Below are 115,343 nucleotides of genomic sequence, written 5' to 3'. Positions count from 1 at the left end.
CAATTGCGAGCCCTTCCGGTTTTCGGCGGACCCCGCCAACGCCGCTACTCCCGCGAGTGGCTCGGCGCGATCGAACGCGCCCGCGCACTCCCGGAGAGTGAACTGCCACCGCTGACTCAGCCTTTCGACGGGCCGCCGCCGGTGAACCGGTGGGAACGCCGCGATCCGTCAGCAGCCGCTCGGTTGCAGCGCGCCCGCTCGGCCATGAGCGACCTCTCGACCGAGGTCTCCGTGCCGATCGAAAACCTGCTGACCCCCGACCTGCTGCGGCGCATGTGCTGGGACGGACTGCCCCGCACCGCCACCAACGGCGACGCGCCCGCCCTGATCGACGACTTCCTCGCCGCAGGCGGGGCACGCGATTGGCAGCGCGAACTCGCGGTACCCCGCCTGGTCGAGGCGCTCTACCCGGCGGACGACAAAGACGCGTAAGTAGTCAGCCCCACCACGGATAACCGCGACCACCCCGCTGGTCCGCGACCGCCCCGTCATCCCGGCGCGTTTTCGGCCGGGATCCACACCCTCCAGTCGGCAGCCGATAACCGTGGACCCCGGCCGAAAGCATGCCGGAATGACGGGTGGGGGCGGAGGACGGCGGGGTGAGCCATCCGAGGATGTGCGACGGTCAGTCTTCGAAAAGTGGAGGGCGGCGGTCGCGGCGGGCCCTGATGGCCTCGTCGAAGTTTTCGGTGGTGAGGCGGACGTAGAGCTGAGCCGTGCCCTCGTGTTGCATATGGGATTCGAAGCTGCCCGCTTCCAGGCCGCTCCACAGCATGCGCTTGGTGAGTTCGGTGCCGACTCGACTCCAGCGGATGATCTGGTCGGCCGTGTCGTAGGCGGCTTCCAGGAGTTTGTCGGTGGGGACTACGCGCGAGACTATGCCGATGCGTTCGGCTTCGGCGGCGTCCACGTCACGACCCGTGAGCATGATTTCGAAGGCGCGGGTGGTGCCTACCACGCGGGGCAGCAGATAGCTGATGCCGAGTTCGGCCGAGGTGAGGCCGTTGTTGATGCCGGCGGCCCGGAAGTAGGCGTCCTCGGAGGCGATCCGAATATCCGTGCCTACCGCCAGGCAGAAGCCGCCGCCGATGGCCGCGCCGTTGATCGCGCTGATCACCGGCTGATGCATGCGGCGGATGGTCAGCATGACATTGTTCAGCAGCTCCATCGACCGGCGGGCGACCGTGGTCTTGGTCAGGCCCTCGACACCGGGCACGCGGCCCGCGTGCTGGAGATCCGCGCCGGAGCAGAAGCCGTGTCCCGCGCCGGTGAGCACGACCACGCGGACCTCATTGTCGGCGGCTACCGCCTCGAGGGTTTCGCGCAGCGGGATCATGACGTCGAAGGCCATGGCGTTCATCCGCTCGGGGCGGTTGAGGGTGACCAGGGCGATTCCCGGACGCGGTTTCTCGACGAGAACGAATGCGGGATCCTCTGCGGGCATGCACAACTCCTGACCGGAAAACTGTAACCGGTTCTAGAATCTACGCGAGAAGTGCTGCCGCGTACACGGAGTCGCGAACAAGAAAGGCGGGCGGCACCCCTCGGATGCCACCCGCCCGGTCTCGGAACCGATTACTCCGCGAGCGCCCTCGCGGTGGAGACGGACTTATCGCCCTCGGCCTCGGACATCGCCGCATCCGCCTCGGCACTGTTACCCAGCCAGCCGTGCACCCGCTGCGCGATATCGCCGGGGGTCAGACCCAGATCGTGATGGATCTGCGCCCGCGCGGCATGGTCCAGGAACTGCTGCGGCACACCGAGATCGCGGGTGGCCACATCGACTCCGGCGGCCCGCAGGCGCGCGGAGACCGTACTGCCGATACCACCGTGCAGACCACTGTCCTCCAGTGTCACCACCAGGCGGTAGTTCTCGGCCAGCTTCACCACACTGTCCGAGACCGGCAGCACCCAGCGGGGATCGATGACCGATACCGAAACGCCCTCGGCCGCCAGCAGATCCGCGACCTTCAGAGCCAGATCGGCGAAGGCGCCGACCGCTACCAGCAGCACATCGCCACGCGCCGAGCGCGCACCGGAATCCTCACCCTCGGGCAGGCGCAGCACGTCCACACCGTCGAAGCGCTCGACCGCGGAGATATCCTCCGAGACAGTGCCTTTCGGGAAGCGGATGGCGGTGGGGCCGTCACCGATGTGCAGCGCCTCCGCCAACTCCTCGCGCAGGGTGGCGGCATCGCGCGGGGCTGCCACGCGAATACCGGGGACGATGCCCAGCACCGAGAAATCCCACATGCCATTGTGCGAAGCGCCGTCGTCACCGGTGATTCCGGCGCGATCCAGTACCAGCGTCACCGGGAGTTTGAGCAGCGCCACATCCATGAGCAGCTGATCGAAGGCCCGGTTCAGGAAGGTGGAGTAGATGGCCACCACCGGATGCAGACCGCCAAGGGCCATACCGGCCGCGGAGGTCATGGCGTGCTGTTCGGCGATGCCGACATCGAACATGCGCTCCGGGAAGCGTTTTCCGAACGGCGACAGACCGGTCGGACCGGGCATGGCAGCGGTGATGGCGACGATATCGTCGCGCTGCTCGGCCTGCTCGATCAGCTCAGTGGAGAAGACCGAGGTCCAGGTGGTGCCGGACGAACCACCCACCGGCTCACCCGTCTCCGGGTCGATGCGGTTGATGGCGTGCATCTGATCGGCCACATGGTCCTCGGCGGGCTTGTAGCCGCGACCCTTCTGCGTGACCACGTGCACCACGACCGGACCACCGAAATCCTTGGCGCGCCGCAGCGCGGCCTCCAGAGCCACGGTGTCGTGACCGTCGACCGGGCCCACGTACTTCAGGCCCAGATCGCCGAAGAGCTCCTGCGGAGCCACCGCGTCCTTGATACCGGTCTTGAGCGCGTGCAGCATCGAATAGGCCGAATCACCCACGCGCGGAATGGACTGCACGATGCGCTTGGTGGCGTCCAGGGCCTGCTCGTACGCGGGCTCCATGCGCAGCCCGGCCAACCGCTCGGCGAGACCGCCGATGGTCGGCGCGTAGGAACGGCCATTGTCATTGACCACCACGACCAGCGAACGGTCCTGCCCGGCGGCGATATTGTTCAACGCCTCCCAGCACATACCGCCGGTCAGCGCGCCGTCGCCGACGACCGCGACCACGTGGCGTTTCTGGCGGGTCAGCGCGAACGCCTTGGCCAATCCGTCCGCATAGGACAGCGAGGCCGACGCATGCGAGGACTCGACCCAGTCGTGCGCGCTCTCCGCCCGGCACGGATAGCCGGAGAGGCCACCGACCTTGCGGAGCGTGTCGAAACCGTCCTTACGGCCGGTGAGGATCTTGTGCACATAGGCCTGATGGCCGGTGTCGAAGATGATCGGATCGGCTGGCGAATCGAAGATCCGGTGCAGCGCGATGGTCAGCTCCACGACACCGAGGTTCGGTCCGAGGTGCCCGCCGGTGACGGCGACCTTCCGCACCAGGAACTCGCGAATCTCCTCGGCCAACTCGCGCAGCTCCGGTACCGACAGCCGACGCAGGTCCTCGGGCATGTCGACCCGGGAAAGCACTCCCACGGCTATTGCTCCCTCCGGATGTCTCCTGTGATTGCCACAGTCTACGGAGACCCCACCGGCCCCCGACGCCAGGAACTGAACGCCACCTGCGACATCCGCAATGAATGTGAGGCTCCACACACATTACCCGGATACAGTGGCCGCGTGGTCCCCCCAATTCCGGCCACCAACGGCCCAGCTCGCGTGTCGCACGGCGTGGTGGCGAACATCATCCACGAAGTGTACGAATTGTGCCGTTCGGATACCTCCGGTGAGCTTGCCGACTACATACCGGAACTCGCGGCGGTACAACCGGATTCATTCGGCATCTGCCTGGCTACGGCCGACGGCCGGATATACGGCAGCGGAGATCTGGACACCTGCTTCACAATTCAGTCGATCTCCAAACCCTTCACCTACGCACTGGCATTGGCCGATCGCGGGCCCGCCGCGGTCGCGGAGCGCATCGACGTGGAGCCCACCGGGGAACCGTTCAACGAAATCAGTCTGGACCCCAAGACACAGCGGCCGCGCAATCCGATGATCAATGCCGGAGCCATCGCCGCCGCCGCACTCGTGGAGGGTCGTGACGCGGGCGACCGGTTCGCTCGGATACAACGCAGCTACAGCCGATTCGCCGGGCGTGAGCTTCGACTCAATGAGGCCGTATACGCCTCCGAAGCGCGCACCGGATTCCGAAATCGGGCCATCGGATATCTACTGCGCGGCGCCGGAATCATCGACGGTGATCCCGATGAAGCGGTCGACCGGTACTTTCGGCAATGCTCGGTCGATGTGACCTGCCGTGATCTGGCGGTGATGGCGGCGACCCTCGCCAATAACGGCGTCAACCCTTTGACGCGCGAACGGGCATTGTCTCGGCCACTGGTCGAACAGGTACTCAGCGTCATGACCACCTGCGGTATGTACGACGCGGCCGGAGATTGGGTGACCACGGTCGGACTGCCCGCCAAAAGCGGTGTGGGCGGCGGAATTCTGGCCGTACTACCGGGGCAGATCGGAATCGCCGTCTACTCACCGCGATTGGACGCGCACGGCAGCAGTGTGCGCGGGGTCAAGGCGTGCCGGGAGCTGTCACATCGCCTCGGGCTGCACTTCCTGCATGTGACACGGGCCGCGCACACCGCTATTCGCACCGCCTACACCGTCGCCGAGGCGCCCTCGCGGCTGCGGCGCGATGCCGATGAACTGGCGGTGCTGCGCGAATGGGGTGAGCGCGCACAGATATTCGAGCTGCACGGCGATCTGCTGTTCGCGGGCGCGGAATCCACCGTGCGGGCGGTGGAGGCGGCCTCGGCCGCCGGTGAACTCGAGGCGCTCGTACTGGATCTGCGCGAAATCGCCGATGTGAGTGAGATCGCGGTCCGCATGCTCGACGATCTGCAGGGCGAACTCGCCGCCGCCGGATGCCGTGTGGCACTGGTCGATCCGGAGGCCAAACTCGGGCATATGGAGTCCAGCCTGGATCCGGCCGACCCGCGCGGACGAGTATTCGCCGACCGCGACAGCGCCACCGAATGGTGCGAACAACTCATCATCGACAAGTATCGACCGGAGGACTGCACCCCCTCGGCGGCATTGCGCATCGAACAGCATCCGGCGCTGGCGGATCTGCCCGATGCGGAAAGACAGCGCCTGGCCAAGGAATTCGAGATCCGGACCGTCGCACGCGGGGAGCGCATCGTGGCCCGCGACAGCCCGCGCGCCGGACTGTTCCTGATTCTCGACGGGCGCGTGCGCGTCAGCTTCGAGGATCGCGACGGGCGGCGGCATCGGCTCATCTCGCTCTCCCCCGGCATGTCCTTCGGTGAAATCTCGCTGCTCACCGGAGTGCTGTTCAGCAATGACATCTACGCCGAGAACACCGTCCGCTTGGCCGTGCTGCCGCCCGACAAATTCGATGAGCTCACCCGCCAGGCCCCCGAGGTGAAACTCGCACTCCTGGAACGCCTCGCCACCGCCGCCTACGCTCAGGCCGATGCGGCCGTGCGGGCACTGGCCGCACACGGCGGGGTATGACCAGCGCGCCGCGACCAGGGCAAACGCGGCCGTGGGTAGCATCGGGATCGTCTTGCCAGCCAACCAGGAGGACGCCGTGACCAGCACCGGAATCGACACCGGCAGCATTACGATCTACGGCTCCGGAAGTGCCACCGGCACACCGGATCTCATGCGGGTGACGATGTCGATCGAGACCAGGGCCGATACCGTCGCGCTCGCGTACGCGGCCGCCGGGGAGCGCACCACCGCGCTCGCCGAGTCACTGCGCGGCGATAGCGTGCCGGGCCGGGACATCTCGACCAGCGGACTGTCGGTGCGCACGGACACCGTGTGGACCGAGGCCAATCGGGAGCAGGTCATCGGATATGTGGCGAGCACCTCGCTGACGGTGACCCTGCGCGATATCGCCGCACCCGAGAAGAGCGACGCCAACAGCGGTCCCGCCGCGATCATCGCGCATGCGGTCGACGCGGGCGGTGACGATGTGCGCCTGGGCGGATTGACCCTCACCGTCAGCGATCCCGAGTCCATGCTCACCCGGGCCCGCGATGCCGCCTGGGATCACGCCCTAGACAAAGCCGAACAGTACGCGCGCCGCGCGGGCCGCAGGCTGGGCCCGGTGCTGGAGATCACCGAAGACACCTCCGGCCCGTCAATCCCTATGCCCCGCATAGCCTTCGCCGCCGCCAAGAGCGATATGGGCGGTGCCCCACCGATTCCCGTCGAACTCGGCGAAAGCGAACTCAACGCCACGATCAAGGTCACCTGGCAATTGGGCTGAGGCCCTCCGGGCTGCGTGAACGGCCGGGGTCGCACCGACCGGATTTACAGCGGCCGTGCTGGCGGAAAATGCTGTGGCCGATGCAGATTCGGTGCGGAGCAGTACTCTGGCGAGGTGAGCGCGAGGCAACGGGAGACGCGGGAATTCATCCGGAATATCGGCGCTCTCCTGATCGGGAGTCTTGCCGCGTTCGTGGCGTATCAGGCGTGGCAGGTGCATGCGTGGCCACTGGTCGTGCTGCTCGGCTGCGTGGTCACGGCCTGTGTCGCGGTGCTGATGCCGGCGGTGCTGCAGGATCTGCTGGCCCCGTTCGTGCTGGTGTGGGTGGTGGTGTCGGTGCCGATCCGGCTCTTCCCGGCCGGGCGGCGGTGGCTCTCAGAACTCGATCTGCGAAAGCAGGGTCGCCGCGCGGGTCGCGGTGAGCTGGACGCGGAAGCGGGTGGCGTCGGCCCGGGTGCGGTGGGGGTGCGGGTTCGGGGAGGTGAGGAGGCGGAGGTCGCGGAGTAGGCGGGTGCCTTCGCGGACCGAGAGGCGACCCGTATCGATCAGGTGGCGGACGTTCTTGGCGCTGTCCAGGTCCTGGGTGCCCGCGGCATAGGCGGTGAGGTGGTCCAGGGCGGCGCTGAGATGTTCTTCGCAGGTGGCGTAATCGCGGCGGGCATAGGCGCGGGTGGCCTGCTGTAGGTGATCCAAAGGGGTTTGCTGGCTGCGTAATTCGAGTTCGGTCTCGATCAGGGCCAGCTGTTCCGCCAGGGCGACCGGGAGCCGGTGCGTAGGTCTCAGACGGCAGCGTGGGGCGGACCCCGCCGCTGTGCCGCTTACCTTTTCGAGGCGTAGCTGATAGCCGTCGACCAGCAGCGACGCGCGCAGGGGGGCCAGCCACGGCGGAAGTTGTTCGCGCTCGGTGGATTCCCCGCGCAGGAACTTCCGAGTGGTGACCTCGACCAGATTCAGCAGCGCCTGATCGGCGTCGGCATTACCGGCCAGCGCCGCCATCCGGGCGCCGTAGACGGGGGTGACCAGACGCCCCCAGTAGCTGTCGCTGTTGACCCACATCTCGACCGTGTACTCGGGGTGTTTGAGGTCGACGCTCAGGAGCAGCCCCTCGAGGGAGTAGAACTTGGCTTGATCGCCGTAGATCAGTTCCACCACCGCCGCGAGGGTCGGATCGGACAGCGTAGTCATGACGGCTATCTTGGCGGACGCCCCGCGCGCCGTGCAGCACGGCCCGCTTCCCACGGGCAGACGGAGAGAGGTTCCGCCGCAATACGATCCGGCTCAGCGCTCCAGCAGCGCGACGCATTCCACATGGTGCGTACCGGGGAAGGCATCGAATACCCGCAGGGCAGACGGGTGGTAACCGGCGGTGCGGTACAGGCCCAGATCGCGGGCGAAAGCCGCTGGATCACAACCGATATGGACGATGCGGCGGGGGCCGCGCGCACCCAGGGCGGCGATCACCTCTTTACCGGCACCCGCGCGCGGCGGATCCAGGACCACCACATCCGGTGCGGTATCGGGCTGTTCGACAATCCAGCGTTCGACCCGCTCGGCCCTCAGCTCCACCCACGGCAGATCCCGCAGCGCCGCTTTACCTTCGGTGACGGCGGAGCGCGCGAACTCGACGCCGTGCACCGCGCCGGTCTGGCCGACCCGCTCGCCCAGTCCGGCGGCGAAGACACCGACACCGCTGTAGAGATCCCAGGCCAGCGCGCCGGTGGCGGCGTCGGCCCACTCCCGCACCACATCCGAATAGCATTGCGCGGCACCGTAATGCGGCTGCCAGAAACCGGTGGCCGAGAGTTCGAAGCGACGACCCGAGACGTACTGCACGGCCCGGCCGCTGCCGTCGATCAGTCGCTCGGCGCGCGGACCCGCCGCGGCGGCACGACGAGCGGCGGCGCTGCTGCGATCGCCGCCTCGGCCGCCACCCTGGCGGCCAGCACGATTCCGTTCACCTCTGCCGTTCGCACCGCGCGCGGTGCGATCTCCGCGCTCGGACTCGACCGGAGCCAACTCGATCAGGTGGCGCATACCGTCACCATCCACGGCCACGACGAGATCCGCGCCGGGAGTCCACTTGCGATCGGCGATGCCCTCCATGGCCCCGGCCATCGGCTGCGGACAGCGCAGATCCGCGATCACATCGGTGCTGCGGTAACGGTGCACCCCGGCTCGGCCGTCCGCATCAACGACCAGGCGCACCCGAGATCGCCAGCCCGCCGTATAAGACTGCGGCACAACCTCTTTCACAACACCGCCGGTGAACTCGCGAACCCGGCCGGCCGCGATGCCGCGCACACCGCCGAGCGCGGCGGGCCTGCCCCCGGTCCGCGCGAGCTCGCCCTCCGCTGCGGCGCCGTACCCGGGGTCGGCTGCGCCGCGTACCGGGGCGGCCGCGCCGTACGTCGGAGCCGCGATGACCTCGACCTCGAAGTCGGTCTCCCAGTCGGCGAGTCGGCGCAGCTGTTCGGCGACGACAGCCGCCTTCAGCGCGCGCTGACCCTCGGGGCTGGCATGGGAGAAGTCGCAGCAGCCCGCGCCGCCGGGTCCGGAGACCGGGCAGGTCGGGTCGACGCGGTCGTCCGACGCCTCCAGAATCTCGATGGCGTCCGCGCGGCAGAATGATCCGCCGCGATCCTCGGTCACCCGGGCGCGCACCAGCTCACCGGGCAGACCGTGCCGCACGAACAGCACGCGCCCCTCATGCCGGGCCACACAGAATCCGCCGTGTCCGGGCGGGCCGAGGCGAACCTCGAAAACCGCACCGCGCCAATCCTCGCCGCTGCTCACAGGTCGTCTCCGTATCCGCGCCGCACCGAACCGGGGGCACTGACCTCACGTCCGGCGCGCGCCTTGGCCGAGGAGGTGAGCTGCCACGGCACCGAGGTCACCATGACGCCGGGCTCGAACAGCAACCGGCCCTTGAGACGCAACGCACTCTGGTTGTGCAGCAACTGTTCCCACCAGTGGCCCACCACGTATTCGGGGATGAATACGGTCACCACATCGCGCGGGGAATCCTTGCGCACCCGCTTCACGTAATCCATCACCGGCTTGGTGATCTCACGGTACGGCGATTCGATCACCTTGAGCGGCACCGAGATATCGCTGCGCTCCCACTCCCGTACCAGCGCGCGGGTATCGGGTTCATCGACATTGACGGTGATCGCCTCGATTGTGTCGGGCCTGGTGGCCCGCGCGTACGCGATGGCCCGTTTGGTGGGCAGATGAAGTTTGGAGACCAGCACGATGGAGTGGGTCCGGCTCGGCAGCACACCGTCCCATTCGGTCTCGTCGAGTTCACGCGACACCGTGTCGTAGTGCCGCCGAATGAGTTTCATCAAGCCGAAAATCGCAGCCATGGTGACGATCGCGATCCACGCGCCCGCCAGGAATTTGGTGATCAGCACGATCACCAACACGGTGGCGGTCATGGTGAGACCGATGGCGTTGATGACCCGCGAGCGTTTCATCCGCGCCCGCTGCGCCGGATCGGTCTCACTGCGCAACAACCGGGTCCAGTGCCGCAGCATGCCGGTCTGACTGAGCACGAAGGAGACGAACACACCCACGATGTACAGCTGGATCAGGTGGGTCACCTCGGCCCCGAAGAGCACCACGAAGGCGACCGCCCCGCCGGCCAGGAAGATGATGCCGTTGCTGAACGCCAGCCGGTCACCACGAGTGTGCAACTGTCGCGGCAGGAAGCGGTCCTGCGCCAAGATCGAGCCGAGCACCGGGAATCCGTTGAAGGCGGTATTGGCCGCCAGCACCAGGATCAGCGCGGTGACGATGGTGATGAAGTAGAACCCCGGCGGGAACCCGTGGAACACCGCGTTCGCCAGCTGCGCGATCAAGGTCTTCTGCTCATACCCGGATGGCGCGCCCACGAGGTCGGCGCTGTTCTGCGCGTAGACCACACCCACCTGCTGAGTGAGCACGATCATGCCCATGAACAGTGTCACCGCGATACCGCCGAGCAACAGCAGGGTGGTCGCGGCATTGCGGGACTTGGGCTTCCGGAAGGCGGGCACACCATTGCTGATGGCCTCCACACCGGTCAGCGCCGCACAGCCGGAGGAGAAGGCACGCGCGATGAGGAAGACGAAAGCCAATCCGAACAGATGCTCGTCCTCGGCCTTCAACCCGAACCCGTAGGACTCGGCGTGCACCTGCTGGCCCAGAATCCCGATTCGAGTGAATCCCCAGATGAGCATGATGAACATGCCGATCATGAAGGCGTACGTCGGAATCGCGAATGCCGTCCCCGACTCGCGCACACCGCGCAGATTGACAGCAGTCAAAATCACAATCGCGGCGACCGCGAACAGCACCTTGTGCGTCGAGACGAACGGCACCGCCGACCCGATATTCGACGCTGCCGAGGAGATCGACACCGCGACGGTCAGTACGTAGTCCACCAGCAGCGCGCTACCGACGGTCAGACCGGCATTTGGCCCGATGTTCGTCGTCGCGACCTCGTAATCACCGCCACCGGACGGATAGGCGTGCACATTCTGCCGGTAGCTGGCGACCACGACAGCCATTACCAGCGCGACCGCCAAACCCACCCACGGCGCATAGGTGTAGGCCGACAGCCCGGCCACGGACAGCACCAGGAAGATCTCCTCCGGCGCGTATGCCACCGATGACAAAGCATCGGAGGCGAAGACCGGGAGCGCGATTCGTTTGGGCAGCAGGGTATGCCCCAGGGAATCGCTACGGAATGGGCGGCCAACCAGCATGCGTTTGGCGGCCGTCGTCAACTTCGACACTTTGGTGAGCATAAGGGAGTGCGGGGCCGGTCGCGTCCACGGCGCGGCGGAGCGCGGTCGCGGACCGTACTGTTGCGCGTGAACACTGCGACCCTCGTCCACTTCGCAGTGTGAGCTTTTTCCGGTTCCGGTTTGAATACCGACCCGAGGGGGAAAGTGCCTCGGGAAAAACTCGAGCGGTACGGTTGCCCTCCACTGTGGTTCTTGACAAGAGGGAACCAGACCGCACACCACGGTTTTCGGGAATGGGGTTCGCACGGTGTACGTAGTGATCATGGGGTGTGGGCGAGTGGGATCCTCACTCGCACGCGCCCTGGTCCGCATCGGCCACGAGGTCGCGGTGATCGACCAGAATTCGAGCGCCTTCCTGCGCCTCGGCCGCGATTTCCCCGGATTGTGCATTACCGGAGTCGGATTCGACCGGGATGTACTGACCCGCGCGGGCATCGAACGGGCGGGCGCCTTCGCGGCCGTCTCCTCCGGCGACAACTCCAACATCATCTCCGCGCGCGTGGCCCGCGAAACCTTCGGGATCGAGCGCGTGGTCGCCCGCATCTACGATGCCAAACGCGCCGCCGTCTACGAGCGCCTCGGCATTCCGACCATCGCCACCGTGCCCTGGACCACCGACCGGTTCCTGCGCACCCTGGTCGCCGATCAATCCACCACCACCTGGCGAGATCCCACCGGCACCGTCGCGGTGACCGAGATCCCGCTGCACGAGGAGTGGTACGGCCGCACCGTGCAATCCCTGGAGAGCGCCACCGGCGCGCGCGTGGCCTTCCTCATCCGCTTCGGACAGGGCATGCTGCCCAACGCCAAGACGATGCTGCAGGCCGACGACATGGTATACATCGCCGCCACCTCGGGCAGTGTCGGTGAGGCCGTCGCCCTGGCCGGTAACCCACCCGCGAGCGAGGATTAGTCATGAAGGTAGCCATTGCGGGCGCGGGGGCCGTCGGCCGATCCATCGCCCAGGAGCTATTGCGCGGCGGACATCAGGTCATGCTGCTGGAGCGCCGCCTCGATCACATCGATCCGACCGCCGCGCCCACCGCGGTCTGGACCCACGCCGATGCCTGCGAGCTGGAGACGCTCGAAGAGGCCGGGCTGGAATCCTATGACGTGGTCATCGCCGCCACCGGCGACGACAAGGTGAATCTGGTGTTCGCACTGCTCGCCAAGACCGAGTTCGGGGTGGGGCGAGTGGTCGCGCGGGTGAACGATCCGCGCAATGAATGGCTCTTCGATTCGTCGTGGGGTGTGGACGTGGCCGTCTCGACACCGCGACTGCTGGCCTCACTGGTCGAGGAGGCCGTCTCGGTGGGTGATCTGGTGCGGCTCATGACGCTGCGTCAGGGCCAGGCCAATCTGGTGGAGATCACCCTGCCCACCGATACGCCGTTGGCGGGCAAGGCCGTTCGCACGCTGAAGCTGCCGCGCGATGCCGCGCTGGTCACCATTCTGCGCGGCGGCCGGGTCATCGTGCCGCAGGGCGACGACCCGCTCGAAGGCGAGGACGAACTGCTGTTCGTCACCTCCGTGGAGGCCGAGGACGATCTTCGGAAAGCCCTCGGCGTCAACGGTTTCGGCACCCCGGTCGGCGCAACCGCCTGATATCGCTCTCCGGGTGCCGTCACGGTCTACGACGCCGCCCGGAGTTCGGCGCGCAGCTTGTTCAGCGCGCGATGCTGCATAACCCGCACCACGCCCGGACTGGTGCCGATGGCCTCCGCGGTCTGCGCCGCGGTCCAGCCCAGCACGATGCGCATGACCAGCACCTCGCGATGGGTCGGGGCCAGCACCTTCATGAGTTCCCGTGTGGCGGCCCGGGTTTCGGACTGCATCGCCCGCTCCTCCGGACCGGCCTCGTTCATCGGCTCATCCGGGAACTCCGCCACCGGATACGCCGGATGCAGCTGCGCCCGCCGGAACGCGTCGGCGACCTTGTTGGCCGAGATGCCGTACACGAACGCCAGGAACGACTTGCCCTGATCGCGGTAGCGCGGAATGGCCTGCACGGTGGCCATGCAGATCTCCTGTGCCACATCATCGGCCGTCACATGTAGATGACCCGCGCCGCCCATTCGCGCCGCGCAGTAGCGCCGCACCAGCGGGTACACGATCTTGAGGATCTCGGTGACCGCCGCCCGGTCGCCCGCGGCGGCCGGTCCGATCAACTTCTCCAGTTCCGCTGCGGCACGCCGGGATTCCGATGTGGCCGCGCTGTTGGTCTTGGTTCCCCGCCCCGCCGAATGCCTGCGCGCGGCGGCCGTCGTCCGCACTACGGTCCCGAGCCCCTCGCCACGGTCCTGCGGTGCCACTGCCTTGCCGTCGGTGTTCAACTCCGTCGATCCTTTCGCCGTATCGTTCATAACGATCCTGCGATGATCGGAGCCGTCGAAATAGGCACCCCAGGGGTGGGGTGGCCACCCCCTTTACGTGCCAGATCCGCCCGAAGGTGTTGCGCTACGGGCGGTCAGCGCGATAAGGCGCTGGTAGAGCTCAATTACGCGCGGAGTCCGCGGATTCGGCCGGTGCGGCGGTCTTCGCGGTCTTCGCAGTGGAGACCGGCAGATGCCCGGCCTTGCGAACAGCCCACACGGTGACCACCAGCGCCACTGCCGTCAACGGCCAGCCCATGGCCAGGCGCGCGACGGCCAGCAGACCGGTGCTGTTGGAGTCGTAGAGATGGTTCTGCACCAGATAGCGGGCGCCGAACACCACCGCCCACACCACGGTCGCCAGATCGTAGAGGCGCATGGCCCGGCGATCCGAACGCCATTCCGTGCCATGGCCGTTCAACACACCCCAGATGACACCCGCCAGGGGCCAGCGCACCACCAGCGACACCAGGAACGCGCCCGAGTACACCAGGCTGGCGTAGATGCCGAACAGGAAGAAGCCCTTGGCCTCACCCATGCGATAGGCGATGAACGCGCAGACACCCACACCCAGGAAGCCGGAGATGGCCGGCTGGATGGGACCGCGCCGCACCAATCGCCAGATCAGAATCGCGGTGGCCACACCCAGGGCCGCCCAGATGGCGGTGGTGAGCCCGCGCAGCGAATTCACCGGTACGAACACCAGCACCGGCAGCGAGGAGTAGATCAGGCCGCTGAAGCCGCCGAGCTGTTCCAGGAGGGTCTGCTCGACCTCTTCCTCGTGCAGCTCCTCCAACTCCTCGCGCAGGCCGTGCGGATGCTGGACCACGTACTGCTCGGTCACGGCCCCGGCGAGTTCGGCCTCACGCGCGGTGAGCTCGTCCGTGAAGACGTCCTCCAGCTCGCGAGGGTCACCGGCGGGCGCGCGGCCCTCGTCATTGCTGCTGGCAGGTATCGGCATAGGTGTCAGGAGTTCCCGCGAAGTTCGTAGTAGGGGTTGAAAATGACCTTGCCGCCGTCACGCTCGCCGACCCGGCCGCGGACCAGGATACGACGCCCCGGCTCGATACCCGGGATGCGCCGCCGGCCGATGAACACCAGGTTCACACTGTCGGTGCCGTCGAAGAACTCGGCCTCGACCTCGGCGCCGCCCGACTTCGGACACGCCTCGACACTGCGCAGCCGACCCAGCATGGTGACCTCTTCGCCACGGCGACACTCCGATGCGTGACACGCACCCGACGCTTCGGAGGTCTCTGCGAGTTCCTCGGCATCCAAACGATCCAGATCCTCCGTCAGGCGCCGGCTGAGTCGCCGGAAATAGCCTGAAGGGAAGTCCTTTCCACCCGAGGATGGCATCTCGCACGCTCTCCTGTAGAGCCAACACGACGTGGGTCGCACGCCGTTCGTTCGTTTCACTTACCCGGGGGTTACCCCTTGGCAGCGGATGTACACCGCCACTGTAGAGGGGACGGCCCGCACCCGCCACGCGCGCCCGTCGCAGTACGCTTCGCCGGTGCCCGATCTACCACATCCGGCGGTCGCCGTCGCCCTGCCCGGAACCGGTTCCGATGCCCATTTCGCCCGCCGGGCCTTCGGATCCGCCTGTGCCGCACTGGATATCCCATTTCATCCGGTCGATCCGGACCCGCGCCGAGTGATCGACAGCTACCACGCCGCACTCGACGCCGCGGCACGCTCGGGACCGGTGCTCATCGCGGGCGTCTCGCTCGGTGCGGCGGTCGCCGTGGAATGGGCGGCCCGGCACCCGGATTCGGTCTACGGCGTGGTCGCGGCGCTGCCCGCCTGGACCGGCGCGGACACCACCGGCTGCCCGGCGGCCCTGAGCGCGGCGGCCACCGCCTCGGCCCTGCGCGCGGACGGCATCGACGCCGTCATCGAAGGTATGCGAGCCTCCAGCCCGGCGTGGCTGGCCGAAGCGCTCACCCGCTCGTGGCGCTCGCAGTGGCCGGACCTGCCCTCGGCGCTCGACGAGGCCGCCGCCTACCGCTGGCCCGAAGCCGAATTGTTGAGCAGCATCACAGTGCCGGTATCCCTCGTCGGCGCGATCGACGATCCGGTGCACCCCTTCGGGGTCGCCGAGCGCTGGGCCGACCTCATCCCCGACAGCGAGCTACACCACCTCACCCTCGACGAACTCGGCTCGGACCCAGCCATTCTCGGCCAGCGCGGCTTCAGGACTCTGGTCCCTCGCCGCATTGCGACCCCCTGAGAGCTTCCCTTCGTCATCACAGTCATCCCGGCATGCTTTTGGCCGGGATCCAACCCCTTCCAGCACTCCTACGAGTCCCCGTGGATCCCGGCCAAAAACGCGCCGGGATGACGGAGTGAGCACAGCAAACGGCCTCCGCTCCTCGTTCTTCCGAGGTGTGCGGAGGCCGTTGTGGGTTCCGGCTATTGGAGGCCCAGCTGCTGCATGGCCGAACCTTCCGCGCCGCGGCGCGGTTCGGTGTCCTGCTGCGGGACTCCGGGCTGGGGGCCGCCCTGGAGGGCGGCGAGCTGTGCGGCCACGGCCTGCTGCTGCGCGGCCAGCTGCTGCTGGTGCGCGGCGGCGAGCTGATCCGCCAGCTCCTGGGGTAGGACCACCGGCAGCGGCTCACGCACCGGCAGCGGCTCGTCACCACGGCGCACGATGGTCTCGCTCATGATGGCGCGGGCCGCGGCCACCAGCGGCGTGCTCTCGGCGGCGGAGCCGGAGGGACCGGCCGCGACCAGGCGAACCATCCAGCGGTGTCCGTCCACGCCGATGAAGCGCAGATCCGCGCCATCGGTGACCGCGTGCAGTTCACGACCCCAGGGGCCGTTCTGCACCGACACCTGCGCGCCGTCCTTGCGCAGCGTCTCGGCGAGATCGGCTGCGACCGAACGCCATTGACCCGACGACTTGGGCGCGGCGTACGCGGCCACGGTGATGCGGCCGTGCTCGGTGGCCAGGTGCACCGCCTGCGGGGTGCCGTCCGGGGTCATCTCGACCTGAAGCTGTCCGCCCGGCGGGACCGGCACGATGACCGATCCCAGATCCAGGCGCTGTTCGACGACGTTCTCTAGCTGGTCGACGACATCCTCGTAGTTGTACGGGCCGACCTTGGAGCCACGCTCGGGCACCCGGAACGAATCGGTGTCGAACTCCGGATCCGTCGCCGCGGTGTACGCGGGTTCGTCGTACCCCTCGGCTTCGTATTCGACGTCGTCGTCACCGTATTCGTCGTACTCGGTGTACTCGTCGTCGTACCGGGCGTCGTCCGCGTCACCCTTGTTCTTCTTGCGTCCGAACATCGTCAGGCCTCCTTACCGGCTGCTCTATCCACCCCGCCGGACTGTGCGACCAGGCTGGCGTGCCCACCGCTCGATCCGTATCCTCCTGCGCCCCGCTCGGTTTCGTCGAGCGTGCGCACCTCGGCGAAGTCGACCAACTCGACCCGCTGCACCAGCAGCTGGGCGATACGGTCACCGCGCCGGAGCTCGATGGGAGTACGCAGATCATGATTGATCAGGCACACCTTGATCTCACCGCGGTACCCGGCATCGACCGTGCCGGGGGTGTTGACGACCGAGAGGCCGTGCTTGGCGGCGAGTCCCGATCTCGGATGGATCAGACCGACCGTCCCGATCGGGAGCGCGATAGCGATGCCGGTACCGACCAGCACCCGCTCCCCCGGTTCGATGATGACGTCCTCGGTGGTGCACAGGTCCACCCCGGCATCGCCCTCATGAGCGCGCGTGGGTACGGGCATGCCGGCATCGAGCCGCAGCAGGGGAATAGGAGGAATTCCGGTCACGTGCGCCGAGCCTACGCGTTCACCCCCGCGACCATTGACCTAGTCTGATGTCGTGTCCGACCAGCCCCCTCAGGTGACCATGGAACCTCAGCAGCAGACCACGCCCCTCTACTCCGAGCGCCTCTGGGTGCCGCTGTGGTGGTGGCCCGTCGGCCTGGCCGTCACCGGCCTGCTGGCAGCCGAAATCCACATGGGCGCACCGGGTATCCGGGCGTGGCTGCCGTACGTGCTGCTGTTCCCCATCCCCGTCTGGGTACTGCTCTGGATGTCGCGCCATCGCGTCGAAGTGGCGCGTGACGCGGACGGAACCCCCGAATTGCGAATCGACACCGCCCATCTCCCGGCCACCTTCGTGGCGCGCGCGGCGGGGGTGCCGACCAGTGCGAAGAGCGCGGCCCTGGGTCGACAGCTCGATCCGGCCGCTTATGTACAGCACCGCGCCTGGATCGGCCCGATGCTCCTACTCGTGCTCGACGACCCGGACGACCCGACACCGTACTGGTTGGTCAGTACGCGCCGGCCCGAACGAATCATGGAAGCACTCGGCCTTTAACGAGCCTGGTTGGCCAGGCTGCGCCTGTGGGCCCGAACGAATCATGGAAGCACTCGGCCTTTAACGAGCCTGGTTGGCCAGGCTGCGCCTGTGGGCCCGAACGAATCCTCGAGGCATTGGGTGTGCAAAGCGCCGCTTAACGGTGCCGTGAAAACCCGAGAACGTCCTTGCCGCGCTCGGCGAACCGAGCGCGGACAGACGGATATTTCCTGCTCAGGGCTGTGTGACCAGGATCAGGCCGCGCAGTCCATGCAAATCAGCTGCCCGCCGGCCTCATTGGCCAGCCGGCTGCGGTGGTGCACCAGGAAGCAGCTGGAACAGGTGAACTCATCGGCCTGCTTCGGGATGACCCGAACCGAGAGCACCTCCTCCGAAAGATCCGCGCCGGGAAGCTCGAACGACTCCGCGGTATCGGATTCGTCGATATCCACGACGGCGGACGCGGCCTCGTTGCGACGAGCCTTCAGCTCCTCGAGCGAGTCCTCCGACACTTCGTCGGTTTCGCTACGCCTCGGTGCGTCATAGTCGGTTGCCATGTCGTCTTCCCCTCGTCCTTACTCCGTATATCCCGGACCGGCTCGTTCCGGAACGGATTCCCGCAGGAATCCGGCCGGGGTTCACCGCCCCGCCCGTGGTGTACGCCACACGTACACCGGTCACCGACCTGGCCGGATACTCCTGGTCCGTACCTGATCGCGCTCGGTCAACGCAGGACATGCCCTTGTTGTTCCCGAAATCGAACCCCCGATTCAACCCGGGCGATACGATCTGGGCCGCCAGACAATAGCGGACCCCGGCACAAAAGTCGCAATCAAAACACGCGCGACTCGAAACTGAGGATCAATCGTCACCGACCAGGGAACGGACCGAGACCTCGAGGCGGGTTCCCGCGACCTGCCGGAGACATACCGGGGACATCGGACGCGACGCGCATCAGGGACCTTGCACGCGACGCGCGTCAGCTTTTCGTAGAGTGTGCCTGTGGTTTCACTGATCACCCAAGGCAATTCGACCGACCCCGAGGGGCGGCCCTTCATTCGGCGACGCTGGGAGCCGTGGGCAGCCATGGTGGGCGTCATCGCCGTGATCTGCGTCGGTGTGTGGTTCAAGGCACTGACGACGACCGAGGCCGATCCCGGCGCGATGGCGTGCAATTCGCCCAGTCCAGCCTCCAGTACCGCCGCGCCCGCGGCCGCCCCGTTGGGGCAGCGGGTGGGGCAATCGCGGCTACGTGATGTGGAACCGGTGGCGCTCGCACAGTCCAAGGTGCGCGTGTTCAACGCCAACGGCCAGCGCGGACAGGCCGCGCATGTGGCCTCCGAACTGGGCGATCTCGGTTTCGCCAGCGCACCGGACGTGCAGGTCGGCAATGATCCGGTCTACGTGAACGGTGATCTGGAGTGCACCGGGCAGATTCGGTTCGGTGTGAACGGGCGGCCCGCCGCGGCGGCCGTGCAGTTGGTCGCGCCGTGCGCGGAGCTCATCGAGGATCAGCGCACGGATGACACCGTCGATTTCGTGCTCGGCTCGCTGTTCCGGGATATCCGGCCCAGCACCGATGCCGAGGAGGTGTTGCGCTCGCTGAAGAATCCGGCGCCGGGAACGACACCGGCCATCGATCCCAAGCTGCTCGACGCGGCCCGACACTCCAAGTGTTGAGACCGGTGCCCGGGCGTTGACGCCCGGGCACGGACCTCATTGCTCCGGAATTTTCCACGCGGTCCGAAAACCCTTCCGGCCGTGACCGATACGAGAATCGCCGCATCCGGACGGGTGCGGCGATTCTCCTTTTCGGTACACGGGCGTGTCTAGCGGGCTGGAGTTAAACCGGGATAGGGGTGGTGACGCCGATCCGGTCCAACAGCACCGATAATTCGGCCGCGATACCGGGGGCGGCGGCGACCACCAACTCCCCCGCGGCACCCGTCGAGGTCGGCGCGGGCAGGGTCAGCACGGCACCCGCCTCGGCGGCGATGAGCGCGCCCGCGGCCCAATCCCACAGGTTCAGGCCGTGCTCGTAGTGCGCGTCCACGCGACCCTCGGCGACCATGCACAAATCCAGTGCGGCCGAACCGAGTCGGCGGATATCGCGAATCTCCGGCAACAACTCCGCGATGAGTTCGCCCTGCCGGGCACGGCGCTTGGGGGCGTAGGCGAAGCCGGTGGCGACCAGCGCCATGGCGACCGAGTCGACGGCGTTGCAACGCAAGGGAATCGGCTTCTCGATCGAATCGTCCCGCGCGCCCCAGCCGCCGAAGACGCTGCGGTGTGCGCCCTGACCCAGCCCGGCGCTGTAGGTGACCTCGTGCACCACATCGGCGACGGCTCCGGCGACGGATTTGCCGTCGCGCACCGCCGCCACCGAGACCGAGTACGCCGGAATCCCGTAGACGAAGTTCACGGTTCCGTCGATGGGATCCACGACCCACTGCACGGCCTCCGGATCGTCCGTCAGCGTCCCGCCGTCCTCTTCCCCGACTACAGAGTCCCCCGGGCGCAATTGGGCGGCCAGGCGGCGGACAAGGGCCTCGGTTTCGGTATCGACGATGGTGACCGGATCGGTGGGTGTGCTCTTGGACTGCACGGCCTCGTCCTCGACCGTGCCCGGTCCGAAAACCTGGGGGCGTCGGGTGCGCACATGCGCGGCGGCGGTTTCGGCCAGATGGACCGCTATGCGGCGAAGTTCGGCGATGTCGGTCCCGTCGGTGGTCGCGGTGGTGTTCGATGCGGTGGAGGTGAAATCGGATTCCGGCACGATCCCCATCGCAGCACAGATCCGGCACACCTCGCATTAGGCTTGTCGCGCACGACACAGCTCATCGGCCGCTCCAGGCCGTGAGGCGGGCGTGCGGATTCATTCGCCGGAGCCGGTATCGTGCCGCGCGCCGGGATTCACCGGCAGCACTGGGAGAACGAGGAGTCGTCATGTCCGCTCGGGGGCACGCGTTCGGGATCGACATCGGCGGTAGCGGCGTCAAGGGCGCCGCGGTCGATCTGGCCACCGGCGAGCTGGTCCAGGAACGCATCAAGGTGCCGACACCGCACCCGTCCACGCCGAACGCGGTGGCCGAGGCGGTGGCGAAGGTGGTGGCGCAGTCCGGCTGGGACGGTCCGGTCGGCATCACCATGCCGAGCGTGATCATCGGCGGGGTGGTGCGCACGGCCGCCAATATCGACAAGTCGTGGATCGGCACCGATGCGCGCGCACTGTTCTCGGTGGCGCTGGGTGGGCGGGAGGTGACGGTGCTCAATGACGCCGACGCCGCCGGACTCGCCGAGGACCGCTACGGCGCGGCGAAGGATCTGAGCGGTTCGGTAATGCTGCTCACCTTCGGCACGGGCATCGGATCGGCCGTGATGTACAACGGTGTGCTGGTCCCGAACACCGAACTCGGGCATATCGAGGTCGACGGGAAGGAGGCCGAGCATCGGGCCGCCGCGTCCATCAAGGATCGCGATGGACTCACCTACCCCGAATGGGCCGCCGAGGTGAGTAAGGTGCTGGTCACGCTGGAAAATCTGTTCTGGCCGAATGTGTTCGTGGCGGGTGGCGGCATCAGCCGTGACTACGCCGAATGGATTCCCCTGCTGACCAACAGAACACCCGTTGTGGCAGCCGATTTGAAGAACACCGCGGGCATTGTCGGAGCGGCAATGGCCGTGTCTGCCGGTATCGCGCCGTAAGCAGGCTGGTTCGATCGTTACAATGGAACAACATCCGGCGGTGCGCCGGTGAAACCAACCCGGCATGCGCGCCGGTTATCCCCCGACAGACCGCTCCGCCGGATCACCACTCTGGCGTGACGCCGCACGAGACCGTCACGAAAGGGCGTACGTGGTAGCCACGAATACCCGAGAGACCGCCGAATCGGCCGACGAAGCCGACTCCGCAGACACCACCGCAGCACGGCCGGTCAAGAAGGCTGCCGCCAAGAAAGCACCGGCCAAGAAGGTCGCTGCCAAGAAGGCTCCCGCCAAGAAGGTCGCTGCCAAGAAGGCTCCCGCCAAAAAGGCAGCTGCCAAAAAGGCCGGGAGCAAGGCCGAGGGCGCCGAGGGCGAAGCCGATGTGGTCGGCGACGACGACGTCGAGCTCGACGATCTCGGTGATCTCGAGGTCGATGAGACCGATCTGGTCGAAGTAGACCTCGCCGAGGACGACGCCGATGAGGAGACCGAGGCCGCTCCGGCGGGCGAGGAAGCCGAAGAGGCCGAGGAGCCCACCGAGAAGGACAAGGCTTCGGGCGATTTCGTCTGGGACGAGGAGGAATCCGAGGCCCTGCGCCAGGCCCGCAAAGACGCCGAGCTCACCGCTTCGGCCGACTCGGTCCGCGCCTACCTCAAGCAGATCGGCAAGGTCGCGCTGCTCAACGCGGAGGAGGAGGTCGAGCTCGCCAAGCGAATCGAGGCCGGTCTCTACGCCACCGAGCGTCTGCGCGAACTGGCCGAGAAGGGCGAGAAGCTCCCCGTTCAGCTGCGCCGCGACCTGCAGTGGATCATGCGCGATGGCAATCGCGCCAAGAACCATCTGCTGGAAGCCAACCTGCGACTGGTGGTTTCGCTCGCCAAGCGCTACACCGGCCGCGGTATGGCGTTCCTGGATCTGATCCAGGAAGGCAATCTGGGTCTGATCCGCGCGGTCGAGAAGTTCGACTACACCAAGGGCTACAAGTTCTCCACGTATGCCACGTGGTGGATTCGTCAGGCCATCACCCGCGCCATGGCCGATCAGGCTCGCACCATCCGTATTCCGGTGCACATGGTCGAGGTCATCAACAAGCTGGGCCGTATCCAGCGTGAACTCCTGCAGGATCTGGGCCGTGAGCCCACTCCGGAGGAGCTCGCCAAGGAAATGGACATCACGCCCGAGAAGGTGCTGGAGATCCAGCAGTACGCGCGTGAGCCCATCTCCCTCGATCAGACCATCGGTGACGAGGGCGATTCCCAGCTCGGCGATTTCATCGAGGACTCCGAAGCCGTTGTCGCCGTGGACGCGGTGAGCTTCACCCTCCTCCAGGACCAACTCCAGTCGGTCCTCGAGACACTGTCCGAGCGCGAAGCCGGCGTAGTCCGCCTCCGCTTCGGCCTCACCGACGGCCAGCCCCGCACCCTCGACGAGATCGGCCAGGTTTACGGGGTCACCCGCGAACGCATCCGCCAGATCGAGTCCAAGACCATGAGCAAGCTCCGCCACCCGAGCCGCTCCCAGGTCCTGCGCGACTACCTGGACTAGGTTTCGAATCGAATTGGGCCGCTGAGCTTTCGCTCAGCGGCCCGATGTCGTATCCGGATCCGGGACCGCGCTGTCGGCCAGGAGCGATGGCACTGGAATTCAGCGGTCCGTACACGGTTGGAGTTGTTCCGGGGTCAGGATTCGAGGGTAGGTTCCCGCGAATCCCTGTCGGCGAGAATGACGAAGCGCAGGTACCAGAACAGCATCAGTGCCGAACTGATCGTATGGAACAGGTGTAGTGCCCAGATCGGCCCCGGCGGCAGGTCCAGTACGTACACCATGTAGACCAGATTGCCTATGTTGGCCAGAGCGATATTGCTCGGGCTGTAGGAGCGCACATCCTTGGTCCGCCGGGCTTTCGCCAGCATCGGAAGCGTGCTGGAGGCGAAAACCGCACTCGCGATCGCACCCGCGACCACGGGAACCTCCACTGTCATAACCTCTTTCGAATCTTCGGTCGCACCGGGTCGATGTTCGGTTACCGGGCGTCGGCGGTGTGGGGGCCGAATTCGTCGGCCACCACCGCGACGAGATTCGCCGGGAAACCACCCCGGCGGGCGTGCTCGCGAATGGCGTCCTCGTCGTCGGCCTCGTGCAGGCAGTAGATCTTGTCGCCCGCGACGAAACTGGTGATCCAGCGATACGGGACACCCAGCGATGTCATTGCGGCATTTGACTTCTCGGCGATCGCGGCGAGGTCGGCCGTGGTGAGCTCGGCCGCTCCGGGGATTTCTCGCTCGATGAGGAAGCGCGTCATGATTCGTTTCTCCTGTTGCTGTCCATACCACCCGATGCGGTCGCGATCGGTGCCTTCTACGCTTGGTCATCCGCGGACGAAACTCATGGGGGGCGACTCCCTATTTTCAGCACGCACGAGATGCTCCGGGCCACTCACCGACTCGGTTACGGCGCTGGTCGCGGCCCGGGCACACCGGTAATATTTCCGATGTGATGCTCTCCGAGCGCGAGTACGAGCTCGGAGAGCTCGAGACCAGAGCGGCAGCGGCACGTGCCGGACACGGTGGGGCGGTGCTGGTCTGTGGCGAATCCGGTGCGGGCAAAACCACATTCGTGGAGACGTTCCTCGAGCGTTGGCGCGAGGATGAACGGGTGCTGTGGGGGGCATGCGATCCGCTGTCCACGCCCCGGCCGCTGGGACCGCTGCACGATCTCGCGGGTCGGTTCGACGACACCACGCGTACGCTGCTGCGCAATGGGGATCAGTCCTACGATATTTTCGCGGCGGTCTTCGACAATCTGCGAACTGCACCGTCGGTGCTTATCGTCGACGATCTGCACTGGGCCGACCAGGGCACCATCGACCTGTTCCGGTTTCTGCTCCGCCGCGTATCGCACACCCGCCTGTTGCTGATCGGGATAGCACGCGATGACGAAGTCGGCGTCAACCATCCGTTGCGTGGTCTACTCGGCGATATCGCACGGTCTCCACACGCCCGCACACTCACGCTGCCACCGCTGAGCCTGGCCGCGGTGACGACCCTCGCCGGGGATCGTCCCGTCGATCCTCGGTGGCTGCACCGGGTGACCGGCGGCAACGCCTTCTTCGTCTCCGAAATGCTCGACCATCGCACCGACGCACTGCCCACGACCGTGCGTGACGCCATTCTGGCCCGCACCGCCGGACTGGACGCCGCCGCCTGGGATCTCCTGCATTTGCTGACCTGCGCGCCCGGTGCGATCGCGGACCATCTGCTCACCGATCTCGGAGTCACGCTGCCCGCGCTGCGCGCACTCGACGACGCCAAACTCATCAAGCGCAATGATCGCGGAGTGGCTTTTCGACACGATCTGTGTCGCCTCGCCGTCACCAGCGTTATTCCGCCCGGCGCCGAGCCGAGCCTGCATCGCCGCTTCATCGAAGCCCATTACGCGACCGCTCGGCCGGATCCCGCCGTCATCAGCCATCACGCGGTGGGCGCGGGTGACCGCGATCTGATCACGACGGCCGCCGCCGAAGCCGGTCGGGTGTCCGCGCGTTCCGGTGCGCACACCCAGGCGACCGAGTTCTTCCGTCTCGCACTGGAACACCACACACTGCCGCCTGCGGCCGAAGCCGACCTGCTGGAACGGCTGGCCGCCGAGTACTACCTCACCGACCGGCTCGACGACGCCATCATCGCGTGCAGCAATGCCATGCGGCTGCGGGAGACGATGCGCGCGGATGTGGCGGTGAGCGCCGACCATCACGCTTTGGCGGTCTATCAGTGGTACAACTCGAATCGATCGGCCGCCGACGACCATGTGGCCGCCGCGATAGGGGTGCTGGAAGGCGGCGCCGCGGACGACGAACCGGCGACTTCTACGCAGATCGGGCACGCGTTCGCCTTGCGAGCGTTCCTCGCCGTCCAGTCGACCCAACTCGATGCCGCCACGCGATTGCTCGCCCGTGCGCGCGAAATCGCTTGCGCCGCCGCCGATCCGCTGCTGCGCGTGCGCGTCGAACTGATCGAGGGTTTCTGCGCGGTACTCGCTGGGCAGCCGGTCGCGCGCGACCGGCTACTGGGAATTCTCGCCGCCGGTCCGAAACATATCGACGAGATCTATTCCAGCGGCTACACGAACCTGTCGTATTTCGATGTCGAGCAGCGGCGACTCGGTGCGGCGGCCGAACTGCTGGATCTCTGCTTGCCCCTGATGGTCGAGCACGATCTTCCCGTCTGTCATGTCGTCCAACTCGGTTCGCGTAGCCGACTGAAGCTGCTGATCGGCGATTGGCAGGGCGCGCTTGCCGACGCCGACTCGGTGCTGGACAGTCCCAGCGCACCATTGGCTCGCGTGTGGCCGCTGTTGATCCGCGCGGTGGTCGCGCTGCGCCGCGGCGGGAACGACGCCGGCGGAATCGATCTCGCGTGGCAACTGGCCTGCCGTTTCGGTGAGCCGGTGCGTACGCTGCCGGTCGCCGCGGCAATCGTCGAGAAGTACTGGTTGACCGGGATTGCCGATGAACGCCTCGATCAGTGTCTGGCGCTGGTCGACAGCGTGCCCGCGCTCGGATTGGAATGGGCGCGAGGCGAATTGGCCATCTGGTTGGGTCGTATCGGTGCACAGGTCAGCACCGACTCCGTGGCCGAGCCGTACCGACTGCTGTCCGCCGGACAGTACGAGGCCGCCGCTGCGGCCTTCGATGAACTCGACACACCCTATGATGCGGCGCTCGCCCTGGCCGACTCCGGCGACACGGCCCTCGCCCGGCGCGCACTCGATATTCTCGATCGGCTCGGCGCGGACGCCGTTGCCGCCAAGGTGCGATACGACCTGCGCGCGAACGGCGCACGCGATGTACCCGCGCCGCGACGGGCGACGACCTTGGCCAATCCGATGGGGTTGACCGTGCGCCAGATCGAGGTGCTGCGACTACTCGAGGACGGGCTCACCAATGCCGAATTGGCTGAGCGCCTGTACCTTTCGGTCAAAACCGTCGATCATCACGTCTCCGCCATTCTCACCAAACTTCAGGTCACCAAACGCCGCGACGCAGTACGGCGAGCGAAGGAAGCCGGCATTTTGCGCTGAGCCGTCGGCGGTCACGTCGCGGCATAGGGAGGTTCTCCCTATGTCTTGCGCACCCGAGGTCGTGGGATCAGGAGGCGGCGTCGGTGGCGGGGGCGAAGGCGAGGACCTCGCTGATGACCTCGCCGAAGCGGGTGGGGTCGGCCAGGAGCCAGCAGTGGCGGCCGTCGACGGTGATGGTTCGGATTTCTTCGTGGGCGGTGCGGAGGGTGTGGGTGGCGGCGGCGGGGATCACGTTGTCCTCGTTGCTCCAGATGATCGTCACCGATAGGCCGCGGCGACCGAGTTCGGCCAGTTCGGCGGTGAGATCCTGGGTTCTGACCAATGTGGCCGCGCGCCAGAAGGTTCGGGGATGGGTGAGGGCCGCGGGTACTCCGTCACGCAGGATCACCGGCAGGACACGGGTCAGTTCGGGGAGCGGGAGGACATCGGCTTGCAGGTGCAGGCCCCAATCCCACAGGGGCCGTTTCCGCATCGCGACCAGCGCGCCGCGGCCGTTCACCCAGGCCGAGCCGCCGACCGAATTGACCAGCACCAGTCGCCCCACCGAGATCGGCGAGTCGTGGGCCGTCATGATGGCGACGCCGCCGCCGAACGAGTGGCCGATGAGGGTCACCGGTTCGGTAATGCCCACGGAGCGGATGAACGCGGCGACCCAGGCCGCGTAGCCGCGCATGGTGAACTTCGAGCTGGGCAGTTCCGCGGTGCCACCGAATCCGGGCATGGTCGGTGCGTAGACCCGTACTCCGCGGCGCACCAACTCCTCGAGTGCCGCGCGATAGGTGCGATTGGCCAGCCCGAATCCGTGCAGCAGAACCACGCTCGGTCCGGTACCGCCGACCAGATATCGGCTTCGAATACCGTCGACCGACGCTGTCCGCCACGCCAGTCCGCTGTCCTCGGCCCGGCTCCCGGTGCGCTGTGGGAGTTCCATGGTTCGACTGTGCGCCCCGGGACCGGCATCCGCCGAGAGGCCGATGCCGTCCGTTTGCCGGCGGATGGCCCACAACCGCAGGGACTTTCGGCTCCTCTGGAATCAGCTCAACCGGCGAACTCCCGGGCGGCATCGAGCGAGCCTCAGGAAACAGGCAGGGTGTCCATGGCCGCGAGGAGGGCTTTGCGGTTGTAGCCCGCGGTGGGGAGGGTGGCGGTTCGGAGGTGGCTGATGAGGCCGTTCCGGTCGATGAGGAGGGTGCCGGATTGCTGCATGGAGCCGAAGACCTTGCGGCACAGGCCGATCGATTCGTGCGGGGTGGTGGCGGTGCCGACCAGGACCGGGAAAGGTATCGCGTGGCGAATCTTCCACGCGGATCCGGTGGAGGCGTCTTCAGGGATGGCTATGAAGACCTGGATGTTGTTGGCGTCGAGGACATCTCGGTGAGCGATGAGGTCACGGACGTGGTGGGTGCAGATCGGGCACGAAGTGGATCGGACGAAGTAGATCAGGGTGGCCCGCTGGCCGGGCAGGGACCGGGTTCGACCGGTGGTGTCTTCGAGTTCGATTGCGGGCATGGGAGATCCGGGTGTCAGCATGGCTGTGTTTCCTTCGGGACGGAGTGGGTCAGCGGGTCGCGTCGAGGCTTTGCCGGAGGGCGGCGCGGGCGCGATGGAGCTGGGATTTCATTGCCGCGGTGCTCAATCCGAGCGTGTCCGCGGTGGCGCGGCCGGAGTAGCCGAGGATGTCTCGCATGATCAGGACCCGGCGTTGGATGGCGGGCAGTGCCGCGATCGCGTCGGAGAGGTGAGCGACCTCCAGGCGGCGGAGCACCTCGTCCTCTGCGGAGATCGCGAAGTCGTTGTCGCCCAGGTCGATCCGGGGCGGGCCGTCGAGCATCCGCCGGGCGCGGCGCAGGCATTCGTTGCGGACGATGCGGAACATCCAGGAGGCGATGGCGCCGGTGGCGCGGAGGGTGCCGATCTTTCGGTACAGGATGATCAATGCCTCCTGGGCGGCATCCTCGGCGTCGTCGGGTGAGGCGCACAGGTGCTGGGCGAAACGGCGCACGTGCGGATGCGCGCCCTCCACCACCGTGGCGATCGCCTCGCGGTCACCGCGCTGGGCCGCCTCGACCAGTAGTTCACCGGCCCATCCGTGTTCCATGCCCGCCTCCCCGGCGATCGACTCGGGTGCCGGTGATTCCGCCACAGGGCTGCGCGCGCGCTCGGGCGCGATCTCTCGTCTCGGTTGAACAGTCACCACCATAAGAGTCGGCACGATCGGGAAAGGATTCGACCCGTCGACATCTTTTTCGCGAACCCGTCAGCGCGCCGCGTGCGATCGACAGACCACGCGCTCGTTCCAGGGTGGTGCGGGCCTCGCCGGATGAGCCACTCGCGCACAGCACATCGGTCAGATCGATCCGGGCGCGAATGGGTTCGGCGGCGGCCTGCGCGCGGGCCTGGCGCGCTATCGCGACCGGGCACGGTGGCCGAGCTGATCGAGAACGCCGCGGCGGCCGCGCACTGATTCGGAACCCGATCCGCCGCACCGTTTCTCCCGGATCGGGCCAATACGTACGAAATATTCTCATTTCAATTTCCCAATCGGGCTACCGGCCGGTACTCTTCGCACGTCGCAGACGCGATCGCGAAACTTTTGTTCTGGCAATGGAGTTCGAGTGCTGGAAATAAGCCACTTCAGCTATGGATGGGTCACTCCCGTCGTGGCCTACATCATGTCCGTCACCGGATGTCTGCTCGGGCTCCGGTGCACGGCACGTGCTCGGACCGGCGAGGGAAGGCGCGGCTGGCTCATCGCGGCCGCGGTGGCCATCGGCGGAACCGGCATCTGGGTTATGCATTTCATTGCCATGCTGGGGTTTTCCATTCATGGTGCGACGATTCGCTACAACGTTCCGATCACACTGCTGAGCGCGGCCATTGCCATGGGCGTGGTGTGGATCGGGTTGGCTATTGTGGCGACCGGCCGCTGGGGTGGCTGGGAATTGCCTGTCGGCGGCACCATCACCGGGACCGGCGTGGGCGCCATGCATTACTCGGGCATGTACGCCATGAAGTCCGATGCGATCATCGATTACAACGCCGGTTTGGTGACCCTGTCCATGATTATCGCCGTGGTCGCGTCGATCGTCGCACTGTGGTTCACGTTGAATATCAACGGGATTCTCGCCACCGTCGGCGCCGCGTTGATCATGGGTATCGCGGTGTGCGGTATGCATTACACCGGCATGGCCTCGATGAGCGCACATCATGCCGAGCACGCGAGTATGCCGCACGGCGCGGGCGCGATGGAATTGCTCGCGCCACTGATGATCAGCGTCAGCATGGTGACCATGGTGTTGCTCATCCACGTCGGCCTGACCGAGGTGGATGAGGCGAGCCGGGTGAAGGAGCCGGTACGCCCGGCGCCGGTGCGGCACGATCCGTGGTCGCTGCAGGCGAATTCGACCGAGGCGCAGTCGAATACCGATGCGCCCCGACCGAGTCCCGGTTCGCCGCAGCAGTACTCGGTCGCGCACAGCCCCGAGCCCTATCAGTATCCGCAGCCGCCGCTGTACGCCCCCGAGCGCGGCGGTTATCCGCCCCGGCTTTCCTGAGATTCTCCCCGGCCGCCTGAGAACTGCACCGGGTTCGCCTGAGAACACGGACCACCTGGTCGACTTTCTGGCATACGCGCAGCAAACTGTCTGGCGTGGCGCATCAAATGGAGTTGATCTTCGTCGTCCTGTTCGCGACGATCCTGGCCCAGCCGCTCGGCAAGCGACTCGGCCAGGCTCCCGCGGTGCTCATGACGGCATTCGGCGTGGTCCTGGCACTGATACCGCAGGTCCCCGAGATCCACATCGACCCCAAGATGATCCTGCCGCTGATCCTGCCGCCCCTGCTCTACGCCGCGGCCCGGCGCACCTCGTGGCGAACCTTCGCCGACAACTGGGGTGCGATCAGCCTGCGCGCGGTAGTGCTGGTCATTGTCACCGCCGTGGCCGTGGCCTGGGCATTCCGCGCCTGGTACCCGGCCGTCCCGGTCGGGGCGGCGCTGGCGCTCGGCGCACTGGTCGCGCCACCGGATCCGGTGGCGGTCTCGGCGCTGGCGGGCAAGCTCGGACTGCCGCGCCGCCTGGTCGCGGTGCTGGAGGGCGAGGGCCTGTTCAATGATGTGACCGCCATCGTCATCTACTCGGTGGCGATTCAGGCGGTGGTCACCGGAAAGTTCTCGGCCTGGGCGGCGGCTGGCCAGTTCGCCGTCTCGGCGCTGGTCGGGGTCGGGGTCGGACTGCTCTTCGGCTGGGCGGGCAGCAAGCTCATGCGCCGACTCGGTGAGGCGCCCTGGCAGGTCGCGCTGGGGCTGCTGCTGCCGTTCGCCGCCTACGGTGTCTCGGATGCGCGCGGTGGTTCGGCGGTGCTTGCGGTGCTGGTGTGTTCGCTGTATTTGACCGATGCCGCAACCGATTTCAGCTCCAGCGACTATCGGCTCATCGGTGATTCGTTCTGGGAGATCATCGAGATGCTGGTCACCGGTTTCGCCTTCGGGCTGATCGGCCTGGAGTTGAGCACGGTCCTGCGGGACGCCGGACCGGATTGGCCGAAATTCATAGGCGGAGCGGCCGTTGTCATCGGCGTGGTGGTGGGGCTGCGGCTGATCTGGCTGCTGATCACCACCGCGCTCTTCCAGAACTGGTGGCGCGACCGCGAGGCCGATGAGCCGTACACCTGGCGCGAGACCGTGGTCACCTGGTGGGCGGGAATGCGCGGAGTCGCGACAGTCGCACTGGCACTGGCCGTTCCGTTCACCACCGACACCGGCGACCCCTTCCCGGGCCGCACCGAAATCCTGTTCACGGCCTTCGCGGTGGCGCTGTTCACCCTGCTGCTGCAGGGCCCGACCCTGCCCACCGTGGTGCGTGCGACCGGCGTGCATGTGGACACCGTGCACGAGCGCGCCATGGAACGACAGCTGTGGACCCGCGTCCTGGAGGCCGAACTCGCTCGGCTGAAAGAGATCTCGACCACCGAGGCACTCCCGGAGGAGGTCTACGAACGCCTGCGCGACGGCTTCGAACGCCGTCTGGCACAGGCGGATCCGGAGGCCGCCGACAGCAATGCCCGGATGAACACCGACCGCACCGTGGCCTTCGCGACACAGATGCGCGCCATCAGTAATGAGGTCCTGGAAGCGGGGCGAGCCGAGGCACTGGCCGCGCGGCGCGAACCCGGAATCGCCCCCGATGTGGTCGACCGGGTCATGCGCCGCCTGGACCTGCGCACCAAGGCGGGCTCGCCATGATCCGGAATACCAGTCGGCGGCCTACCAGTCGGCGGGGCGAAATGAGATCAGGACAGCGGCGAATTCGCGCGGGTATGCCTTGGGAACGAACCGGCGGGCAGTACGCGCACCCACCACCTGGGCGCGCAGGCCGAGCCGCCGGGCCAGCGCGGCGGTGCGCAGGACGTGGAAATCACTGGTAACCACCGTCATTCGCGTATCGGCGGGCAGCCGTGCCGCGAGCTCGGCCGCAGTGTAACGGAGATTCTCCTCGGTATTGCGAGACCTGTTCTCCCGCACTATCTTTCCGGCCGGGACACCCGCGTCTTCCAGGTAGTCGGCCATGGCGTCGGCCTCGGTGACGGTCGCCCCGTGCCCCTGCCCGCCCGAGGCAACCATCATCGGGTCGCCACCCGCGGCCACCTCCGCCCGGTACACCTCCAGCCCGCGTTCCAGCCTGGATGCCAGCAGTGGCCCGGCCCTACCCCGCTTGAGCCGGCAACCCAGCACCACGATCACATCCGCGCCCAGTCGCGGCGACTGCCGCGCCTTGCGAATCGCGTAGGTGAACGCGAGCAGCTGCGTCGACAACAGCACCCCGGCCACCGCCGGGAGTGCCCTCGCCACACGTGCCAGCCGCACCGATCCGCTCACCGCGACAACATATCGGGGTGGCACCCATCACGCACAGAGCGGGCTGGTGCCGCGCTCGCGGCGGACACGCTGAGCACGGTAGGAGCGAGGTCGGCTGAGGTGTCCTCGAGATCCCTTACGAGGAGGTGTCGAACTGTCGGCCACCGATGGGCTAGGCCGACTCGACGTCCAGAACAAGCGGGTCCGAGGTGTCGAGTGCGAGGTCGGCGGAGGTGTCCTTGAGGTCCACTCCGGAACGGCCGAGGCGGCGAGCGCCTTCGATGAGACCCGCGGTGACTTGGGCGGCGCGGGCGTAGCCGAGCCCCTCGGGCGGGTGAATATTGGAGACGCAGTTGCGTTCGGAGTCGGCGCGGCCCGGGCGCGGGAGGTGGGTGAGGTAGATGCCGAGGCTGTCGGCGACCGAGAGGCCCGGGCGTTCGCCGATGAGGACCAGAACGGTGCCGACGCCCTGCGCATGGCCGATGTGATCGCCGAGGGCCACCCGCGATTGGGTGGCGATGACCGGCGGAGCGAAGGTGAAACGGTCGCCGAGCGCATCGAAGAGGGCGGCGAGCATGGGTGCGCCGTGGTCGGTGAGCGCGCGCGGCGAGAGGCCGTCGGCGAGCACCACGCCGATATCCGCGCCGCTGTGACCGAGGGCGGAAATACCCTGCCCCGCCGGAAGTTCGGACTCGCCGGGCAGGCGCCCGAGATCGGGGCGGCGCAGGTATTCGGAGCGGCTACCGGCGCGGCTGCGCACCTGCACCGGATCGCCCAGGCCGAGGGATTTCACCTGTGCTGCAAGCACTTCCACATCGAGAGGGTTGTGCACGGCATCGCGGGCAGCGGCATGCGCGGCCCGCAACTCCAGAACGTCGGCGGTGGGCAGCGCGTCACCGGTCCGGCCCAAGCCGATGCGCGCCTGCGTGTTCCGCCGCAGTTCGGCCCAGAATGCCCGGGCGGCAATAGCATCCGGCCCCGCCTGTGGGAGCGGCGATCCGCCGCGCGCCCCCGCGCTCGCGGGTGGCGAACCGCCAGGCACAGTCCCGCTCGGGTTCGGTGAATCCCCGCGCACGGCACCACCCGAGTTCGGCGAATCGCCGGCCACAGCCGCACTCAGGTCCAACGAACCACCGCGCACAGCACCACCGGGGTCCGGCGAATCGCCGTGCGATCCCACTGTGCGGTGCGATGAATAGTCCGCTTCGTTCGCGCGCGGGTAGTCGAATTCGTCTCGGATCAACGTACTTCCCTACTCAAGAGGCACTGGCGAGGGCGCGCAGCGGTGACGACAGCGGCTCCACGGGCAGGATGCGGCCGTCGGCGCTCATCATGCCGAGGCGCTCGAGCCAGGCGGCGAATTCGGGGGCGGGGTGCAGGCCCAGGACTTTTCGGGCGTAGAGGGCGTCGTGATAGGCCAGGCTCTGGTACCCGAGCATGACGTCGTCCGCGCCGGGGACGGCGATGACGAAGGCGCAACCGGCCGCGCCGAGGAGGGTGAGCAGGGTGTCCATATCGTCCTGGTCGGCTTCGGCGTGGTTGGTGTAGCAGACGTCGACGCCCATGGGCAGGCCCAGGAGTTTGCCGCAGAAATGGTCTTCCAGCCCGGCTCGGATGATTTGCTTTCCGTCGTAGAGGTATTCGGGTCCGATGAATCCGACCACGGTATTGACCAGCAACGGATCCAGATCACGGGCCACTGCATAGGCGCGGGTCTCCAGGGTCTGCTGATCGACGGGTTTTCCGCCGGTGCCCAGGTGTGCGCCCGCCGAAAGTGCCGAGCCCTGACCGGTTTCCAGGTACATGACATTGTCGCCGACGGTGCCGCGCCGCAGCGACCGTCCGGCCTCGTCGGCCTCGTGCAACAGCGAGATATTCACGCCGAAGCCGGAGTTCGCGCCCTCGGTGCCCGCGATGGACTGGAATACCAGATCCACCGGCGCACCGGCCTCGATCAATCCCATGGTGGTGGTGACATGTGAGAGCACACAGGACTGGGTCGGAATATCGAAGCGCTGGCGCACCTCGTCGAGCAGGTACAGCAGATCAGCGGTGGCCTTGGGTGAATCGGTGGCCGGGTTGATCCCGATCACGGCGTCCCCGCAGCCCAGCAGCAAGCCGTCCAGCACCGCGGCGGCGATCCCGCGTGGATCATCGGTGGGATGGTTGGGTTGCAGGCGCGTGGCGAGCGTTCCCGGCAATCCGATGGTGGTCCGGAATCCGGCCGTCACCTCGGTGGCCTTGGCGACCGCGATCAAATCCTGATTGCGCATGAGCTTGGAGACCGCCGCCACCATCTCCGGAGTCAGCCCGGGCGCGACGGCGGCGAGGGTGCTCCCGGCATCCGAGGTGGCCGCGACGGCGAGCAACCAGTCCCGCAGCCCACCCACGGTGAGATGCGAAATCGCCTGGAACGCAACGCGATCGTGGGTATCGAAGATCAACCGCGTGACCTCGTCGGTCTCGTACGGCACCACCGGTTCGTTCAGGAAGACACTCAACGGCAGCTCCGCCAGCGCCCACTGCGCCGCGGTCCGCTCGGCGTCGGATTCCGCCGCGCACCCGGCCAGTTCATCCCCGCTGCGCTTGGGCGTGGCCTTGGCCAGCAACTCCACCAGCCCGTCGAAGCTGTAGTTGGTACCGCCGATGCCCTGGTGGTACACGCTCATTCAGGCTCCTTCGGAGGTGGACACGGGATGCTGCTCTCCATCCTCCGGACCCATGTTGCTGTGCCGTAACCACCGCTTTCCCGGCGGATTACCGCAGGTAACTTCCACCCTGCGCGCTGTGCCGCTGCGAACCGGCCTGACCTCGGGATACGATGAGAACGACGCCCTGGCGGGACGTCGGTTCACACGGTGACGATCCCCTGCACACGCGAGAACGGACCCCTGCGGATGACATTGCGCACGTACCACCCACCCTGGGTCGACTCCGTCGATATCGGCGATGAGATCCGGATGGTGAGTGCGTGGTGGCGGCGTCCGCGGCGATTCCGCCGGGCGGCGAGCGCCTATCAGCGGTTGCTGGCGGTGGCCCCGGCCTCGATCGCCTACGCCTTCACGCTCTTCGTCACCTGGTGGACGCTGCGCGGGGCCAGCGATATCGTCGGCCGTCACCTGATCCTGTCGGCGTCGACGAATCTGCGCAATATGCAGCGTGATCCGATTCAGGTGCTGCTCGCCTCGGCCTTCTGGACCGATGGCGGTTTCCCGTGGGGTGACATTCTCATCCTGCTCACGGTGATGGCACTGGCCGAACGCTGGCTGGGTTCACTGCGCTGGATTCTGGTGGTGGCGGCCGGGCATGTCGGCGCGACTCTGCTCACGGTGAGCGCGATTTCGCATGCGGTGGCCCGGGATATGATCCCGTTCCGGGTGACGGTGGCGTCGGATGTCGGCCCGAGCTACGGAATCTCGGCCATGCTCGCGGTGATGGCGTATCGATTACGCGGCCGGGTTCGCCTGATTTACGCTGTCGGACTGCTGATCTGGTACGGCTACGCGCTCTGGAACGGTCCGACCTTCACCGATTACGGCCATTTGCTCGCGCTCATCATCGGTTTCGTCCTCGGTGGTCTGGCGGTGCTGGCATCGCGCCGCCTGCTGGCTTGGCGCAACTCGATCACCCGGACCGGGCCGACCGCCGAAAGGGCCGCCGTCCCTTCAGATCCCGGCGACGGGATCGAGTCCGCTGCTGCGGTCGCGCTGGAAGAACCGGACGGCAGGCTCGACCACGCGGGCGGCGATCGGCCCCAGTACGGCCATAATTAGTACATAGGCAGAGGCCAGAGCGGCCAGCTCATGGCTCACCCCGCCCATCGAAACCGCCAGCCCGGCAATGACAATGGAGAACTCGCCGCGCGCCACCAGGGCGGCGCCCGCGCGCGCCCGGCCCATCCGGCGAATGCCCTGCCGTCGAGCGGCCCACCAGCCGGTGCCGATCTTGGTCAATGAGGTGATCACGGCCAGGGCGATGGCCCAGCCCAGCACCGGCGGGATGGCGCGCGGATCGGTATTGAGCCCGAAGGCCACGAAGAATATGGCCGCGAACAGATCTCGCAGCGGCTCCAGGAGTTTGGCCGCCTCCGTCGCGGTCGATCCGGAGATGGCGATACCGAGCAGGAACGCGCCGACCGCGGCCGACACATTCAGCGCGGAGGCCGCACCCGCGACCAGCAGCGCCGCGCCCAGCAGTTTGAGCAGGAAGACCTCATTGTCATTGCTGTCCACCACGGCCGAGACATAGCGCCCGTACCGCAATGCCACCAGCAACACCACGGTGATCGCGACCAATGCGATGGCCAGGGATTTCATCCCGCTGGCGAAGCTCACTCCGGCCAGCATCATGGTCAGGATCGGCAGGTACACCGCCATGGCCAGATCCTCGAACACCAGGATCGACAGGATGACCGGGGTCTCGCGGTTACCCAGTCGCCCAAGGTCGTTGAGTACCTTGGCGACGATTCCGGAGGAAGAGATATAGGTGACGCCCGCCATGGTCACCGCACCCACCGGCCCCCAGCCCAGGAACAGTGCCACCAGTGCGCCGGGTGTCGCATTGGCGACGATGTCGAGCACACCCGCGAGCCAGCCCCGGCGCAGTCCGGTGACCAATTCGGCTGCGGTGTACTCCAATCCGAGCAACAGGAGCAGCAGCACCACGCCGATCTCACCGGCCAGATGACCGAACTCGGCCGCGGCCCGCATCTCGATGATCCCGCCCTCACCGAAGGCGAGCCCGCCCAGGAGATAGAGCGGAATCGGCGACATGCCGAAGCGGGCGGCGAACCGGCCCATCATGCCGAGCGCGAACAGGATCGCGCCGAGTTCGATCAGGGCTAGGCCGGTCGAGTCCACCGGTTCAGCCGTCGGCCAGGATGCGGGCGGCCGCGTCCAGTCCGTGCGGCGTGCCGACGACAACCAGCAGGTCGCCGGAGTCCAGGACGAAATCGGGGCCGGGCGAGGGGTGTAGCTGGCCCGCGCGCATCACCGCGACGATGGAGGCTTTGGTGCGGGTGCGCATACCGGTCTCGCCGAGCATGCGGCCGCGATAGGGCGAATTGCCGCCGATAGGTAGTTGGCGGGTGGTGATTCCGGGTAGGTCGCGGTGGTCTTCCTTGAGCTTCTCCACCAACTGCGGCGCACCCAGCAGATTGGCCATGACCGCGGCCTCATCGCTGGTGAGCGGGACCTGCGCCAGGCAGGCGTCCGGGTCGTCCCGCTGGGAGACGATCAGGTCGATGGTGCCGTCCCGATGCGCCACCACCCCGATCCGACGCCCCGAACGGACCTCGAAATCCTTCCGCACACCGATACCGGGCAGCGCTGTCACATCGACGTTCACCCGTCCAGATTAGGACAGGGTGGCCGGATGCCGGTGGATCAGCTCAGCTCTCGGCGAGCGCGCTGTACAAACCGTCCGGTCCTGGCTGATAGGCGGTGATTTTCACGACCGCCGCGATCGGCAGGGGACCGTACAGATGCGGGAAGCGCATGGATTCGGGATCGGTCGGCACGCCGGGCTCCCACTTCACCTCGGCCCCGAGCAGCTCCGGATCCAGCCGCAGCAGCACCATATCCGCGCGCCCGGCGAAGAGCCGATTGGCGGGCAGGTGCACCTGATACGGCTCGGAGAGATGAATGAATCCGACCTCCGCCAGCGAGGGCGCGCGGTACTCCCCCGCCGCCACGGCCGCCTCCCACTCGTCGCGAGCGCAGATGTGCAGCAGGGTCTTCGGCGTCGTCTCATCTCCCATCCGCAACAACCTACCCGTCACTCCGGCAGGCCCATTCCTGATGACGCGAGGTCCCACCCCGACCCGCCGGGGACAGGGCGGCGGGGTGGGAGCCGTCTGGCCCTCGTCCGACTAGTACGGCGCGGGACGGGCCACGTGTACCGATACGTCGTTCACTCCGACGGGTGCGGGCGCGAACCGGCCCACCGCGCGAGCGCCGACCGCGATATCCCCGGTCCACACGCTCACGCACGGCGGACCGGGTGGTCGCAGTGCGAGTTCGAAGGCTTCACCGGCCGAGGCGACGCGCACCACCGGCAGTACCGGGCCGAGGGTCTGCTGGGTCAGCACCGCCATGGTGGGATCGACATCGGCGAGGACGGTGGGTTCGAAGCTGTGCCCGGAGGCGGTGCCGCCGCAGCGCAGGATCGCGCCCTTGAGCAGTGCGTCGCGCACCTGATCGCGAACCACGTCGATATGTTTGGCGGAGGTCATGACGCCGACGGCGGTGTCATCGCCCAGAATCGGCCCGAAGGCGGCGGCCTCATCGACGAGTTTGTCGAGAAAGGCGTCGTAGACCGCACTTTCGACATAGACGCGCTCGATCGCATTGGGATTTTGCCCGCTATTTGCCAATCCGCCGAGGGCGATACTCGCGGCCGCTTTGTCGAGATCGGCGTCGGCGAGCACCACCGCCGCGGACTTACCGCCCAGATCCAGACAGCATGGGATCAACCGGGCAGCGGCGCGCAGCGCCACCACCTTTCCGGTCTCGGCGCTGCCGGTGAAGCGGACATAGTCCACATGGTCGACCACGGCCGGACCGGCGTCGTGTCCGGTCACCGTCTCGAAAACCCCTGGCGCGCCGGTACTTGCCCAGCCGGCGGTGATGGCGCGCATGGTGAGCGGGGTCTGTGAAGAGGGTTTGACGACCACGGCCGCACCGGCCAGCAGGGCGGGCAGGGCGTCGAACATGGCCAGCGCCAACGGATATGTCCACGGGCCGATCACCCCGACCACCGCGCAGGAGTGATGGGCGACGGCGAGCTGCATGGCCGCGCCGGGCCGCATTGCCGCCTGCGGCATTCTGCCGCCGAGGAATTCGGCGGCATGGGTGCGGTAGTGATCCAGGGCTTCGAGGGTGAGCGCCAACTCGGCATCGGCCTCGGCTTCGGGTTTGCCGGTCTCCAGCCCGAGTAGCGCGGCGAGCCCGGACCTGTTGTCCTGTAACCAGTTCCGGAACGTATACAGCCAGTGGATGCGCCCCACCACGCCCAGCGACCGCCACAGCACGCTGTTATCGCGTAGCCGATCCACGGTATCGCGAACCGCTTCGGGGGTGTGGGCGGGAATGGTGTCGACCACCCTGCCATCGGCGGGTGCGATCACGATGAGCATCGGCGGGCCGACCTTTCCGGCAGACGGCACCTCGGAATATGCGATAAGCGCTGTACGCATGAATCTCACCGTATGGCTGAGGTTTTCGAGCGACCAGCTGGCAATGGGCCAGGAATCGACGAATATGGGCCGTACCCAGGCAACTTACCGGCCGGTAACGGCCCGGGGAAGCCGAAAGTTTGCGAGTATGCCTGAGTGACGGAAGAGTTGGCGCAACTGCGGTCCATCACCAGCACCGCCCTGCTGGCCGACTTCGCCCTGGGTCGCGGCCTCACCATACGGTCGGTTTTGCATGAAACCGGTATCGGCGAAGCGGATCTGCGCGACCCCTCCACGGAAATCACGCTGGGGCAGGAATTCTCGATCATGCGCAATGTGGTCGTCGGCATCGAGGATGAACCCGGACTGGGTCTCCTGGCCGGGCTGCTCTGCCATCCGCCCTCGATGGGCGTCCTCGGCTTCGCGCTGATGAGCGCTCCGAATCTACGTGGAGCCATGGATATCGCGCTGCGCTACGCCGACCTGTCCTTCACCGCCGCACACCATTACATCGAGGATAGGGGGTCCGAGGTGGCGGTGGTACGCGATGACAGCGCGCTACCCCCCGACATCCGCCGCTTCACCCTGGAGCGGGATCTGGCCGCCATCGCCACGATTCAGCAGGACCTGCTGCCCATGCGCCTGCCCGCGGTCCGGGTGGAGCTCTACGTCGAAGCCCATCCCATCTACGAGATGTTCGGCGCGGTCTTCGGCGTCGAGGAGGTGGCGTTCTCGATGCCGCAGTCCCGCATCAGCTTTCAGGCGGCAACCCTGCAAACCCCACTGCCGCAGGCGAATATGTCCACGGCCCGCTTCTACGAACAGCAGTGCAACGATCTGATGGAGAGCAGGCACAGCCGCACCGGCCTCAGCGGACGGGTACGCCAACTTCTGATCCGGCACGGCGGCTCGGCGGACCAGGCGCGCATTGCCGCGGATCTGGATGTCAGCGTGCGCACCCTGCGCCGCCGCCTCGCCGAGGAGGGCACCACCTTCCGCGAGCTGAGCACCGAGACGGTCGGCCTGCTCGCCGAGGAGCTGCTCATCGCCGGGCTCACCGTCGAACAGGCGGCGGAACGACTGGGCTACTCCAGCGTGTCGGCGTTCGCCTCGGCCTTCCGCACCTGGAAGGGGCAGTCACCGGGGCATTTCGGTCGCCTGCACCGCGGCCGCACCTCGGTGCGCTCCTGAGCGCGGCCGACTGAGCGCAGGCGGGACCACACCGATCTGGTAGACCGTCGGGTACGAGACCGCCCGCACCCGACCGTTCGAGGAATCATGAACCCGTCCGTGATCATGTCCGCCCGCGATATCGAGTTCCTGCTCTACGACTGGCTCGATGTGGAGTCCCTGACCGGGCGCGAACGCTTCGCCGACCACTCCCGCGACACCTTCGACCAGGTACTGCGGCTGTGCCAGGATCTGGCCACCACCTACTTCGCCCCGCACAATCGCGAGAACGATCTGCACGAGCCCGAGTTCGACGGTGAGCGCGTCCACATCATCCCCGCTGTCGGCAAGGCCGTGAAAGCCTTCGCCGATGCCGGAATGATCGGTGCGGCAATGGATTACGAGATCGGCGGGATGCAGCTGCCGCATGTGGTCTACACCGCGTGCATGGCCTGGTTCCACGCCGCCAACGCGGGCACCGCCGCCTATCCCATGCTCACCACCGGCAATGCGAATCTGCTTGCCACCCACGGCAGTCCGGAGCAGATCGACCGTTTCGTGCGCCCCATGCTGGACGGCCGCAATCTCGGCACCATGGCGCTGTCCGAGCCGCATGCCGGGTCCAGCCTGGCCGATATCACCACCCGTGCGGTACCGCAGGACGACGGCTCGTACCGGATCTTCGGTCGCAAGATGTGGATTTCCGGTGGGGACCACGAACTTTCGGAGAATATCGTCCACCTGGTGCTGGCCCGCATCCCGGGCGCGCCGGAGGGCACGCGCGGCATCTCACTGTTCATCGTGCCCAAATTCCTTGCCGACGAACAGGATCGGCCGACCGTCCACAATGATGTGGTGCTCGCGGGCATCAATCACAAGATGGGCTGGCGCGGCACGGTCAATACCGCCCCGGTCTTCGGCGACGGCAATTTCACCCCCGGCGGCCGGCCGGGCGCGGTCGGCTATCTGGTCGGCGAGCCGAATCACGGTCTGGCCCAAATGTTCACGATGATGAACGAGGCCCGGATCAGCGTCGGCCTGGCAGCCACCGCACTCGGCTACACCGGCTACCTCAAGTCCCTGGACTATGCCCGCAATCGCCCGCAGGGCCGCCCCCTCGGCGCGAAGGGCGGCCCGCAGGTGCCGATCGTCGACCACCCGGATGTACGCCGCATGCTGCTGGCCCAGAAGTCCTATGTCGAGGGCGCGCTGGCCCTGCAGTTCTACTGCGGCCGCCTGGTCGACGAACAGCGCACCGCCGCAACCGAATCCGAGCGCGCCCACGCCGCGACTCTGCTGCGCATTCTCACCCCCATCGCCAAGAGCTGGCCGAGCCAGTGGTGCCTGACCGCCAACGACCTGGCCATCCAGGTGCACGGCGGTGCGGGCTACACCCGCGACTACGACGTCGAACAGCACTACCGCGACAATCGCCTCAACCCCATTCACGAGGGCACACACGGTATTCAGAGCATGGACCTGCTCGGCCGCCAGGTCACCCTCGACAATGGCGCGGCCCTGACCGCCCTGCTCACCCGGATGGCCGCCACCGTCGCCGCCGCCCGCACCACCGGCGATTCCGAGCTGACCGGGTTCGCCGACGCCCTGGAGACCGCGGCGGGCCGACTGGCCGCCACCACCGCCGGTCTGTGGCGGGACGGTGACGCCGAGACCGCGCTGGCCAACTCCGCCGTCTACCTCGAGGCGTTCGGTCATGTGACGCTGTCCTGGATCTGGCTCGAACAGGCTCTGGCCGCAACGGCACTCGCGGCGAGTGGCGACGGCTTCGGACTCGGTAAGCGCGCGGCGGCGGGATACTTCTTCCGCTGGGAGCTGCCGCGCACCGGCGCGATGTTCGATCTGCTCGACTCGCGCGATCGGGCCACTCTCGATCTGAACCCGTCGTGGCTGTGAGCGTTGCCGAGCGTGTGCAGATCGAACTCGGAGGGTTATCCAATCGGAGTGTGAGTGTCAGTGCCCCCGGGTAGTCTCCCGATAGACAACTCGATCAGCGTATTAGGTGGGTAGTTCCAAGGACTCCACGGGGAGACGCCGGGCCCTGTTCGCTTTCAGCGAAATCCCAGGTCTGTTAGGCAAAACACACGGGAAACTCCTCGGGAACAAAGACCTCGCCTCGAACGTCTGACAGAGTAGTCATCAACCACTGCTGGGAAGTAGCGGTAGCGAGCTCGCGAAGTGGATCGCGAGCCCCACACCAGGCGAAGGGTGTGCGAGCACTCGGAGCCAGGACGGAGGAGTCATGCCAGGAACCCTGACTAGCACCCCACTGACCGCGGTCGATCGTTGTGACCGCTGCGGGGCGGCTGCGCGCGTGCGTGCAACCCTTCCCGCTGGTGGTGAGTTGCTCTTCTGCCAGCATCACGCCAATGAGCACATGGATCGTCTCCGTGAACTCGAAGCCGTGATCGACACGGAGTCGGCACCGGCGCTGTAACAGCTCCTCCACCTCGGGTTCGGTATACCGGCTCGGGGGGTCCGCTCGAAAACTGAATCTTCCCAACAGAATTACCCCAAGCAACGGGCGGTCCCTCACGGGCCCGCCCGTTGCCCAGTTTTCCGGCCCGGACTTGCGCAAAACGGTATTTGTGTGTCTTGGGGCGGAATCCACGCATCGGAGGAGAGCGTCCTGTCCACCACACACGCCACCTACCTGCCCGATCGGCATATGTTCGCGCTCTGGAGTTGGAGCGCGTCGGCGCCCGGCGCGCCGCCGGAGCTCGAGGGTGAATCGGATGCGATCACCCTGGCGATTCCCGAGGCCGAGGGATTCGCGGTGCGCGCGGTGCCCTGCCTGCTGGTCGAGCCCGAGCGGTTCCCGGCCCTCACACTGAAAACGCCCGGATCGTCGGCGCTCAGCTGGCGGGCCGTGCTGAACGGGGAGCCGCCCGCACTGCCGGTCGCGGCGCACGCGGTGCCCAATGCGGGCGGGAACGCCATCGTGACGGCCGAGCGGGCCGTGCGAGCGCTCCGGGACACCATCACGCTCGGCACCGAGCTGCGCAGCGGATTGAAGGCCGAACTACGGCCCTACCAGGCACGCGGCATCACCTGGCTGCATGAGACCACGGCCGCGCACGGGGGCGCCGTACTCGCCGATGAGATGGGTTTGGGCAAGACCGTGCAGGCCATCGGATACCTGTTGGGGCGGGTCGCCGACGGCCCACAGCTGGTGGTGTGTCCTACATCACTCGTCGGCAACTGGGTGCATGAGATCGAGCGATTCGCACCCGGACTCGCCGCCGTCGCGTGGCGGGGCGGGAAGTTGCCGGGGGCGCAGGCGGGGACCGTGGTGGTGACCGGATATCCGACACTGCGCGGGCATGGCGCGGGGCTGGCGGGGAAACAGTGGGCCAGCGTCGTGTTCGACGAGGCGCAGGTGCTGAAGAATCCGCGTACGCAGGTCTCCAAGGCGGCGCGGGGTATCAAGGCGCGGGTGCGGGTGGCGCTGACCGGTACGCCCGTGGAGAACAATCTCGAGGAGCTGTGGGCGCTGCTCAACCTGGTTGTGCCACACGAGTTCACGCATAAGACGCAATTCCGGCGGCGGTTCGTGCGGCCCATCTCCGAAGGGTCCGCACCCGCGGTGCTGCGACTACGCGATGCCATCGAACCGGTGGTGCTGGCGCGGCGTAAGGCCGAGGTGGCGGGGACACTGCCGCCCAAGATCCATACCGATCTGGTCTGCGACCTCACCCGGGAGCAGGAACGGATCTACGACCAGCTGCTCGAGCGCGCCGAGGAGGAAGGGTTCGGATCGGGCGGGCAGCGGCATACCCGATTGCTTTCGGTGCTCACCGAGCTCAAACAGGTGTGCAATCACCCCGGGTTGATCACCGGGGATCTGGACGAATTGTCCGGGCGCTCGGGCAAGTTCGATGTGTGCGCCGACATCTTGGCGGCCAATGTGGCCAATGACGCACCGACCCTGGTGTTCACGCAGTACCGGCGCACCGGGGAACTGCTGGTGCGGCATTGCGCCGAGGAGTTCGGCGTGCCCGTGCCGTTCTTCCACGGCGGATTGAATCAGGCGCAGCGCGGTGAGATCGTGCGGGACTTCCAATCACCCGACGGGCCACCGGTATTGGTACTGAGCCTGCGGGCGGCGGGCACCGGTTTGACGCTGACCCGCGCCGCCGATGTCATTCACTTCGACCGCTGGTGGAATCCGGCCGTCGAGGCGCAGGCCTCCGATCGCGCGCATCGGATCGGGCAGACCCGCACGGTCACCGTCACCACGCTGACCTCGGGCACCACCATCGAGGAGCACATCGCGGGGATGCACGACCGCAAATCCGCGCTCACCGATCTCACCGATACCGCCGGGATCGCGGCGCTGGCGCGCCTCGATGACGACCGGCTCTTCGAACTCCTGCGTCGAAAGCGAGCCAACTGATATGGCCGACAACGACTTCGGATACACCAGCTGGGGTATGGACTGGGTGCGGCTGGCGCAACCGCTGAAGATGAGCAAGCCGGAGCCGATGCTGCCGCGGGCGCGCAGCATCGCGGGTAATGGCCTGGTGCGGACCGAGATCGAGAACACCATGGTGCGCGCCATGATTCACCGCGGATCCGAGGCTTCGGTGACCTATCTGGAACTGACCCCACTCACCGCGGAGACCATTGCGGCTATCGCACAACTGATTCCGGCGGACACCCTCACCCTGACCGACGAGCATCGGGTGGCGATAGCCGAGCACGGCATCAATATCGCGCCGCGGATAGCGCGCGCGGACTGCTCCTGCCGGGCCCGCAACGAACGCTGCCTACACTACCTGGCCACCTGCTACGCCCTGGCCCGGCAGGTCGACGAAACACCGTGGCTGGCACTGGAACTGCAGGGCTTCCGCAGCGGCGGCAGCACCGCCGGCACGGCGGGCGAACAATCCCATCCGGCTCGGTGGACGCCGCTCAGCGCACTGGATCCGGCGTCCTACTTCGAGGTGCCGGTGGCCTAGTGCGCCTGTTCCGGCCCGGGGATCTGCCGGAACTGATCTCCGACAGTCGGTAGTATTGGGGTGTGACCGAGCGCAAACCGCCCGATCTCACCTTCGAATCCTGGATCGACAGACAGATTCGCGAGGCCACCGATCGGGGCGAATTCGACCAGCTGCCCGGTGCGGGAAAACCCATTCCGCCGGGTATGGATGACGAGAACTGGTGGGTCCGGAACCTGCTGCAACGCGAGGGAATCGGCAATGACGCGCTGCTGCCCGAACACTTGGTGCTGCGCCGCGACCGCGAGCGCATCGACCGAACCGTCCGTGAGATGACCTCCGAACGGGCTGTCCGCGAAGCGGTCTCCGAACTCAACGAGCGCATCGTCCGCTGGATTCGTTCACCGAGTGGACCGGACGTGCCGATCGGACCGGTGCGAGCGGACGACGTGGTGGCCGGATGGCGCGCGGCGCGTGTCACCGACCGGGTGGCCAGCACGCCCACCGCGGCAGCCGATACCCCGTTCACCGACCTCGAATTGGTTGCCCCGCAAGCGAAACGATCATGGTGGCGACGACTGCTCGCCGACTGACACGTGGATAGCCGGCACTGCCCGCACCGGATCCGCCGCGCGTACCTCCGCGCGGCAGGCTCAGCCCACATCACGGCGATCCGGGCGGGTCGAGCCGCCCTCGACAAGGACTGCGATGTACCGCCCGCGCGGAATTACGGGGCAGTGCTGTCATACCCCTGGTCTACGGTCGGGGCATGTCGACGTCGCGGTACTCGTTCACCAGTGAGCTATGGGTGTGGGAAGGCCCCGCGTCCTGGTATTTCACCAGCCTGCCGGAAGAGGTGGCCGATGAGATCGAGCAGGAGCACGGGCATCTGGCCGGTGGGTTCGGATCGGTGCGGGTGCGGGTCGCCGTGGGCGGGAGCAAGTGGGCGACCTCGCTGTTCCCCGATCGCAAGCGGGGCACGTACATGCTGCCGATGAAGAAGCCGGTGCGGGTGGCGGAGGGGCTCGATGTCGGGGACTCCTTCCAGGTCGAGCTGGAAGTGGTCGGTTCCGAATCCACCTGACCGGCACCGGATTCCGGCGCTACTGCGCCCTGATCTTCGGCGCTACTGCGCCCTGATCTCGGAATCCCGGTCCCTCGTCAGCCGGCACGCTCGTGGCCGGGATGCCCGGCCGAGGATGCGCAGCCGCCGATAGGGGCCGCCGCGGCGGTTGATCAGCTGGTGCGGCGCAGCACCGCGATGCGTTCGGTGAGTTGATCCGCGGTCGCCAATGCGGTTGGCGGCCCGCCGCATTCGCGGCGTAGGTCACCGTGGATGACACCGTGCGGCTTGCCGGTGCGGTGATGGTGCATGGCGACCAGGCTGTTGAGCTCGCGGCGCAGTTCGCCGAGGCGGTCCGCGGTGGCGGCGCGTTCGGCCGACGCCGCGTTGGTGGGCAGCGTCGCGGTGCGGGCGGATTCGGCGGTGCGGTCCTGGAGTTGGCGGGTCTGCCGGTCGCGCAGCAGGGCGCGCATCTGGTCCGCGTCCAGCAGGCCCGGAATGCCGAGGTAGTCGGCCTCCTCATCGCTGCCGGAGAAGGTGGCGGTGCCGAAGGAGTCGCCGTCGTAGATGACCTGATCCAGCTCGGCGTCGGCGGCCAGGGCGATGAACTTCTTCTCCTCCTCGCCGGGCTCGTCCTTCTGCTTGTTGGCGTCGATGAGCAGTTCGTCGTCGAGTTCGTTCTTCTCGCGATGCGGTTTGCCGATGACGTGATCGCGCTGCACCTCGAGCTGTGCGGCCAGATCCAGCAGCACCGGCACCGAGGGCAGGAAGACGCTCGCGGTCTCACCCGTCTTGCGCGCGCGCACGAAACGACCGATGGCCTGCGCGAAGTACAGCGGGGTGGAGGCACTGGTGGCGTACACCCCGACCGCCAGGCGTGGAACGTCGACGCCCTCGGAGACCATGCGCACCGCGACCATCCACGGATCGGTGCTCGCACTGAACTCGCCGATGCGATTGGAGGACTGCGGATCGTCCGAGAGCACCACGGTCGGTTTGGTGCCCGAGATATGTTCCAGCAGTTCGGCGTAGTCACGGGCCTTGTCCTGATCGGTGGCGATGACCAGACCGCCCGCATCGGGCATACCGGTGGCACGCAACTGCCGCAGCCGGGTGTCGGCGGCGGTGAGCACCTTGGACATCCAGTCGCCCGCGGGGTCCAGGGCGGTGCGCCAGGCTCGGGCGGTCTGTTCGGCGTTCAGCGGCTCACCCAGGCGGGCGGAGTACTCATCACCGGCACTGTCCCGCCAGTGCGCCTCACCGGAGTAGGCGAGGAAGACCACCGGTCGCACCACGCCGTCGGCGAGCGCCTCGGAGTATCCGTAGGTGTGATCGGCCTTGGACTTCTCGAAGCCCGATTCATCCGCCTCATAGGTGATGAACGGGATCTTCGAATCATCGCTGCGGAAGGGCGTTCCGGTGAGCGCGAGTCTTCGGGTGGCGTCTCCGAAGGCCTCCTCGACCGCTTCACCCCAGCTCTTGGCATCACCGGTGTGGTGGATCTCGTCCATGATGACCAGCGTGCGGCGGTTCTCGGTGCGCACCCGATGCTTGAACGGATGCGAGGCCACCTGGGCATAGGTCACCACGACACCGTGGTAATCCGAGGAGGTCGAGCCGGTGGAGTTGGAGAAGTTCGAATCCAGTTGGATCCCGAGCCGCTGCGCCGATCCGGCCCACTGATGCTTCAGATGCTCGGTAGGGGCCACCACCGTCACCTGATCGATGGTGCGGTCGGCGAGCAGTTCGGCCGCCACGCGCAGCGCGAAGGTCGTCTTACCCGCACCGGGTGTGGCGACAGCAAGGAAGTCTCGAGGCTTGGTCGTCAGATACTTGGTGAGAGCCCTGCGCTGCCAAGCACGTAATGAACCGCCACCACCCGAAGTCACTTGGAAGAGATTAGCGATGTGGACCGACAACGCACCAATCCGACACAGCCACAAGTAGTGCCGCACGACACATCGTGGGTCCGCGTTCATTTGAAACGCTGGTGAGCGATGCTGTAGCCACCATGAACGAGCACGACAAATCCCCGCAACACGCCGACGCGTCCGACGCGCCAGGGGTAGACGTGCGCGTCGCCACACGGCTCGGGCGTGTCCGAGAGCTCATCGTGCATGTCGCGGTGAAGGCGTGGGGCGACTCGATCTTCAACAAATCCGCCGCCGCGGCGTTCTGGCAGACGCTGTCGCTGGCCCCGCTGATGCTCGGACTGCTGGGCAGCCTCGGCTATGTCGGGCACTGGTTCGGACCGGACACCGTGGACATTGTCGAAGGCAAGATCATCACCTTCAGCCGCAACCTCTTCAGCACCAGCGTGGTCGACGATCTGATCGAACCCACAACCAATGACGTGCTCAAACGCGGTCACGGCGGCGTGGTCTCGGTGGGTTTCGTGCTCTCGCTCTGGGCCGGATCCTCGGCCATGGCGACCTTCGTGGACGCCATCACCGCCGCACACGGTCAGGCCAATGCCCGGCACCCGGTCTGGCAGCGCATCTTCGCGCTCTGGCTGTACGTGCTGTTCCTGGTGACCTCGGTACTGATCCTGCCGCTGGTGGCGCTGGGGCCGTCCATGGTCGGCCGGGTGCTGCCACGCGGGTGGAAAGAGCCCGGCCTCAGGCTGATCGACACGTTCTACTACCCGGGTGCGGGCCTGCTGCTGATCGTCGCGCTGACCACCCTCTACAAGCTGGCCCTGCACCGCACCCTGCCCTGGCATCGGCTCTTCGGCGGCGCGCTGGTGGCGGGCGTGTTCTTCATGACCGCCAGCGAGGGCCTGCGCCGCTACCTGTCCTGGGTGACCCGCACCGGTGTCACCTACGGCGCACTCGCCACCCCGATCGCGTTCCTGCTCTTCACCTTCTTCCTCGGCTTCGCGGTCATCCTGGGCGCGGAGTTCAATGCCAGCGTCCAGGAGTTCTGGCCCGCCCGCGCGACGCGCGCCGCGCAGATTCGCGCGTGGTGGGCCCGGCGCAAACACCGGTCCGCGTCCGAACCCGAGATCGATCCCCCGACCATTCCACTGCCCACCGGGGAGCATGTCTCGCTGAAGAAGGATCCGCCGGCGCTGAGGTCCCGATAGTCATCCGGCCAGTCCGGCCAGATCCGCCATCAACTCCGATGCCAGGACGGGACCGATCGCATCGGACGGCGGTGCGGTGAAACGGATTCTGATGAGCCGCTGATCGCCGGAGGCGTGCGCCTCGCCCGCGTAGATACCCGGATCGAGTTCGACCACGAGATCAGGGCCCTCCGGAATCGAGCGGATCAACTCGTGCTGGACGCCACCATCCTGTGCGTAGCCACGCTCCCAGCCCCGGCCGACCAGGCCGAGCAGCGCACCGACCGGCACGGTGACATCGGCGAAACGGCTGAGGTCACCGCTGGCCCGTTCGTCGGCGGTGAGTTCGTAGACCGGTCGGTCCAGCTGCCGGAAGGGCTGGGTGATCTCGTAGTCGGCGAATACCTCACCCCACGCTTCGATCGTGTCGCCCAGTTCGAGCGGGTGCGCGATACGGACGCGGGCGGTATCGGCGAGTTCGACTGCGGCATCGTCGATATCGGCCAGGGTGCGGTCTTCGGCGACGCGGAAGGTGAGGTCGCCGGTGGTGAACACCAATCGCCTGGTGATGTGCCGGATGAGCGGTGGCGTCACCAGGTACTGCTCGAAATCCGCAGGGCTCCAATCCCTTCCGGTGACCATGGCGCGCTCCAAGCGCCGGATCTGATCGGAGGCGGTGCCGCGCGCGAGCTTCTTCAGCGCGGTGAAGCGCTGATAGGCGGCGGGTGCGAGCTCCGAATCATCCGATGCCGCGGGTTTCGGGAGACTCTTTCGAGGCTTGCCCGCCGCGTCGATGACGAACGGCGTCAGCGTCTCGTCGAATCCGACCGTGAAAGCGCGTGCGCCGTAATCGAGTACGAGGGTGCCCCGGGCGTCCAGCCCGAGGTCGGGGACTAGCCGGTCGGCGAGCTCCTCGGCGGTGAGACCGCGGCTGCGCGCGGCACCGGCCAGGAATTCGCCTGCGACCCTGCGCAATCCGGGTGTTTTGACGCGCTGGGAAACCCGATGCAGCTGGCGCAGTGCGGTATCGGTGCCCAGCTCCGCCAGCACCCTGGCCGCATGCCGTTCGGAGTTGGCTCCCGGCCAGCGCAGCAGCGCCGCGCCCAATCGCTCGGTCGATTCGCCATCCGCCGTCCAATAGAACTGGTCGATCACCCAGCCGTTGCGCGGTGGTGTGCCCGCCCGCACCCAGCAGTCGAAGATCGCTTGCCCCCAGCGGGCCAGCGAACCGCGATCGCAGTACTCGAGCGCCTCCACCAGATCGGGGTAGGGCCTGGCCGCGGTATACGTGTGCACCCCGGGTGAGAGCGCGAATGCCCCGAGCAGCTTCTCGACGGCATCGTCGGAAAGTGGGCTGCCATCGCGAAACAGCACCCGCGGCAAGCGGGTTCGATCCAGCCAGGTCAGCTTCGGGGGTTTGACAGGACGCTCCACCGGTCCGTCGCCAACCACCTTGGGCGGCTCGGCCCGCAGGATCTCCCGCACCCCCGCCACAGCGGCCGCACCGTGACCTTCGGCGGCGGCCGCCACCTCCTCCGCACCGAACTCGGAGGCGATGAGAGCCAGTGCGGCCGTGGCCTTTTCACGCGGCACCCGGCGTTTGCCGAGTGCGTCCGGCACGAGCAGCGGCACCGCCGCGAGCCCGTGTCGGGAGAACCATCGACGGGTGAGGTGCCGCATCGATCTCAACCGCACCAACCAGTCCGCCATCAACCGCGCCACCTCGATATCGAGGACGGGCAGCAGTGCGGGACCGACCTCGTAGGAATTGGTCTTCGCGCTGTGGAACACCGTGGGCAGGGCCTCGAATTCGAACCGCGCCACCAGAACCTGCAGGTACCGCAGCACACCGTTGCCCCGGAAGTCCGGCCGCCACTCGCCCAGCAGCGGCCTGACCAGCTCCTCCGGTGCGTTCCCGAACATATGGCCCTGCGTCGGCGAGTAGCGGAGCCCACCCTCGCGATAGGACTGCACGACCGTCGCCCACCCCTGGGCATCGAGCACCCGCCCGGGGTGTCCCGAATACAATTGCCCGGCCTGAGCCAGCCAGCGTTGCCGCTCCCCCGATTCCCAGACCATCCGCCGCTCCTGCGGAACCATCAGCCCCGATACGAGCGGCACCTCCCGCGCCCGCTCCGCCGCGGCGGCAGCGGCATGCGCCCGGCCCTGCCGCTCCCACAGCGGATCCGCGAACAGCTGCGGCGAAGACTCCCCCATGACACCGATCTCCTTCTGGCGAAAAACCTTTCGGTGAGTATGGCCGAGCCCACCGACAGCCTCGGATCGCCGTGAAAACGGTTGAAGCGATGCCACATTGCCCAGGTACGCGGTCGACTGGAGTACGATTGCGTAGCTTTGCCGGGGTCGGCTTCATTCGAGAAAACGGGTGGTCGGCTCGCTTTGATGGGATGTGTCCGGAGGTAGCGAATAGTGACGATTCAAGGAATCGCATGGGCGGTACTCGGGGCGAGCGCCGGGGTACCCCGGTGAGCGACGAGGCACGAGAGTTGATCGTCCGGACACGATCGGCCGAGTCGGCGGTGATCCTGTCCGCGGCGGGTGAGGTGGATATCGTCTCCGCGCCGAAATTGTCGGCCGCGGTGGGCGAGGCACTGGCCACCGATTCGACAATGCTCGTCGTCGACCTGACCGAGGTGGGATTCTTCGGTTCGGCCGGCTTGAGCGTGCTGGTCGGGGCATTGGAGGCGATCTCCGATCGCCGATTGAAGGTGGTCGCCTCACCGCAGGTGCGCCGCCCCATCGAGGTGACCGGGCTCGATGACCTGCTCGATGTCTACAACACGCTGGAGGAGGCGCTGGCCGAGTAGCGAATCCGCTCGAACAGCGTGAAGCAGATCCGAGTCCCGCCGGTGTAGGTCGTATCGATCCAGATGCGACCGCCGTGGAAATCGACGATCTTCTTGCACAGCGCCAAACCGATTCCGGTTCCGCTGTAGTCATCGCGACCGTGCAGCCGCCGGAAGATCACGAACACCTGCTCGGCGAATTCGGGGGCGATGCCGATTCCGTTGTCGGACACCGAGAATCGCCATCCCACCGGTTCGCCGGGCTCGGGTTCGCACTCGATCAGGACGATCGGGGTCACCTCGGGCCGATGGAATTTGATCGCATTGGAGATGAGGTTCTGCCACAGCATGATCAGCTGTGTCGGTTCGCCGGTGAGTTCGGGCAGTCGCTCCGGACGCTCCAGCTGCAATCCCGAATCCTCCACTGCCGCAGAGAGATTCGCCAGTGCGCGGTCCAGTGTTCGGTCGAGGTCGGTGGCGGCGATGGCATCGTGCACCCGGCCGACCCGGGAGAAGGTGAGCAGATCCTCGATCAGGATCTGCATACGATTCGCGCCGTCCACCGCGAATGCGATGTACTGCCGGGCGCGTTCGTCGAGTTGGTCCCCGTAGCGCCGCTCCAGCAGTTCACAGAACGAGGCCACCTTGCGCAGCGGTTCGCGCAGATCATGGGAGGCGACATAGGCGAACTGCTCCAATTCGGTATTGGAGCGCCGCAATTCGACCGCCTGCTGATCCAGATCGGCGGCCTGACCGGCGAGCAGCGCCTCCTGCACCCGGGAGGATTCGAGCTCGGCCACGATCCGGCGGCGCATACTCTCCACGGCCTCGGCGACCGTGGCGAGGTCGGCGGGTCCGCCCACGGTGATGCGGTGCTCGAAATCGCCGTCCGCCACCCGCAGCGAGGCGGCAACCAGCTCCCGCAGCGGCCGGGCCACGAGTCGCCGCATCAGCACGGTGAGCACCAAGGTGGTCACCAGGAAGGCGATGACCATCCCGAACAATGCCACGTTCCGAATGGCGCGCTTGTGTTCCAGATCGTGGCGACCATTCTCGACCGCGGCGGACAGATCGGTATTCAGGGTGGTGAAACGATCACGGAGCGCATCGAATTCGACCTTGCCCGTCGCGCTGGCGGCGCCGTCCACGGGCCGGACCGTACCGGGGGTGATGGTCGCGATCAGTGGCTGCGCGTAATCGTTGCGCCACACCCCGGCGGCCTGCTCCAGCGCTTCGACATCGGCGAGCAGTTGGGGCCGATCCGCGAGCAGTGCACGCAGGTGTGCGATGGCACGCGGTTCATCCTCACGGCCGAGGGTGAAGGGTTCGAGGAACTGCGGATCGGCGGTGATGGCGTAGCCGCGCACGCCGGTCTCCTGATTGGCGAGCGCGCTCTGCAATCGGTAGGCCTCGGTGGCGGCGGGTTGGATCTGCCGCCCGAGGATGTCGGAGACGCGGGCGGTCGCGCCGATGGTGAGAGCCGTCAGGCCGACGCCGACGAGTACGACGAACACCATCAGCGCGAGCACCCGCTGGAACCACGCCTGTGCGGTGACCCGGCCTATTCCGAAGTGGGTCGCGGTCACGGTGCGACCTCCGGTCGAGCGCGCCGACTCCAGCGCACCGACAGTACGGCGACATCGTCGGCGAGGCCGCCCTGCTGCTCGGCCAATGCCTCGGCGCGGTCGATGAGGTTGTCCAGGAACTCCGCCGGTTCGATCGCCGGCAGCGAACGCGCCAGTCGCAGTAGGCCGTCCTCGCCGAGTCGTTCATCGCCCGCGCCGATATGCCCCTCGAAAAGGCCGTCGGTGAGGAGTATCAATTCGGCGTGCGCCGGTAGTTCGAAGTCCTGGATCGGCCAATCCGCCTGTCCCGGATGGAATCCGAGCGCCGGGCCGCCCGGCACCTCACGCCAGCGCACCGTGCCACCGTCGCGGAGCAGCATGCCGGGGTGTCCGGCGCGGATCACCCGCACCGATCGTTGGGACGCGCGCAGGGTCAGGGTGGTGACGGTGGCGAAGGTGTGTTTCCCGGTGCGCTCGGCCAGCAGCAGCTGTTCCAGCAGTCGTAATTGCCTGGTTCCGGTGATACCGCTGAGAACCAGTGTGCGCCAAGCCAATCGGAGTGCGACCCCGGTGGCCGCCTCATCGGGCCCGTGTCCGGAGACATCGCCGATGACGATGTGCACCCGATCGTCCGAATCCTGCACCACATCGTAGAAGTCGCCGCCCAGCAGCGAATGCGCGCGGCCCGGCCGATATCGGGTCACCACCTCGACGAGGGGATCACCGTGTAGCAACGGCGTCGGCAGCAGCCCGCGTTCGAGCCGGGCGTTCTCCCGGGCCCGCATCTGACCGACCCGCAGTGCGGCCGCGGCCCTTTCGGCCTGTTTGCGCTGAACCGCATAGCGCAGCGCCCGCCCGAACAGCTCCGGTTCGACCCGCCCCTTGACCAGGTAATCCTGTGCGCCCGCGGCGACCGCGGCCAATCCCATCGGTTCCTGATCGAGTCCGGTGAGCACGACCACGGCCACATCGGCGGCGGCCGCGCGCAATCGTTCCAGGGATTCGAGCCCGTGCGCATCGGGCAGATGCAGATCGAGCAGTACGCAGTCGGGCGGCGTGGTCGAGAGGATCTCGCACGCCTGCGCGACGGTGCGCACCCATTCCAGGGCGGCGCCCGAGGCGGCGTCGGCGACGAGTTCCTGAACCAGCAGCGCATCGGCCCGGTCGTCCTCGACCAGGAGGATGCGCAGACCATCCGGCTCCGCGCCGGACGGCCGCTCAACCAGCGAGGACATGGGCGCTGCTGCGCGAACGGGCGATCACGCTGTCACAGTATTCGAGTCCGGGCGCAATGCAGCAGATTCCGGCTGCCGGGAGCCGCGCATCCATACCCGCCGGAACGTGTTCTCAGTTCTTCCTCGTGGTCTCGGAGGCGCCGGGTTCGGGCAGCACGGTGAAGTGCCGGACGGTGCCGGAGAGTTCGGGCAGTTCGACGGGGGCTGTCCAGGTCCGGAAATCATCGTGGCTGTCGCTGTACAGGTACATGCCGTCGTCGTAGGCGTCGAAGTAGATGCGCCAGCCGCCGCCGGGCAGTCGAATGACGCACTGGCCCTCGCGCGGTGTTCCCCATCCGGCCCAGTCCTCGGTCCGCAGAAAGCGATACCGTCCGCGCAGTTGATCGGCCACGGCGAGTTCGACGTATTTGGTGGTCTCGTCCTTGGTGAAGGCGTAGTACTGGCCGCGGTGATGCACCACGGTGGTGTCGATATATCCGTAGCCGGTGTCCTTCGGACCGAGCCCCAGTAGCGGAGTCGGTGGAGTCCACATACTCAGCCCCGGATCGGTCGCGGTGATCAGATGCGGCGTGAAGCGGTAACCATCCGATAGCGAAACCAGCACATTGACTTCACCACTCGGATCGACGAACCACTCCGGAGCCCAGGTCGAGGTCACCCCCGGCACATCGATCGGATGGTCGTACAGATGCGTCCAGTTCACCCGGTCATCGCTGCGCGCGAATCCGATGGTCTGCCCCTCCCATCCGGTGGTGTAGGTGAGGTAGTACCGCCCATCGGTATGCCGGATCAGACTCGGATCCCGGAGCAACCCGCTGGGCGGCTCGTAGGCGGACCCGCGCACCAGCGTGAAGTTGGTCGCATCGGCCGATTCATAGACATACAACTCGGCTTCACTGTCATTGGTGAACGCGGTCATGGTGTACCGCACCGCGTTCCGACCGGGCTGGGTGACCGGCGGACCACCCACCGGGGTACCCGCCGCCCGCGCGATCACCAGACCGTCCAGCGGCAGGCTCGCCAGCAACGCCAATATCGTTCTTCGACCGATCGCCACCCGTCGAATTATCCGATAGTCATTCGCCAGAGGATTGCCGACACACGGCACATCGACCATTTCCACCGGGCTCGGTTCGGGCGTTCCAGCGAGCGACGCCCCGGCACTTCACGCCGATGCCGGTTCGACCCGGGCAGTGGTCCAGGTGACACGGAGCACCGGATACGCGCTCCCCCAACGGCACTCGCCGATAGAACACCGGATCACCCTGCCGCTCAGGCATTTTCCAGCCGCGGATCGCAGCGCTCCTGCGACAGATGGTCGTTCGTCCAATAGCATCGCCGATGGAGGGTCGGTTTCACACTAGGAGATCGAAATGGCAATTCACGTGTTCACCATCCCGGGCGGGGAAGATTCAGCAGCCGGTGTGAGTGTCGCGATCGACGATCAGACCGCGGCCACAATCGTGCGAGGAACACTGTACGACGTGGGATTCGGGCCGATCCAGGGCGATATCCGGCGGGGAGTCTGGGTCACCACACCCGTCGGCGGGGAAGGCAATCTGGGGGTTCGCATCGATCGAGATCCCGATCCGGACGGCAAGTATCACGTCTCGTATCAGTACAGCTTCATCTCCACCTCGGGCTTGCGCGCTGACGTCCTCAGCCCGCGAGTGCTGGGCACACTCGACGAAGGCCCCTGGCGCACCGCCTGATCGGCGCAACTCAGGCGGTGCGACCCGAGCCGGTCGACCTAGCGACGAGTGGAATATGTTCTAGGTCGATCGGCTTGGTCAAGGATGTCGGGAGGACACAGGTGGCCCGGGAAACCCGCAAGCAGATGATCGAACAGGCCGCGCTGCTGTTCCGGGGCCGCGGTTACGGCGCGACCGGCATTCGAGAGATCGCCGCCGCGGCCGGCGCCCACCGCGGCGTGATCTATCACCACTTCCCGCGCGGCAAAACCGAAGTGGCCGAGGAGGTGCTGGCCGCCACCGACGCCACCGTCGGGGCCTACATCGAATCCTGGTGCACCGCTCAGCAACCGGTGCCTGCCATGCGGGCGATCATCGCCGGGGCCAAAACGATGATGGCCGGCGGTGAACATCCGCCAGGCAGTCCAGTCGCCGCCGTCACCATCGGCGCGGGCCCCGATGACCAAGCCCTGCGCGAGTCCGCCCGCGCCATCTACGACCGCTGGCAACGTGCCTTCCGAGACTGCTTGCGCCGCAACGGAACACCCGATCCGGATGCGACGAATCTGGCGACCCTGCTCATCGCGGGGATCGAAGGCGCACTGGTGCTGTCCCGCGCCGAGGGCGGCAGCGCACCGCTGGACCGCCTCGCCGCCGCCCTCGAACCCCTGCTGCGAACACCCAGAAGTTCCCGAGACCCCGAGTAGGTCAACGGGTTTCGGTACTGCTGCCGACGGTGTGCACGATGACCACGCGCGGATTCCACGGCACGATGTCGTCGACCCTGCGCTGCAATTCCTCGATAGGCGGCAGATCGGCCGGCGCGAGCACGCGCACCGTCGCGGTATCGCTGTGCAGGGTTACCTCGGTGACCTGAGCTCCGGGTACATCGGTCAGCCAGGTACGGGTGGCGTTCGCGATCCGGTCGGCCCACAGCGAGGAGAGCGAATTCACCACCATCGGCGCGGCCACCAGGACCAGCGCCGCGGCCAGCACCGTGTAGGCCCGGCCCCGGTGGGCCCCGGCCATGCCCGCCTCCCGGGCGTATCCGGTCACGACGAGTACGACGGTGGCGGTGATGATCATGGCGATCACGTTGGAGGCGAAGAGCACGAACGCACCCAACGCCAAGGCCGGAGCCTGCGAACCGAGGCACACCCCCACCACGGCAAGCGGCGGCACCAACGAGATCGCGATGGCCACGCCCGGCAGCACGTCACCGACATCGCGCCGGATCATCGCGATCACGCCGACGAGACCGGTGGCCAGCGCGGCGGTGAGATCCATCAGCTTCGGGGAGGTACGGCCGACGACCTGGGAGTTGGACAGCACATTCGTCGGATTGGGCAGCAGCTGCGCGAACAGGAACCCGACCGCGATCACGAGCACGACCCCCGCAGCGACGAGCAGCAGGCTCCGGCCGACCAGAGCCGCTCTGCCGGTGGCGATTCCGAGGGCGACCCCCAGGATCGGGACGGACAGCGGCGCCACGATCATCGCGCCGATCACCGTGGCGGTGGAATCGCCGATAACACCGGAGATCGCGATGATGCTCGAGAGCGTGAGCATGATCCAGAACGCCGACCGCTTCGCGCGGGTGTCCCCGACGGTGAAATCGAGCCGGTCGCGCAATTCGTCGAGGGTTCGGCGTTGGCTGCGCGGTGCCAGCAGGTCCATGGCGCACTCCTCAATCGGGTAGTTGCCGCATCTCCAGGAGAGTGAGTCCGAGGTTGTCCAGGCGCGCGAGGATGCCCCGCATCGCGGTGGGGTCGGTGACCGCGCCGAACAGGGTCGTCGTGCCGTGGGACGGGGGTGTCCAGGACAGCTCGGGAAATGCCGCCAGGGCGCGGTCGGACAGTTCGCCGTCGACTACGAATTGGTATCTCGTCGACATCGGTCACCGACCTCGCTTTCCTGACACGGTGCGGTTCGGGCACCGGCGGGCGGCCCGGATTCGGCTTTCGTCGAAGTGTGCGCGCCCACGCGGGCGGCGGCTTCATCCGGTGCGGGTGAATTCGGCGGTGATTTCACAGCAGGCCGCTGCGGCGGGCCGCGGCCATGACTTTCACGCGTGAGTTGGTGCCGAGTTTGGCGTAGATACCGCGCAGATGTGTTTTGACCGTATTGATCGAGACTCCCAGGTCGTCTGCGATCTGCTGCGTGGTGCGCGCGGAAGGCAGCTGCCGCAACACCTTGAGTTCGGTGTCGGTGAGACGCGATCGCGGTCCGCAATCGGCGTTCGGCCTCGGCTACGTCACCGTATGCCAGTCGCGCGGTGGCGGATTCGACGGCGAGGTAGCAATCAAAATCCGATTGTCCTGTGGCCGTGGGTATTTCGCTGCCCTCGGTGCCGGTGAGCGTGCCCGCGGCCAGGGCCAGCTCGGTGTCGACGGCTGCGAACACCACTTCGGCGTCCCCGCCGAACAGATCGATGGTCTCGGTGATGTACCCGGCCCAGCCGTGCGGGTCGCGCACCACCGCACCGCGCAGGGTCAGCAGATTGTGGAAGGTGTGCGTGGCGTCCTCGGCCGCGCACAGCGCCCGGTGATCCGGGAAGTAGACCAGCATCTCCGAGGGCGCTTCGGTGTCGGGCGCCATCTGGAAGATCATCCGCACACCGTCGACGGTCTCCTCGTGGCCGGTGGTGGTGATGAAATCGGTGGGCGCGATAAGTGAGACCGTGCCGGTGGAGATCGTCTGCCCCAATCCCGCACCCACCTGCCCCTGCGGACCACGCGCGAGCGCCGCGCCGTACATGTACGCCGCGCGCCGGTTCATCGCCGTACCGGCGTAGACGTTCTCCGATACCGAGTGTTCGATGAATCCTTCGGGCGCGAAGATCCGCACCGCGCCGTCGTCCACCTCCCGCTGGGAGACGAAACCCTTCACGCCGCCGAAGTGGTCGGCGTGCGAATGGGTGTAGATGATCGCCTTGACCGGGCGATCGCCGCGATGCCGCCGGTACAGCTCGAGTGCCGCCGCGCCGGTTTCGGCCGAGAGCAGGGTGTCGACCACGACGACGCCCGCATCGCCTTCGATGAACGAGGTGTTCGACAGGTCCAGTCCGCGCACCTGGTAAATGCCCGGCACCACCTCGAACAAGCCGTCGATCGCCGCCAGTCGCGACTGTCGCCACAGGCTCGGATTGACGGTGTCGGGGGCCTCGCCGTCGAGGAAGGCGTAGGTGTCGTTGTCCCACAACACCGTCCCGTCCGCGTCGGTCACCGCATTGGGTTCACGCCGGGCGACCAGCCCACGCGTGGCGTCGTCGAAATCCTGGGTGTCGGCGAACGGCAACTGGCCGAGCAGCGCCTTGTGCTGGCGGACGATGGGCTCGGATGCCGGTTTCGGGGTCGCAGCCATTACATGAGTGTGTGACCGCACCACTAGGGAGGGGTTCACCCGAAACGGGTGAACTATAGCTTCGGCTGTCGTGCGGGTCGTAGCTCGAGCCTCGTCGCAGGACTACCGCCCCGGCTCGAGCGGTGACCGGCGATGATCGCAATCCACGAGGGTCCGACCGTGAATTGATGAGAGGATGAAATAGACTCCCGCCGTTGTAATTTGGAGAATGCATGTTCATCCCGCTGACCATCAACGACTTCCTCGACCGCGCCACGACCGTCTACCCCGATCGGGTCGCCATCGTCGATGAGCCGAATCAGCCGGCGCATTCCTGGGGCGAGATCACCTTCGCCGAGCTCGGGAACCTCGCTCGCCGTCAGGCCGCGACCCTCGATGAGCTGGGCGTACCCGTCGGCGGGCGGGTCGCCATCGTCTCGCACAACGCCGCCAGATTCCTGGTCTCGTTCTACGGCGTCGCGGGGTGGGGCCGGGTGCTGGTGCCGATCAACTTCCGGCTCAGCGTGGCCGAGATCCGGTACATCGTCGAGCATTCGGGCGCCGAGGTCCTGCTGGTCGACCCCGAACTCGAGCATCTCGTCGACGAGGTGCCATGCCGACGGACCTTCGTCCTGGGCCGGGACGATGACCTGATCTGGGGAGCGAACACCGAGCCGGAGCCGTGGGTCGCGGAAGCGGCGACGAAGGAGAACGCGACCGCGACGATCAACTACACCTCCGGAACCACCGCCCGGCCCAAGGGCGTGCAGCTGACGCACCGCAACAACTGGATCAACGCGGTGGTGTTCGGGTGGCAGGCCACCGTCACCGACCGCGACGTGTACCTGCATACGCTGCCCACCTTCCATGCGAACGGCTGGGGAAACCCCTTCATCACCACGGCGATCGGCGCCAAGAGCATCGTCCTGCGCAAGGTCGACGGCGCGGAGATCCTGCGCCGCGTCCAGCAGCACGGCGTCACCTACCTGTGCGCGGCGCCCGCCGTGGTCACCGCGATCCTGGACGCGGCCAAATCCTGGGACGGCGAGATTCCGGGACGCGACCGGGTGCGCATCATCGTCGCCGGCGCTCCGCCGCCGACCCGCACCATCGAATTGATCCGGGAAGCGCTGGGCTGGGAGTTCATCCAGATCTACGGGCTCACCGAGACCTCTCCCCTGCTCACGATGTCGCGCATGCGCGCGGAATGGGATGACCTGCCGGTGCCCGAGCAGGCCCGGCTACTCGGGCGCGCGGGCGCCCCGGCCATCGGTGTACGGATCGAGGTCGACGACAGCGGTGAGGTGCTCGCCCGCTCCAACCACATCCTCTCGTCGTACCTGGACAACCCCGAGGCAACGGAGAACGCCCTGGCGGACGGCTGGTTTCACACCGGCGACGGCGGCACCGTCGAGGACGGCTACCTCACGATCTCCGACCGCAAGAAGGATGTCATCATCACCGGCGGCGAGAACGTCACCTCGATCGAGGTCGAGGACGCGCTCATGTCGCATCCGGCGGTCCGGGAAGTCGCCGTCATCGGTATCCCCGACGAGAAATGGGGTGAACTCGTGACAGCTCTGGTCGTGCTCGACGACAGTGCGGACCCGGTCGACGAAGCGGCGCTCATCGCGCACTGCCGCACCCGCCTGGCCGGTTACAAATGCCCGAAGCGGGTCGAGTTCCGCGGCGAACTGGTGCGCACCGCCACCGGCAAGATCCAGAAGTTCAAACTTCGCGAAGAGTTCTGGACGGGGCTGGATCGCCGGATCAACTGATCCGGCGAACGGGGGCTTCGGTCTCGCCGAACTCCAGCCGCTACGAGCGGGGATCATGCGACAATGAGACGGTCACGCTGATTATCTGCGAGGCACAGATCAGGTGCGATTCAGGGGATGCCGCCGGGCCGCGAGCTGGTGTGGTCCGACGCCGCGTCGACGTTCGACACACTGTCGATGATCCGCAGTACACCGAACTGAGGAGTCTCGAATGCAATCGACCGCCTATTCGCGTGGATACCGCAATGGTTTCCGGGAAGGGTTCAAACAAGCCGTGCTCCACGAATCCGACACCGCCGCTCCGGCTCCGCCAGCCGGGCAGGGTGAGTATCCCGACGGGTTCGCCGATGGCTACGCGAACGGCTTTCACGCCGGGCTGCCCGAGCGATCACTCTCCGGCGCTAAGGACTGAAACCACCGCCCCGGGGCGAAAGATCAACGGCCCGAGATGATCTCGGGCCGTTGACCGAATACCCCCCCGCTCGCCGGTCGATCGGCGATCATCCGCCGCCGCCGGTGACATCGAACTCGACGTGGGCACCATCGCCGTAGTGACCGGGCAGATTGCACACCAGTTCGTAGCGGCCCGGTGGCAGCGTCAGCGTCGTCCACGAGACCGCGCCCGGCGCGATTCCGTCACCGGTACCGGAACCGCACGTTTTGGATGCTTCGCCGAGGCTGCCGACCTCATCGACGCGACCGTCAGGACCGATACTCCGGGCGCCGGAGAGCTGTCCCGCAACCAGCGGGAGCACCACTACTTCATGCGTCAGCCTGCCCGTATTGCGCACCTTCAGCGACACCTCACCGGCTGCGATCGTGCCCGGTTCGACGAACATTCGCATCGGATCGGTTCCCCACCAACGTTTTTCGCTGTCCGACGGCCGATGTCGGCCATCCATCATCCCCGACGCCATCATCCCCGCACCCATATCGGTCACCGTCACCTCGACGACCCGGCCGGACAATACGGACGGGGTACACCGATGCGTGCCGTGCCAGGTCCCGGTCGCAGCGAAAGCAAGGGTCGTCCCGACCCCGAGTACAACGGCCAGCGCGGCAATCAGCAACGGCCGCAGCCATTTTCGACGCATCGTCATGACCGGGTCTCGCGCAGGACCGCGAGCAGCTTGCGGTACTGGTCCTCATCGATCGCACCCCGCGCCAACCGCTCCGCGAGCACGACCTCGGCCCGCTCCACCCCGGACCCGCCGACCGATTCGGACCGGCCACTGTTCGCCGTGCGCAGATAGTGCACGGCCGCGAATCCGACCACGAGAACCAGGCCCCAGAACAGCACCATCATCCCGCCCATCAGGACCCAACCGCCCCAGCCCCAGCCGTAACCGTCGTTCCACATCATGGCCGCTCACCTCTCCGCCATTCACTGCCGCTTGCGTTATCGGTTCAGCGTGGTGCACACCGGCGACGGACAGCAGAGCCATAGGTCCCACCCCGGCAGGACCCAAGCCTTCACTGTCCCGGAGCAATTCAGGATGCCCGGAACGCTCGGATCATGAGTGCGGCGAAGCGCCGGGATGCCGCGAGGCGGGCTGTCGGCGTGCTCCCCCGGATGCCGCTGTTGGCCATGATCATGAGGATGAGGTCGTCGAGCGTTACGTCGGGGCGCAGCTGCCCGGTGTCTTTGGCGCGGCGGATCAGTTCGGCGGCGCCGGTCAGCGAGGAGGCACGGATCGCGGCGAAATCCAGCGCGTGAGGGTAGGTGGACATCAAGGCCGCGGTGAAGCCGTGGTCATGTGCCAGGAGCTCGCAGAGCTTCTCGATCGTGAGGCAGAAGCCGTGCCAGGGATCGGGATCGGCCAGGCCGTCGTCCACGAGTGACCGGCAGGCCAGCATCTGCTCGGTGAATGCCGCCGCGACCAGCAACTCCTTGGTCGGGAAATGGCGGTAGAGGGTCGCGGGCCCGACCTCGGCTCGCCGGGCGATCTCCCGCATCGGCGCATCCAAACCGGCGCTGACGAATACCGTGCGAGCGGCCTCGAGGATGCGTTCGCGATTGTCACGCGCGTCCGAGCGCAATGTGTGAGGCAAATGGGCGGTCACCGCTCTCACTTTAGCTAAACGGACGGGGGCGTCCGTTACGGTCCGCCTGATTGGTTCCGATCGAGAAGAATATGGAGATACCGGTGAAAGCAGTGATGGTCCAGGCATTCGGAGGTCCCGAGGTACTCGCGGTCGCCGACCTCCCCGACCCGCATCCGGACGCCGGACAGGTATTGATCACTACCGAGGCGATCGGCGTCGGCGGCATCGACGTCCTGATCCGAAGCGGCGCGCTGGCCGCGTACGGCGCCACGCCCGGTCGCATCCTCGGCAGCGAGGTCGCGGGCACCGTGACCGCGGTCGGCAAGGGCGTCGACCCGACCTGGGTCGGCCGCCGGGTATGGGCGCTCACCGGTGAGAGCGGCGGCTATGCCGAACTGGCCCTCGCATCGGCCGAAACGCTCGTCCCCATCCCCACCGACCTGTCGGCCGTCGCCGCGGTGACGCTCGGCAGCTCGGCGATGGTGGCCCACTTCGCCCTGCGTCACGCCCATTTCACTCGCGGAGAGTCGGTGCTGGTGCGCGGCGCGGCCGGTGGCATCGGGGTCATGGCGGTACAGCTCGCGACCCGTGGCGGCGCCGGCGCGGTGGCGGTCACGACATCCTCGGCCGAGCGTGGCGATCGCCTGCGCGGACTGGGCGCGACACATGTGCTGGACCGGCTCGGCCGGGGCGCGCCGGACGCTCCCGCGAACTACGACGTAATTCTCGATATCGTCGCCGGCGCGGATCTACCTTCCTTCTTCGCCAGGCTCGAGCCGAACGGCCGGATGGTGGCCGTCGGCGCGATGGCAGGCACACCACCGGCGGACTTCGGTATGGAGATGGTCGCGGCGTTCCGGAAGTCGATGTCGTTCGCGACCTTCAGCGCCGACACCGTACCCGCACTCGAGCGACGCGCCGCAACCGCCGAACTGTTCACCGCCGCCGGTCGTGGCGAGCTGAAAGCCGTTGTGCACGAAGAGCTTCCCTTGGAGCAGGCGGTTCTGGCCCACCGCAGAATGGACGCGGGCGAGGTGTTCGGCAGAATCGCGCTCACCGTGACACCGCCGGACGGGCGGTTCCCGGCTAGCTGAGACCGCTGATCGCCGCACCCAGCGATCGAGTGCCCAGGACCAGGAACAGGAACAGGACCGCCATGATCGCGGAATTGTTCCGGTCGATCCAACGTCGCCATGTATGCAGGGTCGAGGCCGCGCGACGGTCAGCCATAACGTCAAGGCCATCTACCAGCGCTATATGGGCTGGTTCGACGGCAACCCCGCACACCTGTGGGAGCACCCGCCGATCGAACAGGCCAAGCGCTACGTCGTGGATTACGGCGGCGTGGCCGCGGTGATCGCCAAGGCGAAGGGCTATCTCGACAATGACGAATTACGTTTCACCGCAACGCTTCTCAACCATGCCATCTTCGCCGAACCCTCCAGCTTCCGGCCCGAACGGTAATCCGTTCGGGCCGGTTTCGGCTCGGAAACCGGCGGACTCCAGGTCCTAGCTCATTCCTTCTTCATCATCTCGTACACCCGCTTGCACTCCTCGCAGACCGGGGAGCCGGGCTTGGGAGAGCGGGTGACGGGGAAGACCTCGCCGCACAGGGCCTGCACGAAGGTGCCCATGACGGCGCTTTCGGCGATCTTGTTCTTCTTCACATAGTGGAAGACCTTGGGGATGTCGCTGTCGGTCGACTCGTCGGTGGTCGTTTCCGGACGTACCAGGGTGTCTGCGCTCACCCATCCATGATGCCAGGCCGCTCGCGGGAGGCAACCGGCGTGTGCATTCGACAGGCGGTAGTGCAAGACTCGAGGTATGCAGCGTGACGGCGATTCACCAGCCGATCCCGAGGGCGGCCCGGATCGCCCCGAGGTCGAATTCCTTCCTCCCGGTTCGATTCCCATGCCGGAGCGCAAACCCCAGGGGTTCTTCCGGGGTGAGAAGGAACAGCCGACGCTGATCACCGAGGCGGCGACCTCACTGGAACAGCAGCATCACGATCGGGTGCGGCGCTACGTGATGATCATGGCGTTGCGGATTCCATGCCTGGTCGGAGCGGCGATCGCGTACGGCCTGTGGCATAACTGGGTGATCTCGCTGGTGATCATCGGCGTCTCGATTCCGCTGCCGTGGATCGCGGTGCTGGGCGCGAACGACCGGCCGCCCCGCAGCAAGGACGAACCCAGCCGCTGGGACGGGCGGCGCAATCAGAAGGCGCTCGACTCACGCCCGCACAACGCCATCGACAGCTGAGGGCTGTCTGCGGATACTCGCCGACATGAGCGCCGCCAGGCCGCACAGTGCGCCCGCGATGTACCAGGCCAGGGTGTAGCTGCCCTGGATATCGCGGATATAGCCCGCGCCGAAGGCCGCCACGGCCGCGCCTATCTGATGTGAGGCGAAGACCCAGCCGAAGGCGACCGGTCCGTCTTCGCCGAAGTGCTCGCGGCACAGGGCGACCGTCGGCGGCACGGTGGCGATCCAGTCCAGACCGTAGAAGATGATGAACGCCCACATACTCGGCTGCACATCCGGACCGAAGAGCATGGGCAGCACCAGCAGCGACAGCCCGCGCAGCGAGTAGTAGCCGACCAGCAGATACCGCGAATCCACGCGATCGGTGAACCAGCCCGAGGCGATGGTTCCGGCCACATCGAAGATGCCGACGAGGGCGAGCAGTCCGGCCGCGGTGGTGGCGGGCATCCCGTGATCATGCGCGGCACTGACGAAATGCGTGCCGATGAGACCGTTCGTGGACATACCGCAGATGGCGAAACCCCCTGCCAGTAGCCAGAACACCGGTTTGCGGGCCACCGAGAACAGGACGGTCAAAGCCCGCCCCGCACCGCCCGGAGCCCGCGTGCGCACGCCCACCGCACTGCCCGGCTCGGCCCCGTAGGCGGTGACGCCGATATCGCTCGGATAGTCGCGAATGAACAGCAGCACCAGCGGCACCACCACCAGCGCGGTCCCCGCCACCAGGAGAGATGGTGTGCGCCAGCCGTAATCACCCGCCAGTCGCGCGATCAGCGGCAGGAACACCAACTGTCCGGCCGCACCCGCCGCGGTCAGCACACCGGTCACCAGACCGCGCTGGTGCACGAACCAGCGCCCGGTGATGGTGGCCACGAAGGGCATGGACATCGAGCCCACGCCGATACCCACCAGCAGCCCCCAGGTGGCCATCAACTGCCACGACTGGGTCATGAACACGGTGAGCCCCGCACCCGCCGCGATCAGCAGTAACGCGCTCGCCACCACCCGCCGAATCCCGAAGCGGTCCATGAGCGCGGCCGCGAATGGCGAAATCAGGCCGTACAGCAGCACATTCACCGAGACGGCCGCCCCGATGGTCCCGTGTGACCAGCCGAACTCCTCGTGCAGCGGCTCCATGAGCACGCCCGGGACGGACCGGAACGCCGCCGCCCCGACCAAGGCGACGAACCCGACCGCGGCGACGATCCACGCGGGATGCAATCGGCCCAGGCGCATCGCGGGTGCGTGAGCCGTTGGGTCGGAGTCGCTCTCCGGTGTGGGCGGTGCCGCGCCCGCAGGCTCATCCGGATCGCGCAATGGCGCTGTGCCGTGTGGTGATTCGACGGCGGGGCCGGTCTGGAGTTCGCTCACCGGTTGAGCGTGACGGAATTCCCGGTGGCGAACGAGTGGCCTGAATGACACAATGCGTCAATATCCGGCCAAGACCGAGGGAGAGGAGTCCGGGGATGACCACACCGCATCTGGTGGCCGTACTGGCACTGGAACCGCTGGTCGGGTTCGATATGACCATCGCGCCCCTGGTTCTCGGCGAGGCCAAGGACGAGTCGGGACGCCCGCTCTACGACGTCCAGGTGTGCGGATTACAAGCGCGACAGGCCATTCGCACCACGACCGGTTACGCGGTCGTCCCGGCATTCGGACCGGAACTGCTGGCCCGCGCGGACACCGTGATCGTGCCCGGCACTCGAATCTCCGAACCGCGCACCCAGGGTGTGCTCACACCGGAGCTGGCCGCGGCCCTGGCGACCATCCGCCCGGACACCCGCATCGTCTCCATCTGCACGGGCGCCTTCGTACTCGCCGCGGCGGGGCTGCTGGACGGCCGGCGCGCGACCACGCACTGGAACTTCGCCGATCTGTTCCGTTCGCTCTACCCGAGCGTGCGCCTGGATGAGAACCTGCTCTTCGTGGAGGACGGAAACATCTGGACCGCAGCGGGTTTGGCGGCCGGAATCGACCTGTGCCTGCATCTGATTCGCACCGATCACGGCAGCGCCGTGGCCAATCACGCGGCCCGCTACTGCGTGGTTCCCCCGTGGCGTGAGGGCGGGCAATCGCAATTCATCGAACAGCAGGTCCCCGAACCGGGTTCGGATGGCACCGCACCGACCCGACTGTGGGCGCTGGCGCACCTGGACCGGGAGCTGGATCTGAATTCCCTTGCCGCGCACGCGTGTATGAGCGTGCGGACCTTCACGCGCCGATTCAAGGCCGAGACGGGTATTGCGCCGGGCGCGTGGGTACTGCAACAGCGGCTGCGGCACGCCCGGCAACTGCTGGAGACCACCGATCTGACCATTGACGAGGTGGCCCGCTCGGCGGGCATGGGCACCGCCGCCTCGCTGCGCCATCACATGCGCTCCGAGCTCGGTGTGCCGCCGCTGACATACCGCAAGACCTTCCGTAAGGACTGGCATCGCGAGAGTTGGGAGACAGTATGACAATTCGATGGATCTGGGCATTCCTCGACCGTCCCGCAACACAGTTCGACGAATGCGCGGAGTTCTGGACCGCGGTCACCGCCACCACGCTCTCGGCCAAGCGCGGTGCGAACTCCGAATTCGTCACGCTGCTACCGGATTCCGGCGCGCCCGCGGTGAAGATGCAGGCGGTACCCCACGGACCGCGCATTCACCTGGACCTCGATGTCGAGGATGTGCCCACCGAGGTCGATCGAGCCGTAAAGCTCGGGGCCACACTGGTTCTCGAACATCCGGAGCACACCGTGCTGAAGTCGCCGCACGGCATGATCTTCTGTCTGACCCCGGCGGGCACCGAGGGCGAGATCGCGCCCGTGGTCACCGGGCCGGAGGGTGATCGCAGCCGACTGGATCAGGTCTGCCTGGATATCGGACCCAGCGATCATGACGAGGAGGTCAAGTTCTGGACCGAGTTGACCGGGTGGCGTTGGATGCCGGGCAGTCTGCCCGAATACTCCAGGCTCACACCGGATTCCAAGCTACCGGTGAAACTGCTTCTACAACGCCTCGAGCAGGATCGGCCCACCGCCGCGCATCTGGATCTGGCCTGCACCGATATCGAAACGACGGCGGCCTGGCATGAGAAGCTCGGCGCGCATCGCGTGCGCTGGGGCACCGGATGGCTGGTAATGACCGATCCGGCCGGTCAGGAATACTGCCTGACCGGCCGGGATCCGGAGTAACCGTGTCCAGATCACACGGTTTCTAGTTCAATCCGGTCTGCGGCTGCCGCCGCGCGGCCGGGGCCGAGTTGGCCAGCGCCTCGAGATCCTCGAGGAAACGCTCCACGCTCTCGGACCTGGCCTGCGGGGTGCCGATCTGCTCGCGCACCTTCTCCTCGGTGAGGTCGAGCATGGCGGCCGAGAGATCGGCCTCCAGATCGCGCATCAGCTGCCTGCGGTACTGCAGGATCTGATCGCGGCCCTGCTTGCGCACCCGCTCCACCTCGGCGGCCGCGGCCTCACGCATCTGCGCGATGATGCGGTCGGCATCGGTGCGCGCCTCGGAGCGCATCCGCTCGAGTTCGGCCTTCGCCTCGGCGATGGCGCTGTCGTAGGCGGTCTTGGCGTCGGTCAAACGGACCGCCGCGTCCTCGCTCTCCTCCAGTTGCCGTCGCACGGTGTCCTGCGCCTTCGACATGATTTTCCTCAAAGGCGGCAGAATGTATTTGACGAAAATCCAGATAATGACGCCGAAGCCGAATAACTGGCTGAAGAAGACGGGCCAATCGAAGGTGATGTTGTAAATGCCTTCGGCGAGCAGCCCATTGGTGTGCATCAGGGCGTCCCCCGTCCTCTCTGATGGCCGGCGCTGGTCCGGGGTCTAGCACTCACGCCGAGCATGCGATCGGCGAGATTCTGGGCCAGCGGTTCGACGTCCTCGCGTAGTTCGGCGGCGACCTGGTCGGCCTCGGCACGCAGGTGTGCCGAGGATTCCGCGACGATGTGGTCGACCTCTTTTTGAGCGTCGCCGCGTAGTTCTTCGAGTATCGCCCGGCCTTCGGCACGCGCCTGGTTCCGGATCTCGGCCGCTTCGGCCCGAGCCTTCTCCAGTGCCGATTGGTATCTGGCCTCGGCCTCGGCGAACAACTCGTTCGCCGATTTGCTGGTCGCCGCCGTCTCCTCGACCCGAGCCTCCCGCTCCGCCAATACCTTTCGGATCGGCGGGACCACGAAGAACATGATGACTCCGAGCACGATCAGGAAGATCACGAGCTCGGCGAAGAAGGTGCCGTTGGGAATCAGGAAGTTCCCCGCGGCCTCCACATCTGTTCTGGGAGACATGATTACGTCTACTTACCGGGAGTGGCGAATACGAAAAGCGCCATGAATGCGAGATTGATGAAGTAGGCGGCCTCGACCAGACCGACGGTCAGGAAGAAGTTGCCGCGCAGTCGGCCTTCGGCCTCGGGCTGCCGGGTAACGCCATTGATCAATGCCGCGCCGGCGAGACCATCACCGATGCCCGCGCCGATGGCACCGCCCGCCAGGATGATGCCGCCGCCGATGAGAGCGCCCTGGACGATACTCGCGGTTGCTGGATCTGCCATTTTTCACTTCCTTTGTGGAAATTGTCACCGAACAGCGGTGCCGATCAGTGCTTTTCATGCTCCAGCGACATCGACTGGCTGAAGTACAGGACGGTCAGCAGGGAGAAGATGAATGCCTGGATGGCGCCGACGAAAAGGTCGAACAACTTCCATATCGCATTCGGGCCCCAGCTGATCCAGAAGGGGAACAGCGTGATCACCGCAACCATGACGCCACCGGCGAACATATTGCCGAAGAGCCGCAATGCCAGTGATAGTGGCTTCGCGATCTCCTCGATCACATTGATGAAAATCATGGGGCCCCAACCGGTGTGACCCTTGAGCAATTGTTTGGCGTGCCCGCCCGCACCGCGCCTGCCCACACCGGCGGCGTGGTAGGCGACGAATACGAAGAGCGCCAACGCGTAGACGAAGTTCACATCGGAGGCGGGCGGGGCGATCAACTCACCCGAGCCGTACTGCACCGGGAGCACCGACAGCCAGTTGGAGAGCAGGATGAAGGTGAAGAGCGTGACGGCCAGGGGCAGCACGAACGGCGCGACCTTCATACCGATGGCGGTCTCGACCTGATTGCGCATCTGTACGGTGACGGTCTCGAAGAACAGCTGCACGCCGTTGGGTACCCCCGAGGTGAGCTTGACCCGCAGGTAGAAGGCGAGGCCCAGCACGATAAGGGCGGCGACGGAGGTCGACACAATGGTGTCGACATTGAATTCCAGACCCCACAGATGCGCGACCGCGTGGTCGCCGACGTGGATCTTGGACTCCGACTCCCCTTCGGCGCTCAGGGTGACGGACATCTGGGCAATCGAAGCGACGGGATGGCTCATGGCTGCTGTCGAAGCCCTTTCACCTCGGGCAATGCGGTGTGCAATACCAGAATCAATTGAAAGACGGCCAGCCCGAAGAAGATTCCGACACCGTAGGGCCGGGTGAAGAAGGCGATGACAATCGACAGGCCGGTCAATATGATCAGCCGCGCGGCGGAAGACAGCGCGAGCTTTTGTTTGCTGGGAGTTTCCGCATCGGTGATTCGCACAATCGACATCCACGTGATTTGCGCGTTGATCCAGCCGAGAGCCAGTCCGGCACTTGTGAATACACCCAGCAACAATCTATCGAAGAGCCCCGCGGCCATCAATATCAGAGCGCCGACCGCGACGGCTATTACCGTCGCACGACGCATTCGGAGCCTGCTGAGGTCCACTTACGACACCGCCTCGCCATCATCCCACCTCGTAGTGGGGCTGTGCATGATCAATAGCATACACAGCCCAACCACGTTGCGTAGCAGTATTTTTGATCTTCGAAATATTGATCTTGAAATGCCGCAAGGGTTTTCAGTGACATTTCAGCGACAATTTCTTTACCTTTTTATTACCCAGCCTTTTCCGCTCCAGTGCCGGTCAGAGACCGCACCTGCATCCCAGCAAACTTCGCATTATTGCGTTCACGCGAAAGCACGGTTCCCAGCCAGCCCAGGGCGAACGAAACGGGGATGGACAGTATCCGAATCCGAGGAACACTGTTCCTGGACCACGATTGACTTCGCCGGGGGCGAAGTAGCGGTACTGCGACCGCGTCGAGTGGGACGCTCCCGCAGCAAGGTCGGGTCACACCGCCAGCGGGCGGTGAAGCCTCGATCCAACTGCGCAAGTACCCGATCCCTGGACCACGACAACCAGCCACCCCGAACCGCGGAACGTCCGAGGACATTGCGGGCGGCGTTGATATCGGCCAGGAGCTTCGCGGTCACTGCGGCTCGTCCCGCCCGGGACAGGATCCGGTTCAACCGTTTACTCAGGCCACCGAACCGGAAGTCGAGCTTCTCGACCACGATCCCGCGAATGTCTTGCGCGGCAAGCTGGTTCAGCAGGCGACCGACCTCATTGCGCACATGCGCGCGGATTCGCGCGGTGAACGCCCGAAACCGTTTAGACTCAGAGGGTTTGACGCCCTGACGCTGCAGGGAAGTCGCCAGCGCGGTGACCTCACCATCACGTTCGGCCAGCCAAACGTAAAGATGCTGCCCCAGGATCTGACCGGTGCTGGTGGTGAACATGCTTGCCACACCCCAGTCCACACCGATCGATTCTCCACTCACGCGAATCGGCGCAGCCGCCGATTTCTTCACCAGAGCGAACGACGCCGCACCATCATCGTTCACGGTGACTTGGCAGAAGTTACGGACATCCCCGAGTGCGTTGACGAAGTAGTCGTAGCCGTGCAAAGGAATTCGAACCGGGCGGCCCGCAGCGCAGGTTGAAACCCGCACCCAGAAGTCAGCGTGCACGCCCCGGGCGGGCTCGACCGTCGCGATTGGGCCATCCATCGTCATTGTCCGCACCCGGCTCAAATTCGGAAACGGGTGGCGCCACAGCCATGTCCCGATCAAATCCCGACACACGCGCAAGGCTGCGGGGTCTGCCTCAGCGCCGGTCTTCCGGTCCAGGATAAGGCGCTCACACCACCAGCCGTGGCGAAGGTTGATGCGGTACAACACAACCCGAAACTCTTCGTCGATGTCCAGGTCGCGGATCAGTTCCCGCACCCCGGCCACTGCGGCGGCGCGCCATGATTCGAGGGCGGCGTTGGTCTGGTTGACTACCGACTTCCATTGCCGCGCAGACAGGTACGACGGCAAGGCTTTCGCCTCCGGCCCACCGAGCCAACCCAGGGTGAGTTCCCCAGCCCGCAGTCGTCGCACCTGCAGGTGTTGCACATGAACCAGACCCCGCTGCCACCATGGCAGAACTTCGGCCACGGCCGCGAGCTTGCCCGCGTTCGCGCTGGTTCGGAGCTGGTACGCGCGCATCAAACCGCTTCCCACCCCCACTCCGGCCCTGGCCGATTGTCTGTGCGCTCACCGCTGGTGCGCTTACCCGGAAGCGCTCGGAGACAGGGACATTAGCGGCACGGTCGAAGATATGTTCGAGATTCCTCAAGCGTGCCGGGAATCTCCCGAATCAGCACCGAACTCGCCGTGACAGGAAGAGCTCGGCGATGCCGAGGGTCGAGAGGAACCGCATTAGGCCCAGAATCTGGGCCGATCGCGATCTTCCGGCGACCCTGGTGGCCATGAAGTGGTGTGCGTAGTCGGCCAGCAGCACGTAGAGCGCGTACCAGGCCAGGAAGAGAACGGTCATGGGGAAGACGAAGAGACGGAATCTGCGGCGTAGTCGCTGGAATTCGGGGCTGTCGTAAACCTGCTACCAGTCCGGGCCGGGCCCGCCGGTCTCGATATCGAATGTCAACTGCGATACCTCCTGCGTGAACCCGGTCACAGTAGCAACGAATACCGTCCCGAGCGGTCGGAATAGCCGCAGGTGAGATGCGTCAATGATGTTGAAGTGAGCGGGAATTCATCGCGGACGGCCACCGGCGAACACCCAGCGCGACCCGCGAACCGGGACCGCCCGGGGATGCCACCGGGTTGCGATGGCAGAGTTTCTACCCATGCCGACGAACCAGACGACCAGCTCGTCCCTGCTCGCCGACCTGGCCGCCGATCTGCGCACCGCGCTGACCCGGGTCCGCTACGACTCCGATTCGCTCCTGGAGGTCCTCGGCGACGAAGCGCACGCCGCGCTGTGGCGCTCGGAGCCCGTGCCCGTGCGCCGGGCCGCCCGCGATGCCGGTGAGCTGGGCACTCTGGTGCGCCTGCTGCTGCTCGGCGATGCCATGCCCGAACGTGAGGTCGCCGCCGCGCTGGCACCGGTCGATATCGATCGCGCGGTAGCCGCCGGACTGCTCGAACGCGATGGCGGCGATATCCGCCCGGCGCTGGACCTGCGTCCGCTGGATCTCGGCGATGGCACGCGCTGGGTGCTGTCCGATCTCGACGACTCCATGCGGCGTCGCACCCTCGATACCGATCACGTGCTCGGGGTCGGGCAGGCGTCGCTGTCACTGCTGCGCGCCACTCCGACCCGTCCGGTCGGCACCGTGCTGGATCTCGGCACCGGCTGCGGTGTGCAGGCGATTCACGCCGCGTCTTATGGACAGAAGGTCACCGGCACCGATCTCAACAAGCGCGCGCTCTGGCTGGCCGAGGCCACCGCCGCGCTCAATGGCCTGGATATCGAACTGCGCCAAGGCTCCTGGTACGAGCCCGTCGCCGGGCGGCGCTTCGATCAGGTGGTCGCCAATCCCCCGTTCGTGGTCGGACCGGCGCGCGTGGAACACACCTATCGCGATTCCGGCCTGGCCATGGACGGTGCGAGCGAGCTCGTCATCTCCGGTATGCCCGCCATGTTGAATCCCGGTGGCACCGCGGCACTCCTGGCCTCGTGGGTGCATATAGAAGGACAGGACTGGCGCGCCCGGGTCTCGAGCTGGCTGCCCGATCAGGGCGTGGACGCGTGGATAGTGCAGCGCGATATCGCCGATCCCGCCCTCTATGTCGGAACCTGGTTGCGCGACGCCGGATTGGATCCGCGCGAACCGCAGGCCCAGGAGCAGGCCGAACGCTGGTTGCAGGCGTTCACCGAGGCGAAGGTGGACGGAATCGGCTTCGGTGTGGTCTATCTGCGCGATATCGACGGCCCGACCGAGATCCTGGCCGAGGATCTCACCCATCACTTCGAGGATCCCCTCGGCAACGAGGCCAGCCGGTACTTCGAGCGGTCGGCGTGGCTGCGCGCGGTGGCCACCGATCCGGATCTGGTCCTGGCGAGTCGTTTCGAGGTCGATCCGGTCAGCGCGCTGGAGCGGGTCTATCTGCCGGGCGAGCAAGGCTGGGAGCAGCGGGTGGCGCGGCTGCATCGTGGCGACGGTCCGCTGTGGCAGCACGAGGTGGACGACACCACCGCGGCGCTGCTGGCCGGGATGCGCCCGGACGGGCTGCCGCTGAGCGAGCTGGTCGAATTGCTCGCCTTCAGTGAGACCGGTGGCGCGGCCACCCCCGAATTCGAATCGGCGGTGCTGGGCGTGGTGGTCGGATTGGTCCGGCACGGCCTGATCCATCCGCGCTGACCTTCGCCAGCCGAGTTCACCCATCCTCCGGCCGCCGGGCACTCCGCTCGGCGGCCGAGTCGTTTCCGTGCCGTGACCAGCCGTTTATCTGATCTCGGTGAGCTATCTCACGTTTCGATCACCGCCGACGGGTATCTCCGGAATGCCTCCGACCTGCCGATCGTTACAAAGACACTCGAACGACCAGCGGCAGGGCAAGGCCCATACACACGTATTCGATTGCAGCGCTCCGAAGTTCGGGTTCCGACGGCGGCAACCACCCGGATAACGAAGGCCGCCGATCGGGTTCCCGAGTTCCGCACTGTACGCCCTTCTCAGGAACTTCTCAGCCGTCCGTAGCGGAAACCGCAGCTCAGATACGGTTTACAAGCGCCACGGTGGGGAACTTTCCTGATGTCGGGTCCGTTGAACGGAGCGAGACACCACCGACAGGAGGCAAGTCATGACAAGCCCCGCCACCACTGACGTGCGCATCAGCGAACAGGACCTCGACGCCCAGAGCCCCGCAGCCGACCTGGTACGCGTGTACCTGAATGGCATTGGCAAGACCGCGCTGCTCACGGCCGCCGACGAGGTCGAGTTGGCCAAGCGCATCGAGGCGGGCCTCTACGCTCAGCACCTGCTGGAGACGACCAAACGGCTGTCCGCGGTCAAGAAGAAGGATCTCGCGATCCTGGTCCGCGAGGGTCAAGCGGCCCGTCAGCATCTGCTCGAAGCCAACCTGCGCCTCGTGGTTTCTCTGGCCAAGCGATACACCGGCCGCGGCATGCCGCTGCTGGACCTGATCCAGGAGGGCAACCTGGGTCTGATCCGCGCCATGGAGAAGTTCGACTACACCAAGGGTTTCAAGTTCTCGACGTACGCCACCTGGTGGATTCGTCAGGCGATCACCCGCGGTATGGCGGACCAGAGCCGCACCATCCGGCTGCCCGTCCACCTGGTGGAGCAGGTCAACAAGCTCGCCCGCATCAAGCGTGAACTGCATCAGCAGCTCGGGCGTGAGGCCACCGACGCCGAGCTGGCCCGCGAATCCGGCATTCCGCAGGAGAAGATCGCGGACCTGCTGGATCACAGCCGCGACCCGGTGAGCCTGGATATGCCGGTCGGCAATGACGAAGAGGCCCCCCTCGGCGATTTCATCGAGGATTCCGAGGCCACCTCGGCCGAGTCCGCGGTCATCGCGGGTCTGCTGCACCGGGATGTGCGCGTGGTCCTGGCCACCCTCGACGAGCGCGAACAGCAGGTCATCCGCCTGCGCTACGGCCTCGACGACGGCCAGCCCCGCACCCTCGACCAGATCGGCAAGCTCTTCGGCCTCTCCCGTGAGCGCGTCCGCCAGATCGAGCGCGAGGTCATGTCCAAGCTCCGCAAGGGTGAGCGCGCCGACCGCCTGCGCGCCTACGCCAGCTGATCCGAAACGGCCGACCCCCCGGGCCGGCCGTTTTCCTATCGTCGGACCGTCATTCGAGGCGCCGGTCCGATCAACGCCGGTCGACCCGAGCATCCCGTTATCCCCCTCCGGGAGGCCGTGTCGTCCGGCGTTCCCATGTGATCTGTGATCGAATTCTGTTGTCCCCCTCGCGAATAGTCGTATAGGGCAGGGTGGCGTCGGCCACAGTGCGTACTGTCCGCGGGCGTAATCCTCTACAAATACAGAGGGTGCTCTGCATCGGGCGGGGCGGGTGAGGGGAGTTGATCTGATGACATCTCGACCGTTGGTTACGCATGTGTCCGATACCGCACGGTGGGTGGCGGCTCGGCGGGCCGCGGAGTCGGCGCGGGCCGATGCGCTGTTTCGGGATCCGCTTGCCGCACGGTTGGCCGGGGATCGTGGGCGGGAGATCGCCGAGGCTGCCGGGGCGGTGATGGCCGATGACTGGTTTCTGGTTGCTCGGACGAAGATGATCGATGATCAGATCGACGAGGCGGTGGCCGCCGGGTGTGACCTGGTGGTGAATCTGGGTGCCGGACTTGATACCCGGCCCTACCGGATGCAGTTGCCGGAGGGATTCGACTGGGTCGAAGCCGATCTGCCCGGTCTGGTCGGGGAGAAGAACGCACTGCTCGCCGAGGAGACACCGCGGTGCCGATTGACCCGGGCGGCAGTCGATCTCACCGACGGCCCGGCACTGAAGAGGTTTCTCGACGATGCGCTCGCAGGTGCCGAGCAGGCGCTGGTGCTGACCGAGGGGCTGGTGATGTACTTCTCCGAAGCCGATGTGATCGCCCTCGCCGCGGCGCTGCGGCGGCCCGAGATCGCGGGCTGGTGCCTGGACTTCAGCGCGGCCGGGGTCGCGAAGCTGATGGCTGAGCGCAATGTGGGGCTGCTGCGCGATGCGCCCTGGAAGTTCCTGCCGGAGAACGGAATCGCCTTCTTCGAGGAGTGCGGTTGGAACGTCGCGTACCTGGAGTCGATCTATCTGGCGGCCGACCGGCTCGGCAGATTGTCGTCGCCGCAGCTGCGCGCGGCGGTCGACGCCCCGCAACCGGATCCACGCGCACCGGGGTCCTGGCCCTACAGTGCCGTGACCCGACTGATCCCCTGACCGGTCAGCTCAGTGCCGGGCAGCCGGTCGGGGCGGGGTGGGTGCCCTGGAAGAAGGCGGCGGGCGGGACGCCCATGATGGCGCGGAAGTCCGCCGTCATATGGGATTGGTCGTAGAAGCCGGTGGTCAGCGCCAGATAGGACCGGGGGGTGTTGCCCGCCACGGCGAGGACCTGCCGGATTCGGGTGATGCGCGCGAAGTGTTTGGGCGAGACGCCGATTCCCTCCCGGTCAGAAGTACGTGCGGGCGGGCCGCAATGCCACGGTCACCGGCGATGTCGAACAGGTGCTCGGTCGCGCACCGCACACCTATGCCGACTGGGTGCGCGACCACATGGACGTATTCCGCTAGTACGCAAGGCGCTAGCCGGAGTTGCGCAACGCCGTAGCCAGGCCATTCATGGTGAGCAGGATGCCGCGCTCGACCAACTCCGAATCGTCACCCGCCCGGCGGCGGCGCAGCAGTTCCACCTGTAGCTGATTGATCGGCTCCAGGTACGGGAAGCGATTGTGAATCGATTCCGCCAATGCCGGGTTGTCCGAGAGCAGCTCATCGGTCCCGGTAATGGCCGCGTGCATGCGGGCGGTGCGACTGAACTCATCGCAGATCATGCCGAAGACGGTGGCGCGCAAGGTTTCATCGGGCACCAACTCGGCATAGGTGGCCGCGATATCCATATCCGCCTTGGCCATCACCTGAGCCAGATTGGACAGCACCGTCTGGAAGAACGGCCAGCGCCGATACAGATCCGACAGCTGCGCCAGTCGCGCGGGATCGTCACCGATCCACTCCTGGATGGCGGATCCGGTCCCGTACCAGCCCGGCAGCATGACCCGGGATTGACTCCACGACATCACCCACGGAATAGCACGCAGGTCGTACACCGAATTGGTCGGCTTGCGCGAGGCCGGGCGGCTACCGAGGTTGAGATCGGCGACCTCGGCCACCGGCGTGGAGGCGCGGAAGTACTCCACGAAGCCCGGAGTCTCATGCACCAGCCGCGAATAGGCTTGGCGCGCAAGCTCGGCCAGCTCATCCAGCACCGCGTAGGCGGGTTCGGCATCCTCGCCCAGCCCCTCCACATCCAGCAGGGTCGATTCGAGCGTGCCCGCGACGAGGGCCTCCAGATTGCGGTACGCGGTGCCCGCGTCCGCGTATTTGGTGGAGATGACCTCCCCCTGTTCGGTCAGGCGCAGCGATCCGCGCACCGCTCCGGCGGGCTGGGCCAGGATGGCGTCATAACTGCGACCGCCACCGCGACCGACCGTGCCACCGCGACCGTGGAAGAGCCGCATACGAATTCCGGTCTTGCGCGCGGTATCCACCAGATCCAGCTCCGCACGGTACAGCGCCCAATTCGCGGCGAGATATCCGCCGTCCTTATTGGAGTCGGAGTAGCCGAGCATGATCTCCTGCCGCATACCGCGCGCCTGCACCAGACGCTTGTACGCGGGCACTTCCAGTGCGGCGGCGAGGATTTCGGCGCCACCGCGCAGATCGTCGATGGTCTCGAAGAGCGGCACCACCCCGACCGAACTGGACGGCGGCGTCCGCTCGTCACCCGGATCGAGAATGCCCGCCTCTTTGAGCAGCAGCGCCGCCTCGAGCATGTCGCTGACCGAGGTGCACATACTGATGATGTAGTTGGGCACGGTATCGGGCCCCAGATCATCGAGTGCGGTCTTGGCCGCCCGCACCACCGCCAACTCCTTGGCCGCGAGCTCGCTGAGCTGGGCGCTGGGCCCGACAAGCGGGCGGCGCGTGGTCAATTCGGCCGCGAGCAACTCCACCCGCCGCGCCTCGTCGAGCGAGGCGTAATCGGGATGTACGCCCGCCCAGGCGAACAGCTCGGCCACCACCTGCTCATGGGTCTCGGAGTTCTGCCGCAGATCCAGGCCCTGCAAATGAAATCCGAAGGTCTCCACCGCGCCCCGCAGCGCCGCGAGCTGATCATCGGCGAGCAGACCGTCACCGGAGGCGCGCATGGAGGCGTCGAGCACATTCAGATCGGCCAGCAATGCCTCCGGACCGGCGTACGGCTCGGCCACCACATCGATTCCCTCCGAAGGGATTTCGCCGAGCGACTGCCGCGCCGTGGCGCTGAGCCGGGCGCGAATCGCACGCACCGCCCGCCGATACGGCTCATCGGCGCGCTGCGGTGAATCATCGAATCCGGCATCGGCGAGCGCTGCCAACTCCGGCGTCACCGGCACCAGTCGCGCCGACTGCGACAGCGACTTCTCCAGCTCCACAAGGCTTTTCAGATACCGTTCGAAGGCAACGGTGCCCGCGCGATGGGTGGCGCGGTGCACCACATCGGCGGTGACATTCGGATTGCCGTCCCGGTCACCGCCGATCCACGAGCCCGGCCGCAGGATCGGGCGCGACAGCAGCTCATACTCGGGCCAGCGGGCACGCAGGGCGGCCCGCACATCGGCGTTGATCTTGGGAATGACATCGAACAGCGTGAGGTCGTAGTACCGCAGCCCGACCTCGATCTCATCCTGAATACGCAAGCGCGCCAGCCGAATCAGCGCCGCTCGCCACAGTTGCAGCACCTGCCGCCGAATATCGGTGTCGATGGCGGCGAACTCGGGTTCGTGCTCGTCATAGCGCTGGCGCGTCCGCATGAGTTCGGTGATCCGGGACTGCACATCGAAGATGGTGCGCCGCCGGGTCTCGGTGGGGTGCGCTGTGATCACCGGTGAGACCAGCGCCTCGCCGAGCAGATCGGCCACCACCTCCCCATCCGGCCGCGCGGCGTCGAGTTTGCGGTAGGTGGCCGCCAGACTGGAGTCCTGGGGCGGCTCCCCCGCCGCGATATGCACCGCGCGCCGCCGATCACGCTGCAGATCCTCGGCCAGATTGGCCAGCAGCAGGAAGTGACTGAAGGCGCGGATCACCGGTATCGCGGTGCCGATCTCGAGATCGCGCAGCATATCGGCGACCGCATCGCGATCCACCTCCGAGCGCCGGATCTTGAAGGCCTCCACCCGGACCCGTTCGATGAGATCGAAGACCTCCGCCCCCTCATGATCGCGAATCGTATCCCCGAGGATGCCGCCCAGGAATCGGATGTCATCGCGCAGTGGCGCGGTCGCCGTCTCGATCTGGTTCTCCCGCATACGATCACCTCTCCATGCCGACGATTCTTGATCCATCTCAACCCATCTCGGCGCATCCGCCGCTGTGAGTCATGCCATAGCGGTTCAGGCCATCCGCCGCGGCCCGATATCGAAGCGGTTGGGCTCGGGCCCGATGCGCACCCGGCCGTACAGCACCGCCGCCCCCTCGGATGCGGCCATGATCGGTTCGCACTGCAATTCGCGCACCTCGGGCAGGTCATCACAGAGCGCCGAAATGCGTTGTGCCAGTTCGGCAAGGGCGGCTCGATCCACCGGTTTGCCGATATCGCGGCCGCGGACGGTGCCCGAGAGCAGCGGGGCGGCCCGGGGCGCGTCGATGAGCTCGGCCGATTCGTCCTCGGTCAGCGGTAGCGCCCGATACACGCGGTCACCGAGCAGATCGATAATCGTGCCCGAGAGCCCGAAACTGATCACCGAACCGAAGGACGGATCGTCCTGCACCCGGAAACCACAGCCGACGCCCTTGGTCGCCATGCGCTGAATGTGCACGGGATTCCCGGAGATCTCGGCCAGATCGGTGAACCCCCGGCGCACCGCGTCCGGACGCCACAGGTCCAGGCGCACACCGGTGAGGTCGGGGCGATTGCGCCAGATCTCACCGGTCGCCTTGGCGGCGACGGGATATCCGAGCTCCTCGGCGGCGGCCACGGCGGCATCGGCATCACGCACCTCGCGGAATTCGACGACCCCGATGCCGTAGCAGCCCAATAGTTCCGCGGCCTCCAGATCCGACAGCCAGTGATCGGTCCCCGATGCCATCCACTGGGCGACCAGTTCCCGGGCCCGGGCGGTCGCGCAGCCCTGCGGCCGCACCACCTGCGAGACCGGGCGGGTGCGCCAATCCGCGTAGCGCCGCACCCGGGCCAGGGCCCGGGCCGCGCGCTCCGGATCACCGTAGGAGGGAATGGAGCCGCGCTCGAGCATGCCGCCCGGTCCACGCGTGGCGAGCAGATTCGGCATGCCCTGATCGGCGACGAAGGTGGTGAGAACCGGTGTCTCCGGATCGGATTGCGCACCGGAGCGAATGGCCTCGGCGAAGGCCGCGACCGCGTTCGGCACCGGCGGGGAGTAGATGACGATGACGGCGTCCACCGTGTGATCGGTGACCGCGGCCGCGACGGCGGTCAAATAGTCGGCGGGTCCCGCCTGCGGCCCGAGGTGGATCGGCTCCCCCACCGTGAGTCCTTCATTGCGGCCCGCGTCCACCGCGAGCCAGTTCAGCGCGGCGCTGTTGCCGAGGACCGCCAGTCGCGGCCCGGCGGGCAGCGGTTGATAGGCCAGCAGCATGGCGCAGTCGAAAAGCTCTGTGATGGAGTCGACCTGGATGATGCCCGCCTGCGCGAAGAGATTCCGCACCAGCGACCGGTCCAGATCCGGCTCCCCGTCCACGCGCACCACATTGCGGCCACTGCTCACGGCCACAATGGGTTTGGTGCGCGCCACCCGGCGCGCGATCCGGGAGAACTTGCGCGGATTGCCGAAGGTCTCCAGATACAGCAGCACCACATCGGTGCCGGGATCGGTATCCCAATACTGCAGCAGGTCATTGCCGGAGACGTCGGCGCGGTTACCGGCGGAGACGAAGGTGGACAGGCCGAGTTGGCGCGCGGCCGCCTCACCGAGAATGGCCGCGCCCAAAGGCCCTGACTGGCAGAAGAATCCGATACGACCGCGCCCGGGCAGGACCGAGGCGAGGGTGGCGTTCAGCGATACGGCGGGATCGGTGTTGGCGATGCCGAGCGCGCTCGGACCCACCACCCGCATACCGTGCGCGCGTACGGCTTCGACGAGTTCGCGTTCGGCGGCGAAGCCGTGCGGCCCGGTCTCGGAGAATCCGGCGGTGAGCACCACCAACCCCTTGACGCCCTTGGCCATACAGTCATCGAGCACCGAGCCGATTTCGGCGGCGGGAACGGCGATTACGGCGAGGTCGACCTCATCGGGAATATCGCGCACGGTCGGATAGGCGCGCACCCCGCGTACGGCGGTGCGATTGCGATTCACCGGGAACACCGGCCCCTGGAATCCACCGGAGAGCAGATTCGCCAGCACCGCGCCACCGACCCGGGTCGCCAGCGGAGTCGCGCCGATCACCGCCACCGAACGCGGACTGAGCAGATTCCCGACACTGCGCGCCTCGGAGGCGCGTTCGCGCGAATCCCGCACCGAGAGCAGGGCTTCGGTGGGGTCGATGGCGAATTCCAGGTGCAGGACCGATCCGTCGCGGCTGCGCTGGACCTGATATCCGGCATCGCGGAACACCGTCACCATGGCGTTGTTCTCGGCAAGCACCTCTGCCACAAAGGTTTCGATGGTGTTCTCGGCCGCCGCGCCCGCGAGGTGTTCGAGCAGAATCGATCCGAGCCCGCGCCCCTGATGATGGTCGGCGACCACGAACGCCACCTCGGCCGAGCGCGCTCCCGCCCGATCCGAGAGATGCTCGTACCGCCCGACCGCGATGATCTCGTCCCCGAGCTCGATCACCAGCCCGACCCGATCGCGATAGTCCACATGCGTGGTGCGGTACAGATCCTTCGGCGTCATCCGCGGATACGGTCCGAAGTACCGCAGATACCGGGTCCGATCCGAGAGCCCGGTGTGGAATCGCTCCAACCCCGCCGCATCGTCGGGGGTGATCGGGCGCAGCCGAACCACGCCGCCGTCGGCGGCCAGCACATCGGCGAACCAGTGTTCGGGCGGCGGCGGTGGAATCGCGGGCGTGCCGGGTGTATCCGCGGGCAGCAGCGGTGCGGGGTCGGCGGGGTCAGTCACGGGGATCCTCCGGATCCAGGCCGAGCAGGCCGAAAGTCGCTCGGCGGGTTGCCAAAATAGCGGTGTCCAGGGCCCGGCGGGCGCGGTCGGCGCGCTCGTCACCGGTTTCGCGACCGCCGCCCGGACCGTCCCAGCGGTCGAAGCCGGTGTCCGCGCCATCGCCCATGGTGCCGGGTGCGGCGACGGTGGGCGCGTACGCGCCGACCAGGTCCTTCCACTGCTGCGGAATCTCGGTGTCCGGGTCGATATCCCGATCCAGGGCGGCGGCCAGCAGATGGGTCCAGGCGCGCGGGACGACCCGGATGAGTCCGTATCCACCCCCGCCGACCGCGAGCCAGCGCCCCTGGGCGTATTGATCGGCCAGTTCGCGCATGGCGATGAAGGCCGCGCGCTGACCGTCCACGCTCAGCTCCAGATCGGCCAGCGGATCCTCGCGATGGGTATCGACCCCGCACTGGCTGACCACGATCTGCGGGCGGAACGCCGCCAGCGCGCCGGGGGCCACCGCGTGGAAACCCCGCAGCCACAATTGATCCCGGGTGCCGGGCATGATCGGCAGATTGACGGCCGTGCCCTCGGCCTTGCCCGCCCCGGTCTCCTCCGGCCATCCGGTATTGGGCCACAGCGTCGCCGGATGCTGATGGATCGAGAGCGTCAGCACGCGCGGATCGCCATAGAACATGCGCTGCACGCCATCTCCGTGATGTACGTCCACATCGAGATAGGCGATCCGATCGAACCCGTTCTCCAGCAGCCACGAAATCGCCACCGCCACATCGTTGTACACGCAGAACCCGGCCGCCGAATCCGGCATGGCGTGATGCATGCCACCGCCGATGCTGACCGCCCGCCGGGTCCGCCCGGCCGCGATCTCCCGCGCCGCGGCCAAGGTCCCGCCGACGATCACCGAGGCCGCCTCGTGCATGTGCGGGAATACCGGGTTGTCCGCCGAGCCGAGGCCGAAGGGCGGTGCGGCCGGGACGATGCCCGCCGGTTGCCGAGCGTGCTTGACGGCCTCGATGTAGTCATGAGTGTGCACGCGCAGCAGTTCGGACTCCCCCGCCGTGGCCGGGGTCAGCGTCTCGACCCCGTCGAGCAGCCCCAGATTCTCCGCGAGCGCCATGGTGAACTGCAGTCGCACCGGTCGCATCGGGTGTTCGGGTGTCCACGTGTAGTCCAGGAACCTATCGCTCCAGACAACGGTTCCATCTCCACGCGCACGGTCGGGCATACCTGCCACGCTAATGCGTCGGGGGACTTCGTAAGCTATTGACACTGCGGACGCCGCCCTGCCGTCATTCCGGGTCGGCGCGCCTGTCATCCGGGAAACCTGTGGGGAACACGCAGGCCGTCCTGGGTGTTGACTCGGCGTTCGCGAAATATGCTGTCGCCCGGTGTAGCCGCCGCGCATGGGTAGAATTCGTGCCGACGAAGGGGTTAACAGGTGAAGGATCTGGTCGACACCACGGAGATGTACCTCCGTACCATCTACGACCTCGAGGAGGAGGGCGTTACGCCCCTGCGCGCTCGCATTGCCGAGCGCCTCGAACAGAGCGGGCCCACGGTGAGCCAGACGGTGGCCCGGATGGAGCGCGACGGTTTGCTGACCGTTGCCGGTGACCGCCACCTCGAATTGACCGATAAGGGTCGTGCCATGGCCGTCTCGGTCATGCGCAAGCATCGCCTCGCCGAGCGGCTGCTGGTCGACATCATCGGCCTGGACTGGGAGAACGTGCACGCCGAGGCCTGCCGCTGGGAGCATGTGATGAGCGAGGAGGTGGAGCGCCGCCTGGTGGAGGTGCTGAACAACCCCACCACCTCGCCGTACGGCAATCCCATTCCGGGTCTGGACGAACTGGGTGTCACGCCGAGCGGCGGCGGCGAGGAGAAGTTGATCCGACTCTCGGATCTGCCCTCGGGGCAGTCGGCCGCGGTCGTGGTGCGTCGCCTGTCCGAGCACATTCAGACCGATCCCGAGGTCATCGGTCAGCTGCGTGAGGCCGGTGTCGTACCGGACGCGCGGGTGAATGTGGAGACCAAGCCCGGTGCGGTGATCATTCTGGTGCCGGGTCACGAAGGCTACGAATTGTCCGATGAGATGGCGCATGCCGTCCAGGTGAAGTTGGTCTGAGACTTGAAACTGCTGGTTACCGGAGGCGCGGGTTACGTCGGCGGCGGAGTCGCGCAGGTTCTGCTCGAAGAGGGCCACGAGGTGGTGGTCGTCGATGATCTCTCCACCGGCAATACCGATGGCGTCCCGGCCGGGGCCAAGTTCGTCGAGGGCGATATCGCCACGGTCGGCGTAGATCTCATCGCGGCCGAATCCTTCGACGGCGTCCTGCATTTCGCGGCGCAGTCGCTGGTCGGCGAGTCGGTGGTGCAGCCGGAGAAGTACTGGCACGGCAACGTGGTCAAGACCCTGGCGCTGCTCGAGGCCATGCGGGACGCGGGCACCCCGCGCCTGGTCTTCTCCTCCACCGCGGCGGTGTACGGCGAACCGGAGCAGGTGCCTATCGTCGAGGACGCGCCCAAGGCCCCGACCAATCCGTATGGCGCGTCGAAGCTTTCGATCGATTACGCCATTACCTCGTACGCGGCGGCGCACGGGCTCGCGGCCACCAGCCTGCGGTACTTCAATGTGGCCGGTGCCTACGCCGGGCTCGGCGAGAACCGGGTGGTGGAGACGCATCTGATCCCTCTCGTCTTGCAGACGGCGCTGGGCCATCGGGATTCGATCTCGGTCTTCGGCACCGACTATCCGACGCCGGATGGCAGTGCGGTGCGCGACTACATCCACATTCGCGATCTGGCGCAGGCGCATCTGCTGGCGCTGACCCAGTCGCAGCCGGGTGCGCATCGCATCTTCAATCTGGGTAGCGGCACCGGTTTCTCGGTGCGCGAGGTTATTTCGGCGTGCCGCCGGGTGACGGGGCTGCCCATCAACTCGGTGGACGCGCCGCGTCGCGCCGGTGATCCGGCGGTGCTCATCGCCTCCAGCGATAAGGCGATGGCCGAGCTGGGGTGGCGGCCCGAACACACCGATCTGGACGAGATCGTCACCGACGCCTGGGATTTCCTGCGCGCGCTCGGCGATCGCGCGCACAGCGCACGCAAGTAGTTCTCACTCTCCGCCGCGGATTTCACGGGTGCTCCGATCGCAGATCGATCCCGAGATCCGCGGCGGCTTCGCGTCCGGCCCGCGCCAAGCGGTGTAACCGCTCCGGGCGCATACCGGTCTGCAGGCCGAGATCGAGCAGGTTGGCCATGCGATGGGATTCGTCCGAGGCCAGGGCGGCCGCCAGCGCGACTCCGGCGAAGGGTCCGTCACCGCGGGCGTAGGCGGTATAGCCCAGCAGCATGGCCGCCTCGGCGCGATCGGGATCGGGCAGGGCGCGGGTCAATTCGAGCCACAGGGTTTCGGCCGCACCGGCGTGCACGCCGGGTGTGAGGCCGAAGAGGATGTCGCGCACCGTCTGATCACGCAGTGCGACAGCCACTTCCGCCAGGTCGGCGACGGTGGGCAGAAGGCCCGCCTCGATATTCGCGATCTGCCGCAGGATGCCGCGCAGTGCGGCGCGATTGTAGAAGTTCGGCTCACCGCGGCGCACGGCATGGGCGAGCCGGTCGGCGGCGGCCTCGGTCGCCGCCTCCAGGAGTTCGGGCATCTTGTCTCGCACAATGGAATTCACCGCGACCGCGGCGGTCAACTCATCGCGTGAGGCGCGCATTGGACGGCCCGCGAGCACATGCTCGAGCGTCACCAGCGAGGTCGCCGGATCGGGTTGACTGCCGCACCGCCCGGGTCCGAGCAGACTCCACCACGGCTGATCCCTCCCGATGGCGGTTACCGCCCACGCACCGGCGAGCGGAATCGCCTCGGCATCGAGTCGATGCTCCAGCGCGCCGATGAGATCGCGGTGTTTGCGCGATCGCACCCCACGATGCCGTTCAACGGGCGCGGTCGCCCGGTCATCCACGATCAGCGCCAGCACCGCCGACGCCTCCCCGCCCGCACAGACTCCCGCGACCCGGTCCGCCAACTCCCCGGTGGCGGACCGACCTGGATTGTCCAGATCCATCCGGGCGACCACATCGATCGCCGCCCTTCCGGAGGCACCCGGCTCCGCGCGCAATACGGTGATCACCAGCGATCTGGCCGGCACGAAGCCGAGCATGGCGGGTATCGCGGCGATGAAATCACCAGGATCCCGCAAGTGCGGGTCGGGTTCGGCCGGCGGGTCGACGGCGGCGGGCAGGGGTTCGGGTGGGCCGGGTTCGGCGGGCGTTGTCATGCGGTCGAGGGTGCGCGGGAGCACCGTCACGCTCCCGACAGCAACCGCCGGTTTCGCCCCGCCTGTGGAATTCGGTTCGCGCCGTGCACCATTCGGCGTGGCGCGGGCAGCCGACGCGGGATTCTGTCGGTGCCCGCTGCTACGTTGCCGCCGCGTTGGCGCAAAACTTGAAACATATTCGTTTCATTTCACCCGAAAGCCCTCGCTCACGCTGTTACAGTCCGCCTCGGCACGCTCCTCGCGTGCCGGAAGGAGTGACACGTGCGAGCTACTCGGCGCGCTGGGCGAGAATTTCGAGGTAGTGCGGGTTGGACATGATGCCCAGGACGTTTCCGAACGGGTCGACGACCGCGGCGGTGACGAATCCGGTGCCCGCGCCGCGTTCGGTGATCGGCTCGAACTCCTTGGCACCCATGCTCAGCAGTCGTTCGAAGGTGGCGGGCAGATCATCGACATGCCAGTTGACCACCTGGCCGCCAGGCTGATCGGGATGGCTCGGCGCGAACTTGCGATCGATGAGGCCGAGCTCGGCCTGGTAGTCGCCGATACGGAATTCGTAGTACCCGCCCGGGACCGTGAAATACGGTGCCGTGCGGAGGAATTCGCTGTACCAGTCCTTGGCGGCCTCCAGGTCGTCGGCGTAATAGGTGACGGTGGCCATTCCACGCAGCATGTCGATCTCCTTGGTCGTTCCGATGTCGATAGCACAATCATCGACGGCAAAGTGCTCACCGAATGAGCACTTTTACGGGCAGACTTTTCTCATGCGAGCCGATCGATTGGTAGCCACCCTGTTGTTCATGCAGACCCGCGGCCGGGTGACCGCGGCCGAGGTCGCGGCCGAGCTGGAGGTGTCGGTGGCGACCGCGCGCCGTGACCTGGAGGCGCTCTCGACCGCCGGGATTCCGGTATACCCGCAGGCCGGGCGCGGTGGGGGCTGGGCACTGGTGGGTGGTGCGCGCACGGATCTGAGCGGCTTGACCGCTCCGGAGGCGCAGTCACTGTTCCTGCTGCTGGGCCCGATGGCGACCGCGAGCCCGGCCACTCGCTCCGCACTGCGAAAGTTGTTGCGCGCGCTACCGCAGTCCTTCCGCACCGATGCGGAGGCGGCGGCCGGTGCGATGATCGTCGATCCGGCGCGCTGGGGTGAACGCGATGAACAGGCTCCGGCCCCGGTCGAGGAGTTGCAGCGCGCGGTGGTGCGCCGCCGCCGGGTGCGATTCGAGTACGGCCGCGGCGAGACTCGCACGCGGCGGACCGTCGACCCGTGGGGTCTGATCGACAAGGACGCCATCTGGTACCTGATCGCCGGAACCGACCGCGGGCAGCGGACCTTCCGGGTCGATCGCATGACCGATATCGAGATCACCGGCGAACCAGCGCATCGCCCAGCCGATTTCGACCTCAATACCGCCTGGTCGGAGGTTGTCGAGGAGGTGGAGCGGCATCGTTCGACGCTCTCGGCGACCGTCCTGGTTCCGGATCATCTGCTACCGGTGCTGCGCCATCAGCAGGGCAGGCACTGCGTGCTGGAGGGCCCGATTCCGGACGGCCGCACCAGGGTTCGCATCACCGCCCCGAGCCCGCTCATGATCGCCCAGCAATTGGCCGGGTGGGGTACCGCGCTCGAGGTCACCGAACCCGATTCGGTGCGCGCGGAATTGGCCCGCCTGGGCACCGAACTCGTGGCGCGCTATGGCACCTGATCACACTGCTGCGCAGTCATGCGAAATCCGAATCATGTTGCAGCACTTCCGATTTCACCGAATCGGAGGGCGCCGCGCTGTTACAGTCCGCCCGGCACCCCACTCCGGTGCCGGAAGGAAATACACAATGACGAGAACACTTCTCAAGGTGAGCACCGCCGCCGCCTTCACCGCCCTCGCGGCCCCCGCGCTGCTGGCCGGATCCGCCGCCGCGGATATCACCGATATCAGCGTGATCGGCCTGATTCCGGGCAAATCGTGCAGTGTCAACGACGGCTGCTCGATCATCGCCGGGGTCTCCGGTGACAACAAGTTCGGCCCGGTCGAGTTCCTGATCAATGGCGCGAGCATCGGAACCGTCACGCCCGTCGCCAATTCCGGCGTCGTGACGGCCACCCTGGACTGGCACCCGACCGCCACGGGCAGCTACACCATCGGCGTGCGCCAGGGCCTGTCCATGTCGACCATCGTCTATCCGGTCGGTGTGCCGAATTCCCTGTGCGCATTCCTGCCCAGCGGCTCCGCCAGCGGTTCGGGTGGCAGCGGTTCGGCGAGTGGTTCGTTCGGAAGCGGCTCCGCCGGAAGCGGTTCGGCGGGCAGCGGCTCGGCTGGTTCGGGTTCGGGCACCGGTTCTGCCTGCTGATTCGGTACTGGAGCCGGGCAGGCAGGGGTCGGCTCCTTCCGAATGGCTTTCAGCCCTTGCGCACCTTGCTCACCGCGGTGGTGAAGAGCGTGTCGAGGGCTTCGGCGTCGGGTTTGCCGCCGCTGAAAGACATGTAGGTGACATTGATTCGCACATCACCGATCTGGCCGAGCAGAGTCTGCATGCTGCGCGTCATGCCCGCGCTGCCGGATTCCGATCGCACGGTGCGCCGCAGCGCGAGGGTGTCGTCGGCGTCCAGTGGCGGTGGCGGATCCATTTCGGTGGTGATGGTGGCGGTGGTGCCGCCGTGTCCGACGTGCACGGTTCCGCAGCGCTGCAATTGATCTCGCAGGGTGGCGAGTTTCTGATCGGTGCGCACCAACTCCACGGTGAGGGTGGCGCGGGCATTGTCATCGGTGCCGACCACGACCACCGGTCCGGCGGTGGGTGCCTGCGGTGCGCAGGTCGCGGGATCGATGCTCGCGCCGGGCAGTACACCGTCCAGATCGCTCGCGGCCTGACCCGCCGCGTCGACGGGCAGAGTCACCGCGGCGTAGCGGGAAGGGAATTGGGACGCGTCGGGCAGTAACCGGGCGAGTCCGCTGTCGGTGTGCACGGTTGTCACCAAACTTTGGGATGCCACGGGGTGACCGGATATCGTTGTGCTGCCGCATCCCGCGAGGATCATGCCCAGTAACGCGATCCCCACGGGGCGGAGAGGCATTCGGGACAACCTGCGAGTGGGTTTGGGGCAGGGCTCGCAAGCCACCTGCCGACCCGACGAATCCGGCACGGTCACTCGTCCACTATGCCGAATATCCGCTGTTCACACCGAATGCCACGCCGCGTGGCGAGCTCGCGGGAATGCGTGTCCGGGTCTGCCGCGTTGCAGCCGGGGTGCGGGCGATGCACGACCTGTCGGCGCATGAGGGACAATAGGTCACGGGTCGCGCAGGTGGGCCACGCAGGAAGGAGTACGCGATGGACTACGAGTCGCGAATGTACGAGCTGGAGTTTCCCGCTCCGCAGCTGTCCTCGGCCGACGGCGCCGGTCCCGTGCTGGTGCACGGGCTGGAGGGTTTCACCGATGCCGGGCACGCTGTGAAGCTGGCCACCACACATCTGCGCGAAAGCCTGGAGAGCGAACTGGTCGCCTCGTTCGATATGGACGAGTTGCTGGACTATCGCTCCCGCCGCCCGCTCATGATGTTCAAGACCGATCACTTCTCGGAGTACTCCGAGCCCGAGCTGAATCTGTGGGCCGTCAAGGACACCGCGGGGACGCCGTTCCTGCTGCTGTCCGGTCTGGAACCGGATCTGCGCTGGGAGAAGTTCGTCACCGCCGTACGGCTGCTGGCCGAACAGCTGGGTGTGCGCCGGACCATCGGTCTGAGCGCCATTCCCATGGCGATTCCGCATACCCGTCCGCTGGGTGTGACCGCGCACGCCAGTGACAGCGATCTGATCGGCGATCATCAGCGCTGGCCGGGTGAGTTGCAGGTGCCGGGCAGCGCGTCCTCGCTGCTCGAGTATCGGATGGCGCAGCACGGGCATGAATCGGTCGGCTTCTCGGTGCATGTGCCGCACTACCTGACCCAGACCGCCTATCCCGAGGCCGCGCAGACGCTGCTGGAGAATGTGGCCGAGAACGCGGGTCTGGAACTGCCCCTCGCCGCGCTGAGCGAATCGGCCGCGCGGGTGCGTGAGCAGGTCAACGAGCACATCTCCGGCAATGCCGAGGTGGAGAATGTCGTGCAGGCGCTGGAGCGGCAGTACGACAGCTTCGTCACCGCGCAGGAACGCCAGTCCAGTCTGCTGGCACCCGATGCCGATCTGCCCACCGGCGATGAGCTGGGCGCGGAGTTCGAGAAGTTCCTCGCCGAGCAGTCGGGTTTCAGCGAGGGCGATGAAGGCGGCGAGCAGCACCGGTAATGCGGCTCGGATCGTGGATCCCGGCCGAAAACATGCCAGGATGACGAACGGGCGCACACACCGAGGCGACGGCCCGGCGCACACACTGGGTGAGGAAGTGGCGCGCACGCCGGGACGGCGAAGTGGTTGCGCAGGTTGATGTCGGACGCGACGGTGGCCGCCGTGTCCGGAGCCGGGCGTATCGCCCAGTAACGTAGTGGCGTGCAGCTATCCGAACTCGTGCCCGACCAAGCCGTACCCGATGTGGACCCGGACTGGCTGTACGAGACCTTCACCGATTGGACGTCCTCCGAAGGCCTGACGCTGTACTCGGCTCAGGAGGAGGCGCTACTCGAGCTGTTCACCGGGGCGAATGTCATTCTCGCCACGCCCACCGGGTCGGGTAAGTCGCTGGTCGCCATCGGCGCGCATTACGCGGCGTTGAATCGCGGGCAGCGCAGTTACTACACCGCGCCGATCAAGGCGCTGGTGAGTGAGAAGTTCTTCGCGCTGTGCGAGGTGTTCGGGGCCGATCGGGTCGGCATGGTGACCGGTGACGCGGCGGTGAATCCGGATGCGCCGATCATCTGCGCCACGGCGGAGATTCTGGCGAATCTGGCGCTGCGCGAGGGTACGGCGGCCGAGGTCGGCCAGGTCATCATGGACGAGTTCCACTACTACGCCGATCCCGATCGCGGATGGGCGTGGCAGGTGCCGCTGATCGAATTGCCCGGGGTGCAGTTCCTGCTGATGTCGGCCACGCTCGGTGAGGTCGACTTCTTCGCCGAGGATCTGAAGCGGCGCAGCGGTAATGACACCGCGATCGTCTCCGGCGCGGAACGTCCGGTGCCGCTGAGCTTCTCGTATGTGCGCACGCCGATCACCGAGACCCTCGAAGACCTCGTGACCACCAGTCTCGCGCCGGTGTACGTCGTGCACTTCACTCAGGCCGCCGCCATCGAACGCGCTCAGGCGCTGATGAGCGTGAACTTCGCGTCCAAGGCGGAGAAGGACGCGATCGCCGAGGCGCTGGGTGAATTCCGGTTCGCGACCGGGTTCGGCAAGACGCTCTCGCGCTTCATCCGGCACGGTATCGGTGTCCATCACGCGGGCATGCTGCCCAAGTATCGGCGACTGGTGGAGAAGCTTGCCCAGGACGGACTGCTCAAAGTCGTCTGCGGCACAGACACTCTGGGCGTCGGTATCAATGTGCCGATTCGCACGGTGCTGCTGACCGGGCTCACCAAATACGACGGTGTGCGCACGCGCAGGCTCAATGCCCGTGAGTTCCATCAGATTTCGGGTCGCGCCGGGCGCGCCGGATTCGACACCATGGGTACGGTCGTGGTGCAGGCGCCCGAGCACGAGGTGGAGAACGCCCGGCTCATCGCCCGGGCCGGTGATGATCCGAAGAAGCTCAAGAAGGTCCAGAAGCGTAAGCCCCCGGAGGGTTTCGTCTCCTGGTCCGAGGAGACCTTCGATCGCCTGGTCGCGGCCTCGCCGGAACCGATGGTGTCGCGCTTCAATGTCACCAACTCCATGCTGCTCAATGTCATTGCGCGCAAGGGCAATTGCTTCTACGCCATGCGACATCTACTGGAGGACAATCACGAACCGCGCCCGGCGCAGCGCAGACATATCCTCAAGGCCATCAAGCTCTATCGCGCGCTGCGGGACGCGGGTGTGGTGCAGCAGCTCGACGAGCCGGACCAGTACGGCCGCCATGCCCGGCTCATGGTGGATCTGCAGCGGGATTTCGCGCTCGATCAGCCGCTGTCGCCGTTCGCGCTGGCCGCCTTCGAACTGCTGGACAAGGAGTCGCCGACCTACACCCTCGATGTCATCTCGCTCATCGAATCGACGCTGGAGAATCCACGGCAGCTGCTGATGGCCCAGCAGCACAAGGCGCGCGGGGTGGCGGTCGCGGAGATGAAGGCCGATGGGATCGAGTACGAGGAGCGCATGGAGCTGCTCGAGGAGATCACCTGGCCCAAACCTCTCGCCGAGGAGCTGATCCTTCCGGCATTCGAGACATATAAGGCCGGGCATCCGTGGGTGTCCGAGTTCGAGCCCGCGCCCAAATCGGTGGTGCGCGAAATGGTCGAGCGCTCCATGACATTCGCCGAATTGGTCTCGCAGTACGAGCTGGCGCGCTCGGAGGGCGTGGTGCTGCGGTACCTCGCCGATGCCTATCGCGCGCTGCGCCGCACCGTGCCCGAACAGGCGCGCACCGAGGAGCTGGACGACATCACCGAGTGGCTGGGCGAGCTGATCCGCCAGGTCGACTCGAGCCTGCTGGACGAGTGGGAGCAGCTCACCAATCCGGGGGCGGAGACCGATACCGAACAGGTGGCCTTCGGTGCGGAATCCGTACGCCCCATCTCCGCCAACGAACGGTCGTTCCGGGTATTGGTCCGCAATGCCCTGTTTCGCCGGGTCGAGCTGGCGGCACTGCAGCGCTGGCACGCGCTCGACGACTACGAGGACGAGCTCGATTGGGAGGGCGAACTCGAGCCCTACTTCGCCGAGTACGACGAAATCCGCACCGGACCCAATGCTCGCGGCCCGAAGCTGTTCCAGGTGGAGAAGCGAGGCGAGTTCTGGCATGTGCGCCAGGTGCTGGACGATCCGGCCGGGGATCACGGCTGGAGGATCAATGCGGTCGTCGACCTGGCCGAATCCGATGCCGCGGGTGAGGTCGTCTTCGATGAGGTGACCATCGCCGCGGGGTGAAGTAGTCACACTCTCGTAAGGTCGCGGGGCCGCCTTCGGGCGGCCCCGCGGCGTTAAGGTGACGTAGTCGTTGATCGCCAGTTCGTTTTCCGACGCCAACCGCTGCTATTCTCGCTGGCTGTTGCCCGAGGCCGTTTTCACGGCCCGAACAGTGGGGAGTTCCCTTAGATTGACCGTTTCAAACTCTCGCGAGTCGCCCTGTCTCGTCGTCGACCTGAACCTGGTGCGTGCCAACTACCGCGCCCTGCACTCCGCGCTACCCACCGCGCGAATTCGCTTCGCCGTCAAGGCGAGTCCCCTACCGGAGATCATCCGGCTACTCGATACCGAAGGCGCCGAGTTCGACGTCGCCAGTGTCGGTGAGATCGAGCTCTGCCTGGCGCAGGGGGTTGATCCGGCCGTCATGTGCTACGGCAACCCGATCAAGAAGGCGAGCCATATCGCCGCCGCGTTCGCCGCGGGTGTGCGCCGCTTCGCCTTCGATACCGAGGATGATCTCGAGCGGATCGCCGCGCATGCGCCCGGCTCCGAGGTCGAGTGCCGATTCCTCGCCTCGGCCCCGCAGTCGCAGACCCCGTTCGGCACCAAGTTCGGTTGCGCCCCGGGCGAAGCGGCGCAGTTGCTGGTGCGCGCGCACGATCTGGGGTTGAAGGTCGGCGGACCGTATTTCCATGTGGGTTCGCAGCAGCTGGATCCGATCGCATGGCAGATCGGTATCGAACAGGCCGGTGCCATCGCGGAAACGTTGGCGGTCAAGGACATTCCCGTATCGGTGGTGAATATCGGTGGGGGACTGCCGATTTCGTACGCCGACGCGGCTCCCGGCGTGGACGAGCTGGGCGCGGTGATCACCGCGGCCGCCGCCCGCCATCTCCCGGAACACGCCACCCTGATCGTGGAACCCGGTCGCGCCCTTGTGGGTAACACCGGAGTGATCCACGCCGAGGTGGTGAATGTTCGCCAGGCGCCGGACGGGCGGCGCTGGATATACCTCGATATCGGCCGCTACAACGGCATGGCCGAGACCGAGAACGAGTACATCGCATACCGTTTCCAGACCGATCGCGATGGCGATCCGGTGGCCGAGGCGGTCGTCGCTGGTCCGACCTGCGATGGCGACGATGTACTCTATCAGCGCACGCGGATCCTTCTTCCGACCACGTTGCGAGCCGGTGATTCAGTTCGAATCCTCGAGACCGGCGCCTATACGGCGAGCTATTCGTCGGTGTCCTTCAACGGTTTTCCGCCTTTGACTGTTCATGTCACTGGCGCTGAGCGAGAGTGAGTTTAGCCATGACGGCAGAATTCACCGGCTGGCATGTGCTGGCCGAGTTCGGTGGTGTCGACGCGGCCCTCTGCGACGACCTCGAACGACTCGAAGCCGCACTTCGAAAATCGTTGGTCGCCGCGGGGGTGACCATCTGTGATGTCGTGCGCAAGCAGTTCGAGCCGCAGGGTGTCACCATCCTGGCTCTACTGGCCGAGTCACACGCCTCCATCCACACCTACCCGGAATCCGGAGACATCTTCGTCGACGTATTCACCTGCGGCAGTATCGGCGCCGGCGCCACCAAGGCCGTCGAGCTGCTGCAGCAGGAGCTCGCGCCGGGGACCGTCAATATGGAGGTCATCCAGCGCGGGCATGCCTCGCGACGGATCCACGAGCCGGTCGGCGACGGTCTGACCCGGGTGTGGAACATGTCCGAGGTCGTGGTGGACACCAACACCCCGTTCCAGCACATGGTGATCGCCAAGACCGAGCAGGGGCTGTCGCTGTTCTCCGACGACGATCGCCAGTCCACCGAGTTCTCCCAGCTCACCTACCACGAGGCCATGCTGGTCCCGGGGTACGCGCTGGCCGAGAAGCTGGACAAGGTGCTGATCATCGGTTCCGGTGAGGGCGTCGCCTCGCAGATGTCGGCGGCGGCGGGCGCTTCGCTCGTCGATCACGTGGATATCGATCAGCTGGAGGTGGAGCTGTGCGCCAAGCACCTCCCCTACGGTTACTCCGAGGCGGATCTGGCCGAGGCGGTCGCGCAGACCGGCCCGATCAAGATGCACTACGCCGACGGCTGGGATTTCCTGGCCAAGGCGGAGGCCGCGGGCGTGCGCTACGACATGATCTGTATCGACCTGCCGGATGAGCGGGTCGAGGACGCGCAGCACAATCGCCTGTACGAGGATGACTTCCTCAACCGCTGTAAGGCGATTCTGTCCGAGGGTGGTGTGCTGGCGGCCCAGGCCGGTTGTCAGACCATGTGGCGCAATGAAACCCTCAAGCGTTCGTGGACCCGCTTCCACAACCTGTTCGAAACCGTGGTCCCGTATGTCAGCGACGAGCACGAGTGGACCTTCATCTTCGGTACCCCGAAGGCCATCGAGGATCCGGTCGCCAAGATGACCGCCACCCTGTCGACTCTGCCCTACAAGGCGGAGACCATCGACGAGCGCGCGATCGTGCGCGGCGCCATCGAACCGCACGCCCTGCGTGTGGGCGCGACGGTCGGCTAGCTCGACTCAACCGCGAACGCACTGTGCCCGTACGGATTCCGTACGGGCACAGTGCTGTCGGTAGCCGGTCAGCTGATCTGGACGTTCGCGCCCAGGGTGAAGGTGTGCCCCTTCGAGGTGCGGGAGAGGCCGCCGCCGCGCGGCTGGCCACCCAGGCAGCTCACCCCCGCGTAGTCGAAATGCGTTCCCGCGTAGACATTTCCGTCGAGGCGGGGGACGTCGCTGAGCCAGCGGCTGCCGGGACGCCCGTGCCGGCCGGTCAATCCGAAGGTCGGATGGGCGGGCAGACCGGATCCGGTCAGCTCCAGGCGCGACGGGTCGCGGGCATACCGGTACGGCCGCTCGGATCCGGTACGACGGCGAGCACTTGATGCAGGCCGAGGCCGCCGTCTTCGAAGCCGAGGGCGGAGGCTGCCATATAGAGCCGCCAAACGCGGGCCCGGCCTTCGCTGGACAGCGAAACTGCTTGCGGCCAAGCACTTTCCAGGTTGGCTACCCAATTGCGCAGGGTCAGGGCGTAGTGCTCGCGCAGGGATTCCACGTCGCGGACCTCGAAGCCCGCGCGTTCCATGGCGAGGATGGTTTCGCCCACATCCATGAGTTCACCGTCGGGGAAGACGTAACGGCCGACGAAGGAGCGGCTGCCGATCACCGATCCGCCCGATGAGGAGATGGCGTGGTTGAGCAGGCGGCCTTCTGGGCGCAGCAGGGAGCGCAGGGTGGTGAAGTATTCGGCGGCGCGTTCGGTTCCCACGTGTTCGAACATTCCGATCGAGGAGATGGCGTCGAATTGTTCCCCGCGCAGGTCGCGGTAGTCCTGGAGGCGGATCTCGATGCGGTCGGACAGGCCCGCGCCGGCTATGCGCGCACGGGCCAGTTCGGCTTGCGCGCCGCTGATGGTGACGCCGACGACCTGGGCGTCGTAGGTCGCGGCGGCATGCATTGCCATTGCGCCCCAACCACATCCGACATCGAGCAGGCGCATACCGGGGCGGTTGTCCAAGCCCAGTTTGCGGCAGATCAGATCGTGTTTGGCGCGCTGGGCGTCCTCGAGTGAGACGCTCGGGTCCGCGGCGCTGTGGCCGTCGTCGTCCGGTCCGACGAAGCGGGCGCAGGAGTAGGTCATGCTGGGGCCGAGTACGAGCCGATAGAAGTCGTTGCCGACGTCGTAGTGATGGCTGATGGCGGCGGCGTCCCGGCGTTTGGTGTGCAGTCCGCCGCGCACGGGCCGGGCTTCCTCGGGCGGGATTTCCGGTCGGCGACCGAGCGCCCCCAGTCGCCGGGCCGCGCCGAGTGCCTGCCAAGCCGCATCGAGGCCGAGGCGGGCATCGCGGGGTGCGGTGGACTGTAGTGCGCGCAGCAGTACGAAGATGTCACCCTCGAGGTCCACCTCGCCGGAGACCAGTGCCCGTCCCAGCCCGAGTTCGCCTGGGGCCCAGACCAAATGCCGCAGCGCGTCCTTGGATCGCACCCGCATGACCCCGGCGCACTCCCCCGCCGGCGCGATCACGCTGCCGTCCCAGAATTCGAATCGCACCGGCGACTCGCGCCCCACCGCGGCGTGTAGTAGGGGTAGGAACGCTTCCGCGACGGTTGCCTTATCGCCCATCGGACCACTATGTCATTCGCGGCTCCGCGTCTCCGGTTGGACGCGCGATCTCGGTGAGGTTGATCGGGGTGGGCCGGGGCTGCCAGCCGGGCGGGCCGAAGAGATATCCCGCGCGGTCCCGCCAGTTGGTGGCGGAGCGCACATCGCTTATGAGAGAACGAATTTCGTGGGTGTACACCTTGAGCGGATTATGCGTGCCGATTTGCCGAGTGAGGCCGAACTCGACCCGTTCGAGTTCGGGTGCGTAGGTGCCGAACATGCGGTCCCAGATCATGAATACCCCGCCGAAGTTCTTGTCCAGGTAGGGATTGTTCGCACCGTGATGCACGCGATGGTGGGACGGGGTGTTGAACAGGTATTCGATGGGAGCCCACAGTCGGTGCACCCGTTCGGTATGCAGTGGAATCTGGTAGACGAGGGTGATCGCCTTGGCGATCAGAATCGAGTACACCGGCACTCCGAGCAGCGCCATCGGGACGTACCAGAGTTGGCCGAGCAGATCCATCGCACCGATGAGTCCGAGCCGGTTCGCGGTCGAGAGATTGAAATGCTCACTCGAGTGGTGCACGCTGTGCGTTGCCCAGAACAGCCGAACCCGGTGTGCGGTGCGATGTTCCCAGTAGTACGCCAGATCGGCCAGCAGAATCGCCAGCAGCCAACCCCATCCCCCGGGCTGCCAGTGCAGCGGGGTGACGGCGGCGGCGAGTATCACCATCGCCGCGCCGCCGAGCACCTCGGTCACCCGCAGGATGAACCCGTTGGCGATATTGAGGGTCATATTCGTGGCGGTGTCCTTCAACCCGTAGCCACGCCGCTCCGGATGCCGAGTTCGCCTGCGGCTCAACAGGAATACCCCGATATCGACGGCGAGCAGCACATACAACGCCCGATCCGAAGCATTCAACACCGGGATGACGATGTCCTCGAAGCTCATCCCCGAAACGCTAGGTGCGGCGGCCCGGCCGCACATCACCCCCGAGAGGCACTTCGCCCTAGTCCCACTGGGTGATTCACCCTAGACGGTCTCAGTGAGCGTCCGAGAACTCTCATCAGCCATGACCATGTCACGGCGATCGGCCCGCTCGACAAACCGATAGCCGAGATCCAGGGATCCGCATTAGCATCGCGCGGTGACGAAAGAACGCCGCCGCCGAGTGCTCATGGCGGGTGAGGTGCAGTATCTGTGGACGACCTACCACCAACATGTGGACGGCTGCGAGGAAGTCCTGCGATTGCGGCAAATCGGGTCGGTGGCAGGACTGACACTGGTCTTCCGTCCCGACGGTGACCGCCATGTCCCAGACGGCGGGTTTTCCGCTGCCGGTGATATCTGGATCGGTGACCGGTTGCTGAATTTGAACATGCCCGGCGTGGTCCGGGCGTTTGTCGACGCGGCTGTCGAGGCGGGCTGGATGGCCGAGACGCGCACGGTCGGCCGCCGCAACGGCTGGGAGCTGTTCGATGACGCCTACGCCGGCAATGCCAACCGCTTATCGACGCTTTGAGCACCGGGGCCACACCTGCCCAAGCGCTCGGACGCTCACTCAGGGATTGCCCACCGCCTCCGGTTCGCACTCCACCACCTGCGCCGGTCCGGCTCGAAACGCCGGACTCGCCGCATCGGCCGCCACCATATGCGCCGAAATATCATGCGCCGCAAGCGCATCCCGAGATTCCCACTCCTCCAGCAACACGAACCGATCCGGATCCCCACTCACCCGATGCAGGTCATACCGCAAACACCCCTGCTCGGCCCGCACCACACCTGCACGTCGTATCGCGGCTTACCGTCGGCCGTCTCGATGCGAGCGAGCGCACTCGCGTACGGATCGCTGTTGATCACACTGATGGCGGTATTGCGCGCCGTGCACTCCGGTGTGTCTTTTCCGGACCCGAAACCCACCGTCCCGAGAGCCGCCGCATCGGCGGCCGGCGGCAGCACGTAGGTAATCCCCGGCGTATCAGCCGCATTCACCAAATACTCCGTCATCGGCTTCGGCGGCGTGGTGGTCGTCGGCGCGACGGTCGACACGGGCGCGGCCGACTCCCCCGAACCCTCACACCCACCGGTCGCGATAACCGAAGCCCCGACCACCCCGGCGAAAACCATTCGACGAACCGACAAAACAACCCCTCCAACCAGACATTCAACCCGAATCGGGTTCGATCCGGCGGCCTATATCCGCCCACCGACCAATCTCCACCACCTCACCCGAACCGCCGCCGCTTGACCCCGAGCGCAATCCGGCCACGCGCGGTAATCCGCCAGCGGCCGCGAATATGACCGGGCAGGATCAGGCCCCGAGCTTGCAACCGCGCGAGAGCATTGCGGGTGTGCCAACTCGTCAGCGCCGAATCCCGTTGGATCTGAATGGCGGTCAGTGTGCGGTCCGGATGAAGTGCTGCCAGGACCGCGACCTCGGCGGGGGTCATGCTCCTACCTTTCAGTAGTTGGTGAGATGCACTGTCGGCCAATACATGTGACGACTTCGCGCCCGATGGCGACCGGCCGATGCGCCAGCACGCCGGGGCATGGACAGAAATCCGCCGCCCTTCAGGGATAACCGCAGAACGCGGTCCGCTGGGTGCGCGTCACGGTAGAAGCCCCAGCACGACCATGCGATGACGCCGAGACACAGCGTGAGGATCGCGAGTAGAGCCCATGCATCCCAAGACATCTCGACCACCTTCGGTGCTCGTCCGGATTGACGGTGTGCCGGATACGCGCTTCGGGCACACCACCAGCACACACCGGTCAAGACCACAAAGGAACGACGAAAAGAGATCCCCACGAAAATGTATGAAAACCCATGCACAGCTCCCGTTTTGACCGCACACTGTTTCCCAGATCGGGAAACACGACGAGTTCAGGACGGAACATGTCGGACGTTGTCGATAGCACCCTTCCTCGCCGTCAGCTTGGCCGATACCTGCGCGAAGGTAGAGAGGCGATGGGGCTGACGATCGTAGAGGCCGCCGCACTGCTTCAGTGGGGCAAGAGCACACTGCACAGACTCGAGCGAGGGCAATCAGATCGGGTAAGGATCGTCGACATACGCGAGCTATGCACCATCTACGGCTTCGACGAGCCGATGACGACCGCAATGCTTGGACTCGCCCAGCAGGCCGCCGTCAAGTCGTGGTGGCACGAGTTCGGCGATCTGATTCCGGAGAACTTCAGCGTCTACATGGGGTTGGAAGCCTCTGCACGGCGGCTGACCACATTCCAACCGGACCTGGTACCGGGACTGTTACAGACCTTTGACTACGCATGGGTGTTGTTCCAGAACGTTTACCCGGAAGCTAATGACGCCGAGATCTCCGCTCGCGTGAAGGTTCGGATGACACGGCAGGCGCTGATCACTCGATCGGCCCAGCCGACCTCACTTCAGGTGCTACTCGGCGAGACCGTGGTACGGCGAATGATCGGCAGCCGAACGGTGATGGCAGCTCAGCTCCGCAGCCTGGCCGATTCCACCGCACGCCCGAACATCACCATTCGTGTGGTGCCCTTCTCCGCGGGAATGCCGACAGGTGAGCAGACCGGACCGTTCGTCATCCTGGGGTTCGATTCAGATGGCAAAGGAAAATCAGTGGACCCGACGGTCGTGTACGCGGAGGGGTTCACCGGAGACATGTACTCGGAGAAAACGCATATCGTGGAGCGATACGCTGCCGCGTTCGACCGAATGCGGAACGCAGCGTTCGACGAGGCCGAGTCGAGGAGTCTGCTGCGGCAGGCTGCGAAGGAGTATGCGACGTGAATACCGATCTGTCACAGGCTCATTGGTTCAAGAGCAGCCGCTCCGGCGGTAGCAAGGAATGCGTCGAGGTGGCGTTCCTGGCCGATGCTGTCGCCGTCCGCGACAGCAAGCACCTCGCAGGTCCTGCGCTGATATTTGCTGCGGCGGAATGGGATTCGTTCGCAGCCGCCGCTGAAGCGGGTGTCTTCGACCATGATCGCTGAGCCGCGCTCCGCGCGCTGGTTCAAGTCCAGCTACAGCTCCGGCGGACAGGAGTGTGTCGAGGTGGCATTCCTCGATAGCGCTGTCGGAGTACGGGATAGCAAGCGGCCGGGCGGGCCGGTGCTGGTGTTCGAGGAGCGGGAGTGGGGTGCTTTCGCGGCGGCGGTTGCCGAGGGCAGGTTCGACGCACCGGGGGTGTGATCGCGCTTGACTTGGAGTGCTCTCCAGGTCGTAGGTTCGGTTTGTGAGCGGGTTTCGGCCCGGAGACCGACTTCGACATGGAGGAGTTCAGGATGATCGCGACCAGGAAGCTCGGTGGACTGACCGTGGGGGCCGAGGGGCTCGGGTGCATGGGGATGAGCCATGCGTACGGGGTTCACGACAGTGACAGTGACGCCGAGTCGATCGCGACGATTCATCGGGCGCTCGAGCTCGGGGTGACCATGCTCGATACGGCCAATGTGTATGGGCCCGAGACCAATGAGCGGTTGGTCGGGCGGGCTATCGCCGATCGGCGGGATCAGGTGGTGCTGGCCACCAAGTTCGGAATCGTGTGGGGTGAGGGCGGGAGTATGGGCGCGCGGGGGGATGCCGCCTATGTGAAGCAGAGTTGCGATGAGTCGCTGGCTCGGCTGGGGGTGGATTACATCGATCTGTACTACCAGCATCGGGTGGATCCGAATGTGCCGGTCGAGGAGACCTGGGGTGCGCTGGCCGAGCTGGTGCAGGCCGGAAAGGTGCGATACCTCGGGATTTCCGAGGCTTCGGCGGAGACCATTCGGCGGGCGCACGCGGTGCATCCGATCACCGCCCTGCAGAGTGAGTGGTCGCTGTGGACCCGCGGTATCGAGGCCGAAATCCTGCCCACCGCACGCGAACTCGGCATCGGTATCGTGCCGTTCTCTCCGCTGGGACGCGGGCTGCTCACCGGCGCGATCACGTCCACGAAGGATATGCCCGCCGATGACATGCGCCGCCGATTCCCCCGCTTCGCGGACGGCAATCTCGACAGCAATCTCGCGATCGTGGCCGCGATCGGCGAGCTGGCACAGGAGAAGGGCGTCACCGCAGGACAATTGGCGCTCGCCTGGGTGCTGAACCAGGGTGACGATGTGGTGCCGATCCCGGGCACCAAGCGGCGCACCTATCTGGAGCAGAACGTCGCCGCGGTCGATATCACGCTCAGCGCCGAGGATTTGGCGCGCGTCGAGGCCGCGACCCCGTCCGATGCCATTGCCGGCGAGCGTTACCCGGAGGAACTGGCGCGCGCCGCCGGGAAGTAGCTCCGGGAATCAGCCAACACCTCGTCCATGAGCACCGGGCGTGCGCTGGACGGCAGCTGTGCCGTCACCGCCTCGGTAGTCCTCCGCGACCGGTCCACCTCACCGGCTAGCCCGGCCACCAGTGTCGGTGGGGTTGTCTACAGTCGGTACCGAATCGGCTGGAAGGGATGGGGAATTCATGGTGCGGGCGTGGGGTGGTCATGGCGGCGGGGAGGCCGCGATGGCCGCGGGTGCGGTGTCGGCCGTGGAGGATCGATTCGATCCGCCCGAGGCGCTGCGCAAGCTGGTGCGGTTGCGGCGGGGTGGGCTGCTGCCCACCGGCAGCCCGGATATCGACACCGAAGCGGTGACGGCCCGTGCCAGCGCCTTGACGATCGAACTCTATGAAGCGGCCCTGCTCCGCATCGAATCCCGTGATCCCGCGTTCGCGGGGAACCCCACGGCGGCCCACATCAGGTTTCTGCTGTTCGAGACCTATTCCGGTGACTCCACTTCCCACGACGGATTCGCCACGGCTACCTGGGAACTGACCGCCGAGATAGCCGCCGCGCTGATCGCGGCGCGGGTCGAGCGGATGGTGCGGCCGACGCCGAAGGAGCGGCGGGTGGCGGCCGAGGATGTGACCGCACTGCTGGATTACTGGTTCCAGGTGCGCGGGATCGAGTTCGTGGTCGAAGCACTGGTGCGGGCGGTGACCGCGCCATTGTGGCAGCAGCCGAACCGGTGGTCGGAGGGCGAGATCGAGACCCTGCGCGGCACGCTGGCACCGCTGCGGACGCGGTTGGCGGGGCTTGCCGAGGTCGATGGCGTGGTAGCGGTGCTGGAGCGATTCCGCGCACGGAATCCGCACGCCCGAGTCATCACCTCGTATCTGCTTCCAACGCAGCATGATTGGGTGGCGACCGATATCGACGAGGCGGTAGAGGCAGACAGCGCGCACGCTCATGCCCGACTGCTGGTGGATGCGGCGCATACGCCCGACCAGCTGCGACGGCTGAATGCGGTCTTCGGCTACTACTGGAGCCCGGCGGGCGGACCGGCGGTCGATTCGGCGAGCTCGGCCATGACCGTCGTCGACGGTGTGGGCTTCGAGGCGCTGCCGGTACTGGTGGATTGGCTCGAACATCCGGATCTTCCCGCCGCGCTCGCGGGTCCGGTGGCGCAGGCCATTGCCACGATTCCCACCGATGCCGCCTTCACCGCGCTCGCGGCGCGGACCGATCGGCCCGCCGCGCTCAACGCGATACGGCAAGCCGCGGAATGGTTTCCGCGCCGCGCCCTGCGACTGCTCGATACCGCGCGCAATGCCGATATCCTGCGTGAGCTGGTGCACCGGCATCCGGCGGTCGCCACCGAACTGATGGCACGCTTGCCCGCGCCGACCGCCGAATTGGTCACCGCCGAAATGGAATCGGTGGCCGCCGCGACCGCGAACGATCAGCATGCCGATGTACCGACGATCCTGCGCACGCCGCCGTGGCAGCGCGAACGGCCCGCACCGGTGGTGATCGGCGGCCTGACCGCGCCCGCCACCCTGCGCTGCGCCTGGCAGCCGGGTGAGCGCGAAATATGGCTCGCCGCTGAGGAATTCACCCCGCCCCAGAACCTCGCGAAGAGGCTCCGGGAGATCAAGACGGCCGCAATATACCCGTGGGAGCTGTCCTACCTGCTCGCCGCCGAACCCGAGCACCTGCTTTCACTGCTCCCCTCCGCACGCCTGACCTATGCGTGGAGCAGCGGCGATACGCTGCGCGTCCTGATCGCCCGCCACGAGACCGCCGCTTATCCCCTGGTGCTGGATATCGCACGCCGCGCGGCCCGCGAAGCGGGCGAGGCGCTGGCGCCGTTCGAGAGCACGGACGCGGTGATGCTCGCGATGCAGTGGCTGCAGCGGCGCACCCTGCGCGGGCCGGCGCTGGCCTATCTCGGCCGCCATGCCGAATTCGCCGCGCGCACACTGATTCCCGATGCCCTGGGCAAGGGCGTCAAGGCCAGGCGCGAGGCCGGGCGCACACTGCGCCTGCTCGCCGAACTCGGCCACGGCGAGGCCATTCGGTCCGCCGCGGCGACCTACGATGCGAAGGTCGCCGCCGGTGTCGAGGCGGTGCTCGCGACCGATCCGGTCGATGTGCTGCCCGCCCGGATTCCCGCCCTGCCGGACTGGGTGAATATCCCCGTGCTGCCGCCCATTTCAGCGGGCGAATGCGCGGTGCTGCCGGTCGATGCGGTACACAATCTGCTTACCATGCTGCTGCTGTCGACCCCGGGTGAGCCCTATGCGGGGCTCGAGCTGGTCAAGCGTTCCTGCGATGCCGTGGCGCTGGCGGAGTTCGCCTGGGCGGTTTACCAGCAGTGGTGGCAGGCGGGCGCGCCCACCAAGCACTACTGGGTGTATGAGGCGTTGGGCGTTTTCGGTGCTGACACCACGGTGGAACGCCTGCTCTCGAATGTGCGGGAGATGCGCTCGGATCCGCGTTCGGTACCGGCGCTGGATGCGTTCGTCACCATCGGCTCGGATGCCGCGCTGCTGGCGCTGAAGACGATCAGCGAGAAGGTCAAGACCACTCGCGTCCGCGAGGGCGCGCGCACGCGGATCGACGAGATCGCCGAGCGGATGGATCTGACCTCCGATCAACTGGCCGACCGGCTGGTCCCGGATCTCGGGCTGCGTGCCGACGGCACGGCCGTACTGGACTTCGGCCCACGCCAATTCATCGTCGGCTTCGACGAGCAGTTGCGGCCCACGCTCACCACCGGCGACGGCAAAACCGTGAAAGCGCTGCCCAAGGCCGGAGCGAACGATGATCCGGGGCGGGCCGAGCAGGCGCACAAGACCTTCCGCAAGATGAAGAAGGATGCCCGCACGCTGGCGACGGACCAGATTGCCCGGCTGGAGCGCGCGATGATCGGGCAGCGGCGCTTCACCGTCACCGAGCTGAATGAGCTGTTCATCGCGCATCCGCTGCGCTGGCATATCACCCGCCGGGTGGTGTGGGGAGTGTACGAGGACCAGGCGCTGGTATCGACCTTCCGTATCGCCGAGGATCGCACCTTCGCCGATCATCTGGACGAGACGGTGACCCTCGCCGTGGATGCGGTGCTCGGCGTGGTGCATCCGCTCCAAATCCCGGACGAAACCAAGTCCTGGGGCGCGGTATTCGCCGATTACGAACTGCTGCAACCTTTCCCCCAGCTATCCCGGGAAACGTTCCGCCTGCCGGACGAATTGCGCGCGGCGACGGAAATCCCCAGCGACGGAACCAAAATCGACGGCACTCGATTCCTGGGACTGGTCTCGCGCGGCTGGGATCAACCCGAAACGGGCGACGGCGGCTATCTCGGCGACTTCCGCAAGCGACTACCCGGCGGGTATTTCTTCGAGGTCATACCCTCCCAAGGCGTAGCGACCTGGGATCCGCGCGGCGCTGGCGCGCAGACCTTCGAAGGCCGCCTGTACCGAACGGGGCGGCAGAGCGGCGGACTCACCTTCGCCGACCTCGATCCGGTCACCGTCTCGGAGATCCTGCGTGATGTGGACTGGCTGAGACAAGCCGCCGACGCGGGCTAGTCCCGCCGATCTCCCCGAGCGCATCGGGGAGCACTGCCGAATACACCCGTCGGCCCGGCTGGCTACAGCCGGTCCAATTGATCCATGCACCAGGGGAAACAGTGACCAGCACCGAACATATGCAGCGCCCGCCCGCCGAACTGCGGTGGGCGGCGGATCTGGAGCGATTGCGCGCCGCGGATACCGCTCCCAAACCGCCCGGGTGGGCTTTGAGCGTGGACGCCGCCAAGCGTTTCATTACCGGCGATCCCGAACTCGGCATTGCCAATAAGTTCGTCGGCGATGCCTCACTGGTGGATCGGGCGCTGGTGAGCCTGGCCACCACGCGCGGACTGCTGCTCACCGGCGAGCCCGGTACCGCGAAATCGCTGCTGTCGGAGCTGCTTTCGGCGGCCATCTCCGGTGACTCCACGCTGACCATTCAGGGCGGGGCGGCCACCACCGAGGATCAGATCCGGTACGGCTGGAATTACGCGCTGCTGGTGTCGGAGGGGCCGTCCGAACGCTCGATCGTGCCCGCGCCCATGATGCGCGGGATGCGGGACGGCAAGGTGGTGCGCTTCGAGGAGATCACCCGCTGCCCGCTCGAGGTGCAGGACTCGATCCTGTCGCTGCTCTCGGATCGGGTGCTCGCGGTGCCCGAACTCGGTGAGATGGTGTACGCCACAGCGGGTTTCAATGTGATCGCCACCGCCAACACCCGCGATCGCGGTGTGAACGATATGAGCGCGGCGCTCAAGCGGCGATTCAATTTCGAAACCGTCTTCCCCATTACCGATTTCGCCGCCGAGCTGGCATTGGTCGAGGCCGAGGCCGAAGCGCTGCTGCGCAAGTCCGGTGTACCGCAGGCCCCGCCGCGCGACGTCCTCGAAGTGCTGGTCACCGCCTTCCGGGAACTACGCACCGGGGCGACCGATTCCGGGACGCCACTGGATCGCATGTCCTCGGTCATGAGTACCGCCGAGGCGGTCTCGGTGGCGCACGCGGTCGGTCTGCGCGGCTGGTATCTGCGCGGCGAACCCGGCGACGGCGCGGATATCGTGCACTGCCTGGCCGGTACCGCCGCCAAGGATGATCCGGAGGATCTGGCCCGGCTGCGCCGCTATCTGGAGCAGCAGGTGCCGCGCAAATCCGGTCGCGCCTGGAAAGCGTTGCACGACGCCCGATTCCAGCTGCCGGGCTGAGCCATGAGCCTGGATCCGATGCTCACCGTCGCGGCCGGGCCGGTGCGCATCACCTGCATAGGCGTGCGCCATCACAGTCCGGCCTGTGCGGGACTGGTGCGCGATACGATTCGGCGGCTGCGGCCCGCGCATGTGCTCATCGAGGGACCGGCCGATATGAACGAGCGCCTGGATGAGCTGCTGCTCGGACATGAGCTGCCGGTGGCGGTGTTCACCAGTTATCGCGACAGCGAGACCCGGCGTATGTCGTGGGCTCCACTGTGCGACTATTCGCCGGAGTGGTTGGCGCTCACCGAGGGTCGCGCGGCCGGGGCTCAGGTGCGGTTCATCGATCTGCCCGCCTGGCATCGCGCCTTCGCCGGACAGGAGAACCGCTACGCCGACGCCGAGCGGCGCTACGAGCGCGCCGTGGAGCGGTTGTGCCGCGAATTCGCGGTCGACAATATCGATGCGCTGTGGGATCACCTCTTCGAACTCGGCGATCCGGGGACGCTCGCCGAAAGGCTGGCCGCCTACTTCGAATTGGTGCGCGGGGATGATGACGCATCGCCGGGCGATCTCGCCCGTGAGCAGTACATGGCGCGCTGGATCGATGCCGCCGTCGCGGACCTCACCGTCGGGCGCGCCGAAACCGCCGGATCCGAGCACATCGTGGTGGTCACCGGCGGCTTTCACCGTCCCGCACTCATCCGGCATGTGCTCGCCGCGAACGGAATCGACGCCGCGCCATCCGAATCGTCTGCGCTGAACTCGGGTAGCGCGCCGGTCGGACCTGCCATCGACGCCGATATCGCGGGGACGAACAGCGCTCAGGACAGCGGGGAGCCGTTGTCCGCGGGGCAGACTGCCCCGGGCAGCATTCACGCTGTGAGGCCCGAGGTACCGCCGTCGGCCGCAGCCGGCAATCACACCGCGTGGCCCGAGGTGCCGCCGTTCGCGGGTGATGGTATCGGCGGTAGTTATCTGGTGCCGTTCAGCTTTCAACGGCTGGATGCCTTCGCGGGGTATCAATCCGGGATGCCATCGCCCGCGTACTACCAGCGGCTGTGGGAGCACGGGGCGCAGGACGCCGCCGAGAGCGTCACGCGTGCGGTCGTACAGCGGCTGCGCAAGCGGGGGCAGCCGGTTTCGACGGCTTCGCTGATCGGGGCACGCACCCTCACCATCGGGTTGAGCAGGTTGCGCGGGCATGAATCGCCCTCGCGCACCGATGTGCTCGACGGTCTGGCGGGAACGCTGATCACCGAAGCGCTGGACCGTCCGCTGCCCTGGACCGGGCGCGGCCATCTGCCGACCGGGACGGATCCCGTGGTCGTGGAAATGGTTGCGGCGCTGTCCGGTTCGACGGTGGGGCGGTTGCACCGGGATACGCCGCTGCCTCCGCTCGTGCACGATGCCGAAGCCGAACTCGCACGCTATGAGGTCCCCGACACCGGTCGGATCACGGTGGATCTGACCACCGAGGCCGGGCTGGCGACCAGCCGTCTGCTGCATCGACTCCGCATTCTCGGGATACCCGGATACACGCGCGGCGGTGGACCCGCGATCGGGCAGCCGCCGGAGTTGACCGAGAGCTGGAGGATGACCGCGACGGAAATGCGCCTGCCTCGATTGATCGAGGCGGGCGCACTGGGCGCGAACTGCGCCGAAGCGGCGGCCGCGCGCCTGGGCGAGCGATTCGCCGAATCCGGAACCGACACAGGCGCACTCGCCGTCGTGCTCTTCGACGCGACGCTGTGCGGACTGTCCGAGCTGACCGGCCGCATTGTCGACAGCGTGCGTGGACTCATCGCCGCGGCGGGCGCACCGGCGGGTCTGGGCCAACTCCTGGCGGTGACGCTCGGCCTGTGGCGGCACGACCGTCTCTTCGGCGCGTCGAACTCCCCCACCCTCGCCGCGCTGATCGATGCGGCGGCCCTGCGCCTGCTCTGGCTGATCGAGGGCATTCGCGGCGGGCCCGCACCCGCTGACGATGCATTGCTCAAAGCCATTGCCGCGGTGCGAGATGCGACGCTGCACGCGGAGCAGGTGCTGAGCGTGGACCGCGTCGACGTGGTCGGCGTCTTCCAGCGCTGTACCGCCGCCGACCGCCCACCGGCGCTGCGCGGCGCATCGGTCGGCGTGGTCGCGGTCCTGGCCCCGGACGAGAGTCCGGATGTCGCTCGCGCGGTGCGCCTTTCGGGCGCGTCGGAAGTCCTCGGCGACTTCCTCGCCGGACTCTTCGCCCTGGCCCGTGAACAGCTCTTGGAGCACGCTTCTCGCGAACACACCTCCGCCGCTGCACCTTTGGGCGCGGCTCTGCCCGGCACCGGCGATCCGAACGCACATCCACCGTCTCCGGCCGATGGCCCGCGAGCGGCGGTGTCATCCTCGCCCGTCGAGGGCGCCCCGGCCGGCGCAGCACTGCTCGCGGTACTCGATGAGCTGGTCGGCGGCTTCGGCACAGAGGAGTTCCTCGGGGCGCTCCCCGCCCTGCGGCTGGCGTTCGCCTGGTTCCCACCTCGTGAGCGGGCGATCATCGCCACACACCTGCTCGAAATGCGGGGGCTCGGCGGGTCCGGGTCGGCGTTGCTGCGGCTGCCGATCGATGCCGGGCTGCTGGCTCGGGCACAGGCGGTGGAGGAGCGGGTGGAGCGGCAACTGTCCGACTATGGCCTGCTTGGCGAATCCACTTTCAGCACAACGGAACTCAGCGGAGCCACCCATGAATGAACTCGATCCGGCGCTGGAACGCTGGCGGCTGATTCTGGGTGCCGCCGGTGCCGGTGTCTGCCGCGGCGGCGGGCTCGGGGCCGAGGCGGCGGGGCAGGATGCCGCGCTGGACTGGCTCTATGAGCGCGATGAGGATCTCGAACAGCGCGGTGTTCGCCGCACCGGCGGGGACGGGCCCTCGATCGTGCACGCCGTCGACTGGCTCGACGATATCCACCGCCTCTTCCCGAAGGCGACAATCGAGCGCCTCGAACGGGATGCCGTGCAGCGCTACGGATTACACGATGTTCTCACCGATCCCGGTGTGCTCGAACGCCTCGAACCCAATGCCGAACTGCTCGGCGCGGTACTGCGCACCAAGCATTTGATGAATCCGGAGGTGCTGCGCATGGCGCGCCGGATTGTCGAACAGGTGGTGCGCGATCTCATGGAGAAGATGGCCGCCGAGATTCGCGTCTGCTTCACCGGCACCCGGTCGCGGCGGCCCAGTCGGATTCCGCGCGCCGCCGACTTCGACTTCCCGAAGACGGTGCGCGCCAACCTCGCTCACTATCGTCCCGAGGAGCAGCGGCTGTATGTGGAGACTGCGCATTTCCGGGCGCGCACGCGTAAGCATATGGACAATTGGCAGGTCGTTCTGCTGGTCGATCAATCCGGGTCGATGGCGAGTTCGGTGATCCATTCGGCTGTCACGGCGGCCTGCCTGTGGAATCTGCCCGGTATCAAGACGCATCTGGTGGCCTTCGATACCGAGGTCGTGGACCTCACCCGCGATGTGGACGATCCGGTCGAGCTGCTCATGAAGGTGCAGTTGGGCGGCGGTACGAATATCGCTCGCGCACTGACCTATGCCGCGCAATTGGTGGAGCGGCCCCGCCGCACGATCATCGCCCTGATCAGCGACTTCTACGAGGGCGGCGATCCCGGGTCACTGATCCGCACCGCCGCGTCCCTGGTCGCCGAGGGTGCGATCGTGCTGGGACTCGCTGCCCTCGACGAACAATCGGACCCGGTGTACGACCGCGACACCGGCCAGCGCCTGGCCGATGTCGGCGTCCACATGGGCGCGATGACACCCGGTGAACTGGCCGGATTCATCGCCGAATCGATCGGATGACCCGCATGCGCGCCGACCTGCTCGCCCTCACCGACGATTCGCTCATCACCCTGGCGAATCGCGGTATCCTCAAACGCGCCGTGAAGGAGAACGCCTCCGCCCCACCGGAACTGAGCGAATCTCCGGACGGCACAGTCGAAGCCGTCTTCGCCGACGGCACCCGCACCACCCTGACCACCGGGGTCACCCTCGAGGCCGCGCCTTGCACATGCGGATCGACCACGGTCTGCCGTCACCGCGTGATGGTGGTGCTGCACTATCGGAGGAAGGCTACCGTCCGGGATGCCGAAGTGGGCAGTGCCGCAACCGAATCGGTGAGCGATGCGGTCGTGGAGACAGCCGAATCGGCGGCGGGTAGCGCCACGGCCGAGTCCGCGGCGGCAACCGAGGAACAGGACGTGGCGGCCATCGGTGAGACACGCAGTGCGGGTGTCGAACTCACCGCCACCAAGCCGTGGACTCCGGCCGAGTTCTCCGATGATCAGCTGCGTGAGCTGCTCGGTACCCGCGCGTTCGCCGCGGCCAGGAAGGCGCACCGCGCCGGATACCGCGCCACAGTGCATCGCGCGACCCCGCAGGATCCTGTCGCCGCGGTCGAATTATCCGCTGTCACAGTGCGATTCCTGGTTCCCGGCGATCTCGGGTACGCCCGCGCCGACGCATCGCGTGGCGCCCGCCCCGATGCGATCGCCCTCGCGGTGTGGGCCTTCCGGGTCGCCGACGCGGTGGATCCGGCCGCCGATGCCCTGGAGGTCACCGTCGGGAACGCGGCGGACGGATCGGCGGCGGTCACCGCCACCGAATCGGTGCCGACTCCGCTGGCCGACCTTCTCAATGACGGTGTGGCACACGCGGGTCCGGCTCTGCCCGCCATTTTCAGCGCGGCGCTGCGCACCCTGGACGCGGCCTCGGCACGCTGGCCGCACGACGCCCTGGTGGACCTGCTCGACCAACTGGCCGCCTATCGGGATCGCAGCGCCCGCCACGATCCGCTGCTCACCGCGACGCTCATCACCGAACTCGTCGCGCGCCAGCGCGCCAGCACGCGCGACTGGGTTCCGGTGCTGGGGACCGAGGAGGCGGCCAGCACTCCGCTGCGGCACCTGCGGCTCACCGGTCTCGGGGCGCGCATCACCGGTGACAGCGAATCCCGAACCGTGGAAACCTATCTCGCGCACCCCGAGGCACGCATTGTGCTGACGCTGCCGGTGACCACCGCCATTCCCGACGGCTCCACCCCGCCCAGCGCCGCGGCCCTGGCCGCCCGGCGCACGGGGTCGGCGCGGCTGGGCGATCTGGCGGCGGGCAATGTGGTCACCGAATCCGCCATCCGCTCGGCCAATCGCAGTGTGCGCCTGTCGAACAGCCGAGTCGCCCGCACCTCTGTTCTACCGTCGACGGGTGACTGGTCAACGCTCCCACCGGAACTCCTGGTCGGCGATCTGGATGCCGAGGCAGCCCGGCTGACCACGCTCGCTCCCGCCGTCATCCGGCCTCGGGT

109 protein-coding genes and 1 pseudogene (2 of these 110 only partly in view) are annotated in these 115,343 nt (G+C 66.7%); 53 read left to right on the top strand and 57 right to left on the bottom strand.

What is annotated here, in order from left to right; translation table 11 throughout:
• Nucleotides 1-432 carry the end of a ribonuclease D gene (locus tag OHB26_RS24310; protein ID WP_330179564.1) on the top strand. The gene continues 825 nt to the left of window position 1, outside the view, so only the last 432 of its 1,257 coding nucleotides appear in the window; its start codon lies off the left edge, out of view; its stop codon occupies nt 430-432.
• 193 nt (nt 433-625) lie between these two features.
• On the opposite strand, the gene OHB26_RS24305 is transcribed toward OHB26_RS24310, so the two are convergent.
• Nucleotides 626-1,444: an enoyl-CoA hydratase gene (locus OHB26_RS24305; protein WP_330179563.1), complete on the bottom strand. Its 819-nt coding sequence runs from the start codon at nt 1,442-1,444 to the stop codon at nt 626-628.
• A gap of 131 nt (nt 1,445-1,575) precedes the next feature.
• A complete protein-coding gene (dxs, locus tag OHB26_RS24300) occupies nt 1,576-3,540 on the bottom strand; it encodes a 1-deoxy-D-xylulose-5-phosphate synthase (RefSeq protein ID WP_442943037.1) in 1,965 nt (654 codons plus the stop codon).
• Between the two features lie 150 nt (nt 3,541-3,690).
• Here dxs and glsA point away from each other — a divergent pair, with 150 nt between their 5' ends.
• The gene (glsA, locus tag OHB26_RS24295) at nt 3,691-5,565 is read left to right on the top strand and encodes a glutaminase A (RefSeq protein ID WP_330179561.1); all 1,875 of its coding nucleotides are present in this window, start codon (nt 3,691-3,693) and stop codon (nt 5,563-5,565) included.
• A 76-nt stretch (nt 5,566-5,641) separates the two neighbouring features.
• On the top strand, nt 5,642-6,328 hold the full coding sequence (locus OHB26_RS24290; RefSeq protein WP_330179560.1) for an SIMPL domain-containing protein: 687 nt from the start codon (nt 5,642-5,644) through the stop codon (nt 6,326-6,328).
• Between the two features lie 375 nt (nt 6,329-6,703).
• Here the strand turns inward: OHB26_RS24290 and OHB26_RS24285 are convergent, their stop codons facing one another.
• The 3 genes from OHB26_RS24285 to OHB26_RS24275 form a co-directional block, all read right to left on the bottom strand.
• Nucleotides 6,704-7,513: a hypothetical protein gene (locus OHB26_RS24285; RefSeq protein WP_330179559.1), complete on the bottom strand. Its 810-nt coding sequence runs from the start codon at nt 7,511-7,513 to the stop codon at nt 6,704-6,706.
• A 93-nt stretch (nt 7,514-7,606) separates the two neighbouring features.
• The gene (locus tag OHB26_RS24280) at nt 7,607-9,121 is read right to left on the bottom strand and encodes a class I SAM-dependent RNA methyltransferase (protein ID WP_330179558.1); all 1,515 of its coding nucleotides are present in this window, start codon (nt 9,119-9,121) and stop codon (nt 7,607-7,609) included.
• Complete coding sequence (locus OHB26_RS24275) at nt 9,118-11,106, bottom strand: APC family permease (protein ID WP_330179557.1); 1,989 nt, start codon at nt 11,104-11,106, stop codon at nt 9,118-9,120. Before OHB26_RS24275 ends, OHB26_RS24280 begins: the two co-directional genes overlap by 4 nt.
• A 259-nt stretch (nt 11,107-11,365) precedes the next feature.
• Here OHB26_RS24275 and OHB26_RS24270 point away from each other — a divergent pair, with 259 nt between their 5' ends.
• Nucleotides 11,366-12,031 (top strand): potassium channel family protein, encoded by a 666-nt coding sequence (locus OHB26_RS24270; protein ID WP_330179556.1) that lies wholly within the window; start codon nt 11,366-11,368, stop codon nt 12,029-12,031.
• A gap of 2 nt (nt 12,032-12,033) precedes the next feature.
• Nucleotides 12,034-12,723: a potassium channel family protein gene (locus OHB26_RS24265; protein ID WP_330179555.1), complete on the top strand. Its 690-nt coding sequence runs from the start codon at nt 12,034-12,036 to the stop codon at nt 12,721-12,723.
• A 26-nt stretch (nt 12,724-12,749) separates the two neighbouring features.
• Here the strand turns inward: OHB26_RS24265 and OHB26_RS24260 are convergent, their stop codons facing one another.
• The 3 genes from OHB26_RS24260 to OHB26_RS24250 all read right to left on the bottom strand — a co-directional run bounded on the left by OHB26_RS24260 (nt 12,750) and on the right by OHB26_RS24250 (nt 14,849).
• The gene (locus OHB26_RS24260; RefSeq protein WP_330185768.1) at nt 12,750-13,391 is read right to left on the bottom strand and encodes a sigma-70 family RNA polymerase sigma factor; all 642 of its coding nucleotides are present in this window, start codon (nt 13,389-13,391) and stop codon (nt 12,750-12,752) included.
• A gap of 220 nt (nt 13,392-13,611) precedes the next feature.
• Nucleotides 13,612-14,451: a DUF3159 domain-containing protein gene (locus OHB26_RS24255; RefSeq protein ID WP_330179554.1), complete on the bottom strand. Its 840-nt coding sequence runs from the start codon at nt 14,449-14,451 to the stop codon at nt 13,612-13,614.
• Nucleotides 14,452-14,456: 5 nt separating this feature from the next.
• Nucleotides 14,457-14,849, bottom strand: a complete 393-nt coding sequence (locus tag OHB26_RS24250; RefSeq protein ID WP_067566813.1) for an OB-fold nucleic acid binding domain-containing protein — start codon at nt 14,847-14,849, stop codon at nt 14,457-14,459.
• A 157-nt stretch (nt 14,850-15,006) separates the two neighbouring features.
• Between OHB26_RS24250 and OHB26_RS24245 the strand changes: the two genes are divergently transcribed.
• The gene (locus tag OHB26_RS24245; protein WP_330179553.1) at nt 15,007-15,723 is read left to right on the top strand and encodes an alpha/beta fold hydrolase; all 717 of its coding nucleotides are present in this window, start codon (nt 15,007-15,009) and stop codon (nt 15,721-15,723) included.
• A gap of 182 nt (nt 15,724-15,905) precedes the next feature.
• Here the strand turns inward: OHB26_RS24245 and OHB26_RS24240 are convergent, their stop codons facing one another.
• Both OHB26_RS24240 and dut read right to left on the bottom strand, forming a co-directional pair.
• A complete protein-coding gene (locus OHB26_RS24240; protein WP_330179552.1) occupies nt 15,906-16,787 on the bottom strand; it encodes a DUF3710 domain-containing protein in 882 nt (293 codons plus the stop codon).
• 2 nt (nt 16,788-16,789) lie between these two features.
• Nucleotides 16,790-17,290 carry a dUTP diphosphatase gene (dut, locus tag OHB26_RS24235; RefSeq protein WP_330179551.1) on the bottom strand — a complete coding sequence of 167 codons (501 nt, stop codon included), beginning with the start codon at nt 17,288-17,290 and terminating at the stop codon, nt 16,790-16,792.
• Between the two features lie 79 nt (nt 17,291-17,369).
• On the opposite strand from dut, the gene OHB26_RS24230 reads away from it, so the two are divergent.
• Entirely contained in the window at nt 17,370-17,843 is a 474-nt protein-coding gene (locus tag OHB26_RS24230; protein WP_330185767.1) for a DUF3093 domain-containing protein, read from the top strand.
• Between the two features lie 233 nt (nt 17,844-18,076).
• Here OHB26_RS24230 and OHB26_RS24225 read toward each other — a convergent pair whose 3' ends face one another.
• The gene (locus OHB26_RS24225; RefSeq protein WP_067566805.1) at nt 18,077-18,379 is read right to left on the bottom strand and encodes a DUF4193 domain-containing protein; all 303 of its coding nucleotides are present in this window, start codon (nt 18,377-18,379) and stop codon (nt 18,077-18,079) included.
• A gap of 445 nt (nt 18,380-18,824) precedes the next feature.
• On the opposite strand from OHB26_RS24225, the gene cei reads away from it, so the two are divergent.
• Nucleotides 18,825-19,502 (top strand): envelope integrity protein Cei, encoded by a 678-nt coding sequence (gene cei, locus OHB26_RS24220; RefSeq protein ID WP_330179550.1) that lies wholly within the window; start codon nt 18,825-18,827, stop codon nt 19,500-19,502.
• 163 nt (nt 19,503-19,665) lie between these two features.
• Here the strand turns inward: cei and OHB26_RS24215 are convergent, their stop codons facing one another.
• On the bottom strand, nt 19,666-20,607 hold the full coding sequence (locus OHB26_RS24215) for an inositol monophosphatase family protein (protein ID WP_442942710.1): 942 nt from the start codon (nt 20,605-20,607) through the stop codon (nt 19,666-19,668).
• Nucleotides 20,608-20,768: 161 nt separating this feature from the next.
• On the opposite strand from OHB26_RS24215, the gene ppgK reads away from it, so the two are divergent.
• On the top strand, nt 20,769-21,527 hold the full coding sequence (gene ppgK / locus OHB26_RS24210; protein ID WP_330179548.1) for a polyphosphate--glucose phosphotransferase: 759 nt from the start codon (nt 20,769-20,771) through the stop codon (nt 21,525-21,527).
• 151 nt (nt 21,528-21,678) lie between these two features.
• On the top strand, nt 21,679-23,073 hold the full coding sequence (locus tag OHB26_RS24205) for an RNA polymerase sigma factor (protein ID WP_442942709.1): 1,395 nt from the start codon (nt 21,679-21,681) through the stop codon (nt 23,071-23,073).
• Nucleotides 23,074-23,207: 134 nt separating this feature from the next.
• On the opposite strand, the gene OHB26_RS24200 is transcribed toward OHB26_RS24205, so the two are convergent.
• Complete coding sequence (locus OHB26_RS24200; RefSeq protein WP_330179546.1) at nt 23,208-23,504, bottom strand: hypothetical protein; 297 nt, start codon at nt 23,502-23,504, stop codon at nt 23,208-23,210.
• A gap of 47 nt (nt 23,505-23,551) precedes the next feature.
• Entirely contained in the window at nt 23,552-23,830 is a 279-nt protein-coding gene (locus OHB26_RS24195) for a DUF4242 domain-containing protein (protein ID WP_330179545.1), read from the bottom strand.
• A 194-nt stretch (nt 23,831-24,024) separates the two neighbouring features.
• Between OHB26_RS24195 and OHB26_RS24190 the strand changes: the two genes are divergently transcribed.
• Nucleotides 24,025-26,607 (top strand): helix-turn-helix transcriptional regulator, encoded by a 2,583-nt coding sequence (locus tag OHB26_RS24190; protein ID WP_330185766.1) that lies wholly within the window; start codon nt 24,025-24,027, stop codon nt 26,605-26,607.
• A gap of 67 nt (nt 26,608-26,674) precedes the next feature.
• Here OHB26_RS24190 and OHB26_RS24185 read toward each other — a convergent pair whose 3' ends face one another.
• From OHB26_RS24185 to OHB26_RS24175, 3 genes are all read right to left on the bottom strand, one after another.
• Entirely contained in the window at nt 26,675-27,538 is an 864-nt protein-coding gene (locus tag OHB26_RS24185) for an alpha/beta fold hydrolase (protein ID WP_330179544.1), read from the bottom strand.
• A gap of 143 nt (nt 27,539-27,681) precedes the next feature.
• Nucleotides 27,682-28,137, bottom strand: coding sequence for a peroxiredoxin family protein (locus OHB26_RS24180; protein ID WP_330179543.1), 456 nt, complete (start codon nt 28,135-28,137; stop codon nt 27,682-27,684).
• Nucleotides 28,138-28,165: 28 nt separating this feature from the next.
• A complete protein-coding gene (locus OHB26_RS24175; protein ID WP_330179542.1) occupies nt 28,166-28,705 on the bottom strand; it encodes an RNA polymerase sigma factor in 540 nt (179 codons plus the stop codon).
• A 517-nt stretch (nt 28,706-29,222) separates the two neighbouring features.
• On the opposite strand from OHB26_RS24175, the gene OHB26_RS24170 reads away from it, so the two are divergent.
• Both OHB26_RS24170 and OHB26_RS24165 read left to right on the top strand, forming a co-directional pair.
• Nucleotides 29,223-30,161 carry an MHYT domain-containing protein gene (locus tag OHB26_RS24170; RefSeq protein ID WP_330179541.1) on the top strand — a complete coding sequence of 313 codons (939 nt, stop codon included), beginning with the start codon at nt 29,223-29,225 and terminating at the stop codon, nt 30,159-30,161.
• A 95-nt stretch (nt 30,162-30,256) separates the two neighbouring features.
• Nucleotides 30,257-31,849 (top strand): Na+/H+ antiporter, encoded by a 1,593-nt coding sequence (locus OHB26_RS24165; protein WP_330179540.1) that lies wholly within the window; start codon nt 30,257-30,259, stop codon nt 31,847-31,849.
• 21 nt (nt 31,850-31,870) lie between these two features.
• On the opposite strand, the gene OHB26_RS24160 is transcribed toward OHB26_RS24165, so the two are convergent.
• The 3 genes from OHB26_RS24160 to OHB26_RS24150 form a co-directional block, all read right to left on the bottom strand.
• Nucleotides 31,871-32,482, bottom strand: a complete 612-nt coding sequence (locus OHB26_RS24160) for a YdcF family protein (protein WP_330179539.1) — start codon at nt 32,480-32,482, stop codon at nt 31,871-31,873.
• A gap of 151 nt (nt 32,483-32,633) precedes the next feature.
• Nucleotides 32,634-33,428, bottom strand: a complete 795-nt coding sequence (gene eutC / locus OHB26_RS24155; RefSeq protein WP_330185765.1) for an ethanolamine ammonia-lyase subunit EutC — start codon at nt 33,426-33,428, stop codon at nt 32,634-32,636.
• A 289-nt stretch (nt 33,429-33,717) separates the two neighbouring features.
• Complete coding sequence (locus OHB26_RS24150) at nt 33,718-35,130, bottom strand: ethanolamine ammonia-lyase subunit EutB (protein ID WP_330179538.1); 1,413 nt, start codon at nt 35,128-35,130, stop codon at nt 33,718-33,720.
• Between the two features lie 228 nt (nt 35,131-35,358).
• Between OHB26_RS24150 and OHB26_RS24145 the strand changes: the two genes are divergently transcribed.
• Nucleotides 35,359-36,234 (top strand): rhomboid-like protein, encoded by an 876-nt coding sequence (locus OHB26_RS24145; protein ID WP_330179537.1) that lies wholly within the window; start codon nt 35,359-35,361, stop codon nt 36,232-36,234.
• On the opposite strand, the gene OHB26_RS24140 is transcribed toward OHB26_RS24145, so the two are convergent.
• The 4 genes from OHB26_RS24140 to OHB26_RS24125 all read right to left on the bottom strand — a co-directional run bounded on the left by OHB26_RS24140 (nt 36,127) and on the right by OHB26_RS24125 (nt 39,656).
• Nucleotides 36,127-37,320 carry a cation:proton antiporter gene (locus OHB26_RS24140; protein ID WP_330179536.1) on the bottom strand — a complete coding sequence of 398 codons (1,194 nt, stop codon included), beginning with the start codon at nt 37,318-37,320 and terminating at the stop codon, nt 36,127-36,129. The genes OHB26_RS24145 and OHB26_RS24140 overlap by 108 nt on opposite strands.
• A 4-nt stretch (nt 37,321-37,324) precedes the next feature.
• Nucleotides 37,325-37,807, bottom strand: coding sequence for a cation:proton antiporter regulatory subunit (locus OHB26_RS24135; RefSeq protein ID WP_067566786.1), 483 nt, complete (start codon nt 37,805-37,807; stop codon nt 37,325-37,327).
• Between the two features lie 43 nt (nt 37,808-37,850).
• Entirely contained in the window at nt 37,851-38,219 is a 369-nt protein-coding gene (locus OHB26_RS24130; RefSeq protein WP_330179535.1) for a DUF952 domain-containing protein, read from the bottom strand.
• Nucleotides 38,220-38,330: 111 nt separating this feature from the next.
• Nucleotides 38,331-39,656, bottom strand: a complete 1,326-nt coding sequence (locus OHB26_RS24125; protein ID WP_330179534.1) for an aldehyde dehydrogenase family protein — start codon at nt 39,654-39,656, stop codon at nt 38,331-38,333.
• 135 nt (nt 39,657-39,791) lie between these two features.
• On the opposite strand from OHB26_RS24125, the gene OHB26_RS24120 reads away from it, so the two are divergent.
• The 7 genes from OHB26_RS24120 (at nt 39,792) to OHB26_RS24090 (ending at nt 46,847) form a co-directional block, all read left to right on the top strand.
• Complete coding sequence (locus OHB26_RS24120; protein ID WP_330179533.1) at nt 39,792-40,826, top strand: AraC family transcriptional regulator; 1,035 nt, start codon at nt 39,792-39,794, stop codon at nt 40,824-40,826.
• Between the two features lie 87 nt (nt 40,827-40,913).
• A complete protein-coding gene (locus OHB26_RS24115) occupies nt 40,914-42,719 on the top strand; it encodes an acyl-CoA dehydrogenase (RefSeq protein ID WP_330179532.1) in 1,806 nt (601 codons plus the stop codon).
• 346 nt (nt 42,720-43,065) lie between these two features.
• A complete protein-coding gene (locus tag OHB26_RS24110; RefSeq protein WP_033087939.1) occupies nt 43,066-43,260 on the top strand; it encodes a DUF7455 domain-containing protein in 195 nt (64 codons plus the stop codon).
• Nucleotides 43,261-43,491: 231 nt separating this feature from the next.
• Nucleotides 43,492-45,219, top strand: coding sequence for a DEAD/DEAH box helicase (locus OHB26_RS24105; RefSeq protein ID WP_330185764.1), 1,728 nt, complete (start codon nt 43,492-43,494; stop codon nt 45,217-45,219).
• Nucleotide 45,220: 1 nt separating this feature from the next.
• Nucleotides 45,221-45,784: a hypothetical protein gene (locus OHB26_RS24100; protein ID WP_330179531.1), complete on the top strand. Its 564-nt coding sequence runs from the start codon at nt 45,221-45,223 to the stop codon at nt 45,782-45,784.
• A 62-nt stretch (nt 45,785-45,846) separates the two neighbouring features.
• A complete protein-coding gene (locus OHB26_RS24095) occupies nt 45,847-46,356 on the top strand; it encodes a J-domain-containing protein (RefSeq protein ID WP_330179530.1) in 510 nt (169 codons plus the stop codon).
• Nucleotides 46,357-46,532: 176 nt separating this feature from the next.
• Entirely contained in the window at nt 46,533-46,847 is a 315-nt protein-coding gene (locus OHB26_RS24090) for a DUF1905 domain-containing protein (protein ID WP_330179529.1), read from the top strand.
• 152 nt (nt 46,848-46,999) lie between these two features.
• Here OHB26_RS24090 and OHB26_RS24085 read toward each other — a convergent pair whose 3' ends face one another.
• Complete coding sequence (locus OHB26_RS24085; RefSeq protein ID WP_330179528.1) at nt 47,000-48,715, bottom strand: DEAD/DEAH box helicase; 1,716 nt, start codon at nt 48,713-48,715, stop codon at nt 47,000-47,002.
• A 101-nt stretch (nt 48,716-48,816) separates the two neighbouring features.
• On the opposite strand from OHB26_RS24085, the gene OHB26_RS24080 reads away from it, so the two are divergent.
• Nucleotides 48,817-49,911 (top strand): YihY/virulence factor BrkB family protein, encoded by a 1,095-nt coding sequence (locus OHB26_RS24080; protein ID WP_330179527.1) that lies wholly within the window; start codon nt 48,817-48,819, stop codon nt 49,909-49,911.
• On the opposite strand, the gene OHB26_RS24075 is transcribed toward OHB26_RS24080, so the two are convergent.
• Complete coding sequence (locus OHB26_RS24075) at nt 49,912-52,107, bottom strand: DUF4132 domain-containing protein (protein ID WP_330179526.1); 2,196 nt, start codon at nt 52,105-52,107, stop codon at nt 49,912-49,914.
• Nucleotides 52,108-52,340: 233 nt separating this feature from the next.
• Here OHB26_RS24075 and OHB26_RS24070 point away from each other — a divergent pair, with 233 nt between their 5' ends.
• Entirely contained in the window at nt 52,341-52,718 is a 378-nt protein-coding gene (locus OHB26_RS24070; protein ID WP_330179525.1) for an anti-sigma factor antagonist, read from the top strand.
• Here OHB26_RS24070 and OHB26_RS24065 read toward each other — a convergent pair.
• The 3 genes from OHB26_RS24065 to OHB26_RS24055 all read right to left on the bottom strand — a co-directional run bounded on the left by OHB26_RS24065 (nt 52,685) and on the right by OHB26_RS24055 (nt 56,554).
• Nucleotides 52,685-54,283, bottom strand: a complete 1,599-nt coding sequence (locus tag OHB26_RS24065) for a sensor histidine kinase (RefSeq protein WP_330179524.1) — start codon at nt 54,281-54,283, stop codon at nt 52,685-52,687. The genes OHB26_RS24070 and OHB26_RS24065 overlap by 34 nt on opposite strands.
• Nucleotides 54,280-55,497, bottom strand: coding sequence for a PP2C family protein-serine/threonine phosphatase (locus OHB26_RS24060; protein ID WP_330179523.1), 1,218 nt, complete (start codon nt 55,495-55,497; stop codon nt 54,280-54,282). Before OHB26_RS24060 ends, OHB26_RS24065 begins: the two co-directional genes overlap by 4 nt.
• A gap of 112 nt (nt 55,498-55,609) precedes the next feature.
• Nucleotides 55,610-56,554: a glycoside hydrolase family 43 protein gene (locus OHB26_RS24055; RefSeq protein WP_330179522.1), complete on the bottom strand. Its 945-nt coding sequence runs from the start codon at nt 56,552-56,554 to the stop codon at nt 55,610-55,612.
• A gap of 316 nt (nt 56,555-56,870) precedes the next feature.
• Between OHB26_RS24055 and OHB26_RS24050 the strand changes: the two genes are divergently transcribed.
• On the top strand, nt 56,871-57,209 hold the full coding sequence (locus tag OHB26_RS24050) for a hypothetical protein (RefSeq protein WP_330179521.1): 339 nt from the start codon (nt 56,871-56,873) through the stop codon (nt 57,207-57,209).
• Between the two features lie 101 nt (nt 57,210-57,310).
• On the top strand, nt 57,311-57,895 hold the full coding sequence (locus OHB26_RS24045) for a TetR/AcrR family transcriptional regulator (protein ID WP_330179520.1): 585 nt from the start codon (nt 57,311-57,313) through the stop codon (nt 57,893-57,895).
• 1 nt (nt 57,896) lies between these two features.
• Here OHB26_RS24045 and OHB26_RS24040 read toward each other — a convergent pair whose 3' ends face one another.
• Genes OHB26_RS24040 through OHB26_RS24025 form a run of 3 tightly spaced genes read right to left on the bottom strand, consistent with a single transcriptional unit; the run spans nt 57,897 to nt 60,551 of the window.
• Nucleotides 57,897-58,865, bottom strand: coding sequence for a DUF389 domain-containing protein (locus OHB26_RS24040; RefSeq protein WP_330179519.1), 969 nt, complete (start codon nt 58,863-58,865; stop codon nt 57,897-57,899).
• A 10-nt stretch (nt 58,866-58,875) separates the two neighbouring features.
• On the bottom strand, nt 58,876-59,082 hold the full coding sequence (locus OHB26_RS24035) for a hypothetical protein (protein ID WP_330179518.1): 207 nt from the start codon (nt 59,080-59,082) through the stop codon (nt 58,876-58,878).
• Nucleotides 59,058-60,551: an alkyl/aryl-sulfatase gene (locus OHB26_RS24025; RefSeq protein ID WP_442942708.1), complete on the bottom strand. Its 1,494-nt coding sequence runs from the start codon at nt 60,549-60,551 to the stop codon at nt 59,058-59,060. The genes OHB26_RS24035 and OHB26_RS24025 overlap by 25 nt, the downstream gene beginning before the upstream one ends.
• A gap of 212 nt (nt 60,552-60,763) precedes the next feature.
• On the opposite strand from OHB26_RS24025, the gene OHB26_RS24020 reads away from it, so the two are divergent.
• Both OHB26_RS24020 and OHB26_RS24015 read left to right on the top strand, forming a co-directional pair.
• Nucleotides 60,764-62,308, top strand: a complete 1,545-nt coding sequence (locus OHB26_RS24020) for an AMP-binding protein (RefSeq protein WP_330179517.1) — start codon at nt 60,764-60,766, stop codon at nt 62,306-62,308.
• A gap of 211 nt (nt 62,309-62,519) precedes the next feature.
• Nucleotides 62,520-62,720: a hypothetical protein gene (locus tag OHB26_RS24015; protein WP_330179516.1), complete on the top strand. Its 201-nt coding sequence runs from the start codon at nt 62,520-62,522 to the stop codon at nt 62,718-62,720.
• Between the two features lie 88 nt (nt 62,721-62,808).
• On the opposite strand, the gene OHB26_RS24010 is transcribed toward OHB26_RS24015, so the two are convergent.
• The 3 genes from OHB26_RS24010 to OHB26_RS24000 all read right to left on the bottom strand — a co-directional run bounded on the left by OHB26_RS24010 (nt 62,809) and on the right by OHB26_RS24000 (nt 64,372).
• Nucleotides 62,809-63,408, bottom strand: a complete 600-nt coding sequence (locus tag OHB26_RS24010; RefSeq protein ID WP_330179515.1) for a hypothetical protein — start codon at nt 63,406-63,408, stop codon at nt 62,809-62,811.
• Nucleotides 63,405-63,671: an SHOCT domain-containing protein gene (locus OHB26_RS24005; RefSeq protein WP_330179514.1), complete on the bottom strand. Its 267-nt coding sequence runs from the start codon at nt 63,669-63,671 to the stop codon at nt 63,405-63,407. The genes OHB26_RS24010 and OHB26_RS24005 overlap by 4 nt, the downstream gene beginning before the upstream one ends.
• A 128-nt stretch (nt 63,672-63,799) precedes the next feature.
• Complete coding sequence (locus OHB26_RS24000; RefSeq protein WP_330179513.1) at nt 63,800-64,372, bottom strand: TetR/AcrR family transcriptional regulator; 573 nt, start codon at nt 64,370-64,372, stop codon at nt 63,800-63,802.
• An 83-nt stretch (nt 64,373-64,455) separates the two neighbouring features.
• Here OHB26_RS24000 and OHB26_RS23995 point away from each other — a divergent pair, with 83 nt between their 5' ends.
• Together OHB26_RS23995 and OHB26_RS23990 are read left to right on the top strand one after the other, a co-directional pair.
• Entirely contained in the window at nt 64,456-65,448 is a 993-nt protein-coding gene (locus OHB26_RS23995; RefSeq protein ID WP_330179512.1) for a zinc-dependent alcohol dehydrogenase family protein, read from the top strand.
• Between the two features lie 103 nt (nt 65,449-65,551).
• The gene (locus OHB26_RS23990; protein ID WP_442942707.1) at nt 65,552-65,818 is read left to right on the top strand and encodes an alkyl sulfatase dimerization domain-containing protein; all 267 of its coding nucleotides are present in this window, start codon (nt 65,552-65,554) and stop codon (nt 65,816-65,818) included.
• A 50-nt stretch (nt 65,819-65,868) separates the two neighbouring features.
• On the opposite strand, the gene OHB26_RS23985 is transcribed toward OHB26_RS23990, so the two are convergent.
• Entirely contained in the window at nt 65,869-66,102 is a 234-nt protein-coding gene (locus OHB26_RS23985) for a DUF3039 domain-containing protein (protein WP_330179511.1), read from the bottom strand.
• Between the two features lie 163 nt (nt 66,103-66,265).
• Between OHB26_RS23985 and OHB26_RS23980 the strand changes: the two genes are divergently transcribed.
• Complete coding sequence (locus OHB26_RS23980; protein ID WP_330185762.1) at nt 66,266-66,616, top strand: DUF3099 domain-containing protein; 351 nt, start codon at nt 66,266-66,268, stop codon at nt 66,614-66,616.
• Here OHB26_RS23980 and OHB26_RS23975 read toward each other — a convergent pair.
• The gene (locus OHB26_RS23975) at nt 66,587-67,855 is read right to left on the bottom strand and encodes an MFS transporter (protein ID WP_330185761.1); all 1,269 of its coding nucleotides are present in this window, start codon (nt 67,853-67,855) and stop codon (nt 66,587-66,589) included. The two genes, OHB26_RS23980 and OHB26_RS23975, sit on opposite strands and share 30 nt — an antisense overlap.
• A 230-nt stretch (nt 67,856-68,085) precedes the next feature.
• On the opposite strand from OHB26_RS23975, the gene OHB26_RS23970 reads away from it, so the two are divergent.
• On the top strand, nt 68,086-69,081 hold the full coding sequence (locus OHB26_RS23970; protein ID WP_330179510.1) for a GlxA family transcriptional regulator: 996 nt from the start codon (nt 68,086-68,088) through the stop codon (nt 69,079-69,081).
• Complete coding sequence (locus OHB26_RS23965) at nt 69,078-69,803, top strand: VOC family protein (protein WP_330179509.1); 726 nt, start codon at nt 69,078-69,080, stop codon at nt 69,801-69,803. Before OHB26_RS23970 ends, OHB26_RS23965 begins: the two co-directional genes overlap by 4 nt.
• A gap of 22 nt (nt 69,804-69,825) precedes the next feature.
• Here OHB26_RS23965 and OHB26_RS23960 read toward each other — a convergent pair whose 3' ends face one another.
• The 7 genes and pseudogenes from OHB26_RS23960 to OHB26_RS23930 form a co-directional block, all read right to left on the bottom strand.
• Entirely contained in the window at nt 69,826-70,398 is a 573-nt protein-coding gene (locus OHB26_RS23960; protein ID WP_330179508.1) for a F0F1 ATP synthase subunit B family protein, read from the bottom strand.
• The gene (locus OHB26_RS23955) at nt 70,398-70,904 is read right to left on the bottom strand and encodes a F0F1 ATP synthase subunit B (protein WP_330179507.1); all 507 of its coding nucleotides are present in this window, start codon (nt 70,902-70,904) and stop codon (nt 70,398-70,400) included. Before OHB26_RS23955 ends, OHB26_RS23960 begins: the two co-directional genes overlap by 1 nt.
• An 8-nt stretch (nt 70,905-70,912) precedes the next feature.
• Nucleotides 70,913-71,170, bottom strand: coding sequence for a F0F1 ATP synthase subunit C (locus OHB26_RS23950; protein ID WP_067566745.1), 258 nt, complete (start codon nt 71,168-71,170; stop codon nt 70,913-70,915).
• 44 nt (nt 71,171-71,214) lie between these two features.
• The gene (atpB, locus tag OHB26_RS23945) at nt 71,215-71,970 is read right to left on the bottom strand and encodes a F0F1 ATP synthase subunit A (RefSeq protein WP_330179506.1); all 756 of its coding nucleotides are present in this window, start codon (nt 71,968-71,970) and stop codon (nt 71,215-71,217) included.
• Nucleotides 71,971-71,996: 26 nt separating this feature from the next.
• On the bottom strand, nt 71,997-72,356 hold the full coding sequence (locus tag OHB26_RS23940) for a hypothetical protein (protein ID WP_330179505.1): 360 nt from the start codon (nt 72,354-72,356) through the stop codon (nt 71,997-71,999).
• A 264-nt stretch (nt 72,357-72,620) separates the two neighbouring features.
• On the bottom strand, nt 72,621-73,985 hold the full coding sequence (locus tag OHB26_RS23935; protein ID WP_330179504.1) for a hypothetical protein: 1,365 nt from the start codon (nt 73,983-73,985) through the stop codon (nt 72,621-72,623).
• Between the two features lie 151 nt (nt 73,986-74,136).
• A pseudogene (locus tag OHB26_RS23930) lies at nt 74,137-74,358 on the bottom strand (DUF485 domain-containing protein); the annotation flags it as partial.
• Between the two features lie 268 nt (nt 74,359-74,626).
• Between OHB26_RS23930 and OHB26_RS23925 the strand changes: the two are divergent.
• The 3 genes from OHB26_RS23925 to OHB26_RS23915 all read left to right on the top strand — a co-directional run bounded on the left by OHB26_RS23925 (nt 74,627) and on the right by OHB26_RS23915 (nt 78,690).
• Nucleotides 74,627-76,144 (top strand): DUF7782 domain-containing protein, encoded by a 1,518-nt coding sequence (locus tag OHB26_RS23925; protein WP_330179503.1) that lies wholly within the window; start codon nt 74,627-74,629, stop codon nt 76,142-76,144.
• A gap of 442 nt (nt 76,145-76,586) precedes the next feature.
• Complete coding sequence (locus tag OHB26_RS23920; protein ID WP_067566737.1) at nt 76,587-77,555, top strand: sigma-70 family RNA polymerase sigma factor; 969 nt, start codon at nt 76,587-76,589, stop codon at nt 77,553-77,555.
• A gap of 289 nt (nt 77,556-77,844) precedes the next feature.
• Entirely contained in the window at nt 77,845-78,690 is an 846-nt protein-coding gene (locus OHB26_RS23915; RefSeq protein WP_330179502.1) for a class I SAM-dependent methyltransferase, read from the top strand.
• Nucleotides 78,691-78,694: 4 nt separating this feature from the next.
• Here OHB26_RS23915 and OHB26_RS23910 read toward each other — a convergent pair whose 3' ends face one another.
• The 4 genes from OHB26_RS23910 to OHB26_RS23895 all read right to left on the bottom strand — a co-directional run bounded on the left by OHB26_RS23910 (nt 78,695) and on the right by OHB26_RS23895 (nt 85,839).
• Nucleotides 78,695-78,853, bottom strand: coding sequence for a hypothetical protein (locus OHB26_RS23910; protein WP_330179501.1), 159 nt, complete (start codon nt 78,851-78,853; stop codon nt 78,695-78,697).
• 199 nt (nt 78,854-79,052) lie between these two features.
• Nucleotides 79,053-81,815 (bottom strand): phosphoenolpyruvate carboxylase, encoded by a 2,763-nt coding sequence (gene ppc / locus OHB26_RS23905; RefSeq protein WP_330179500.1) that lies wholly within the window; start codon nt 81,813-81,815, stop codon nt 79,053-79,055.
• A gap of 84 nt (nt 81,816-81,899) precedes the next feature.
• A complete protein-coding gene (locus tag OHB26_RS23900; RefSeq protein ID WP_442942706.1) occupies nt 81,900-84,608 on the bottom strand; it encodes a bifunctional acetate--CoA ligase family protein/GNAT family N-acetyltransferase in 2,709 nt (902 codons plus the stop codon).
• On the bottom strand, nt 84,601-85,839 hold the full coding sequence (locus OHB26_RS23895; protein WP_330179499.1) for an acetoin utilization protein AcuC: 1,239 nt from the start codon (nt 85,837-85,839) through the stop codon (nt 84,601-84,603). The genes OHB26_RS23900 and OHB26_RS23895 overlap by 8 nt, the downstream gene beginning before the upstream one ends.
• Nucleotides 85,840-86,052: 213 nt before the next feature.
• Between OHB26_RS23895 and OHB26_RS23890 the strand changes: the two genes are divergently transcribed.
• Together OHB26_RS23890 and galE are read left to right on the top strand one after the other, a co-directional pair.
• Nucleotides 86,053-86,739 (top strand): metal-dependent transcriptional regulator, encoded by a 687-nt coding sequence (locus OHB26_RS23890; RefSeq protein ID WP_330179498.1) that lies wholly within the window; start codon nt 86,053-86,055, stop codon nt 86,737-86,739.
• Nucleotides 86,740-86,742: 3 nt separating this feature from the next.
• Nucleotides 86,743-87,726 carry a UDP-glucose 4-epimerase GalE gene (gene galE / locus OHB26_RS23885; protein ID WP_330179497.1) on the top strand — a complete coding sequence of 328 codons (984 nt, stop codon included), beginning with the start codon at nt 86,743-86,745 and terminating at the stop codon, nt 87,724-87,726.
• Nucleotides 87,727-87,748: 22 nt separating this feature from the next.
• Here galE and OHB26_RS23880 read toward each other — a convergent pair whose 3' ends face one another.
• Both OHB26_RS23880 and OHB26_RS23875 read right to left on the bottom strand, forming a co-directional pair.
• A complete protein-coding gene (locus OHB26_RS23880) occupies nt 87,749-88,930 on the bottom strand; it encodes a DUF4192 domain-containing protein (RefSeq protein ID WP_330179496.1) in 1,182 nt (393 codons plus the stop codon).
• Between the two features lie 238 nt (nt 88,931-89,168).
• Nucleotides 89,169-89,573 carry a VOC family protein gene (locus OHB26_RS23875; protein WP_330179495.1) on the bottom strand — a complete coding sequence of 135 codons (405 nt, stop codon included), beginning with the start codon at nt 89,571-89,573 and terminating at the stop codon, nt 89,169-89,171.
• Nucleotides 89,574-89,664: 91 nt separating this feature from the next.
• Between OHB26_RS23875 and OHB26_RS23870 the strand changes: the two genes are divergently transcribed.
• Nucleotides 89,665-90,606 carry a helix-turn-helix transcriptional regulator gene (locus OHB26_RS23870; protein ID WP_330179494.1) on the top strand — a complete coding sequence of 314 codons (942 nt, stop codon included), beginning with the start codon at nt 89,665-89,667 and terminating at the stop codon, nt 90,604-90,606.
• 127 nt (nt 90,607-90,733) lie between these two features.
• Nucleotides 90,734-91,249: a hypothetical protein gene (locus tag OHB26_RS23865; RefSeq protein WP_330179493.1), complete on the top strand. Its 516-nt coding sequence runs from the start codon at nt 90,734-90,736 to the stop codon at nt 91,247-91,249.
• 49 nt (nt 91,250-91,298) lie between these two features.
• Here OHB26_RS23865 and OHB26_RS23860 read toward each other — a convergent pair whose 3' ends face one another.
• Nucleotides 91,299-91,892, bottom strand: coding sequence for a DUF5642 family protein (locus OHB26_RS23860; RefSeq protein WP_330179492.1), 594 nt, complete (start codon nt 91,890-91,892; stop codon nt 91,299-91,301).
• Between the two features lie 338 nt (nt 91,893-92,230).
• Between OHB26_RS23860 and OHB26_RS23855 the strand changes: the two genes are divergently transcribed.
• The 4 genes from OHB26_RS23855 to speD all read left to right on the top strand — a co-directional run bounded on the left by OHB26_RS23855 (nt 92,231) and on the right by speD (nt 98,404).
• Nucleotides 92,231-93,181, top strand: coding sequence for a PAC2 family protein (locus OHB26_RS23855; RefSeq protein WP_330179491.1), 951 nt, complete (start codon nt 92,231-92,233; stop codon nt 93,179-93,181).
• A 201-nt stretch (nt 93,182-93,382) separates the two neighbouring features.
• Nucleotides 93,383-95,893, top strand: a complete 2,511-nt coding sequence (locus OHB26_RS23850; RefSeq protein WP_330179490.1) for a DEAD/DEAH box helicase — start codon at nt 93,383-93,385, stop codon at nt 95,891-95,893.
• Between the two features lie 223 nt (nt 95,894-96,116).
• Complete coding sequence (locus tag OHB26_RS23845; protein ID WP_442943036.1) at nt 96,117-97,178, top strand: type III PLP-dependent enzyme; 1,062 nt, start codon at nt 96,117-96,119, stop codon at nt 97,176-97,178.
• Between the two features lie 8 nt (nt 97,179-97,186).
• Nucleotides 97,187-98,404: an adenosylmethionine decarboxylase gene (speD, locus tag OHB26_RS23840; protein ID WP_330179489.1), complete on the top strand. Its 1,218-nt coding sequence runs from the start codon at nt 97,187-97,189 to the stop codon at nt 98,402-98,404.
• Nucleotides 98,405-98,472: 68 nt separating this feature from the next.
• Here speD and OHB26_RS23835 read toward each other — a convergent pair whose 3' ends face one another.
• Genes OHB26_RS23835 through OHB26_RS23825 form a run of 3 tightly spaced genes read right to left on the bottom strand, consistent with a single transcriptional unit; the run spans nt 98,473 to nt 100,947 of the window.
• On the bottom strand, nt 98,473-98,667 hold the full coding sequence (locus OHB26_RS23835; protein WP_330179488.1) for a hypothetical protein: 195 nt from the start codon (nt 98,665-98,667) through the stop codon (nt 98,473-98,475).
• A gap of 35 nt (nt 98,668-98,702) precedes the next feature.
• Entirely contained in the window at nt 98,703-100,013 is a 1,311-nt protein-coding gene (locus OHB26_RS23830; protein ID WP_330179487.1) for a cyclopropane-fatty-acyl-phospholipid synthase family protein, read from the bottom strand.
• A gap of 7 nt (nt 100,014-100,020) precedes the next feature.
• Nucleotides 100,021-100,947, bottom strand: coding sequence for a sterol desaturase family protein (locus OHB26_RS23825; RefSeq protein ID WP_330179486.1), 927 nt, complete (start codon nt 100,945-100,947; stop codon nt 100,021-100,023).
• A gap of 196 nt (nt 100,948-101,143) precedes the next feature.
• Between OHB26_RS23825 and OHB26_RS23820 the strand changes: the two genes are divergently transcribed.
• The gene (locus OHB26_RS23820; protein ID WP_330179485.1) at nt 101,144-101,518 is read left to right on the top strand and encodes a hypothetical protein; all 375 of its coding nucleotides are present in this window, start codon (nt 101,144-101,146) and stop codon (nt 101,516-101,518) included.
• A 39-nt stretch (nt 101,519-101,557) separates the two neighbouring features.
• Here the strand turns inward: OHB26_RS23820 and OHB26_RS23815 are convergent, their stop codons facing one another.
• The 3 genes from OHB26_RS23815 to OHB26_RS23805 form a co-directional block, all read right to left on the bottom strand.
• Nucleotides 101,558-101,731 (bottom strand): putative quinol monooxygenase, encoded by a 174-nt coding sequence (locus tag OHB26_RS23815; protein ID WP_330179484.1) that lies wholly within the window; start codon nt 101,729-101,731, stop codon nt 101,558-101,560.
• Nucleotides 101,728-102,123 (bottom strand): hypothetical protein, encoded by a 396-nt coding sequence (locus OHB26_RS23810; RefSeq protein ID WP_330179483.1) that lies wholly within the window; start codon nt 102,121-102,123, stop codon nt 101,728-101,730. The genes OHB26_RS23815 and OHB26_RS23810 overlap by 4 nt, the downstream gene beginning before the upstream one ends.
• 98 nt (nt 102,124-102,221) lie before the next feature.
• Nucleotides 102,222-102,446: a hypothetical protein gene (locus OHB26_RS23805; RefSeq protein WP_330179482.1), complete on the bottom strand. Its 225-nt coding sequence runs from the start codon at nt 102,444-102,446 to the stop codon at nt 102,222-102,224.
• Between the two features lie 446 nt (nt 102,447-102,892).
• Between OHB26_RS23805 and OHB26_RS23800 the strand changes: the two genes are divergently transcribed.
• The 9 genes from OHB26_RS23800 to OHB26_RS23760 form a co-directional block, all read left to right on the top strand.
• On the top strand, nt 102,893-103,777 hold the full coding sequence (locus OHB26_RS23800; protein WP_330179481.1) for a helix-turn-helix domain-containing protein: 885 nt from the start codon (nt 102,893-102,895) through the stop codon (nt 103,775-103,777).
• The gene (locus tag OHB26_RS23795) at nt 103,774-103,980 is read left to right on the top strand and encodes a DUF397 domain-containing protein (RefSeq protein WP_330179480.1); all 207 of its coding nucleotides are present in this window, start codon (nt 103,774-103,776) and stop codon (nt 103,978-103,980) included. Before OHB26_RS23800 ends, OHB26_RS23795 begins: the two co-directional genes overlap by 4 nt.
• Nucleotides 103,970-104,179, top strand: a complete 210-nt coding sequence (locus OHB26_RS23790; protein ID WP_330179479.1) for a DUF397 domain-containing protein — start codon at nt 103,970-103,972, stop codon at nt 104,177-104,179. Before OHB26_RS23795 ends, OHB26_RS23790 begins: the two co-directional genes overlap by 11 nt.
• 92 nt (nt 104,180-104,271) lie before the next feature.
• Nucleotides 104,272-105,261 (top strand): aldo/keto reductase, encoded by a 990-nt coding sequence (locus tag OHB26_RS23785; protein ID WP_330179478.1) that lies wholly within the window; start codon nt 104,272-104,274, stop codon nt 105,259-105,261.
• Between the two features lie 178 nt (nt 105,262-105,439).
• Nucleotides 105,440-108,829 (top strand): DUF4132 domain-containing protein, encoded by a 3,390-nt coding sequence (locus OHB26_RS23780; protein ID WP_330179477.1) that lies wholly within the window; start codon nt 105,440-105,442, stop codon nt 108,827-108,829.
• Nucleotides 108,830-108,948: 119 nt separating this feature from the next.
• Complete coding sequence (locus tag OHB26_RS23775; RefSeq protein WP_330185758.1) at nt 108,949-110,013, top strand: ATP-binding protein; 1,065 nt, start codon at nt 108,949-108,951, stop codon at nt 110,011-110,013.
• 3 nt (nt 110,014-110,016) lie between these two features.
• Entirely contained in the window at nt 110,017-112,725 is a 2,709-nt protein-coding gene (locus OHB26_RS23770; RefSeq protein ID WP_330179476.1) for a DUF5682 family protein, read from the top strand.
• Nucleotides 112,718-113,842 (top strand): VWA domain-containing protein, encoded by a 1,125-nt coding sequence (locus tag OHB26_RS23765; RefSeq protein ID WP_330179475.1) that lies wholly within the window; start codon nt 112,718-112,720, stop codon nt 113,840-113,842. Before OHB26_RS23770 ends, OHB26_RS23765 begins: the two co-directional genes overlap by 8 nt.
• Nucleotides 113,839-115,343 carry the 5' portion of a hypothetical protein gene (locus OHB26_RS23760; RefSeq protein WP_330179474.1) on the top strand. It continues 595 nt past the right edge of the window, so only the first 1,505 of its 2,100 coding nucleotides appear in the window; the start codon lies at nt 113,839-113,841; the stop codon falls past the right edge of the window. Before OHB26_RS23765 ends, OHB26_RS23760 begins: the two co-directional genes overlap by 4 nt.

The organism is Nocardia sp. NBC_01503 (assembly GCF_036327755.1).
Classification (GTDB): Bacteria; Actinomycetota; Actinomycetes; order Mycobacteriales; family Mycobacteriaceae; genus Nocardia.
Note: the sequence above shows the minus strand (reverse complement) of the source record. Positions and strands in the feature narration are given on the sequence as shown.

Bases quoted from the DNA above. Each gene is read 5' to 3' on its own strand.
- OHB26_RS24305 (WP_330179563.1), bottom strand. From the start codon at position 1,444: ATGCCCGCAGAGGATCCCGCATTCGTTCTCGTCGAGAAACCGCGTCCG.
- OHB26_RS24285 (WP_330179559.1), bottom strand. From the start codon at position 7,513: ATGACTACGCTGTCCGATCCGACCCTCGCGGCGGTGGTGGAACTGATC.
- OHB26_RS24265 (WP_330179555.1), top strand. From the start codon at position 12,034: ATGAAGGTAGCCATTGCGGGCGCGGGGGCCGTCGGCCGATCCATCGCC.
- OHB26_RS24255 (WP_330179554.1), bottom strand. From the start codon at position 14,451: ATGCCGATACCTGCCAGCAGCAATGACGAGGGCCGCGCGCCCGCCGGT.
- OHB26_RS24250 (WP_067566813.1), bottom strand. From the start codon at position 14,849: ATGCCATCCTCGGGTGGAAAGGACTTCCCTTCAGGCTATTTCCGGCGA.
- OHB26_RS24240 (WP_330179552.1), bottom strand. From the start codon at position 16,787: ATGTTCGGACGCAAGAAGAACAAGGGTGACGCGGACGACGCCCGGTAC.
- OHB26_RS24230 (WP_330185767.1), top strand. From the start codon at position 17,370: ATGGAACCTCAGCAGCAGACCACGCCCCTCTACTCCGAGCGCCTCTGG.
- OHB26_RS24225 (WP_067566805.1), bottom strand. From the start codon at position 18,379: ATGGCAACCGACTATGACGCACCGAGGCGTAGCGAAACCGACGAAGTG.
- OHB26_RS24215 (WP_442942710.1), bottom strand. From the start codon at position 20,607: ATGGGGATCGTGCCGGAATCCGATTTCACCTCCACCGCATCGAACACC.
- ppgK (WP_330179548.1), top strand. From the start codon at position 20,769: ATGTCCGCTCGGGGGCACGCGTTCGGGATCGACATCGGCGGTAGCGGC.
- OHB26_RS24195 (WP_330179545.1), bottom strand. From the start codon at position 23,830: ATGACGCGCTTCCTCATCGAGCGAGAAATCCCCGGAGCGGCCGAGCTC.
- OHB26_RS24190 (WP_330185766.1), top strand. From the start codon at position 24,025: ATGCTCTCCGAGCGCGAGTACGAGCTCGGAGAGCTCGAGACCAGAGCG.
- OHB26_RS24185 (WP_330179544.1), bottom strand. From the start codon at position 27,538: ATGGAACTCCCACAGCGCACCGGGAGCCGGGCCGAGGACAGCGGACTG.
- OHB26_RS24180 (WP_330179543.1), bottom strand. From the start codon at position 28,137: ATGCTGACACCCGGATCTCCCATGCCCGCAATCGAACTCGAAGACACC.
- OHB26_RS24175 (WP_330179542.1), bottom strand. From the start codon at position 28,705: ATGGAACACGGATGGGCCGGTGAACTACTGGTCGAGGCGGCCCAGCGC.
- OHB26_RS24150 (WP_330179538.1), bottom strand. From the start codon at position 35,130: ATGAGCGTGTACCACCAGGGCATCGGCGGTACCAACTACAGCTTCGAC.
- OHB26_RS24145 (WP_330179537.1), top strand. From the start codon at position 35,359: ATGACATTGCGCACGTACCACCCACCCTGGGTCGACTCCGTCGATATC.
- OHB26_RS24130 (WP_330179535.1), bottom strand. From the start codon at position 38,219: ATGGGAGATGAGACGACGCCGAAGACCCTGCTGCACATCTGCGCTCGC.
- OHB26_RS24125 (WP_330179534.1), bottom strand. From the start codon at position 39,656: ATGCGTACAGCGCTTATCGCATATTCCGAGGTGCCGTCTGCCGGAAAG.
- OHB26_RS24115 (WP_330179532.1), top strand. From the start codon at position 40,914: ATGAACCCGTCCGTGATCATGTCCGCCCGCGATATCGAGTTCCTGCTC.
- OHB26_RS24110 (WP_033087939.1), top strand. From the start codon at position 43,066: ATGCCAGGAACCCTGACTAGCACCCCACTGACCGCGGTCGATCGTTGT.
- OHB26_RS24105 (WP_330185764.1), top strand. From the start codon at position 43,492: ATGTTCGCGCTCTGGAGTTGGAGCGCGTCGGCGCCCGGCGCGCCGCCG.
- OHB26_RS24100 (WP_330179531.1), top strand. From the start codon at position 45,221: ATGGCCGACAACGACTTCGGATACACCAGCTGGGGTATGGACTGGGTG.
- OHB26_RS24090 (WP_330179529.1), top strand. From the start codon at position 46,533: ATGTCGACGTCGCGGTACTCGTTCACCAGTGAGCTATGGGTGTGGGAA.
- OHB26_RS24075 (WP_330179526.1), bottom strand. From the start codon at position 52,107: ATGGGGGAGTCTTCGCCGCAGCTGTTCGCGGATCCGCTGTGGGAGCGG.
- OHB26_RS24070 (WP_330179525.1), top strand. From the start codon at position 52,341: ATGGGCGGTACTCGGGGCGAGCGCCGGGGTACCCCGGTGAGCGACGAG.
- OHB26_RS24060 (WP_330179523.1), bottom strand. From the start codon at position 55,497: ATGTCCTCGCTGGTTGAGCGGCCGTCCGGCGCGGAGCCGGATGGTCTG.
- OHB26_RS24050 (WP_330179521.1), top strand. From the start codon at position 56,871: ATGGCAATTCACGTGTTCACCATCCCGGGCGGGGAAGATTCAGCAGCC.
- OHB26_RS24040 (WP_330179519.1), bottom strand. From the start codon at position 58,865: ATGGACCTGCTGGCACCGCGCAGCCAACGCCGAACCCTCGACGAATTG.
- OHB26_RS24035 (WP_330179518.1), bottom strand. From the start codon at position 59,082: ATGTCGACGAGATACCAATTCGTAGTCGACGGCGAACTGTCCGACCGC.
- OHB26_RS24025 (WP_442942708.1), bottom strand. From the start codon at position 60,551: ATGGCTGCGACCCCGAAACCGGCATCCGAGCCCATCGTCCGCCAGCAC.
- OHB26_RS24020 (WP_330179517.1), top strand. From the start codon at position 60,764: ATGTTCATCCCGCTGACCATCAACGACTTCCTCGACCGCGCCACGACC.
- OHB26_RS24015 (WP_330179516.1), top strand. From the start codon at position 62,520: ATGCAATCGACCGCCTATTCGCGTGGATACCGCAATGGTTTCCGGGAA.
- OHB26_RS24010 (WP_330179515.1), bottom strand. From the start codon at position 63,408: ATGACGATGCGTCGAAAATGGCTGCGGCCGTTGCTGATTGCCGCGCTG.
- OHB26_RS24005 (WP_330179514.1), bottom strand. From the start codon at position 63,671: ATGATGTGGAACGACGGTTACGGCTGGGGCTGGGGCGGTTGGGTCCTG.
- OHB26_RS23990 (WP_442942707.1), top strand. From the start codon at position 65,552: ATGCAGGGTCGAGGCCGCGCGACGGTCAGCCATAACGTCAAGGCCATC.
- OHB26_RS23980 (WP_330185762.1), top strand. From the start codon at position 66,266: ATGCCGGAGCGCAAACCCCAGGGGTTCTTCCGGGGTGAGAAGGAACAG.
- OHB26_RS23975 (WP_330185761.1), bottom strand. From the start codon at position 67,855: ATGCGCCTGGGCCGATTGCATCCCGCGTGGATCGTCGCCGCGGTCGGG.
- OHB26_RS23970 (WP_330179510.1), top strand. From the start codon at position 68,086: ATGACCACACCGCATCTGGTGGCCGTACTGGCACTGGAACCGCTGGTC.
- OHB26_RS23965 (WP_330179509.1), top strand. From the start codon at position 69,078: ATGACAATTCGATGGATCTGGGCATTCCTCGACCGTCCCGCAACACAG.
- OHB26_RS23960 (WP_330179508.1), bottom strand. From the start codon at position 70,398: ATGCACACCAATGGGCTGCTCGCCGAAGGCATTTACAACATCACCTTC.
- OHB26_RS23955 (WP_330179507.1), bottom strand. From the start codon at position 70,904: ATGTCTCCCAGAACAGATGTGGAGGCCGCGGGGAACTTCCTGATTCCC.
- OHB26_RS23950 (WP_067566745.1), bottom strand. From the start codon at position 71,170: ATGGCAGATCCAGCAACCGCGAGTATCGTCCAGGGCGCTCTCATCGGC.
- atpB (WP_330179506.1), bottom strand. From the start codon at position 71,970: ATGTCCGTCACCCTGAGCGCCGAAGGGGAGTCGGAGTCCAAGATCCAC.
- OHB26_RS23940 (WP_330179505.1), bottom strand. From the start codon at position 72,356: ATGCGTCGTGCGACGGTAATAGCCGTCGCGGTCGGCGCTCTGATATTG.
- OHB26_RS23935 (WP_330179504.1), bottom strand. From the start codon at position 73,985: ATGCGCGCGTACCAGCTCCGAACCAGCGCGAACGCGGGCAAGCTCGCG.
- OHB26_RS23925 (WP_330179503.1), top strand. From the start codon at position 74,627: ATGCCGACGAACCAGACGACCAGCTCGTCCCTGCTCGCCGACCTGGCC.
- OHB26_RS23920 (WP_067566737.1), top strand. From the start codon at position 76,587: ATGACAAGCCCCGCCACCACTGACGTGCGCATCAGCGAACAGGACCTC.
- OHB26_RS23915 (WP_330179502.1), top strand. From the start codon at position 77,845: ATGACATCTCGACCGTTGGTTACGCATGTGTCCGATACCGCACGGTGG.
- ppc (WP_330179500.1), bottom strand. From the start codon at position 81,815: ATGCGGGAGAACCAGATCGAGACGGCGACCGCGCCACTGCGCGATGAC.
- OHB26_RS23895 (WP_330179499.1), bottom strand. From the start codon at position 85,839: ATGCCCGACCGTGCGCGTGGAGATGGAACCGTTGTCTGGAGCGATAGG.
- OHB26_RS23875 (WP_330179495.1), bottom strand. From the start codon at position 89,573: ATGCTGCGTGGAATGGCCACCGTCACCTATTACGCCGACGACCTGGAG.
- OHB26_RS23870 (WP_330179494.1), top strand. From the start codon at position 89,665: ATGCGAGCCGATCGATTGGTAGCCACCCTGTTGTTCATGCAGACCCGC.
- OHB26_RS23865 (WP_330179493.1), top strand. From the start codon at position 90,734: ATGACGAGAACACTTCTCAAGGTGAGCACCGCCGCCGCCTTCACCGCC.
- OHB26_RS23855 (WP_330179491.1), top strand. From the start codon at position 92,231: ATGGACTACGAGTCGCGAATGTACGAGCTGGAGTTTCCCGCTCCGCAG.
- speD (WP_330179489.1), top strand. From the start codon at position 97,187: ATGACGGCAGAATTCACCGGCTGGCATGTGCTGGCCGAGTTCGGTGGT.
- OHB26_RS23830 (WP_330179487.1), bottom strand. From the start codon at position 100,013: ATGGGCGATAAGGCAACCGTCGCGGAAGCGTTCCTACCCCTACTACAC.
- OHB26_RS23825 (WP_330179486.1), bottom strand. From the start codon at position 100,947: ATGAGCTTCGAGGACATCGTCATCCCGGTGTTGAATGCTTCGGATCGG.
- OHB26_RS23810 (WP_330179483.1), bottom strand. From the start codon at position 102,123: ATGGTTTTCGCCGGGGTGGTCGGGGCTTCGGTTATCGCGACCGGTGGG.
- OHB26_RS23805 (WP_330179482.1), bottom strand. From the start codon at position 102,446: ATGACCCCCGCCGAGGTCGCGGTCCTGGCAGCACTTCATCCGGACCGC.
- OHB26_RS23800 (WP_330179481.1), top strand. From the start codon at position 102,893: ATGTCGGACGTTGTCGATAGCACCCTTCCTCGCCGTCAGCTTGGCCGA.
- OHB26_RS23790 (WP_330179479.1), top strand. From the start codon at position 103,970: ATGATCGCTGAGCCGCGCTCCGCGCGCTGGTTCAAGTCCAGCTACAGC.
- OHB26_RS23785 (WP_330179478.1), top strand. From the start codon at position 104,272: ATGATCGCGACCAGGAAGCTCGGTGGACTGACCGTGGGGGCCGAGGGG.
- OHB26_RS23780 (WP_330179477.1), top strand. From the start codon at position 105,440: ATGGTGCGGGCGTGGGGTGGTCATGGCGGCGGGGAGGCCGCGATGGCC.
- OHB26_RS23775 (WP_330185758.1), top strand. From the start codon at position 108,949: ATGCAGCGCCCGCCCGCCGAACTGCGGTGGGCGGCGGATCTGGAGCGA.
- OHB26_RS23770 (WP_330179476.1), top strand. From the start codon at position 110,017: ATGAGCCTGGATCCGATGCTCACCGTCGCGGCCGGGCCGGTGCGCATC.
- OHB26_RS23765 (WP_330179475.1), top strand. From the start codon at position 112,718: ATGAATGAACTCGATCCGGCGCTGGAACGCTGGCGGCTGATTCTGGGT.